The 94,371-nt window shown below is 40.7% G+C and carries 86 protein-coding genes, 1 tRNA gene and 1 pseudogene (1 of these 88 running past the window's edge); 39 read left to right on the forward strand and 49 right to left on the reverse strand.

Translation table 11 applies throughout. The annotated features are described in order from the left end of the window. The 3 genes and pseudogenes from ASL19_RS02635 to ASL19_RS02645 all read right to left on the reverse strand — a co-directional run. Window positions 1-396 carry the 5' portion of an ABC transporter substrate-binding protein gene (locus ASL19_RS02635; RefSeq protein ID WP_057177176.1) on the reverse strand. Its footprint begins 861 nt before the window's first position, so 396 of the gene's 1,257 nt are visible here — the first part of the coding sequence; its start codon is at window positions 394-396; the stop codon falls past the left edge of the window. Between the two features lie 531 nt (window positions 397-927). Beyond that, window positions 928-1,227, reverse strand: a pseudogene (locus ASL19_RS02640) (S-methyl-5'-thioadenosine phosphorylase); the annotation flags it as partial. Between the two features lie 329 nt (window positions 1,228-1,556). Then, on the reverse strand, window positions 1,557-2,048 hold the full coding sequence (locus ASL19_RS02645; protein ID WP_057177178.1) for a Dps family protein: 492 nt from the start codon (window positions 2,046-2,048) through the stop codon (window positions 1,557-1,559). 391 nt (window positions 2,049-2,439) lie between these two features. On the opposite strand from ASL19_RS02645, the gene ASL19_RS02650 reads away from it, so the two are divergent. Continuing rightward, window positions 2,440-2,841 carry a fasciclin domain-containing protein gene (locus ASL19_RS02650; protein WP_057177179.1) on the forward strand — a complete coding sequence of 134 codons (402 nt, stop codon included), beginning with the start codon at window positions 2,440-2,442 and terminating at the stop codon, window positions 2,839-2,841. Window positions 2,842-2,892: 51 nt separating this feature from the next. On the opposite strand, the gene ASL19_RS02655 is transcribed toward ASL19_RS02650, so the two are convergent. The 5 genes from ASL19_RS02655 to sufB are packed head-to-tail and all read right to left on the reverse strand — an operon-like array spanning window position 2,893 to window position 8,114. Then, window positions 2,893-3,147, reverse strand: coding sequence for a SemiSWEET transporter (locus tag ASL19_RS02655; RefSeq protein ID WP_006277485.1), 255 nt, complete (start codon window positions 3,145-3,147; stop codon window positions 2,893-2,895). A 41-nt stretch (window positions 3,148-3,188) separates the two neighbouring features. After that, window positions 3,189-4,454, reverse strand: coding sequence for a SufS family cysteine desulfurase (locus ASL19_RS02660; protein WP_057177180.1), 1,266 nt, complete (start codon window positions 4,452-4,454; stop codon window positions 3,189-3,191). A 28-nt stretch (window positions 4,455-4,482) separates the two neighbouring features. Further along, window positions 4,483-5,862 carry a Fe-S cluster assembly protein SufD gene (sufD, locus tag ASL19_RS02665; RefSeq protein ID WP_057177181.1) on the reverse strand — a complete coding sequence of 460 codons (1,380 nt, stop codon included), beginning with the start codon at window positions 5,860-5,862 and terminating at the stop codon, window positions 4,483-4,485. A 2-nt stretch (window positions 5,863-5,864) separates the two neighbouring features. Beyond that, complete coding sequence (gene sufC / locus ASL19_RS02670) at window positions 5,865-6,650, reverse strand: Fe-S cluster assembly ATPase SufC (protein WP_057177182.1); 786 nt, start codon at window positions 6,648-6,650, stop codon at window positions 5,865-5,867. A gap of 24 nt (window positions 6,651-6,674) precedes the next feature. Then, entirely contained in the window at window positions 6,675-8,114 is a 1,440-nt protein-coding gene (sufB, locus tag ASL19_RS02675) for a Fe-S cluster assembly protein SufB (RefSeq protein WP_057177183.1), read from the reverse strand. A gap of 197 nt (window positions 8,115-8,311) precedes the next feature. Here sufB and sufR point away from each other — a divergent pair, with 197 nt between their 5' ends. From sufR to ASL19_RS02695, 4 genes are all read left to right on the forward strand, one after another. Next, window positions 8,312-8,992, forward strand: a complete 681-nt coding sequence (gene sufR, locus ASL19_RS02680; protein ID WP_057177184.1) for an iron-sulfur cluster biosynthesis transcriptional regulator SufR — start codon at window positions 8,312-8,314, stop codon at window positions 8,990-8,992. Window positions 8,993-9,122: 130 nt separating this feature from the next. Further along, window positions 9,123-9,383, forward strand: a complete 261-nt coding sequence (locus ASL19_RS02685) for a hypothetical protein (protein WP_006277479.1) — start codon at window positions 9,123-9,125, stop codon at window positions 9,381-9,383. 160 nt (window positions 9,384-9,543) lie between these two features. After that, window positions 9,544-10,002, forward strand: a complete 459-nt coding sequence (locus tag ASL19_RS02690) for a YbhB/YbcL family Raf kinase inhibitor-like protein (RefSeq protein WP_057177185.1) — start codon at window positions 9,544-9,546, stop codon at window positions 10,000-10,002. Window positions 10,003-10,429: 427 nt separating this feature from the next. Then, a complete protein-coding gene (locus ASL19_RS02695; protein ID WP_057177186.1) occupies window positions 10,430-11,125 on the forward strand; it encodes a tetratricopeptide repeat protein in 696 nt (231 codons plus the stop codon). Window positions 11,126-11,175: 50 nt separating this feature from the next. On the opposite strand, the gene ASL19_RS02700 is transcribed toward ASL19_RS02695, so the two are convergent. Then, a complete protein-coding gene (locus ASL19_RS02700) occupies window positions 11,176-11,388 on the reverse strand; it encodes a DUF2555 domain-containing protein (RefSeq protein WP_057177187.1) in 213 nt (70 codons plus the stop codon). 246 nt (window positions 11,389-11,634) lie between these two features. Here ASL19_RS02700 and ASL19_RS02705 point away from each other — a divergent pair. Both ASL19_RS02705 and ASL19_RS02710 read left to right on the forward strand, forming a co-directional pair. Next, a tRNA-Pro gene (locus tag ASL19_RS02705) sits at window positions 11,635-11,708 on the forward strand. A gap of 365 nt (window positions 11,709-12,073) precedes the next feature. Then, on the forward strand, window positions 12,074-12,265 hold the full coding sequence (locus ASL19_RS02710) for a hypothetical protein (RefSeq protein WP_040009118.1): 192 nt from the start codon (window positions 12,074-12,076) through the stop codon (window positions 12,263-12,265). 7 nt (window positions 12,266-12,272) lie between these two features. Here ASL19_RS02710 and rlmN read toward each other — a convergent pair whose 3' ends face one another. Beyond that, window positions 12,273-13,355, reverse strand: a complete 1,083-nt coding sequence (rlmN, locus tag ASL19_RS02715; RefSeq protein WP_057177242.1) for a 23S rRNA (adenine(2503)-C(2))-methyltransferase RlmN — start codon at window positions 13,353-13,355, stop codon at window positions 12,273-12,275. Window positions 13,356-13,528: 173 nt separating this feature from the next. Between rlmN and der the strand changes: the two genes are divergently transcribed. Together der and ASL19_RS02725 are read left to right on the forward strand one after the other, a co-directional pair. Continuing rightward, window positions 13,529-14,890 (forward strand): ribosome biogenesis GTPase Der, encoded by a 1,362-nt coding sequence (der, locus tag ASL19_RS02720; protein WP_057177188.1) that lies wholly within the window; start codon window positions 13,529-13,531, stop codon window positions 14,888-14,890. Window positions 14,891-14,945: 55 nt separating this feature from the next. Then, entirely contained in the window at window positions 14,946-15,872 is a 927-nt protein-coding gene (locus ASL19_RS02725; protein ID WP_057177189.1) for a CbiQ family ECF transporter T component, read from the forward strand. On the opposite strand, the gene ASL19_RS02730 is transcribed toward ASL19_RS02725, so the two are convergent. Continuing rightward, window positions 15,869-17,521 carry an alpha/beta hydrolase gene (locus ASL19_RS02730; RefSeq protein ID WP_057177190.1) on the reverse strand — a complete coding sequence of 551 codons (1,653 nt, stop codon included), beginning with the start codon at window positions 17,519-17,521 and terminating at the stop codon, window positions 15,869-15,871. The two genes, ASL19_RS02725 and ASL19_RS02730, sit on opposite strands and share 4 nt — an antisense overlap. Window positions 17,522-17,652: 131 nt before the next feature. Here ASL19_RS02730 and ASL19_RS02735 point away from each other — a divergent pair, with 131 nt between their 5' ends. The 3 genes from ASL19_RS02735 to ASL19_RS02745 all read left to right on the forward strand — a co-directional run bounded on the left by ASL19_RS02735 (window position 17,653) and on the right by ASL19_RS02745 (window position 20,025). Then, window positions 17,653-18,093 carry a hypothetical protein gene (locus tag ASL19_RS02735; protein WP_006277470.1) on the forward strand — a complete coding sequence of 147 codons (441 nt, stop codon included), beginning with the start codon at window positions 17,653-17,655 and terminating at the stop codon, window positions 18,091-18,093. Between the two features lie 90 nt (window positions 18,094-18,183). Then, complete coding sequence (locus tag ASL19_RS02740) at window positions 18,184-19,410, forward strand: sulfite exporter TauE/SafE family protein (protein WP_057177191.1); 1,227 nt, start codon at window positions 18,184-18,186, stop codon at window positions 19,408-19,410. Window positions 19,411-19,524: 114 nt separating this feature from the next. Next, window positions 19,525-20,025 (forward strand): hypothetical protein, encoded by a 501-nt coding sequence (locus tag ASL19_RS02745; protein ID WP_330935934.1) that lies wholly within the window; start codon window positions 19,525-19,527, stop codon window positions 20,023-20,025. Between the two features lie 36 nt (window positions 20,026-20,061). On the opposite strand, the gene ASL19_RS18445 is transcribed toward ASL19_RS02745, so the two are convergent. The 8 genes from ASL19_RS18445 to rpsT form a co-directional block, all read right to left on the reverse strand. After that, complete coding sequence (locus ASL19_RS18445) at window positions 20,062-20,187, reverse strand: GUN4 domain-containing protein (RefSeq protein ID WP_235528911.1); 126 nt, start codon at window positions 20,185-20,187, stop codon at window positions 20,062-20,064. Window positions 20,188-20,377: 190 nt separating this feature from the next. Next, window positions 20,378-22,339 carry a molecular chaperone HtpG gene (gene htpG / locus ASL19_RS02755; protein ID WP_057177194.1) on the reverse strand — a complete coding sequence of 654 codons (1,962 nt, stop codon included), beginning with the start codon at window positions 22,337-22,339 and terminating at the stop codon, window positions 20,378-20,380. A 122-nt stretch (window positions 22,340-22,461) separates the two neighbouring features. Beyond that, a complete protein-coding gene (locus tag ASL19_RS02760; RefSeq protein WP_006277465.1) occupies window positions 22,462-22,992 on the reverse strand; it encodes a GIY-YIG nuclease family protein in 531 nt (176 codons plus the stop codon). Window positions 22,993-23,055: 63 nt separating this feature from the next. Beyond that, window positions 23,056-27,192, reverse strand: coding sequence for a DNA-directed RNA polymerase subunit beta' (locus ASL19_RS02765; protein ID WP_057177195.1), 4,137 nt, complete (start codon window positions 27,190-27,192; stop codon window positions 23,056-23,058). A gap of 42 nt (window positions 27,193-27,234) precedes the next feature. Continuing rightward, window positions 27,235-29,112 carry a DNA-directed RNA polymerase subunit gamma gene (locus ASL19_RS02770; RefSeq protein WP_057177196.1) on the reverse strand — a complete coding sequence of 626 codons (1,878 nt, stop codon included), beginning with the start codon at window positions 29,110-29,112 and terminating at the stop codon, window positions 27,235-27,237. A 115-nt stretch (window positions 29,113-29,227) separates the two neighbouring features. Continuing rightward, window positions 29,228-32,569, reverse strand: coding sequence for a DNA-directed RNA polymerase subunit beta (gene rpoB / locus ASL19_RS02775; RefSeq protein ID WP_006277461.1), 3,342 nt, complete (start codon window positions 32,567-32,569; stop codon window positions 29,228-29,230). 240 nt (window positions 32,570-32,809) lie between these two features. After that, complete coding sequence (locus ASL19_RS02780) at window positions 32,810-33,637, reverse strand: TatD family hydrolase (RefSeq protein ID WP_006277459.1); 828 nt, start codon at window positions 33,635-33,637, stop codon at window positions 32,810-32,812. A gap of 176 nt (window positions 33,638-33,813) precedes the next feature. Beyond that, window positions 33,814-34,107 (reverse strand): 30S ribosomal protein S20, encoded by a 294-nt coding sequence (gene rpsT, locus ASL19_RS02785; RefSeq protein ID WP_006277458.1) that lies wholly within the window; start codon window positions 34,105-34,107, stop codon window positions 33,814-33,816. Window positions 34,108-34,588: 481 nt separating this feature from the next. Between rpsT and hisD the strand changes: the two genes are divergently transcribed. After that, window positions 34,589-35,890 (forward strand): histidinol dehydrogenase, encoded by a 1,302-nt coding sequence (gene hisD, locus ASL19_RS02790; RefSeq protein WP_057177197.1) that lies wholly within the window; start codon window positions 34,589-34,591, stop codon window positions 35,888-35,890. A 146-nt stretch (window positions 35,891-36,036) separates the two neighbouring features. Then, a complete protein-coding gene (locus tag ASL19_RS02795; protein ID WP_006277456.1) occupies window positions 36,037-36,462 on the forward strand; it encodes a universal stress protein in 426 nt (141 codons plus the stop codon). On the opposite strand, the gene ASL19_RS02800 is transcribed toward ASL19_RS02795, so the two are convergent. Beyond that, window positions 36,463-36,843, reverse strand: a complete 381-nt coding sequence (locus ASL19_RS02800; protein ID WP_057177198.1) for a hypothetical protein — start codon at window positions 36,841-36,843, stop codon at window positions 36,463-36,465. 223 nt (window positions 36,844-37,066) lie between these two features. Here ASL19_RS02800 and hslO point away from each other — a divergent pair, with 223 nt between their 5' ends. Together hslO and ASL19_RS02810 are read left to right on the forward strand one after the other, a co-directional pair. Beyond that, window positions 37,067-37,963, forward strand: coding sequence for an Hsp33 family molecular chaperone HslO (hslO, locus tag ASL19_RS02805; RefSeq protein ID WP_006277454.1), 897 nt, complete (start codon window positions 37,067-37,069; stop codon window positions 37,961-37,963). A gap of 186 nt (window positions 37,964-38,149) precedes the next feature. Further along, entirely contained in the window at window positions 38,150-40,219 is a 2,070-nt protein-coding gene (locus tag ASL19_RS02810) for a hypothetical protein (RefSeq protein ID WP_057177199.1), read from the forward strand. On the opposite strand, the gene crtD is transcribed toward ASL19_RS02810, so the two are convergent. After that, the gene (gene crtD / locus ASL19_RS02815; RefSeq protein WP_057177200.1) at window positions 40,196-41,725 is read right to left on the reverse strand and encodes a C-3',4' desaturase CrtD; all 1,530 of its coding nucleotides are present in this window, start codon (window positions 41,723-41,725) and stop codon (window positions 40,196-40,198) included. The genes ASL19_RS02810 and crtD overlap by 24 nt on opposite strands. A 213-nt stretch (window positions 41,726-41,938) precedes the next feature. Here crtD and ASL19_RS02820 point away from each other — a divergent pair, with 213 nt between their 5' ends. The 4 genes from ASL19_RS02820 to ASL19_RS02835 all read left to right on the forward strand — a co-directional run bounded on the left by ASL19_RS02820 (window position 41,939) and on the right by ASL19_RS02835 (window position 45,692). Next, entirely contained in the window at window positions 41,939-42,658 is a 720-nt protein-coding gene (locus ASL19_RS02820) for a hypothetical protein (protein ID WP_057177201.1), read from the forward strand. 152 nt (window positions 42,659-42,810) lie between these two features. Then, complete coding sequence (locus tag ASL19_RS02825) at window positions 42,811-44,100, forward strand: pitrilysin family protein (RefSeq protein WP_057177243.1); 1,290 nt, start codon at window positions 42,811-42,813, stop codon at window positions 44,098-44,100. 29 nt (window positions 44,101-44,129) lie between these two features. Then, window positions 44,130-45,002 carry a fructosamine kinase family protein gene (locus ASL19_RS02830; RefSeq protein WP_057177202.1) on the forward strand — a complete coding sequence of 291 codons (873 nt, stop codon included), beginning with the start codon at window positions 44,130-44,132 and terminating at the stop codon, window positions 45,000-45,002. A 51-nt stretch (window positions 45,003-45,053) separates the two neighbouring features. After that, complete coding sequence (locus ASL19_RS02835) at window positions 45,054-45,692, forward strand: 2OG-Fe(II) oxygenase (RefSeq protein WP_057177203.1); 639 nt, start codon at window positions 45,054-45,056, stop codon at window positions 45,690-45,692. Window positions 45,693-45,740: 48 nt separating this feature from the next. Here ASL19_RS02835 and ASL19_RS02840 read toward each other — a convergent pair whose 3' ends face one another. Together ASL19_RS02840 and ASL19_RS02845 are read right to left on the reverse strand one after the other, a co-directional pair. After that, on the reverse strand, window positions 45,741-47,954 hold the full coding sequence (locus tag ASL19_RS02840) for a transketolase (RefSeq protein ID WP_057177204.1): 2,214 nt from the start codon (window positions 47,952-47,954) through the stop codon (window positions 45,741-45,743). Between the two features lie 121 nt (window positions 47,955-48,075). After that, window positions 48,076-49,152 (reverse strand): PIN/TRAM domain-containing protein, encoded by a 1,077-nt coding sequence (locus ASL19_RS02845; RefSeq protein WP_057177205.1) that lies wholly within the window; start codon window positions 49,150-49,152, stop codon window positions 48,076-48,078. Window positions 49,153-49,434: 282 nt separating this feature from the next. Between ASL19_RS02845 and hemW the strand changes: the two genes are divergently transcribed. Continuing rightward, on the forward strand, window positions 49,435-50,601 hold the full coding sequence (gene hemW / locus ASL19_RS02850) for a radical SAM family heme chaperone HemW (RefSeq protein WP_006277444.1): 1,167 nt from the start codon (window positions 49,435-49,437) through the stop codon (window positions 50,599-50,601). 82 nt (window positions 50,602-50,683) lie between these two features. Further along, entirely contained in the window at window positions 50,684-51,271 is a 588-nt protein-coding gene (lepB, locus tag ASL19_RS02855; RefSeq protein ID WP_082604642.1) for a signal peptidase I, read from the forward strand. 8 nt (window positions 51,272-51,279) lie between these two features. Here lepB and ASL19_RS02860 read toward each other — a convergent pair whose 3' ends face one another. Next, entirely contained in the window at window positions 51,280-51,813 is a 534-nt protein-coding gene (locus tag ASL19_RS02860) for a ComEA family DNA-binding protein (protein WP_057177206.1), read from the reverse strand. 18 nt (window positions 51,814-51,831) lie between these two features. Next, the gene (locus tag ASL19_RS02865; protein ID WP_057177245.1) at window positions 51,832-52,206 is read right to left on the reverse strand and encodes an NINE protein; all 375 of its coding nucleotides are present in this window, start codon (window positions 52,204-52,206) and stop codon (window positions 51,832-51,834) included. A 186-nt stretch (window positions 52,207-52,392) separates the two neighbouring features. Here ASL19_RS02865 and ASL19_RS02870 point away from each other — a divergent pair, with 186 nt between their 5' ends. Further along, window positions 52,393-52,752: a four-helix bundle copper-binding protein gene (locus tag ASL19_RS02870; protein WP_057177207.1), complete on the forward strand. Its 360-nt coding sequence runs from the start codon at window positions 52,393-52,395 to the stop codon at window positions 52,750-52,752. Between the two features lie 40 nt (window positions 52,753-52,792). Here ASL19_RS02870 and ASL19_RS02875 read toward each other — a convergent pair whose 3' ends face one another. Next, on the reverse strand, window positions 52,793-54,379 hold the full coding sequence (locus tag ASL19_RS02875; RefSeq protein ID WP_057177208.1) for a helix-turn-helix domain-containing protein: 1,587 nt from the start codon (window positions 54,377-54,379) through the stop codon (window positions 52,793-52,795). A gap of 398 nt (window positions 54,380-54,777) precedes the next feature. On the opposite strand from ASL19_RS02875, the gene fdxB reads away from it, so the two are divergent. After that, window positions 54,778-55,071 (forward strand): ferredoxin III, nif-specific, encoded by a 294-nt coding sequence (gene fdxB, locus ASL19_RS02880; RefSeq protein WP_006277437.1) that lies wholly within the window; start codon window positions 54,778-54,780, stop codon window positions 55,069-55,071. A gap of 339 nt (window positions 55,072-55,410) precedes the next feature. After that, window positions 55,411-56,928: a sensor histidine kinase KdpD gene (locus ASL19_RS02885; protein WP_057177209.1), complete on the forward strand. Its 1,518-nt coding sequence runs from the start codon at window positions 55,411-55,413 to the stop codon at window positions 56,926-56,928. Between the two features lie 10 nt (window positions 56,929-56,938). Here the strand turns inward: ASL19_RS02885 and ASL19_RS02890 are convergent, their stop codons facing one another. Then, a complete protein-coding gene (locus ASL19_RS02890; RefSeq protein WP_057177210.1) occupies window positions 56,939-58,204 on the reverse strand; it encodes an FGGY-family carbohydrate kinase in 1,266 nt (421 codons plus the stop codon). A gap of 104 nt (window positions 58,205-58,308) precedes the next feature. On the opposite strand from ASL19_RS02890, the gene psaM reads away from it, so the two are divergent. Beyond that, on the forward strand, window positions 58,309-58,404 hold the full coding sequence (gene psaM / locus ASL19_RS02895; protein WP_015141228.1) for a photosystem I reaction center subunit XII: 96 nt from the start codon (window positions 58,309-58,311) through the stop codon (window positions 58,402-58,404). A gap of 150 nt (window positions 58,405-58,554) precedes the next feature. Continuing rightward, window positions 58,555-59,373 (forward strand): formylglycine-generating enzyme family protein, encoded by an 819-nt coding sequence (locus tag ASL19_RS02900; protein ID WP_057177211.1) that lies wholly within the window; start codon window positions 58,555-58,557, stop codon window positions 59,371-59,373. Here the strand turns inward: ASL19_RS02900 and rppA are convergent. Then, a complete protein-coding gene (gene rppA, locus ASL19_RS02905; protein WP_057177246.1) occupies window positions 59,343-60,053 on the reverse strand; it encodes a two-component system response regulator RppA in 711 nt (236 codons plus the stop codon). The genes ASL19_RS02900 and rppA overlap by 31 nt on opposite strands. A gap of 49 nt (window positions 60,054-60,102) precedes the next feature. Between rppA and hisG the strand changes: the two genes are divergently transcribed. Next, window positions 60,103-60,741, forward strand: coding sequence for an ATP phosphoribosyltransferase (gene hisG, locus ASL19_RS02910; protein WP_040009096.1), 639 nt, complete (start codon window positions 60,103-60,105; stop codon window positions 60,739-60,741). Window positions 60,742-60,751: 10 nt separating this feature from the next. Here the strand turns inward: hisG and ASL19_RS02915 are convergent, their stop codons facing one another. Further along, window positions 60,752-61,171: a Fur family transcriptional regulator gene (locus ASL19_RS02915; protein ID WP_057177212.1), complete on the reverse strand. Its 420-nt coding sequence runs from the start codon at window positions 61,169-61,171 to the stop codon at window positions 60,752-60,754. Between the two features lie 185 nt (window positions 61,172-61,356). Here ASL19_RS02915 and ASL19_RS02920 point away from each other — a divergent pair, with 185 nt between their 5' ends. The 3 genes from ASL19_RS02920 to ASL19_RS02930 all read left to right on the forward strand — a co-directional run bounded on the left by ASL19_RS02920 (window position 61,357) and on the right by ASL19_RS02930 (window position 65,255). Further along, a complete protein-coding gene (locus tag ASL19_RS02920) occupies window positions 61,357-61,890 on the forward strand; it encodes a peroxiredoxin (RefSeq protein ID WP_006277427.1) in 534 nt (177 codons plus the stop codon). A 96-nt stretch (window positions 61,891-61,986) separates the two neighbouring features. Continuing rightward, complete coding sequence (gene gorA, locus ASL19_RS02925) at window positions 61,987-63,339, forward strand: glutathione-disulfide reductase (protein ID WP_057177213.1); 1,353 nt, start codon at window positions 61,987-61,989, stop codon at window positions 63,337-63,339. A gap of 20 nt (window positions 63,340-63,359) precedes the next feature. Next, on the forward strand, window positions 63,360-65,255 hold the full coding sequence (locus ASL19_RS02930) for an ABC transporter ATP-binding protein (protein WP_057177214.1): 1,896 nt from the start codon (window positions 63,360-63,362) through the stop codon (window positions 65,253-65,255). Between the two features lie 187 nt (window positions 65,256-65,442). On the opposite strand, the gene ASL19_RS02935 is transcribed toward ASL19_RS02930, so the two are convergent. Beyond that, on the reverse strand, window positions 65,443-65,940 hold the full coding sequence (locus ASL19_RS02935) for an ureidoglycolate lyase (RefSeq protein ID WP_006277423.1): 498 nt from the start codon (window positions 65,938-65,940) through the stop codon (window positions 65,443-65,445). Window positions 65,941-66,276: 336 nt separating this feature from the next. On the opposite strand from ASL19_RS02935, the gene ASL19_RS02940 reads away from it, so the two are divergent. Beyond that, on the forward strand, window positions 66,277-67,206 hold the full coding sequence (locus ASL19_RS02940) for a LysR family transcriptional regulator (protein ID WP_057177215.1): 930 nt from the start codon (window positions 66,277-66,279) through the stop codon (window positions 67,204-67,206). A gap of 39 nt (window positions 67,207-67,245) precedes the next feature. Continuing rightward, window positions 67,246-68,286: an anthranilate phosphoribosyltransferase family protein gene (locus ASL19_RS02945; protein WP_057177216.1), complete on the forward strand. Its 1,041-nt coding sequence runs from the start codon at window positions 67,246-67,248 to the stop codon at window positions 68,284-68,286. On the opposite strand, the gene panD is transcribed toward ASL19_RS02945, so the two are convergent. The 7 genes from panD to ASL19_RS02980 form a co-directional block, all read right to left on the reverse strand. Continuing rightward, window positions 68,255-68,659, reverse strand: a complete 405-nt coding sequence (panD, locus tag ASL19_RS02950) for an aspartate 1-decarboxylase (protein ID WP_006277420.1) — start codon at window positions 68,657-68,659, stop codon at window positions 68,255-68,257. The two genes, ASL19_RS02945 and panD, sit on opposite strands and share 32 nt — an antisense overlap. A 153-nt stretch (window positions 68,660-68,812) precedes the next feature. Continuing rightward, the gene (locus ASL19_RS02955; protein ID WP_057177217.1) at window positions 68,813-69,322 is read right to left on the reverse strand and encodes an inorganic diphosphatase; all 510 of its coding nucleotides are present in this window, start codon (window positions 69,320-69,322) and stop codon (window positions 68,813-68,815) included. Between the two features lie 127 nt (window positions 69,323-69,449). Then, window positions 69,450-69,638, reverse strand: a complete 189-nt coding sequence (locus tag ASL19_RS02960) for a hypothetical protein (protein ID WP_057177247.1) — start codon at window positions 69,636-69,638, stop codon at window positions 69,450-69,452. 298 nt (window positions 69,639-69,936) lie between these two features. After that, window positions 69,937-70,716 (reverse strand): hypothetical protein, encoded by a 780-nt coding sequence (locus ASL19_RS02965; protein WP_057177218.1) that lies wholly within the window; start codon window positions 70,714-70,716, stop codon window positions 69,937-69,939. Window positions 70,717-70,753: 37 nt separating this feature from the next. Then, complete coding sequence (locus ASL19_RS02970) at window positions 70,754-71,725, reverse strand: serine protease (RefSeq protein WP_057177219.1); 972 nt, start codon at window positions 71,723-71,725, stop codon at window positions 70,754-70,756. 139 nt (window positions 71,726-71,864) lie between these two features. Continuing rightward, on the reverse strand, window positions 71,865-72,851 hold the full coding sequence (locus ASL19_RS02975; RefSeq protein WP_057177220.1) for a DUF362 domain-containing protein: 987 nt from the start codon (window positions 72,849-72,851) through the stop codon (window positions 71,865-71,867). Between the two features lie 100 nt (window positions 72,852-72,951). Continuing rightward, entirely contained in the window at window positions 72,952-74,361 is a 1,410-nt protein-coding gene (locus ASL19_RS02980) for an aspartate ammonia-lyase (protein ID WP_096543529.1), read from the reverse strand. 254 nt (window positions 74,362-74,615) lie between these two features. Between ASL19_RS02980 and bioD the strand changes: the two genes are divergently transcribed. Continuing rightward, entirely contained in the window at window positions 74,616-75,308 is a 693-nt protein-coding gene (gene bioD, locus ASL19_RS02985; RefSeq protein ID WP_057177221.1) for a dethiobiotin synthase, read from the forward strand. A 7-nt stretch (window positions 75,309-75,315) separates the two neighbouring features. Here the strand turns inward: bioD and ASL19_RS02990 are convergent, their stop codons facing one another. The 5 genes from ASL19_RS02990 to ASL19_RS03010 all read right to left on the reverse strand — a co-directional run bounded on the left by ASL19_RS02990 (window position 75,316) and on the right by ASL19_RS03010 (window position 81,275). Then, window positions 75,316-76,074, reverse strand: a complete 759-nt coding sequence (locus ASL19_RS02990; RefSeq protein ID WP_057177222.1) for a YebC/PmpR family DNA-binding transcriptional regulator — start codon at window positions 76,072-76,074, stop codon at window positions 75,316-75,318. Between the two features lie 46 nt (window positions 76,075-76,120). Next, the gene (tatC, locus tag ASL19_RS02995; RefSeq protein ID WP_040009106.1) at window positions 76,121-76,909 is read right to left on the reverse strand and encodes a twin-arginine translocase subunit TatC; all 789 of its coding nucleotides are present in this window, start codon (window positions 76,907-76,909) and stop codon (window positions 76,121-76,123) included. A 55-nt stretch (window positions 76,910-76,964) separates the two neighbouring features. Beyond that, window positions 76,965-79,139, reverse strand: coding sequence for a transglycosylase SLT domain-containing protein (locus tag ASL19_RS03000; protein ID WP_057177223.1), 2,175 nt, complete (start codon window positions 79,137-79,139; stop codon window positions 76,965-76,967). Window positions 79,140-79,244: 105 nt separating this feature from the next. Further along, on the reverse strand, window positions 79,245-79,850 hold the full coding sequence (locus tag ASL19_RS03005) for a hypothetical protein (protein ID WP_057177224.1): 606 nt from the start codon (window positions 79,848-79,850) through the stop codon (window positions 79,245-79,247). 120 nt (window positions 79,851-79,970) lie between these two features. Then, window positions 79,971-81,275: an FAD-dependent hydroxylase gene (locus ASL19_RS03010; protein WP_057177225.1), complete on the reverse strand. Its 1,305-nt coding sequence runs from the start codon at window positions 81,273-81,275 to the stop codon at window positions 79,971-79,973. 249 nt (window positions 81,276-81,524) lie between these two features. Here ASL19_RS03010 and pstS point away from each other — a divergent pair, with 249 nt between their 5' ends. The 4 genes from pstS (at window position 81,525) to pstB (ending at window position 85,536) form a co-directional block, all read left to right on the forward strand. Further along, entirely contained in the window at window positions 81,525-82,562 is a 1,038-nt protein-coding gene (pstS, locus tag ASL19_RS03015; RefSeq protein WP_057177226.1) for a phosphate ABC transporter substrate-binding protein PstS, read from the forward strand. Between the two features lie 125 nt (window positions 82,563-82,687). After that, the gene (gene pstC / locus ASL19_RS03020) at window positions 82,688-83,686 is read left to right on the forward strand and encodes a phosphate ABC transporter permease subunit PstC (protein ID WP_057177227.1); all 999 of its coding nucleotides are present in this window, start codon (window positions 82,688-82,690) and stop codon (window positions 83,684-83,686) included. Between the two features lie 97 nt (window positions 83,687-83,783). Continuing rightward, window positions 83,784-84,653 carry a phosphate ABC transporter permease PstA gene (pstA, locus tag ASL19_RS03025; protein WP_057177228.1) on the forward strand — a complete coding sequence of 290 codons (870 nt, stop codon included), beginning with the start codon at window positions 83,784-83,786 and terminating at the stop codon, window positions 84,651-84,653. Between the two features lie 103 nt (window positions 84,654-84,756). Further along, window positions 84,757-85,536, forward strand: a complete 780-nt coding sequence (gene pstB, locus ASL19_RS03030; protein WP_057177229.1) for a phosphate ABC transporter ATP-binding protein PstB — start codon at window positions 84,757-84,759, stop codon at window positions 85,534-85,536. Between the two features lie 56 nt (window positions 85,537-85,592). Here pstB and ASL19_RS03035 read toward each other — a convergent pair whose 3' ends face one another. Further along, window positions 85,593-86,648 (reverse strand): LD-carboxypeptidase, encoded by a 1,056-nt coding sequence (locus ASL19_RS03035; RefSeq protein WP_057177230.1) that lies wholly within the window; start codon window positions 86,646-86,648, stop codon window positions 85,593-85,595. Window positions 86,649-86,966: 318 nt separating this feature from the next. On the opposite strand from ASL19_RS03035, the gene ASL19_RS03040 reads away from it, so the two are divergent. Further along, window positions 86,967-87,290, forward strand: a complete 324-nt coding sequence (locus ASL19_RS03040; protein WP_057177231.1) for a hypothetical protein — start codon at window positions 86,967-86,969, stop codon at window positions 87,288-87,290. Here the strand turns inward: ASL19_RS03040 and menB are convergent. The 6 genes from menB to ASL19_RS03070 form a co-directional block, all read right to left on the reverse strand. After that, window positions 87,287-88,120 carry a 1,4-dihydroxy-2-naphthoyl-CoA synthase gene (gene menB, locus ASL19_RS03045; protein WP_057177232.1) on the reverse strand — a complete coding sequence of 278 codons (834 nt, stop codon included), beginning with the start codon at window positions 88,118-88,120 and terminating at the stop codon, window positions 87,287-87,289. The genes ASL19_RS03040 and menB overlap by 4 nt on opposite strands. 102 nt (window positions 88,121-88,222) lie before the next feature. Next, window positions 88,223-89,428 carry a 4-hydroxy-3-methylbut-2-enyl diphosphate reductase gene (locus tag ASL19_RS03050; RefSeq protein WP_057177233.1) on the reverse strand — a complete coding sequence of 402 codons (1,206 nt, stop codon included), beginning with the start codon at window positions 89,426-89,428 and terminating at the stop codon, window positions 88,223-88,225. A 146-nt stretch (window positions 89,429-89,574) separates the two neighbouring features. Further along, on the reverse strand, window positions 89,575-90,966 hold the full coding sequence (locus ASL19_RS03055; RefSeq protein WP_057177234.1) for an ammonium transporter: 1,392 nt from the start codon (window positions 90,964-90,966) through the stop codon (window positions 89,575-89,577). A gap of 201 nt (window positions 90,967-91,167) precedes the next feature. Continuing rightward, entirely contained in the window at window positions 91,168-93,435 is a 2,268-nt protein-coding gene (locus tag ASL19_RS03060) for a CHASE2 domain-containing serine/threonine-protein kinase (protein WP_057177235.1), read from the reverse strand. Between the two features lie 58 nt (window positions 93,436-93,493). Then, complete coding sequence (locus tag ASL19_RS03065; protein WP_006277392.1) at window positions 93,494-93,781, reverse strand: hypothetical protein; 288 nt, start codon at window positions 93,779-93,781, stop codon at window positions 93,494-93,496. Window positions 93,782-93,906: 125 nt separating this feature from the next. Further along, a partial coding sequence (locus ASL19_RS03070; RefSeq protein ID WP_200959794.1) for a PD-(D/E)XK nuclease domain-containing protein occupies window positions 93,907-94,371 on the reverse strand: 465 nt, incomplete at its 5' end.

The raw sequence follows: 94,371 nt of genomic DNA on the forward strand, positions 1-94,371 counted from the left end.
ATTGTTATTGCTTATGTTTTCAGAGGATGGCAAAACCACTGCTAATGCTAAAGGATTTCCCTGTTTTTCAGCTGAGTCATTATTTTGTTCAATTGAAACTTTCGGATCATTTCCATTAGAATTAATTATTGATTTAGTTTCTGAGCCTTCTAAACATAAAATACCAAGTGCTTTCTTTTCATTTGGTGTGCATGGATTAGATAAACGATAAATACCAAGTACTGCAATACTCAAAAAAATTAAGGAGCAAGTACCAATCATTGTCACCATGAACAGATTAGAACGGTAGAGTAGTTGGTCAAATGGATAGCATCGAAGAAATGAAGACTCTATAGTTTCTCGAGGTAGGGGAGCTATTTCCCGTACCGCCCTATTCACATTCCCAATAATGGCCATATTGGCAATGTCAGATTGATCATCAGCAGGGCTTTTTTTTGCTCAAACTCCCGAAATGGGGTGACCCATGGGGGCGTTGGGTTTCATACTTCAACCCAACCTACGTTCATCTTAATATTTAATTCCACTTGCCCACCTAAGTATAACCGATTTATTCAGTGATTACCGTTAAATTTTATTAAAGTGCTGACTCCACCACAGCTTATTGATAAATTCGATCATCGCTCCAGTGACAGCTACTTCTTAGATAACCAGACATTTTACAACCCATTGTCACAGGTTCAAACCTACCATCTTTAACAGTGACCAAAACCGCTTATCCCAACCGCTCTTTGTCTTCTGAGAACTGGAGTGGATATCCCGATGTTTCATTCTGTAGTTGATATCTCCCTGCGTATATCTAACAAGGGATTGGTTAAATCAATCAGCGGGTAACGAACCACAGACCCACCTAGTTTTTCAAAGTTCCTAGTAAATGCTTCTCTGAGACTGTTGCTGTAATGACTGTTGGGATTAGCAAAAATCACTGCCGTTTTCAATTTTGGTAGAAAAAGCAGGGCCTTCCATACATAAGTAAGTACCTTCACGGTGAAGAGTAACATCAGGTAAATTCAAAGATGCGATCGCATCTGCTAGAACTGCTGCCAAATTTTGGCAAATGGGATTGCCAAAAGCAATATGAGCCACAATTCCCTCTCCAAAAAAGGTAGAAACACGGTTTTTAGTCCGGTCAATAAACTGATCAGGAATCACCATATCCAGTGGTTTTACCTCCGCTCTTAAGGAACCAACAGCACTAGCTGAAAGTAAGTATTTGACTCCCAAATGCTGACATTTTGTATAAACCACTGCCACCAATAATCCCAATCTCTACTGACTTCATTTTGCTACACCTGTTAAACCTGTTCAGAGCCATTTTACTGAAGTTTATACTAAAATGAGGAGCGATTGCCAGTTGGATTCATCAAGGGAATCCTTTTATGAAGTAAGTGGGTGGGTGGAATTAAATATAAGATGAACGTAGGTTGGGTTGAAGTATGAAACCCAACACCCCCATCGGTTACGCCATGGCCCCTACAAATAATTGTGCCTCCCTACTTATTCTTCCCGATTGTATCAGGGGCGATCGTATCTGCTAGAACCAGACAGTTGTTCCAGTCCTAGTCTTCCAGTAAACTTCTTAACATCCAGGCAGTTTTCTCATGGATTTGCATCCTTTGGGTCAACAAATCCGCAGTAGGTTCATCATTGACCTCATCTACCAAGGGAAAAATGGAGCGTGCAGTTCTCACCACTGCTTCTTGACCTTCCACTAGTAATTGGATCATTTCCTTAGCTTTGGGAACTCCTGAAGTTTCTGGAATGGACGTAAGTCGAGCATATTCGCTATAAGTTCCGGGGGCGGGGTAACCCAGTGCACGAATTCTCTCAGCAATTAAATCCACTGCCAAGGCTAATTCAGTGTATTGGGTCTCAAACATTAAATGTAGAGTTTGGAACATTGAACCGGTGACGTTCCAATGAAAATTATGAGTTTTCAGGTAAAGTGAATAGGTGTCGGCCAATAGACAGGATAAACCCTCAGCAATTTTACCTCTCATTTGTTCACTGATCCCAATATTGACGTTTGTAAGTTTTTGTGCGGATGCCATAATTCTCCTTCCTGAGTTCAACTAGGGTTTTAAAAAAGTTATGAACAGGATTTTTTGTCCGTTTAACTTCATTTTACCCAAAAAATCAATAAGATGACACCAGCTACAGTATTCAAAAAAGTTGTGAGAAGTTAAAACAAATTTTGTCCAAAACAATTGATTATTAGGAATAATTATCAAAAAAAGAGGGACTAGCCACTAAGACTACTCCCACTTGCCTATCCTTTAAAGAGAGCAGAACACTATATAAAACTCTAACTTGATTGAGAATTTTTGTCAACTAGTTTGAGAAAAATTAGCAATTACAGCTGTAGTTAGGGGAGATGAGCGACCTACCCTCTCAATGATTTACAATTTGTAAATATCCCTCAGTAGATAAAAGGTGGCATTAATGGCTGATATTGTTGATATTGCAGTTGGCAATGATTCATTCAAAACCTTAGTAGCGGCGGTACAAGCAGCTAACTTGGTGGAAACTCTCAAAAGTCCGGGTCCTTTCACGGTCTTTGCACCCACTGATGATGCTTTTGCTAAACTACCCCCTGGTACCATTACCACCCTATTGCAAAATATCCCTCAGTTAGCAAGAATTTTAACCTATCATGTAGTTCCCGGAAAATTGACGAAAGCGGATTTAGCCCAATTGGGCACGGTCAGTTCCGTAGAAGGTTCACCAATAAAAATTGACTGTAATGATGGTTTTGAAGTCAAAAATGCTACAGTTATTGCAGCGGATATTGAGGCCGACAATGGGGTCATTCATGTTATTGACACTGTTATTTTAATGGGTTGATAATGGGGGTATGGGGATATAATAGCATTTTGTCTAAAGCTATATTTCCTCTTACTTGTATTTAACCTTCAAACCCAGAATAATTAGGTTAAAAAACAAAGTAGTACCATTGGCCAAAATAATTGGCGTGGCGCCCAGCATAATACCATAAATAAACCATAAGAACAACCCAGTCATGAATGTAATCAACATCGCAAAAGAAACATCTTTTGCTGACTTTGTTTTCCAGGTCTGTAACATCTGAGGTAAAAAAGCAATTGTTGTTAGGGTTCCCGCAGCTAATCCCACTATGTTCACAAAGTCCATTTTTTTTTCCAATACATTTATTTATGTGTATTTATGTCCGTCTACTCACTAAAAACACTGGCAAAAAAATTCAATGTTTCTCTCAAAGCGTTAACAAACACGTCTATCTCTTCCCTGGTATTATAAAAAGATAAACTTACCCGTGCAGTCCCTGCCAAGTCTAGATAACGGTGTAATGGTTGTGTACAATGGTGACCAGAACGTATAGCTATACCTTCTTGGTCTAGTAACGTGGCTAAATCATTAGCGTGAACACCTTTGGCAGTAAAAGACGCTAAAGCGGCTCTGCCTTCACCATGAATATCTGGCTTTGGTCCATAGATTGTTAGTTGGGGTATTTGTGCTAGTTGCTCAAATAAATAGCTAGTTAATTCTGCTTCATAAGCATGGATTTTATCCATCCCTATATTAGTTAAATAGTCTATTGCTGCACCCAGAGCTATGGCCTCCCCAATAGCAGGTGTACCAGCTTCAAACTTATGGGGGAGTTCTGCATAGGTAGAATGGTCTAAATATACTTCTGCAATCATTTCTCCACCACCGAAAAATGGTGGCATGGATTCTAGTAATTCTAATTTACCGTATAGGAAGCCAATACCGGTGGGAGCTAACATTTTGTGTCCAGATGCAACTAACCAATCACAGTCAATGTCTTGGACGTTGATGGGGGTGTGAGGAACACTTTGGCATCCATCTAGTAGGAATTTTGCTCCGTATCTATGAGCAATTTTAGCTATTTCTTGGACTGGATTAATGCAACCTAATGTATTAGAAATATGCACAATAGATACCAGTTTAGTTTTTTCACAAATTAGGTTATTAAACTGGTCTAAATCTAGGGTTTGTGCAGGTGTCAATTCTACAAATTTCAGGACTGCTCCGGTTTTTTGAGCCACAAATTGCCAGGGGACAATATTACTATGGTGTTCCATTACAGAGAGGATAATCTCATCTCCTGGTTGTAAATTGTTCATTCCCCAACTGTAAGCCACTAGATTAATGGCTTCACTAGCATTGCGGGTAAAAACTATCTCCTGACGGGATTTTGCTTGGATAAAATTAACCACTTTATCTCTTACTGCTTCATAAGCATCCGTAGCTTTTCCACTTAAAAAATGCGCACCCCTATGCACGTTGGAGTTATACTCTTCGTAGTAATTCCGCCAAGTGTTCAATACTAAGGTTGGTTTTTGAGAAGTAGCTGCATTATCTAGATAAACTAGGGGTTTATCATGAACTTTTTGTTGAAGAATGGGAAAGTCTGAACGAACTTGATCTGCTAGGGTTTTAGTTGATGTAAATGTCATATTTCGCTAGTTTTGATTATCTGATTTCTTAGTTATTGACTAGAGAGCTAACTGTTTTTAACAGCTTCTCTCTCAAGGGAGCAAGTGGAATTAGGTTAATAACTTCTGTTGCAAAAGCATTAACTAATAACTTACGCGCTTCCGTTTCTCCTATTCCCCGACTTTGCAGGTAGAAGATTTCATCGTCTTCTAATTGACTAACGGTTGCACCATGGGCACACTTAACATTGTCAGCGGTAATTTCTAATTGGGGTTTGGTGTCTACTCTCGCTTTTGATGATAAAAGCAAATTCCGGTTTAACTGCGACGCATCCGTTAATTGTGCAGGTTTGGGAACAAATATCTTACCATTGAATACCCCATGGGCGCGATCGCCTATAATAAGTTTGTGTAATTGTCTACTAGTAGCATAAGGATAGTTCAGTGCGATCGCGCTATGAGTGTCACCCAATTGCTTTTGGGCAATAACGGTTAATCCGTGGAGATTAGTTTCAGTTTGTTCACCAGTTTGTACAAGCTCTAAGTTGTGACGAGAAATTTTACCACCAATGGTTATGGCATTACAGCTATAACGACTGTATCTTGCTTGGGTTACAGCAGTTTTACCAATATCAAAACTATGATCACCACCCAAGACAATTCTAGAATGATTGATCTGGGCATTTTCATGCACCCAGATTTCTGTCACACTGTTGTTAAAACCACTGTTCAAACCAGGACTAGGATTATTTTGTGGTGAAGGTGTAGTTAGGGTAATATGTTCCTCAATTAGACTTATCTGGGAATTACCTTCAGCAATTACCAAACAGCGGGGTTGACAAAAAGTTGGGAACTCTCCCACCAGGGAAATAAATAACAGCTGTATGGGATCTTCAACTACCACATTTTTGCGCGCCCATACCACTGCAACATCACTCAAACCAGCAGTATTTAGGTCGCTAAAAACATCTCTTGTTCCGTCAAACTGCGCCAAATATTTCTGAGCAACAGAATCTTCTAAAGAATTTAGGTTACCAACATGTAAACCGGAGGGTAGATCTGAAGTCTGGGATAAAGTTGGTGTGAGAACACCATTAATAAAAACCAACCGGTGGGTAGCTTCAGGTAAACCTAAACCCTCCATAAAAGATTCCATGGCAATTTGGGAACTACCTAAATTAGAACCTAATGCGAAACTGATCTCCCGTAAAGGAGATAGGTCTGTAAAACGCCACTCTTCATCTCGGGTAGTAGGAATCACCGAGTGACGCACCCACTTGGTCGCATTAGTCCTAACTTGTTCTAACCAGCTTGGTTCTTTTGATAGACAAATCTCATTTAGCTGATTTAGCAACCTAGTTAAAAAAGCATCTTTATCCAAATCTAATAAAGAATCGCTAACAGCAGGGGGGAAAACTTCCATAGTCATAATTACACACCCACTCCTAAAGCTTCTTCCAATACCCAGTCATAACCTTGAGATTCTAGCTCTAAAGCTAACTCCTTACCACCACTTTTAATAATACGTCCTTGAGCCATCACATGGACAAAATCAGGAACAATATAATCCAGAAGTCGTTGATAGTGAGTAATCATGATGGTGGCATTTTCTGCATTTGTCAACTGATTCACCCCGTTAGAAACAATCTTGAGTGCGTCAATATCTAAACCAGAATCGGTTTCATCCAGGATGGCTAATTTAGGCTCTAAAATAGCCATTTGCAAAATTTCATTGCGCTTTTTTTCACCACCGGAAAAGCCTTCGTTAACACTGCGTTCTAAAAAGCTGGAATTCATTTTCACAACTTCCAACTTTTCCATTACTAAATCATCAAAATCAAAAGTATCCACTTCCGGTAAACCTTTGGCTTTACGATGAGAATTATAGGCAACCCTCAGAAAATCTAAATTGCTAACACCAGGAACTTCTAGAGGATATTGAAAGGCCAAGAATACACCACTTCTAGCTCTTTCTTCTGCTTCCATTTCCAAAAGATTAGCACCCTGAAAAACTACCTCACCACTGGTGACACTGTAAGTAGGGTGTCCAGCTAAAACTTTAGACAAGGTACTTTTGCCAGAGCCATTTGGTCCCATAATGGCATGGATTTCACCTGCTCTCACCTCTAAATTAACTCCTTTCAAAATTGGAGTTCCATCCACTTGGGCTTGCAAATCTTTAACGGACAAAATCAAATCACTGTTCTCAATAATCATGGCTCCTATCCTCTTTTTGATCTACTAACCCACACTACCTTCTAATTTCAAGCTCAATAACTTATCAGCTTCTACCGCAAATTCCATCGGTAACTGGTTAAAAACATCCTTACAGAAACCGCTAATCATCATTGAAACCGCATCTTCAGCAGAAATACCACGTTGGGCAAAAAAGAATAGTTGGTCTTCACCAATTTTAGAGGTGGAAGCTTCATGTTCTACTTTACCTGTATTATTCTGAACCTGAATGTAGGGAAATGTGTTGGCCTGGGCATTGTCTCCAATCAACATGGAATCACATTGAGAATAATTTCTAGCACCCTTGGCACTAGGATTAATTTTGACTAAACCCCGATAGCTATTACTTGATTTGCCTGCGGAAATACCTTTAGAAATAATTGTACTACGAGTATTTTTACCAATATGAATCATTTTAGTTCCCGTATCAGCTTGCTGGCGATTATTGGTTAGAGCTACAGAGTAGAATTCACCTATTGAATTATCACCAACTAACACACAACTGGGATATTTCCACGTAATAGCAGATCCTGTTTCTACTTGAGTCCAGGAAATTTTGGAATTGACTCCTTGACACAAACCTCTTTTGGTAACGAAATTGTAAATCCCTCCCTTACCATTTTCATCACCAGCATACCAGTTTTGCACTGTGGAATATTTTATTTCAGCATTATCTAAAGCAACTAATTCCACAACAGCAGCATGCAATTGATTACTATCATACATTGGTGCTGTGCATCCTTCCAAATAAGAAACATAGCTGCTTTCTTCCGCAACAATTAAAGTTCTTTCAAATTGTCCCGTATCACCGGAGTTAATGCGAAAATAGGTAGATAATTCCATGGGACATTTAACCCCTTTAGGAATATATACAAATGAACCATCGCTAAAAACAGCGGAGTTTAAAGCAGCAAAATAATTATCACCAATGGGCACCACACTACCAAGATATTTCTTGACTAATTCTGGATGCTCCCGCAATGCTTCCGAAATGGAGCAGAAAATCACCCCATCCTCCGCCAGTTTTTCTTTAAATGTTGTGGCCACGGAAACACTATCAAAGATTGCATCCACAGCTACATTGGCCAGTCGCTTTTGCTCGGATAGGGAAATACCTAATTTCTCAAAGGTTTCCAGTAAGGTTGGGTCAACTTCTTCTAAACTATTCAGTTTTGCTTTCTTTTGTTTTGGTGCAGAATAATAAACAATATCTTGGTAATTAATAGGTGGATAGTTAACATGCGCCCAAATTGGTTCCGTCATCTTTAACCACTGACGGTAGGCACGCAAACGAAATTCCAGCATGAATTCTGGCTCTTGTTTTTTAGCGGAAATTAAGCGGATAACTTCCTCATTTAGCCCACGGGGTATGGTGTCGGTTTCAATGTCAGTGACAAAGCCATACTTATAAGGTTGGTTAACTAGGGTCTTGACGGATGCGCTCATCGTTTCTATTGTGTTCTCTTTAAAGGATAAGCAATGGGTTTAGCGGTTAAGGTGTAACTAACTCAGTCACTAAACTGCTAGAATGAAATCGGCGAGTAAAACAACTAGGCTGTTGTTTAACCCAAATCTATTGTACGATAGATTAACAACAACAGTGTTGTTTAAGTCAAATTTTAGAAAAATTTTTTGGGACTAACATGGCGACTACCCAGCAGTCCTCAACTAAGCAGGATATCCTACAGTATCTTTTGAAACACTCTCAAGCCACAGCGGGCCAACTATCAGAAATCCTAGAAGTTAGTCCACAAGCTGTTCGTAGGCATTTGAAAGATTTAGAGACGGATGAGATGGTTGTGTATTCCATACCAGAAAATTCCGGTATGGGTAGACCCCAACACATTTATCATTTGAGTCCAGGAGGTAAGGAGTATTTACAAAGAAGCGCCACTAAGGTTAGTGGTGGTTATGGGGAGTTTGCAGTTTCGCTATTGGATACCCTAGCGGAAACTGTAGGAAGGGAGCAGGTAAAAACTATTTTACAAAAGCAGTGGGAACGGAAAGCCCAGGAATATCAGGAAAAGGTTGGCCAGGGTTGTTTAGAAGAAAGGGTAGCTACCTTAGTAGAATTAAGAAAGGCCGAAGGTTTTATGGCTGAGTTCCGCCCAGTGGAAGAAAATGATGATGGTCATGAGGGTGCTCATGGCTTCTTATTTATGGAACACACCTGCGCTATTTCTAATGTTGCTGAGTCTTTTCCTAGTGTGTGTGGACATGAGCTGGAAATGTTTGCAGCAATATTACCCGATTGTAGTGTGCAAAGAACTCACTGGTTAATAGATGGGCAGCATAGATGTGTCTACTTGATTAAGAGAAACTAGTGGCAAGTTGTAATGACGAACAAGTGTAGTGTAAAGACTCTATGTTTTGACCTAGGGTAGTTTTTGCATACCGTAATTTTTTATGGTTTAATGAACTGGTAGTAATTGTAAACTCATACCCAGAAATTTTATGGAAGCTCTACCTAATCAATCATCAACTGAATTTTTAACCCCCGATGAATCCGCTCAGGTTGATGCAGCTCTGTTATCATCTTCTGAGAAGTTTTTAACCAGACTGACCATTTCTTCCTTGAGGATTTTACAACATATTGCTCAGGAGCATGAGCTACCAATTGAGCAATTGACAGCTAAGCAAATTATTAATTGGTTTGAATCAGATGGAAAGATTAGAAGAGAAAAGGGCCTTGAGGAGGCATTTTTGAAGTGGTAGACTATACTACCAATTATATATGACTAAAAGACGAGTTTTTATTCATGAAAGTTTTGCTATCTTTAAGATTGTAGAGACCCAGGTAAAAGTCAGGTTTGAATAGACGGGTTCCTTTCGCCTAAAGGTGTCTACAGTTATAACTTCTAAGGTACAAAAACCCATGAAACTAACTAGCAGTTCTTTTGTTGACCATGGTTTAATTCCCATGAAGTATACCTGTGATGGTGAAAATATTTCTCCTCCCTTAGTCTGGGATGAGGTTCCTCCAGAAACGGTGAGTTTATGCTTAATTATGGATGACCCAGATGCACCGGGAAAAACCTTTGTTCATTGGGTTGTTTTTGATATTCCCCCAACAATTAACCAATTGTCAGAAAAGATAATCAACAGTCAGCATATCCCCGGTGGTGGTATACAAGGTAAAAATGATTTTGATATCTTGGGTTATGGTGGTCCTTGTCCACCAACTGGAATCCACCATTATTTTTTTCATCTTTACGCATTAGATAAACAGCTAAATTTCCCACCTGGTGTAACTAAAAATGACATTATGGTAGCTATGAAAAATCATGTTTTGGCTAAGGCACAACTCATGGGCAAATATCAGCGCCAAAGGTAAGTTTTATCATTTTCTATTAACTACTTTTATCCCAAAATATACATATTTAACACTTTTTGTCACTTATTAACTTTACTAGACTTAGAAAGCTTATACAGCTCAATCGGGTGACATATTGGGTTTAAGTTCTTAGTACAATCGCAATATTTTCTAGCTGTTAATCCTGATCAAAGGATATTTTTCAGAATCTGTAGGTAGGGACTGGGGTTTAGTCTTTTTGTTGACTAGTGTGCAGGAAAGTTACCGATAGCAAGTGGAGTATAAAGGAGGGGTTTTAACTGCTGATCTTATCCTCAAAATATAGCTTTAGTGGGAACGCTATAGAAAGGGTTGATGGCTAAAAATGATAGTTGGGTAGGCGTTCTGACTCATTCCCTTGCAGTACAACAAATACACCAAATCTTGATGAATAAAATACCAAAAAGTTATGCAATACAAACAAACATCTTTCTTCTTAGCAACGCTAATATTAAGCGTGATTTCAAATGTTAGTCCTGTGATGACAACTCAGTCTCAAGCAGGAGAGGTATTACTAGTACAAGCTGATAATCGTAAGCTACGAGAATTGTTAGAGCAGGGACGAAAATTGGTAGATTCAGGAGATTACAGCGGTGCTATTGCTGTTTATCAAGATGCAGCCAAGTTAGCGCCTAAAAATGCCAAAATTTATTCTGGTATTGGTTATTTGTATGCTCAACAAGGCAATTTTTCACAGTCATTATCTGCTTACCGCCAAGCTATTTCTATCAATCCTAACAACAGTGACTTTTACTACGCTGTTGGTTATATTAAGGGGAACCTAGGAGACGCAGTAGGTGCTAAGGAGGCTTACCGTCGTGCCATCCAGATTAATCGCAATAATTTCCATGCCTATTTAGGATTGGGTGCAAGTCAAACCCGTTTGGGAGATTATGATGCTGCACAATGGGCTTTTGAACAGGCAACTAAAATAGATAGAAATAACCCACGGGTGTATGAGTTAATAGGTGCTATGTTTAAACAGCGTAGACAAATGCAAGAGGCTGGTAATGCTTTAAGACAAGCCCTAAGACTATATCGTACTGGTAGGGATGCGGACGGGATGGTTAGGGTAGAAGAGATGTTAAAAGAAATGGGTGGTTGACGCGGCTAAAAGTGAGGGACTCCCTCTAAGGTAGATTGATTTCACGGTTTCTATCCTTCATCGTAAGGTTCCAAATCTAATAGGTAAACGTATTGTTCCACCAACTCTGGACGCTGAAAGGCGATCGCCCGTAGTAGATGCCAATCATTTAAACCATCAAAAGCATTGCTATAATTATCTAGTTCCAGACGAGCAGCCAAATCTTTGACATCTTTTGGTGTCATGGCGGCGATTTCTTTCTTAGAAATGCTTGTAGTTGTCATAATGCTTGCCCCTCTCTTTTACAGCACTAGCGTTTGACCAGGAGTGGAGTTGTGTGATATCTGTGACAATCTCTGCACCTTCAGGTGCGGAGACTATTAAGACATCGCTGTAAATTCCACCCAATACAATATATCTTACTCCAGTTCCAAGCAAGATGTTTGTAAATTAAATTCTAACTTAGAAAAACTGATAGTTTTTATGTTATAGTGGGGGAAGTATTATTTTTATTGCTTGTGTTTTTCTCACGGGATGTGGCGCAGCTTGGTAGCGCACTTCGTTCGGGACGAAGGGGCCGCTGGTTCGAATCCAGTCATCCCGATTGTGGGCTGTTACTATACTAGTCGAAGCGCCGCTAAAACAAGGGCTAAAAGCGGTTCTCCTATTGCAATATTATTAATGGATTATTAAGAAAAAAATTCTGTGACTTGTAATACAGTTTTTTCATATTTGTAGCTGTTGAATTAAATAAGCTGATACTTTTGTAGTGCAGGCTAAGGTACAGTGTCTCAAAGATTAAGGTCTGGGGATCAGTAATTAACCTGTTCGATAGAACAGCTAATATAAATTGATATATCTCAGGAATGAGGATTAATAAGATTAGCTCAGAGATGATGAGCAAAATCGGAAAAAGATTTTTTTGGTTTGGGTGAAAAAATTAACAAAAAGTTATCCAGGGAGTTTAAAATGCCAGTCTTACATAGTAAAGTTCACTGTCCCAATTGTGGCAAAATGGCGGAGCGCTATTTTATATCTGAGAGTCAAGTTACTAGAACCCAATGTCCAGCTTGTGACTATTTAATGATCAACTGTACTCGTACAGGTAGAGTGATTGAAGCCTATGCACCAGGCATTTATGCTGGAAAGACATTAGTTTAACCTAAAATTAGCATGTAAACTTCTGTTTAATCACATTTTGCCGCTTCCTGAGTTGACCACAAGCTGCGTCTACTTCCAAACCGCGAGAATATCTGATGCTGACGGCTATTTTTTGCTGTTGCAAAATATTTACAAATGCATGGATCCTATCCCGGTTTGGTCTTTGATAGTCTGCTTCTTGAATGGGATTGTAAGGGATTAAATTGACGTGACTTTGAAAACCCCGCAACCGTTGGGATAACTCCAAAGCTTGTTCTGGTAAATCATTAACACCAGCTAAAAGAATGTACTCAAAAGTGACCCTTCTTCCTGTAATTTCCACATATTCTCGACATTCCGCTAATAATTGTTCTATGGGGTAAGTTTTAGCACTAGGAATTATTTGTTCTCTTAAGTTCTGGTTAGGTGCGTGTAGACTAACAGCAAGAGTAACTTGTAAATGGTGTTCAGCCAGTTGACGAATACGGTCACGAATACCTACAGTAGAAACTGTCAAAGAGCGTTGTCCAATTCCTAAATCTTGATTTAAACACTTGAGAGCCAGAATCACATTCTCAGTGTTTAACAATGGTTCACCCATTCCCATAAACACAACATGACTGACTCGTTGTTGGAAATTTTCTTGTACTGTGAGTACCTGGTCAACAATTTCCCCACGATTGAGATTGCGTTTGAACCCACCTTTACCAGTAGCACAAAAATCACAAGCCATTGGGCAACCAACCTGAGTAGAAACACAGACAGTTAACCTCTTATCGCTTGGGATGCCAACGGTTTCGATAATTTCACCATCCGCCAGTTGGAGCAAATATTTTTCTGTACCATCCGTGGCAAAAGACTGATGGTCAATCGATGAGCGACCTATGGAAACATCAGCAACCTGTTCGCGCCAAGTTTTAGGAAATACAGATATATCACTAATTTTGTGTACACCGTGGTGATAAATCCAATTATGTAGTTGCTTACCCCTATATCCTGGTTGTCCCTGCTGTTGTACCCAGGTGGTTAATTCATCCACTGAAGCACCAAGCAGGGGGGGGAGCAGAGGAGTTTTAAGGGGGTTAGAAACTGTTTGCTGACTTGTGGACATTTTTAGACATTGCTCTTGGTTTGGGTAGTTTTTCATCACAAGCAAGAGGAAACTTGCCAGCAATGACAAATACTAAAAAATATGATATCATAAGGAGTTCTACATTGTGGTGGGTGAAAAATAAATATAGATAACCCAGCACGTCCGCACAATCCGCATTCGGAATTGAATTTATGGCACTGCCAATTGTAGCAATTATCGGCCGCCCCAATGTGGGCAAATCTACTTTTGTGAACCGTTTAGCAGGGGATCAAACAGCAATAGTTCACGATGAACCTGGTGTTACACGAGATCGTACCTATCGTCCAGCATTTTGGCAAAATCGGGAGTTTTTGGTGGTTGATACTGGAGGTCTAGTGTTTAATGATGATACGGAATTTCTCCCTCTCATACGTCAACAAGCAATAACCGCACTCTCAGAAGCTTGTGCTGCCATATTTGTTGTAGATGGACAAACTGGTCTAACTCCTGCAGATGAGGAAATTGCTGAATGGTTACGTCAACAACCTGTTCCCACTCTCCTAGCTGTGAACAAATGCGAATCACCAGATCAAGGTATTATTCAAGCTAGTGAGTTTTGGGAGTTGGGACTGGGAGAACCTTACCCCATATCCGCTATTCATGGAAGTGGTACGGGTGATTTGCTTGATGACTTAATTCAATATATTCCTCAAGTTGAAGAGTTACAGGAAAATACGGAAGTTAAAGTAGCTATTGTTGGACGTCCTAATGTGGGTAAATCCAGTCTCTTAAATGCTTTTGTCGGCGAGGAAAGGGCAATAGTCAGTCCAATTTCTGGAACTACCAGGGATACTATTGACACGTTAATTGAACGAGAAGGACAAGCCTACCGGTTAATTGACACTGCGGGAATTAGGAAAAAGAAACATGTGGAATACGGGACGGAATTTTTCAGTATTAATCGTGCTTTTAAAGCAATCCGCCGTGCTGATGTGGTGCTATTAGTGCTGGATGCTTTAGATGGTGTTACAGAACAGGATCAAAAATTAGCTGGACGGATTGTTGAAGATGGACGTGCTTGTATAATTGTGGTGAATAAATGGGATGCTGTAGAAAAAGACTCTTATACTATATATGACCATGAAAAAAGCTTAGAGGCAAGATTACACTTTACTGAATGGGCAGATACCATATTTGTTAGTGCTATAACTGGACAAAGAGTAGAAAAGATTTTAGACCTGGTTAATAAAGCTGCTGAATCCCATAAACGCCGTGTCAGTACATCCGTGGTTAATGAAGTTCTCACAGATGCAGTCAGTTGGCACTCACCACCAGCTTCACGCAGTGGTAAACAGGGTAAAATCTATTATGGTACCCAGGTCAGTAGCCAACCACCTACCTTTGCATTGTTTGTTAATGATGCTAAACGGTTCAATGAAAATTACAGACGTTACATAGAAAGACAGTTTCGCAAGCAATTGGGTTTTGAGGGAACACCAATCCGCATCTTATGGCGTAGCAAAAAAGTTAGAGAAATGGAAGTTGGCACTCTTAATCGAGCAACTCGTGTCTGAAACACCTTTTCATCAGTAACATGAGAAAGTTAGTTGGGAATTTAGGAATTGACACATGGACTTATTGCGATCGCTTCCTTTGGGGTTATATTTAGATGCTCCTCAAACTTGGCTACATAAATTAGATTCACGGGTGAAATTAATTTGGTTGTTAAGTTTTCTGACCAGCTATGTATTTGCCAACAACTACTGGCGTGTGTTACTGGTATTACTGCTGATTATTTTTACCTTGATTGCCAAAATTCCTCTTAGGGTATGGCGTCAACAAATGGGGTGGTTGCTAGTATTGTCAATTATGGTGTTCGCCATCATTTCTATTAGTCCAGATGGTATGAGCATAGACTATCAACCACGCCTACCAGCAAGTGAACAAATATTAAGTCCAGCACCATCCACAAATTCTGAAAATAAAACTAAATTGCCCTTACCTACAAATGAAAAGTACAAGTATATAATCTTTCATCAAGGTCCGGTTAAGATCAGTCGGCGGTCATTAAGTTTAGCAACTAGTTTAAGTACTATTGTATTTACATTAATATATAGCAGTAATTTGTACTTATTAACAACCGCACCAGAGGAGATAACATCAGGTATAGAGAGCTTAATGCAGCCTTTAAAAAAGTTGCACATTCCTGTTACTGAAATTACCCTTACACTAACCCTATCATTGCGATTTATTCCCCTAGTTTTAGAAGAGATTCAAAATCTGATCCGTTCCGTAATGACCAGGGCGATCAACTGGAAGAAACTGGGATTAAAAGGGGGTATAAGGGTCTGGTTAATTGTCATGGAGAGACTATTAGAAAATCTGCTATTGAGAGCAGAACAAATAGCAAATGCGATGATAGTGAGGGGTTTTACCAGTCCCAATGAACATCAGGTCAAATGGCACGAACTACAATTAAAACCACCCGATTGGTTAGCTGTGGCAGTTTTAATTGTATTTTGGGGATTAAGAATAGCTTTTGGTGCCCTTAACTAGTTCTTGCTTGTAGTATTGATACTATGAAGGGGCGCAATTAGACGAAATGGAAAAAGAGGTGTAGAGGCGAATTGGGCATATTCGGGAGTGAGAAAAACATTATACTTATTAGCATCTGGTGTTAGTTGTGCGGCCATGGCTAAAGTAATCGCCTTCACGTAACTGCGCACATCCGCTGATTTTTCTCCCACTACTTCTCGACTGGTAATGGGAGTGTTATTTGTGTTTAGAGAAGCATTGACTACTAGGGGATCCACTACACTGTAATGGCTAGCACCCACCGCAGCAGCTAACCACTTAGGAGATGCAATACGATTAAAACCGTTAATTTGTTCAGTCAAACTTGGGGTGACATGGTCAGCAGATGCGGTAAATACTAGGGTAGGAACTTTTACCTTTGTCAAACCGGTTTCACCAAATAGGAGGGAAGAAGCTGGTTTTAGAGCTATTATTTGTTTGACTCTTTGATCTTGTAGTTGATAGTTATTTTGTGGCAATTGTCTGGCCAGGCACATAAAACTTTGAACATCACTCAATTTACCAGCATTTTTTTCACAACTGCTTTTTAGACTGGCAATTTGTAGTTCACCACCAGCTAATGCTAATGCTGTAGTTCCACCCAGGGAATAACCAACAAACATGACTTTATTAGTGGTTAGTTTTCCCTGTAGGGAATTATTAGGATTTTGGTTAACCTTCGCCAATTCATCCAGAACAAAACTTACATCCTGGGGAAGAGCTAAAAATTCTTGAGGGTTCAAACCTACTTTGCCTTTATTAGTAAAAAAATTACTACCAGGATTTTGTAAAGCTGCAACCACATAACCATAAGAAGCAAGATGTTGAGCTAAATATTGCAGGTCTGTACCTGCTGAACTAGAGCTATGGGAAAAGACAATTAAGGGTTTTTCAATATTGTTTTCACCATTGGTAGGAGTTGACCAATAAATATCCACGATAATATTACGTTTACGTTTATCATCACTTAAGTTTAACTTAGATATTTCTACTTTCTGTGTTCCCGGTTGGGTGGGATCAAATGGAATATTTATGGATGGTTTTTGCCTATCACTTTGGGGACTGTGCATCAGTAGGAATTGCTGAGTCTGCAAAAAATCTATATTTAAAAACCTTGCTACCGTCAAAACCTGTGGTAAATTCAGTCTCAGGGTTTGACTGGGGTATGCTGCAATAAAACTGAGCATAGATAGACCTTCTGGTGAACTAGCAGCCAATATTAAACCGGATCTAACTGCTTGCACCCCTGATTGATCCTGACGACGATCAAAAACTGTTGCTATGTCATTGATTACTGTTTGACCTAATTGAGTATTCAGTAACCAATCTAAAGTCACCACATTTATGGGTATTCTAGTTTTTAATCCTTGCACCAACCAGTTACGTTGTTCTTGGCTTAGTGCACTAGTATAAATCTGTAGACTACCTGGCAATTGCCCAGTTTCCGTGGCCTTTTTCAGCTCTGCAACAGAAGTCGACTCTTCCAGGAATCCATAACGTATGGTTACCCTATCTGCTGCATGGACGGTGGCACACATTGTCAAATATTGTGTCCAGGCGATCGCACTTAATAATCCTGTAAATATGATAGCTTTTTTGTGGTTTTTTCTGGTTAGGGCATTCTTTATCATGGTTTTTAGTTATGGTTAGATTAATCTCTTTACTTAAAGTGATTGTAACCTCCTTTGGTGAGAACGACCAGATTAAATGGGTTTACAAAAACTTCATGTTTGTTACTTGTTCATAAAACAATTGCATCAATATGCGCCGTTTGATTATCTATGGTCTAATTTTTACACTTTCTTGCTTAGTAATTATCTGGTGGCCAGTCAATGATTCTAATTGCAGTCCCATAACCCTGGCAAAATTAAAAAAGGCTAATTTTCAGGTCACAGCTACTAAAGTTAGTGTTCAACCTTGGTTGGGTCAACATCATATATATGGAATATTTCAAGTCCCTGCTTCATACAAAGAAAGTCAGTTTTTTATGTTATCTATTCCCGGAGGTCGTCAGTACTGCGCCCGTCCTTTTGGATACAGTGAAAATTATGATGATGTATTCGCCGAACCGGGAAATATTTTAATCAGATACTATGTACCTACTCGTATGGGCATAAAAATGATTTTTCAAGGGCTATTTTTTGAGCTAAACAATCCTCAAAACTGGAGCTTGACCTTTCCCACAACAATCTCTAAGGAATAGTCGACCATACCAAGTTTTACAGCTTGTCTTTTGACAAAATCACCAACCTGATTACAACATACCGGTTATTACCCAACAACTCTTTTAATTATGTTGGACTTAGTGCTAATTACTATGCTGGGTTTTTTGGGAAGCTTTGGTCACTGCATTGGCATGTGTGGACCTTTAGCAGTGGCTTTTTCTTTTTCTTACCCGGAGAAAACTCAATCCTGGCAACGACAACTACAATTTCATATTCTCTTAAATTTAGGTAGAGTACTTAGCTATGCTCTAGTTGGTACTGCTATAGGCACACTTGGTTCCGCATTGGTACAAGGTGGACAATTAGGAGGAGTTGGTAGTGATTTACGCAGATGGATAGCAATAATTACTGGAATGATGTTAATCTGGTTAGGATTAGCACAGGTTAAACCACATTTAATACCTAAAATTCCCATATTCCACCCTTTGCTACAAAATAGTTTACATAATCGGTTAAGTGCTGTAATGGTAAATTTATCATTACATACAAAATGGTGGACACCAGCACTTTTAGGTATGACCTGGGGCCTAATGCCCTGTGGTTTTTTATATGCTGCTCAAATTAAAGCAGCAGCTACAGGAAATGGATGGCATGGGGCAATAACTATGTTGGCATTTGGTTTGGGTACTCTACCAACTATGTTAGGAGTAAGTATTTCCACTTCCCTAATGAGTAAAGATCAACGTAGTCAACTATTTCGCATGGGGGGGTGGGTAAGTATGATTATTGGTATAATTACCATATCCCGCACAGGGGAAACTATGGTTGATTATAGTGGTTATGCTGCCCTAATTTGCTTAATTTTGGCTTTAATCGCCCGTCCCACACGTGTTCTATTGCCAGCTCTTATACGTTATCGTCGAGGATTGGGTGTGGGAGCATTTCTGCTATCATTAGTACATACAATTCATAAATTAGAACACTTGTTAGCATGGAATTTATCAGCTGTTTGGTTTTTACCAGTGGAATTTCAGTGGGGAATGGGTGCAGGTGTTTTGGCTTTAATTTTTATGACTCCTGCTGCTTTTACAAGTTTTGACTTTATGCAAAAGTCTCTAGGTCCAAACTGGCGTCGAATCCATCTTTTGACGATTCCAGCTTTGATATTGACTGCTATTCATGCAGTTTTGATTGGTTCTACCTATTTAGGAGCTTTAAAGTTAACTATCTTTAATCAGATAGCAACCTTATTATTAATGTTCATTATACTCGCGGTTTTAATGATGCGATCGCCCTTAATTTGGTCAATTTTTAAGTTAAAAGAATTTTATACTCCTTTAAAGCAGAAAAAATAATGGACATTTACTGATATGTTAATTAAACCAAATAAATACAGGCATAAAGTAATATTCTACTTGTTGTTTATACTAATAACAGCAACATTCACCAATATAGTTAATGCTCACACAGTGAAAATATCAAATGATATAGGAGCTACTCTTCACATTGAACCTAAGGATCGGGCCCGTGCAGGTGAAATTACACCAGTATGGTTTGCTTTAACTCAAAAAGGTGGTAAAACCGTGCCTTTAAAAGACTGTAATTGTCACTTAGCTATTTATGCCCAACCACATACACCCGGGGAACCCGCCCTGGTTGAACCACCCTTAAAACCTATGAATGCGGAAAGATATGAGGGTATACCAGGAGCGGAAATTACATTTCCTAAACCAGGAGTTTATGAACTGCAACTCACGGGAAAACCAAGGACAGGAGAGAATTGGCAACCCTTTGAGTTAAAATTCGAGGTGATAGTAGCCACGGGGAATCCAACAGTAGCACAGGGACTAGAAAATACAGCCCATAAAAGCGGTCAGTCATCAAAAGGTTTAGACCTAGTTAAACCGGTGCTTATAGGGGCAATTATACTTTCATCAATAGGGATTATAGTTTTTTTGGTAAACCTATAATGGTAAACCTATAATGTAGATGTTGAGTTTAATGTCTCATTCTCTTAAATAACCTTCCCTTTCTCTGTTAGCTACTTCTACTATTACTCTATTTGTTTCTAAATCTGCTTCTTTAAAGTCTTGAGCTTTTAATAGGTTTTCTAATTTTGTGTATCTGTTCATTTTTGCCACTCCATTTTGTTCGAGAGTATAAGATGTAAATTGAGAAATGGGTAGGCGATCTCGCGTAGCGAGATCGCCTGAACGCCAGATGAGAGGTAAAAGCTTTGCAAGATACGGGGAATGAATTCCCTGTCCCCTGGAAAAATTGGCTATTGCCATGGGGAGATTGAATAGGACTATTAACGAGTATTTAACTTGCTGAAGTTAACTTAGTTAACACCTCGTTAGAACGTTCAACAAAGGACTTCATCCCCTCTGCATCAAATCCCTTTTGAGACATCAACGCTAAATCATAAACGTGCTGACAAATCATTTTCACCAATTTTCCTGTTGGTGATTCACCACCGTCTTGAATAATAGTGCCTTGGTTCAAGCTAACCAGGTTTTGAATCAAAGGATGGGCCGTATTCACCAACAAAATGTGATCTTCAGGAAAATCGGCATTTTGTTGTTGCATCATGGCATTCATTTCCCGCAGACGACGAAGAATTTCTGGTAATAACACTACTGCTGGTGGTGTCCCTTGAGGATCATCGGATTTCAATGCTTCAGTCCGAATATTTACCTTGGGTTTGTTAAGGGATTTCTCAAATAACTCCTTGATGGTTTCACTCTTGGTTTTCTGTGTTGTCGGGTCTACAATTTCCCCCGATTTATCATCTAATAATGTGTTATCTAGGTCAGAATCTACCCTGGTAAATTTAACATCCTGATATTCCCTTTCTAGAAAATTAATAAAGTGAGTATCAATGAATGAGTCCATAAATAGAACTTCTAAACCTTGATTTTTGTGTAGTTCTATATATGTAGCTTGGCTAGCTTCATCAGTGCTATAAAATACCTTATTTTCCTGACGCTCTTTGTTCCGCTCCAGATACTCCTTCAGGGTGGTGTAGGGCAAAGTATTGGTGTTGCTCTTGTTGACATCTTGCCAAATATCACTCTCCGCTGACTGCACCTCAACTGTTGGTTCATGTGCAGGACTTTCCGTGAGTTTAGCAGTAGTTCGGAAAACAAGTATATCTTCCACTTGTTTTTTAAATTTCTCGTCATTGAGAACTCCAAACTTAACAAAAGTCCCTAAATCCTTCCAAGCTTTGATATATTGTTCCCGATCGCTCCTATAGAGTTCCTTTAGCCTATCACCTACCTTTTTAGCGATATAATCTCCTATTTTCCTCACCGTGCGATCGCCTTGCAATGCACTACGAGAAACGTTCAAAGGAATATCTGTACTATCAATAACACCCCGCATAGGAATCAAAAATTGGGGGATGATTTCATCACAATTATCACTGACGAAAACTTGATTACAGAACAACTTAGTTTGTCCCTTGGTTACATCCACATCAGGACGCATTTTAGGGAAATACAAAATTCCATTAATAATAAATGGATAATCTGTATTCAAATGAACCCACAATAAAGGTTCTTCCTGAAAGGGATAAAGGTAGCGATAAAACTCCAAATAATCTTCCTGGGTCAAAGTGCTGGGAGATTCTCGCCAAGGTGCTTTTTGTTTATTTAAAACCTCCCCATCCAGTTTTATGGGAACTGGCATAAAATCACAGTAGGTTTTAACCAAGTTTTTAATTCTAGCTGTCTCTAAATAATCTTCTTCATCGGGCATTAACGTTAAAGTAATCGTTGTACCACGAATATTGCGAGAAGATTCATCTAAGGTAAATTCCGGTGAACCATCACAACTCCAATGTACTGCTTGTGAACCCTCTTTGTAAGAAAGGGTATCTATCTCAACCTTTTTGGCAACCATAAAGGAGGAATAGAAGCCTAAACCAAAGTGACCAATAATTGGTTGATCCGCTTTTCCTTCATACTTATGAATAAACTCTTCTGCGCTAGAAAAAGCTACTTGGTTAATATATTTTTTTACTTCCTCCCCAGTCATCCCAATACCATTATCGGAGATAGAAAGGGTTTTCTTCTCCTTGTCAATGGCAATGGTAATTTCCGGTTCCCCTATATCTCCACCATATTCCCCAGCACGGGAGACCATTTTGATTTTTTGGATCGCATCCACTGCGTTAGATATGAGTTCGCGCAGGAATATCTGATGATCGGAATAGAGAGATTTCTTGATAATGGGGAAAATATTCTCAGTGTGTATACTGATAGTACCTTGTTCTAGCATGGTTATCTGTTTGACTGTTTAAAGGTAATTATGATAATTCATTTTGGACTAGAGAAGTCTTTTCCTGGGTAGGGAACTCCTCTAAATTATAATTCGGATTACACTACCATCTGGAAGTGAGGTTATTTTAAATCTAGTAAACCCTCCTCTTTCAACTTGGGGTTAAAGCGAATTTGAGTTTTTAACCCTCTTGCTGTCAACAGTTCTAATATTTCTGACTCTACTCGACGTGATACATTCTTTAACACTTTAGTCTTAGCTAAATCATCAATTAATGGATTGTGATAATTCTCTTTTTCTGTATCAGTCATTAGCTCTTGGACATTAATGGCATTAGTCCATATTTGTTTATGCTCACCATTACCCGGTGGTAAACTACCATTTTGGGCAATCCAACTATTTTCAATCTCCGATAGAATTTTTCGGTCAGGACGTTCAATAGTGTGGACTTTTAACCAATAACATTTATGGGGTTGACGAACTAAATGTTGCTTACAACTGAGATAAACATCACGAGAATAACCAATGAATTGCAAAATTTTTTCCTGATTAAAAATTGCGTAAACCCCTATCTTACCTTCAAGTTGTATAGGTAATTCACCACCATGGTCAATATAATCAATAAACTCTAAATTTTCTAGGTTGGAATTCATATTACTCTAGGGATGGAAAAACAAAAGGGGAAATGATTCCCCCAAATGGTTAAACATCAATGATTACAGATCTACATCTATATCAAAATCATCTTCATCCTCGTCTTCATAATCATCCTCGTCTTCATCTTCATCTACACCCGTAATTACTTCATCAGTAATTAGATCCTCATCTTCATCCTCTAAAGCCGTACTATGGTTACTACCATAGGTATTATCATGATCGTAGCTATCATCATAAGTCCCATCCAGTCCAGAGTTATCTAAACTATACAGCTTAGCGGTTCGGTCATCTAAAACCATATCTAATGGATCATCCACCTCATCTAATACACTCGTAGCCACATCTGTACCATAGTCCTCAATTGCTCCTACCTCTTCATAAGTATTATAACCAGTACCAGCGGGAATCAATCTTCCTATGATAACGTTCTCTTTTAGTCCTCTTAACCAGTCAGATTTACCCTCAATTGCTGCTTCTGTCAACACCCTTGTGGTTTCTTGGAAGGAGGCTGCAGAAATAAAACTATCTGTATTCAATGATGCTTTAGTTATACCCAATAATACCGGTGTGTACTGGGATCTAGCGCCCCCGGTAATTGACATGGCCTCATTTACCTGCTCTACCTGTTTTAATTCAACTAGTTCTCCAGGTAACATAATGGTGTCACCACCATCATCAATGCGCACTTTGTTAGTCATTTGTCGGACTATGACTTCAATGTGTTTGTCTGCGATGTCAATTCCCTGAGACTGGTATACCATTTGTACTTCATTCACTAAAAAGCTTTGCACTTTTTGTAGAGCATGACTAGCACAAGCGTAAAGTCCATCCTCAGATCCTAAACTGAAGAAGATTTCTAAAATTTCATGGGGGTTAGAAGGTCCATCAGTTAATGGTTGACCAGCTTCCACCATCGCACCATCGGGAACGATTAAATTCTGTCCTGGTCCTAAAGGATAATCTATGACCACACCATCAGATTCTACAACTTTGACTGAATATGCTTCCCGACTGACTAGGTTTTCATCCCCTTCCCCATAAACTACTTTTACTTCCCCAGAACGACGGGATAAAATACATGCTTCTTTGGGTTTACGAGCTTCCAATAATTCTTCAATTCTTGGCAACCCTTGGATAATATCTCCTGTTTTTGCGCGTTCAAACACCAATAGAACTAAATTATCTCCCCTTTGTACCAATCCGCCGTCTTCTATTTGTAAGACTGCTCCTGGACTAACCCGATAGGGACGACCCATGCGAATTTTCAAGGAGTATGCTGCTTCTACAAGTTGTTCTTGTTGATTGTTGTTGGGGGGTAATTGATGACTAATATCCACCAGCTGTCCAGAAACAGGAGCTGTTACTCCTGGAGCAATTTCTGTGCCTTGTACCAATAGATCTCCCTTTTTCACAGTGGGTGGAAGATTAGTCTTAACGATAATCATATCGGTATCTCTGAGGATAAGACAGCGTCGAACCGTTTCTGCGCCCGGTCGTACCCCTCGTATGATTCCTCCCTCCTTAGACAGGATCTGAGTTCTTGCTACTACGGATCCAGGTGGAATGGTAATACCATCTTCCACCTCTAAAGTAGTATGAGTGCTACCTTGGGTGGCATCAGCTGCCATATCTCGCCTGAGTGCCAGAGACTCTAAAATCACTAACTGCAGGCGTTGAATTTCAGAGTTTTCACTATCAGGGACTAATTCAATATCTGCTGCTAAAGGAGAAGCATGGTCTTGCTCTCCCTCCTGTTCAATCTCTAATACTAGTTGGGTTCTGAGTAATTCAACTCCATCTATAGCTTTTACTCGCTCCCCATCTTTGTATGGCAACCTCTGTACTGCTCTTAATTGTATAGATCTTCCAGTTTGTTGACTAACGGAAGTAGTGGAAGGCAAATCGGGGTGGGATGAGACCTCAAACTCCACCACGGGACGACTCAAAAGAGCTGGTCCTTCGGGAGACTCCACATATTGAATGTAACGCATTTCCGTTACAGTAGTTCCTAGTAACTCCTCTCCGGGGTGAACAAAGGTATTATCTCTCCCCAGCACTGCTTCTGGATCATCTACCATCAAAAGTTCGCCGGGTTTAATGACTATTTCCCGCAGAATGTCGTTTTTCTGTGTAATTTCCACCACTCCACTGGTTTGACAGAATATATCTTTAACTACTTCTGTGCTTGCTTCCACAAATTGTCCATCTTCTACTAACAGTAGAGAAATATCCTTATTAACCTCGTGGGTTTCTTCAGGTATCCACAACAAGGTTCCTCCACTTACTACCTCATAACCGAGTTTAGCTTTGCCTTTTTTCTGGACTTCAATTCCGGCAAATTTCAACATTCCTCCCGTGGTAGTGCGATACCTATCGTCAATCAATTCAGCTACAACTTGACCATTTTGTACTTTGGTTCCGGGTGTGGCCCTGAGATTAAATGTTTGGGATTGGAAAGATCCCTCACTCTCTTTGGAGATTTCCTCCTGGTGTCTTGGACCAGTATGAATCAAATAATTATTTTTACCTTGGGAACTATGAACTGTGACTGTTGCTTGGTCTAAAATTACGGAAGCTGTAATGATTTCAATTTCTCTGGTGGGACGACCAGGAATGGGTTCAGGTAGGCGGACCACTCCTCCGTGTACGGTATTGAGTCTAGTCTCCCCCAACACCCCATTGGCAGTAATTTTATCTCCATTTTTGACCACCAATTCTGCACCGGGGAGTAAATTATAAACTTCTCCCGACAAAATCCAAATCAAACCACCTCTTGTTGCTGTTGTGGTGGTGTTTCCCTGACGGTCAGTTTTTTGTTCCGCTAAAACATCAGAAAACACTACTTCACCCGCTAAGTCAGAAGCTACATCTTTTACTGCTTTTTCTGTATTAGCTTTAGTTGTTTTACCCCCTAGAGCTACTTCGGCCAGCAATTCGGACACCTCTACCTTTTGACCCGGGACAATATACAGTGTGGAACCCTGGGTCACAGAAATTTCTTGATGCTCCTGGGTGGTACTTTCTAGGATCAAATTGCCGTTGGTTTCAGCATATAAAGCATCTTCTCCATGACGAGTCCGATAGGGGCGGGTCTTTAAGCTGCGGGAAAATTTGATTGTTCCTGGGATTTTGGCTCTCACCTGTTGGGCAACTTCTCCTGTAAATACCCCACCAGTGTGGAAGGTCCGCATGGTTAATTGAGTTCCGGGTTCCCCAATACTTTGAGCTGCAATAATTCCCACTGCTTCGCCCAAATCCACCATTTTCGCGTAGGCTAGGCTCCACCCGTAACAATGTTGACATACGGAACGGGCAGCTTCACAGGTTAATGGTGATCTTACTAATACTTCTTTTACTCCCGCTTTGTGAATTTCCGCTGCTAGTTCATCAGAAATTGGTGTATTTCGGGCTGCCAGAATCTCCCCAGTTGTAGGATTAATAACATCTTTAGCTACAACCCTCCCTACTAGTCTTGTCCCTAAGGGAATTAATACTTTTGCCCCTTCTGTCATGTCCCGTACGGGTACACCTCTTAGGGTTCCACAGTCTACCTCCCTAATAATCACGTCTTGGGAAACATCCACTAACCGTCGGGTTAAATAACCTGAGTCAGCGGTTCGTAGTGCTGTGTCTACTAATCCCTTTCTCGCACCATAACTGGAGATAATGTACTCGGTAACTGTTAGTCCTTCCCGAAAATTGGTCTTAATTGGCAAGTCAATAATTTCTCCCTGGGGATCTGCCATTAGTCCGCGCATTCCCACTAGTTGTCGCACTTGGGATATGTTTCCTCTGGCTCCGGAAAAGGCCATCATATAAACTGAATTAAGAGGATTTGTAGTTTTAAAGTGATTAACTACTTCGTCTTTGAGATTTTCAGAGGTACTATTCCATGTATCAATTACTTTTTGGAAACGCTCTACCTCCGTAATTTCACCACGCTTAAATTTCGCCTCTGTACTCAAGATTTCCGCCTCAGCTGCCTGTAAAAGGGACTTCTTAGAGGGAGGAACCATTAAATCGTCTACACTAATGGACACACCGGCTTTGGTCGCAAACCGGAATCCTAGGTCTTTTAGTTTATCGGCCATCACAGCTGTCCGGGCGGTACCATAGTGGGTAAATGCCCAGGAAATTAAGTTTCTTAATTGACCTTTGTTGACAACAAGGTTACGGAAAATCATTTTTTCTGTCATGGTGGGTTAAGAAATGGAGAATAGGACAAACTGGATGGATAATTAGCTGGCTAAAGCATCTTGAATTGCTTTGTTATAAATCACTCTGCCAGGAGTTGTATAAACATATTGGGAAATTAAATTCCCTTGGGCATCTTCTCGTACTCGACGAAATTTATACAAGAGAGTACGGCTACCATCTTCGTTTTCTGTAACTTCCAAGGGTTCGTTATCCGGTTGTCCTGTTTGCACATCGCCATCGAATCGAACATAAATATAGGCATGTAGTTCCACTTGATCTTGTTGATATGCCATGATTACATCATCTAGGGAGGCAAAGTATTTGCCTGCTCCCTTGGTAGCATTGGGGTTTTCAGCAGTGAGGTAATAGGCTCCCAAAACCATGTCTTGGCTGGGTGTGACGATGGGTCTACCCGTAGCAGGTGAAAGAATGTTGTTGGATGCTAACATTAACAGTCTTGCTTCCGCTTGGCTTTCTAAGGATAAGGGAACGTGAACAGCCATCTGATCTCCATCAAAGTCAGCATTGAATGCCGGACAAACAAGAGGATGTAACTGTATTGCTCTTCCTTCTACTAATATGGGTTCAAAGGCCTGAATTCCCAGTCTATGCAGCGTAGGGGCACGGTTTAGCATAACCGGATGTCCTTCTATGACTTCTTCCAAAACATCCCAAACAGTAGGGTCGTTACGAGAAATGAGTTTTTTGGCTGCTTTAATATTGTTAACTATTCCCGATCTAATTAAACGATTAATCACAAATGGCTGAAACAATTCTATGGCCATTTCCCTGGGGAGTCCACACTGGTGAATTTGCAATTTGGGACCAACTACAATAACCGAACGTCCTGAGTAGTCTACTCTTTTACCCAGGAGGTTTTGCCGAAATCGCCCCTGTTTACCTTCTATGATATCTGATAGGGATTTTAATGGACGGTTATTGGCTCCTACTACGGTGCGTCCTCTCCGACCATTGTCAATTAAAGCATCTACCGCTTCCTGTAACATGCGTTTTTCATTGCGGACAATGATTTCCGGGGCCAGGATTTCCTGTAGTCTAGCTAAACGATTATTGCGATTGATCACCCGACGGTAGAGGTCGTTTAAATCGCTGGTAGCAAATCTACCACCGTCTAGTTGTACCATGGGACGGAGATCGGGTGGAATGACTGGAATGGCTGACATCACCATCCATTCCGGTTGGGAACCAGTGGCAATGAAATTGTCAATTACCCGCAGACGTTTAATCAATTTAGCCCGTTTTTGTCCCTTTGCTGCTTCAATTTCCCCCCGCAGTTTTTCTGCTTCTTCTTCTAAATTAATACCTGATAATAAACGTAGTAAAGCCTCTGCACCAATTCCTACTTCTACCCCTACTAATTGAGAATCTTCACTATAAATCCTATCCTCAATTTCTAACCATTGGTCTTCTGTTAACAGTTGTTTATAAACGAGTGTGTCAGCATTACCAGGATCTAAAACTACATAGGAGTTAAAGTAGACGATTTGCTCAACATCTCGTAGGGGCATGTCTAGTAGTATGGCAATATAACTAGGAATGCCTTTGAGATACCAAACATGGGCTACAGGTGCTGCTAACTTAATGAAGCCCATTCTATGGCGGCGAACTCGTGATTCTGTTACCTCCACTCCACAGCGCTCACAGACAATACCTCTATGACGAACCCGTTTATATTTACCACAGTGACATTCCCAATCCTTAGCAGGGCCAAAGATCCGCTCACAAAATAAACCATCCATTTCTGGCTTGAGGGTGCGGTAGTTAATGGTTTCAGGTTTTGTCACCTCGCCAACCACCTGACCATTAGGTAAGGTACGTTCCCCCCAAGCGCGGATACGTTCTGGTGAAGCAATGCCAATTTTAACGTAATCAAATTGATTAGATTGAACGGAGCGCATAGTTAAGTAAATTTAGTTCTAGATTGTTCTAACGTTTGTGATTTATGAGATTTATATTTGCCAGGTCAAGTTAGTCCCCTTTCCCCATCTGTTAACTAGTGTAATTACTGATTAATTACTCGTCCTCATCCAGGGAATCACGGGAAAAGGATTCGTATGTTGGACGGGGAGGAGTGCGACGAGATACTTGATCGGCCATCAAGTCCACTTCTACATCTAGGGAACTACCATCAGTTTGGGTTTCTACTTTATGTACCGCAATATCCAATCCTAAAGATTGTAATTCTCTCATTAACACTTTGAAGGACTCAGGAGTGCCAGGACGAGGAATAGCTTTTCCTTTAACAATGGCATTCAATGCTTCATTACGTCCCTGCATATCATCTGATTTCACAGTTAGCAGTTCCTGTAATGTGTAAGCAGCACCAAATGCCTCTAGTGCCCACACTTCCATCTCTCCAAATCTTTGACCTCCTTGTTGTGCTTTACCACCCAAGGGTTGCTGGGTGACTAAGGAATAAGGACCTGTGGAGCGAGCGTGAATTTTATCATCAACTAAATGGACAAGTTTGAGCATATAGGCTATCCCCACTGTGACTGCACGATCAAAGGGTTCGCCCGTGCGTCCATCATAAACCATGATTTTGCCGGGGTTTTCGGGATTATATACCCAATCCTTACTGGTTTCTTCCCTAGCTTCCCATAATTTGCCGTGAACTATACGTCGGGAAGATTCTTCCCCGTACATTTCATCAAAGGGGGTAATTTTAAAGCGTACTCCCAGGTTGTGACCCGCCCAACCCAATAAGCATTCAAACACCTGTCCTACGTTCATTCGACTAGGTACACCTAGGGGGTTAAGGACTATATCTACTGGGGTGCCATCAGGAAGGTATGGCATGTCTTCTAGGGGCAAAATTCGGGAAATGATGCCTTTATTTCCATGTCTCCCAGCCATTTTGTCACCAACCTGGATTTTACGTTTCTGGGCTACATACACCCGCACTACCATATTGGCTCCCGGTGGAAGTTCATCTCCCTGCTCTCTAGTGAATAGTCGCACATCCACTATTCTTCCTTTTTCCCCATTGGGAACCCGCAGGGAGTTATCCCTCACGTCGCGAGCTTTCTCTCCGAAAATCGCCCTGAGTAGTTTTTCTTCTGGTGGTTGGTCTGATTCTCCTTTAGGGGTCACTTTCCCCACTAGAATGTCTCCTGATTCTACCCACGCCCCTACTCTGATTATCCCCTGTTCGTCTAATTGTCTAAGGGCGTCTTCCCCAACGTTGGGTATTTCTCTGGTAATCTCTTCAGGACCTAGTTTGGTTTGTCTTGCTTCTATTTCAAATTTTTCAATGTGTATTGAGGTGTAAACGTCTTCTTGAACCAGTCTTTCAGAAATTAAAATTGCGTCTTCGTAGTTATACCCTTCCCAAGGCATATAGGCAACAATAACATTTTGCCCTAATGCTAATTCTCCCCCTTCTGTGGATGAACCATCTGCTAATACCTGACCTGCTATGACTTTTTCCCCAATCCGCACTAGGGGTTTTTGATTGAGACAGGTGTCCTGGTTAGAACGTTGATATTTGGAGAGAACGTATTTAATTTCTTGGGGTTTATGGGGAATACTTTCGCTTTCACGGTTGGTAAGAGCGGCCTTTTCTTTGACCCGAACACGAATCTCGGTCGCATCTACATATACCACATCTCCATCAGTACGAGAAACAATTACCATACCTGAGTCTCTGGCACCTTGGGCCTCCAGTCCAGTTCCCACTAGGGGACGCTCGGGTTTCAATAAGGGTACTGCTTGCCTTTGCATGTTAGAACCCATTAAGGCTCGGTTGGCATCATCATGCTCCAAAAAGGGAATCATGCTGGTGGCTACTGAGACGATTTGTACTGGTGACACAGCTACGTAGTCTACCTGTTCGGGAGTAGTGGTGGAAAATTCCTGGCGATAACGAACGGGTACTTGGATTCCTAGTATTTGTCCGTTGTCATCCACCGGAATGTCACCAGGTGCAACTCGCAGGTCGTCTTCCTCATCTGCTGTCATGTAAACAGCAGGTTTTTCGTAGCAAACTCTTCCGTTTTCTACGGGTCTGAAAGGTGTTTCTAAAAATCCATACTGGTTAACACGAGCATGGGTAGCTAGGGAACCAATTAACCCCGCATTTGGACCTTCTGGCGTTTCAATAGGACAAATGCGTCCGTAGTGGCTGGGATGAATGTCTCGCACGGCAAAACCAGCTCTCTCTCTGGTTAGTCCACCAGGACCTAAAGCACTCAAGCGTCGTTTATGGGTTAGTTCCGCTAAGGGGTTGGTTTGATCCATGAATTGACTTAGCTGGCTAGAACCAAAAAACTCTTTTATGGCTGCTACTAGGGGTTTGGGGTTGACTAGTGATGCTGGTGTTAAAACTTCGGCATCGGAGACGGTCATTCTTTCTCTAATGATCCTCTCTAAACGATTCAAACCAACTCTTACTTGGTTCTGAAGCAGCTCACCAACGCTTCTAACTCGGCGATTTCCTAAATGGTCAATGTCATCAATGCTACCAATGTCGTATTCTAGGTTGATGAGATAGTCCACAGCAGATAGGATATCCCCTGGGGTGAGAACCCTAGTGGTGTCAGGAACGGAAAGGCGCAGTTTCTTGTTGAGTTTATATCTACCTACCCTACCTAGGTCGTAACGTTTGGGATCGAAAAAGCGTGATTCTAATAGCTGTTGTCCCCCCATTACCGTGGGTGGTTCCCCAGGTCTCAGCTTCCTGTATAGCTCCAGAAGGGCCTCCTCTTCGGAGAATTGTCCCTCTTTTTCAATGGTTTTTTGAAAGTATTCTGGATGCCTTAAAGCATCCAAAATTTCGTTATCTAATAGTCCTAATGCTTTAAGTAGTACCTGAATTGACAATTTGCGGGTTTTATCTATTCTTACCCACACTAAATCATTACGGTCTGTCTCAAATTTTAGCCATGCCCCCCGGTTGGGAATTAGACTGGCAGAATATGTTCTTCTCCCGTTTTTATCAATCTCTGATTTGTAATATACTCCGGGCGATCGCACAATTTGATTGACTATTACTCGCTCGGCTCCGTTAATAATAAAGGTTCCTCTATCCGTCATTAACGGTAGATCACCTATAAATACTTCCTGTTCTTTAATATCACCTGTTTCTTTATTAAGCAATCTCGTGGGCACATACATTTGTACACCGTATGTGCTATCTCTTCTTTTTGACTCTTCTACGCTATATTTTGGTTCTTTTAGCTTATAGTTATGTCCTAAAAAATGGAGTTCTAATTTCCCCGTATAGTCCGTAATAGGACTAAATGAGTTCAGCTCTTCTATTAAACCCTCTTCTAAAAACCAGCGAAAGCTAGAACGCTGAATTTCAATTAGATCTGGTAATAGAAAGGATGGTTCCATATAGTTTTCGTTGTTCATGCCTCTACCTTTATCAACCTGGTTAAACTTGTTCTGAGAACGCTGCTTTTAGCCCAATAAAAAAATAAAATTAGATAAACTTGGAAACCTTGCTCCTGCTAACTGTTGACGAGTGGTGGGTAATCTACTCATTACGTACATTTTGCTCATTAATTCTCTGTTCATACTATTTATCCAGACCTCATCTACACTCGTTCTTAAGACACCAAAAATCAAGGATCCGCCAGGTTATTCTCGGTATCAGGATGGATTTGGCTGAATTTTTGTTTCCTCCAGTCTAATCCCAAACAGTCTACAAGCATTGGCAGTTGTTTGGTCAGCTATGGATTCTACGGTTTCTCCTCGGATTTCTGCTAACTGCGCTGCTACATAGCCTACATAGGCTGGCTCGTTACGCTTCTCTCCTCTCTTGGGCGTGGGTGACAAAAATGGACAGTCAGTTTCAATCAAAATTCTATCTTTACCTACCATCGCTGCTGAGGATTGTATAGCTTTCGCATTCTTAAAGGTAACTGTACCACTAAAGCTAATGTAAAAACCCAGATCTAAAAACCATTGGGTTTCCTCCGGTGTTCCTCCCCAACAATGCATCACACCCCGCACCCTGTCTCCTTCCCTTTCTCGCCATTTTTCTAGCACCTCTCTCGCTTCTACAGCAGCTTCCCGACAATGGACTATTACCGGTAAATCTAATTCCGTGGCGATCGCCAGTTGGGCTTCAAATACCTTATGTTGTTGCTCACGGTTGCTGGCTTTATAAAAATCTAGTCCCATTTCCCCAATTGCTATAACAGGAGCATTTGACTGGTTAGATAGGTGGACTAAATTTCTTATTTCAGCTCCTGTGTGTTCTTCCCATCTATCAGCATCCAAAGGATGTAACCCAATGGCAAAGCTCACCTCCGGGAACTGTTTAGCTATAGACCAAATGCTGGCAAATTCCCCTGGATGAACACAGGAATGCACTAGGTGCGCTACCCCTGCTTCTTGCCAACGGTGTCTCACTGCCTCTAAATCTGGCTTAAAAGTTTCAAAGTTCAGATGTACGTGGCTATCTATTAATTGCATTTTTCAGTTACCAGTGACAACAACTCCTGATTTGCCATAATTTGCTAATCCATAATCCATAACCAGGTTCAAGTAGTCACTAAACCAAAATCAACCGGTTTTTTTGATTTAACGACTTATCTTAGCTTTATTCCCATTACGAATTACGAATTACAAATTAGTGACTATTCTGACTCCTAAACTGGTTGGGTCAATGGTTTGAGCTTCCGTGCTAATCTAGATTTTTTTCTAGCCCCACTGTTTGGATGCAACACTCCCCTTTTAACAGCTTTGTCAATTTTGCTGTAGGCTTGTGACATCCTCTCATCCACCAACTGTTTAGACTCGCTCGTAGGGTTGGAAGCATAGGCCTCCACTGCAGCAAAGTACTTCTTCATCAGCGTCTTTACTGCTGATTTGTATGCTTTGTTGTGCAGTTGGTTACGCTCCGCGATTTGGGCGCGTTTAAGTGCTGATTTTGTGTTTGCCACGGTCAGTTCCCAAAAAAACTATCAATTAATATGTACACACACTACTAGAAATACTAGGATAGCACGAAATTTGCAAGTGCTGCAATTCCACAGAAAAATTTTAGGAAAAATTTTACAATTTTTAACAAAATTTTTGTAAAGTCCGGTCAAGAGTTGGTAAAGATGGAGAAAGTTCGGCAAAAAAAATAGGTTATAATAGGGTCTAGAAATAAAAAACTCATGATTAATACCGCTAATACTGCCAAGCTACTCCCCAAACTACTCCAGTATATCACGGACTGGTTAGGGAGTATAAGATCACCAAACTGTTTTTAAAGCTTTTACAGCGATAAATGATAGGTCAAAATACTGGTGGGATTAAAAAAAAGCAGGTTAAGCTAGAGAAGAAAATTAGTGGTAGCTGTTTATCCGAAAGAATAAAAAGCCAAACTAATGATCACAAGGGAAAAAACTCTAATTTTGGCACTGTCCTTACTACTCCATGCTGCGAATTATCACTCAGCAGGCACACGTTGTATCCGAACTACAACGCATCTGCGAACGTACCCAGGACGAACAGGTGTTTAACAAAGAAGCAACAGTACGAGAAGTTTTGTTGTCTGTAAAAAACCAAGGCGACAAAGCCGTACTCCACTACACAGCCGAGTTTGATCACCAAACCTTGGAACCGGGGGAATTGAGGGTAAAAGGTTCTGAGATGGACGTGGCTTACCAACAAATATCGAAGGATTTGTTGGCATCAATTAGGCTGGCCTGTGAACGAATAGAAGCTTTTCATCGTCAGAGAGTACCAAAAACCTGGGTGCACTTTGGGGAAGATGAAGTGGTTCTAGGTAAACGCTATACACCCGTAGATAGGGCGGGTCTATATATTCCCGGTGGTCGGGCCTGCTATCCTAGTACAGTATTAATGAATGCCATACCGGCTAAAGTAGCAGGTGTACCTCGGATAGTCATGGTCACGCCACCAGGTCCTGATAAAGTAATTAATCCGGCGGTATTGGTAGCTGCTCAAGAAGCTGGAATAGGCGAGATTTATCGCATTGGGGGATCCCAGGCGATCGCAGCTCTAGCATACGGTACAGAAACCATTCCCAAGGTAGATGTAATTACAGGTCCTGGTAATATTTATGTCACCTTAGCCAAAAAACTAGTATATGGGACTGTGGGTATTGACTCCTTAGCTGGGCCGAGTGAGGTGTTAATTATTGCCGATGAAACTGCTAATCCCAAACATCTGGCGGCAGATATGTTAGCTCAAGCGGAACATGATCCTATGGCAGCGGCAATTTTATTGACTACGGACACTGGTTTAGCCAAAAAGGTTCAGTTAGAGGTAGATAGACAATTAGTAGATCATCCCAGAAGGATAGACACAGAAAAGGCGATCGCCCATTATGGACTGGTCGTAATTGTGGAATCTTTGGAAGCAGCGGCGGAATTTTCTAATATATTTGCCCCGGAACATTTGGAATTGGAGGTAAAAGACCCTTGGTCACTAATTCAGCATATCCGTCATGCGGGGGCGATTTTTTTGGGCGATTCTACACCAGAGGCGGTAGGTGACTATTTAGCCGGTCCCAATCATACCCTACCTACATCCGGTGCTGCTCGTTATGCCTCCGCTTTAGGTGTAGAAACCTTCCTCAAACACTCAAGTATTATACAATACTCCCGAGGTGCACTTGACAAAGTAGCCAGTGCCATTACCACCTTGGCTAGGGCGGAGGGTTTACCTTCTCATGCGGATTCAGTACGTATAAGATTTGATGCTGATAGCTAGAAGCATAAATAGACTTTCTCATTCCTGACCATATTCCCCCAGATTACAACTGCGGGGGAATTCCTTCATCAGGATTAATTAGAAATGAGGTGGAACAGAGTAAACTAAAAAAACTAGGGTGATTTTGAGTTAAGGAAGTAAAAGCGGTGTTAAATACTATTTTAGTGGCTTTAGATGATTCCGAAATTGCGGAAAGAGTGATAGAGACATTAGGGAGTCTTATGCTTTCCCAGAATGCGCAGGTGATTCTTTGTCACGTATTTCCATCATCGGATGCCACGGAATTGCCAGCTGATCGTCCTCATCCAGACTCACCCAAATTGTCTTATTTTCAGGTAGAAAAGCAATTGCAAACCTACCAAGAAAAATTGGCGGTAAAAAGCCAACTAGAACTAGTATCAGGGGATCCTGCGGATGAAATAATCAGACTAGCAAATATTTATAAAGCCGATCTAGTGGTGATTGGGAACCGTGGATTGACAGGCATGAAAAAAATCGTTTTGCGCTCCGTCAGTACACAAGTAATGGAAGAAGCGCATTGTTCCGTATTGGTAGTTAAGTTACACAGGTAACTAGGGAAGGGTCAAAAAATGACGTAGTCTCAACAAACTGAGAGTTTGACCCAAATTCAAGGGTAAGAGTGACACACCCTCTAGTCGGGACTGTAGCCAACCTTCTCCCCAATACCACTCATGAAAACCATCAATAGCGCCACTAAGAAGTAGGCGCAAACAATTAACCTTCAAAACATCCACATGATGATATGTAGTTACGTATCCTATAGAAGTAGTGAAATCAAAACCGGGGGTCAATTTTTCTGGCATGGATGGGGGAAGGCCTGCAAATGGTAGCCATTCACGTAATTGTGAAGGAAACACAAGACTATCATGAATAGCTTGGGAGGATGCTTCTATTTCTATGCGCAATTGGCTTTGTTGAAAAGTTCCTAACATAATAGTTGTTATTTTATAGTTTTAGTAAAAACGGTATGGACCTAAAAATGAGCATTTGGGAATCTTGTGGGTGGCTAGGATTATACCAGAATCGACAGCTTGTAGCCCAATTTTTAGAGGAGAGTCAGCACTAACTATATAATGATTATAGGAGAGAATTTTCTCCGGTGTTTAAAGCCAAGTGGTCACACTGAGCAGTTTTTTGTGAATAGTAAAGGTGTTTATGGCGGACAAACTAATGCGGGCCACAGCAGCAAATGGTGGCATTCGAGCGGTGGGTGTAATCACCACAAAGTTAGCCGAAGAGGCAAGAGTGCGCCATAAACTTTCCTATGTAGCCACAGCAGCTCTGGGAAGAACTATGTCAGCAGGTTTGTTAATGGCTTCAGGGATGAAACGCTCTGGTGCGAGAATTAACCTGCGGGTGAAGGGAGATGGACCATTAGGGGGTATATTAGTAGATGCTGGACTAGATGGTACAGTCAGGGGTTATGTGGGCAACCCATCCATAGAACTACCACCCAACAGCAAGGGTAAACTGGACGTGGGAGGTGCTGTAGGAAAAGGGTATTTGTATGTAGTTAAAGATATTGGTTATGGCTATCCCTATTCTAGTACGGTAGAACTGGTGTCCGGAGAAATTGGGGATGATGTCACCCATTACCTAGTTAACTCTGAGCAAACCCCTTCCGCTTTAGTATTAGGTGTGTTTGTTGGTTCGGGTGGTGTAACTGCAGCTGGAGGAATTTTAATTCAAGTTCTGCCAAAAGTTGCCAGAGACGAAGCTCTCGTGGAAACATTGGAATCGAGAGTGTCCACATTATCTGGATTTACACCATTATTACAAGCAGGTAAAAGCTTAACCGACATTTTTGAGGATTTATTGGGGGATATGGAACTGACAATTTTTCCTGAAACTCAACTTCTACACTTTCATTGTGGTTGTTCCTTTGAGCGCGTGCTAGGAGCGTTAAAAATGTTGGGAGAGTCCGAATTACAAGATATGATTCTCAAGGACAACGGAGCTGAAGCTACCTGCGATTTTTGTGGTAGTGTTTATCAAGCAAGCAGTGATAATCTGGCCCAACTAATTGTGGATTTACAAAATGTTAAAGGTTAAATTATTCTAATATGGTAAAATAATACTAAAATTAAGCATATTCCCTGAGGTATATATTTTTGGATAGGTTTTACAGATCGGAGTGGGTGTCAGTCTATAGAGTGGACCGCACCTGCACTACCTTCTGGAGTTGATAGGATAAATTTGTCAGAATGGACTGTTAATCAATTTAGTGTGGTGTGAGAGATGACAGATCAGGATATTTCAGGAGGTTTTTCTCCGGTTGAGACCACAAAACCAGAGCAAAATCCAAGATTGTCCCCAGATTCAGAAGTCCAGGTCAATCAATCATCCGGTGGGAACGCTATTCAGGATAGCGATCGCAGTTTTGGCTCATTAATGCAGCAACAAAATAACAATGGCTTACACGAAAAAGGTAAAGAAAACAATTGGTATAGACCTGTTGACTTTGTTTTATCCGGTAAGATATGGGAATTAGCAATGTGGAAGAAAAGCTGGATATGGTGGTTTTTCGTCCTAGCGTTTATTCCCAGCAGCATGGGTATTATATCAGTATCAATCTTACTTAAACTACCCTCCGCTCCCAACTGTCCTAGAATATTCTGGCCTTTAGCCAGTGCTTCTATGCGTGTCCACTGTGCTACCCTGGCTGCTTCCAAGCAGACGGTTAGTGACTTATTACAAGCTATAGCCCTAGTGAAGGATTTACCACAAGATCATCCTTTGCGAGGACAAATTAATGATCTATTGCAGGAGTGGTCGCGGGACATTATAAATTTGGCGGAGAAGAGCTTCCAAGTAGGAAATTTGGAGGAAGCAATAGCTACTGCTAAACAAATTCCAGAAAATTTGGAAGATCGTCAGTTTGTGGAGGAGAAAATTCTCAAATGGCAATCTACCTGGTCAACAGCTGAGGAAATCTACCAATCCTCCATTGGAGAACTAGAAAACAGGCGTTGGCAATCAGCTTTTATGCTATCATCCAAATTACTGCGCATTAATAATAGATTCTGGTCGACCACGAAATACGACCAGTTAAATCAAATTATTGTAACTGCGCGGGAAGATGGTGACAAACTAGATAAAGCTGATTCATTAGCTGATCGTAATTCTGTTAATGATATTTTAGCAGCTATTAAGTTAGTAAAATCGGTTAAACCAGAAAGCTTCTTGTACAAGAAGGCTCAGGAATTAGTTCCTCAATTTGGGCGAAAAATTCTGAAACTAGCACAAGCTCAAATGGAGAGAAGAGATGCAGATCGGGGTTTGGAAATTGCCGGAAAAATCCCTCCTATTCCCTCCTTACAGTCGGAAATTGATGATTTTATAGATTTGGGAGAGGCCCAACGAAATGCCTGGTTAGGAACCATTTTAGGCTTGGAGAATGCCATTTCTCAAGCCCAACAAATAGATACTTCCCGGGGGATATATGGTCGAGCTCAAGAACTTATTTCTCTTTGGCAATTAGAAATTGAGGATATAACTAAGTTAGAACAAGCTCGGGATCTAGCTAGTGGGGGTACCATTGAGGATTTAAGATCTGCCATATCTCAAGCCCAACAAGTTCCATCTCAAAACCCTCGCGCCCAAGAAGCTCAAACCCAAATTAATCGTTGGAATGACCAAATAGAAACCATTCAAGACAAACCTTATTTAGACCGAGCAGAACAAATTGCTAATGCCGGAGATATTAACTCTTTACAAAATGCGATCGCCGAAGCCAGTCAGATTTCTTCAGGTCGGGCCCTATACTCAAAAGCACGAAGGAGAATCCGCTCCTGGAATGCCAGCATTCAGCGTATTGAAGACCAACCCTATTTAGATAGGGCTATAGTGTTAGCCGAAAGTGGGGACTTGAATAGTGCTGTACAGGAGGCGAGAAAAATTGCCATATCCGGGAGAGCATTAGCAGGAGAAGCACAGGCAGTAATTGATACATGGCAAGAGCAAATACGTGCCAGAGAAAATTGGAGAAAAGCGCGAGAACTGGCTAGTATAGGCACAGCGGACGCCCTGTCCCAGGCCATACGGTTAGCCAATCGGGTTTCTCGGCGTAATGTTTTACGCATGGATATCAACGTTGCCATTGATCGGTGGGGTGAGCAAATATTAGAGATTGCTCGTTCCCAAAGTCAAGTTGACCTGGTCAGGAGTATTGAAACTGCCAGATTAGTCCCTCGTAGTAGTTCTGCTTATGCGGATGCCCAACTACAAATTAGAACTTGGAAAGAACAACTGGTTCCAGAAGTAGTGCCCACAACCCCACTGCTATCACCGGGACAACCTTCTTTGTAGGTCATCAATTTGTCTAACTACTGTGAGAGCTGAGTAACTCACCCCAGCAGTACCTTCCCCTGGATGGGTAGAATCACCAACTAACCACAAGTTCCTAACGGGTGTACGATTGGCAAAACCAAAAGGGCCAAAAGTAGAAATTCTTTGACCAATACCACCCACGATTCCTTTGTGTCTAGCTGTGTAGTCAGCAAAGGTTTTAGGTGTAGCAGCTTCGACGAGAATAATTGTTTCTGGGTTCAAATCAAAATATTCAGCGAGTCGAGAAATAGCCTCTTGAGTAAATTTTGCCTTTAATTGTGGATAATTGTCACTATTCCACCAGGGAGCGAAATCCACAAAGGATGAAGCTATAATTGTTGCTTTTCCCGCAGGTGCCCGACCATCCCCCTCATGACTGACAGAAACAAATAAGGAGTTGTTTTCTCCTACTGGTCCATTAATATCATACATAAATTGTAAGTGGGGTGGACAATTTTGGGGGATAGCACTTTGTTCCACCCCCAAATATACCACAAATGCACCGGAAGCAGGGGGGAGTTTTTCAATTCTTGTCTTGTATCCAGAGGGGACTTTTTCTCCCAGTAGTTCCATGAGATTCTGCACTGTGACATTAGCAATCACGTGATCTGCTGTCTCTGTAAATACTTGTCCAGTCCTTTGATTGCGGATTGTTACACCTTGAGCTTTGCCATCCTCCACATTAATCCCTTCCACCGTATGACGCATTAGTAATTGACCGCCATTTTTTTCTAAAGATTTCACCAGGCGATCGCTCAGCACTTGCATACTACCTTGTAAATGATATAGTCCTTGAGGAAGTTGGGATATACTTAAAGCGGTAGCAGCGTAAAGGAGAGCTGTTTCTTGGGCGCTAACCTGGGAATATAATTTAAGTTGTAAGTCTAAAAACGTTCTCAGTCTTATATCATGGTCTAAACCATATAATCTGAGAGCATCACCCACATTCATAAAAGTAAACGGAGCAGTAATAAAGGTGCTGGGAGTCACAGCTTTAATCAACTGTAAGAGATCCCACAAATTACCCGGTGGTAAAATAGGGTCTCTTCCCTGAAATTCCCAGCTAGCACGGAATAAAGTAGCTAATAATTGCCAAAAGGGTTCACTTCCAGGGAATTGCTGTTGACGTTCCTGTTGCCATTTTTGCGGATCTCGCCAGACATTAATGGGAGTTGTTTCTCCTGGAAGAAAAACCGCACAAGCAGGATCGCAGGGTGTAGCTGGGGGTAGATCCATATCTAGTTCCTGAAAAATCCGGTAATGAATTCCTCCGGGTTCCAGACCTGCAACCTGAGTTGCACCCACATCAAAAATAAATCCCTGACGTTTAAAAGTTGAAGCACAACCACCAGGAACCAAAGCTTGATCCACAATTAAAACCTGATAACCTCTACGTGCTAATAGAGCTGCTGCGGTAAGGCCACCTATTCCCCCACCAACAACAATAACACGAGACTGCTTGATGTTTAGAGATGAACTGGACATTTAATTTACAATTCTTAATACTACCACTCATAATTGTATAGCCTTACCCACTTCCAGGGCACCGTTTATCCCGGGAGCAATAGCCATCAACAAATAGGCTATAAAATTAAATTGGAAGACATAGAAATTTATAGAAATGAGAAAGTAATTGTATGTAAAATGACTATTTGAGATCCAGTATTGCTGGATTAATAAGAATAGGCAATAACAACGATGAGTGCAAATTTACAACTTCAGGAATTGGCAATCTCTATTAATGCCAAGGACTTGAATCCCGCAGTAGTTAATCCTGACTTTTTAAAATACACTGGTATCATTCCTAGCGAATGGGAGTTAGCCAAACAACCGGTTTACAACAATGGAGTGTTACAAATTTTGTTTAATACAGGATTGGGCATTTTTGTCCATCCCAATGGTGTGACTATGGTTGAAAACCTATCGCAAAAACCTCAAGAGGAAATTCAAGTATCAAATATTACTCATAAACTAGTAGAAAAACTCTCTCAAGTAGAGTATAAACAGGTTGGTATCAATCCGAGGGGATTTGTTCTTTTCAATTCTGAAGCAGATGCCTATAAATACATCCATAGCAGGCTATTGGCACCAGGTCCATGGCAAGAATTTGGAGGGAAGAGAGTGGGAGCAAGTCTACAGTTAAGTTATCCTTTAGAAAGGGGAGTTTTGAACTTGAGTATTAACCAAGCAACAGTTCAATTTCCTGATAAAGTGGTAGGGGCAATCTTATTTTCTGGTAACTTTAACTATCCCCTCTTGGGAAATAGTCCCTCACAGAAAATACAGGACTTGCAACAAATAGTAGCAAATTGGCACGACTCATTCAATATATTTGAGCAACTACTAATTGAAAAGTTCCTAAACTTTACTGATGCGACGGCTAATGTTTCCGTTTTTCCATCAGCGCTTCCGGTGTGAGCCTAATTGAGTGATAGTTTGGTAATCTTGAAGGATTACCAAACTATCTGCTATAGTAGAAGTGGGCTTTTAACCTGGGGGAAAGTCAATTCAATAAACCTAGGATATGAGTAGTTAGGATATGAGTAGTAATGCAGACCTTGCCACCACAAATGATATTAACCTTGCCAAAAACTCCACCTCTTCAAAAACCCAGGGTACATTCCCTGTGCAATGGGTTAACCATCATTGCGGAACAAATGCCAATTGAAGCAGTTAGTTTAAATGTGTGGATAAATGTTGGTTCTGCTGTAGAGTCCGATTCCATTAATGGAATGGCCCATTTTTTAGAACATATTATATTTAAGGGGACAGAAAACTTAGCCAGTGGTGAATTTGAGCGTCGTGTTGAAGAGCGAGGTGCCATTGCTAATGCAGCCACAAGTCAAGACTATACCCAATTTTATATAACCAGTGCGCCTAAAGACTTTAAGGATTTGGTACCACTGCAAATAGATCTAGTTTGTAACCCGTCCATTCCCCCAGATGGTTTTGAAACCGAAAGATTAGTGGTTTTGGAAGAGATTAGACGTTCACAGGATAGTATAGGAAGGCGAATTTCTCGCCGTCTAATGGAAACGGCCTTTGATTTTTTGCCTTATCGTCGTCCAATACTGGGTTTAGAAAGCATAATTTCTCAGTTGACACCCCAACAAATGGGAGAATTCCATGACACCTGGTATCAACCTTCTTCTCTAACCGCTGTAGCTGTTGGTAACTTACCAGTGGACCAGCTGATAGAAATTGTAGCTGAGGGGTTTGAAGAAAAGATGGCAAGGTCTTCAAAATACCTAGCTCGTCCACCTTTAGAGGTTATAGATAATCAGGAACCAGCATTTACAGGAATTACCCGTCACGAATTTACGGATGAAAATTTGCAAGAGGCTAGACTAATTGTTTTATGGCGAGTACCAGGATTGGGCGAAATAAAAAACACTTATGCCTTAGATGTTTTAGCGGGGATATTAGGACAAGGACGTAGCTCCAGATTAGTACAGGATTTACGGGAAGAAAGGGGATTGGTTTCCACAATTTCCGTCAGTAATAGTAATTATAAACTACAGGGACTATTCACGATTTCCGCCAAGTGTAATGTGGAAGATTTAGCAGCAGTAGAAACAGGTATAGTTGGACATTTGGAGAAACTGCAAACGGAATTGGTTAAAGAGTCAGAGATTCTCCGTATACAAACAAGAGTCGCAAATAGATTTATTTTCAATAATGAAACACCAGGCGATCGCTCTGGATTGTATGGTTATTATCAATGTTTGGTGGGTGATTTAGATCCAGCATTTAATTATCCTCAACACATCCAAATGCAGAATGAGTATGACCTAATGAAAGCTGCACAAAAATATCTCTCGCCACAGGACTATCGAGCAGTTATTATTAAACCAAGATAATAAACAAGGTTAATGATTAGGGGAAAAGAATGTGGCAAGAAATAGATCGGCAAATCAGTGAACTAACGGGGCAAAATTTCCAAACCAACCAAAGATATTCGGTAGGTGGTGGATGTATTAACCAGGGTTATGCCATTAGCAATGGTCAAATCACCTACTTTGTCAAAATCAATCAACCATCCCAGGGAGAAATGTTTGCAGCGGAAATGCTGGGTTTACAACAAATGTATAACACTAAAACTATCCGCGTTCCCCAACCATTATGTTGGGGAACTGCAGATAATGGCAGTTACATAGTATTAGAATGGTTGGAAATGTCAGCTGGCAATAATAAAAGCTGGCAACAAATGGGGAGAAATTTAGCAGCAATGCACAAAACTACTAGCGATCAGGGTTTTGGTTGGCATATAAATAATACTATTGGTTCCACACCACAAATTAATAGTTGGATGTTAAACTGGGATGAATTTTTTTTTAAAAACCGACTGGGTTACCAATTTCAGTTAGCAAGAAGACGGGGTGGAAATTTTCCCGGAGAACAAAAACTATTAGATGTCATTCCTAGCTTATTAGCTGACCATAAACCAGAAACATCCCTAGTTCATGGTGATTTATGGGGAGGAAATGTGGGATTTACAATTAATGGTGAGCCAGTGATTTTTGATCCGGCCACTTATTTTGGCGATCGGGAAGTTGATATTGCCATGACGGAACTTTTTGGTGGCTTTCCTCCCAGTTTTTACCAGGGATATGAAGAAGAATTTCCCCTAGCGCCAGGCTATGAAAAACGGAAAGTTCTTTATAATTTGTATCATATTTTAAATCATTTTAATTTATTTGGAGGTGGTTATAGCAATCAGGCTAATGGTATGATAGGGAGGATTTTAGAAAGTATTAGGTAAAGGTTTTTAAAAATAAACTTCAAATATAGATAAGCATGTAGATAGAAATCTGTGAAATACTACCAAATACAAAACAATATTTTTCCAAGTAGTTACCTAAAAGACCTAGGGGGAGAAATCCAAGCTAGTCCATACTTTACTACCAATAACCTCAATCGAGACTTTATTCAGACAAAAGGATTTTCTGTGGTTTTCCAAAGACAGGGGATAAAGATAGTCCACGAGAAGTTTCCCTTTTTTAAGCCCTATTTAGATTTAGCACTACAACCAAATTGTAATGCATTTTATCTGAATCCTTTACTACTCCAAGAAGGTTCTCAGGTAGATCCACATATAGACCGTTCATTACGCTCTTATTGTAAAACTATTGAACCACCAAGTTTAGTGACGGTTCTTTACGTGCGAGTACCAGAAAACATGGAAGGGGGGGAGTTGGTGTTGAAATCAAATAATCGCCAAATTCAGAAGATTAAACCTCAAACCAACACCCTAGTTTGCTTTCAAGGAAACTTGACCCATTCTGTTAATCCGATGAAAACATCGGGGAATCGGTTAAGTTTGGTTTGTGAACAGTACGATTTAACAGATAGAGAAATCGCGCATATCCCCATTTATACCCTGGAATCAAGAGCAGGTCAACCAACCAAGGGTAAAATGAAGTCAAGATCCAGTTTTATTCCAGGGATGTAGGAGTCCACATCCCGCACCCCCAATCAAACAGGAATCTAATACCTAACTCTAATGGACTAACTCAATTGCACGCTTAGTCAATGCTTCCGCAGTTAAGCCATTGAAGGACATTAACTCACCTGCACTAGCTGTAGTCTCTCCTCGTTTCCAAGCAAAACCATCTCGTTTAATAGAACTGCGTAACATAATTGGCTCTAACATAGCGCTTGCACCACCAGTTACAGCAATTAATCCATCCCCACTAAATAACTGCTCAAACTCTTCGTCAGTTAAAAACCCACCATCCGGTTGGGAACAAGTATCCCAAGCAGTGTCATTAGGACGATATAAACGACGGGGATTAATCACAGAAATTATTTTTACCCCTATACCCTCAGTTTCTAAAAATGCTGCTGCTTCAAACACTGGTACTAAGGTCATATCCCCAATCACAGCAAATACAACTTGTTTTCCCCCTGGAACCTCGTGTAATAAAATTGCTCCCTTTTCCAGTCCCTGTTTAGTTTGTTCCAGAGTGGTTCTAATGGGTAAAGGTGATTTACTAGCAGTAATTACAATACCTTTATTTTTGGTGGTCAAAGCCCAATCATAACATACCTGAATACTATTAGCATCAGGAGGGAAAACGGGGAAGACATTACCATTCCTCATCATAGCGGCAAAGTATGCTTCCACTTCTGGTCTTTGATGGGTCCAACCGTTGCGTCCTTGCTCCAATGCACCTGCTGTAAATAAGGTGATTGTAGATGGGGTTTTTCTTCTTAATTCAGCCATAGCTTGGGTTACGGTTTGCCAAATTGGCAGTCCATTTATAGCAAATGATTCATAAGAACACCATAGGGTTCTTCCACCCATCAGGGATAATCCCACTGCTAATCCTGCACAAGCATCTTCGCTCAGGGGTTCGTAAACTTGACCTCCGGGAATTTGATTATATAGTTCATCTGCTGTGGGGTGGTTGATTTTCAGAGCTTGGTTAATGTTGCCAATCCCTGATGCTTCGTTACCATCCGCATTGGTCACCAGAAAGTTTTGATCCTTACTCCCTACTATTCCTACCAATCTACCCATAGCTGTGGTGGAAACCTTTGGCTCACCACCAACTGCATATTCTTCCAATGGTAATTCCCCAATGGGTGCTAGGGGTAATTCAAATTCTGTCACTACTGTTTTTGCTGCTGGACCACCTCCAGCACGTTCAGCATTGGTACGAACTGTTTGCCATGCTTCTATGGATAAGGCTCTTTTCTGTAGAGCTTTGGCAATATGGGGTGCATCTAAAGTATCTTTAGGATAAAGATTATGTGACTTTGCTCCTAATGCGTGCACACCCGCACCTTTAAGTTGTTTGATAATAAATACTGTTAGCGTACCATTAAGGGCTAAATTAGTCGCTTGATTAATGCCTATTAATACTTCTCTGGTAAATTCTAGTCTTCTTTCCCAGGAAAATATGGTACTATCTACGTAATCTCCGGGTTGATTCTGGTCGTCAAACTTTTTGGCATCTACGATGATTACTTCCTTAAAACCATTGCCCTTCCAATAAGCAGTCATTTCCTCGTTGGTTTTTAAGGACACCATACTATGATGCTCTTGACTATAACCGTTCCACACTAAAATGGGTAAGAAATTGGTAACTTGAGGATAGGCGGTGTGAAAATGAGCCATGGAACTCATGATGTAAGGTTCACCTAATCCCCCATCTCCCACAGTGAAGGGAAATAGTTTGTCTCGGTGTAATAAAGCTGCAGCCATGGCAAAATGTTGTCCCTGTCCCAACGGTCCCGCAGGTGCCAAAATTCCAGGAATATAACCCGATAGGTGACCTATTAGTCCGTGTTTTTCCCGAAAGCGATCGCGCAGTTGTTGTACAGTAAATATGCTCATGTCTTCTAAGGACCGATCTAAAAACATGGCACTATAAAAACCGGGAGCATGATGTCCCACTTCCGTAATAATATTTTTATGTCCCAGCATGACCAAGGCTGCATAAGCTTCGGCTTGACTGGCAAAACCACCTGGATGTCCAGAAGCTTTACTACCAGTTATTTGTAAGGTGAGATAGCGCAGGGCATCTGCTGCTAGTAAGGTTTGATAAGCTGCTGCTGTATGGTTAATGTCAGCTATGGACACGCTACCAGATTCTATGACTGGCTTTGCACCATAGGTTTGAAAGTTTGGCAATGGTTCCCCAAAGTATTGAATTCCCTCACAAAAACTGGGAACGGTGGAAGATGTCTTGGTTGTGTTTACTGTCATGCTGAGTACCTTAATAAATGCTAAGATTTTACATCTTCCTGGTTCTCAGATTTGATAGGTGTTTTCGATTGTCCAACATCAATCTACACTATGAAGTATGAACTGACTTTAACTAGCTATCTTACGCTAAAGCCGAGGCTTGTGGTTTAGCAAAGATCATTCTGCCAGCGGAGGTTTGTAGAGCACTGGTTACCACTACTCTCACTTCACCACCCACATAACCACTACCTTCTTCTACCACAACCATTGTGCCATCATCTAAATAACCAATGCCTTGACTGGGCTCTTTCCCCTCTTTGAGGATTTTGATGTCAATGTTATCCCCCGGTAAGTAGGAAGGACGAACTGCATTCACCAAATCATTCACATTCAATACTGGTACTTTTTGGACACTGGCTACTTTGGATAAATTGTAGTCGTTGGTTAATAGAGTACCATTAATTTCCTGGGCGAACTTTACTAGTTTTGTGTCTACCGTGCTTAAATCATCGTACTCTACCGAGTTGATTACTATCCTTTCTGGATAGTTTTCCCTAATACGATTGAGAATTTCTAAACCTCTTCTTCCTCGTACTCGTTTTACATCCTTGGTTGCATCTGCTACTTGCTGTAGCTCCTGCAAAATAAACTGGGGTACGATAATTAGTCCTTCTAAAAATCCCGTTTCCAGCAGTAATTCAATCCGACCATCTATAATACAGCTGGTGTCTAAAACCTTGGTATTAGCTGGTTTGAGAGTTCCTTCTACTACCAGGGTCTCCACCGTATTAGGATTAATTAATCGTAACAAACCTCTACCATGGGTATCAGCTAAATTCATTCCCGTTACGGATAGGATTACACTGCCAACCACTGCTACTAAAGGTTTAATAAAGCTAAAATCTACAGGAATGGGGAGTAGAAATAGGGGAGCTAACATTAAATTGGCCAGTAATAGCCCAATAACTAAACCGATAGCACGAGTTAAAATGACTTCTATGGGCATTTCCCGCACTTGTGTTTCTAATCGCCTATAGCTGGTCTGAAAACTCAGTCCAACCGCGCCACCAATGAGAGCAGCAAAGACAGCTACTACTAAACGCAAAGCATCTAAATTGGTTACTCCTTTGAGACTTCCTGGTGGTAGTAAGTCGGTACTGAAATAACCTATTCCCGCAGAGGCTATAATAAATGAGATAATGATGGTGAAATCAAGCATGATTTATTTTTCCTGAATGAATAATGTTTGTCTGTGCGAGGTTAAGGCATTTTTTTGGTCAAATGTGGATTGGTTAATATGAAGGACGGAATAATTATCAAACTGCATCTGGCCTACCAAGGCTGAGAATTCTGAAAATATATGTGGCCATTATACCTTGATGGTTTAGGTTTACCTGTAAACCTCCACGGGTTTTTGGATATACTAGGGTTTTCAGGATTGCTGCTAGTTTTAACTACAAAATGTAATTTTTGTCAACAGTTCTATCAATGAATTTTTTCCATGAGTTTTCCAATCCCCACCGCAGCTTATGTACATATTCCCTTCTGTCGGCGCAGGTGCTTTTACTGTGATTTTCCCGTGTATGTGACGGGCGATCGCGTGTCCGGGGAAGCATCCCATACAATTAGTCAGTATGTAGATAGCATTTGCCATGAGATCAGCATCACACCGACTTTTAGTGAACCCCTGAGAACAGTTTTTTTTGGTGGTGGTACACCTTCTCTATTGTCGGCCAAACAACTAGAGCAAATATTGAGCAGTTTGGAACAGAGATTTGCCATGGAATCAAAGATAGAAATTTCTATGGAAATAGATCCAGGTACATTTGATTTAGCTCGTATTCAAGGTTATAAAAATGCAGGAGTAAACAGAGTTAGTTTAGGGGTGCAGACCTTTACCCCAGAATTGTTAAAAACTGCTGGGCGATCGCACTCGGTTGAAGATATTTTTGCAGCTATTGATATAGTTAACCAAGTGGAGATACCCGAATTTAGCATAGACCTGATTTCGGGTTTGCCACATCAGTCTATAGAGCAATGGCAAAATTCTCTGACCAAGGGGGTAGAAATTGCTCCTACCCATATTTCCATTTATGATTTAACCATAGAACCGGGTACAGTGTTTGGTCGTTATTATCAAGCTGGGGATCACCCTCTACCAGCGGATGAGATGACGGTAAAGATGTATGAACTAGGACAAGAGATGCTCACGGGTGCGGGTTATGAGCATTATGAAATTTCCAATTATGCTAAGCCAGGGCATCAATGTAAACACAATCGTGTTTACTGGCAAAATCTTGCTTACTATGGTTTTGGCATGGGTGCTACCAGCTATGTAGAAGGTAAACGATTTTCTCGTCCTAGAAGGATCCAGGAATATTATCAGTGGTTAAATAATGGTGCAATAATTGATGCTAAAGTTATATATGTAGATGAGGAACTGTTAGAGACTATAATGTTGGGGATGCGTTTAGCGGAAGGTTTAAGTCTAGGAGTATTAGCAGAAAAGTTTGGTCATCAAAGAGTTGAGAAAATACAAAAGTGCTTACAAACCTATGTAATTCCAGGTTGGGTGAAATTGACCACAGATAGATTATGTTTAACTGATCCCCAGGGTTTTTTGTTTTCTAATGTAGTTTTAGGAGATTTATTTGCCAAACTGAGTTGAGAAAAGCTCAAAGATCATTTAGGTTTCTTCAAACCGTAGTATGTTAAAATCATAGGAGAGCCAAAATCCTGCACACCAGAGTATGAATGATCCGGAAAACAAGAGCATTAAGGAAACTTCCACATCTTTAAACAATTTAAATAAACAGGGGGGTTGGAAAGAAAATCTAACTTTAATAGGGGTGGCGTTGATTTTAGCCCTATTGATCAGAGTATTTATTGCAGAACCTCGTTTAATTCCTTCCGCATCAATGTATCCCACCCTGCAAATAGGGGATAGATTAGTAGTAGAGAAAATATCCTACCGACTTCATCCTCCTCAAGCTGGCGACATCGTGGTTTTTCAGACACCTCCCGAATTACAAGAGCGTGGTTATGATGACAATCAAGCCTTTATTAAACGGATTATAGGTCTTCCAGGAGATATAGTTGGTATAGTGAATGGTCAAGTTTATGTGAATGGCAAACAGTTGGAAGAAACCTACATTGCTGAACCAGCAAATCAACCATTCCCCCTGATTAAAATTCCAGAGAACAAGTTCTTTGTGATGGGAGACAATCGCAATGACAGTAATGACTCTCGGTACTGGGGTTTTTTACCGCGAAGAAACCTAATTGGTCACGCAGCATTTCGCTTTTGGCCCTTAAATCGATTGGGTTTGATAGGTTAGCGGTAATACTATTGAAAGTGCAAATAGTACATTAGTTTGGAGATCAGGTCACCAGATAATCCCAACCTGTTTTGAAAATCCACCAGATTACGATAAGCACCACGAGCGAGGCGGTTTTTTACCACCGCCTCCGCTAGGACTATATCTATCGTTGGGATTTCCAATAGAGTTTCTATAGATGCCGTATTAATGTTAATTGATGGGTGGTGTACTAGAGAGTGTTCATCATAATAGGTAAAACTTAATAAAGGCTTGAGCGGTTCTAGTCGATGAATGGGTAAACTCAAAGCCGCAGCAATATCTTCAATACAGTAAAACTTCACCCCAGAGCGCGACAATGCCACCAAAGAGCGACCTTGATGAATAGATAAACCGGGTAATCGTAACCAGTCATCCACATTGGCTTGATTAACATCAATCCGAATACCCAATTGTGCAGCAAGATGTATTTCCTCACCCGACTGTAAGCGATAGTAGGGATCATGAAGAAGTTTGTCTCGTAATTTTTGTAACTTGAGATTCCAAGGAAACCAGCTAATCATCGGAAATTATAGTCCCCACTAAGAAATACGGTCTATCAATTGACGACGTTTTTGCTCGAATTCATATTCAGAAATCAACCCTTCCTCACGCAAAGCATCTAACTCACGTAAAGCATTGGCCACCGATTCTACATTGGTGCTCACCTCCGGGGAACTGTGAACTGATAAGTTACCAGAATTAAACTTCCTGTTAAAAGTCTCCTCATCCTGTGTGATATACCACACCCCCTCTATAGCACTAGCTATTTTAGGAATTGGTGTCCACGATAATAACACATACAGAATTCCCCATAGTGGTTGTCCCAAATAAAACTTGTGTAATCCGGAAATAGCGATCGCACCGGAAAAGGCCAGCACAGCTGCAATGGCGCGGTTTTTCCGTTTAAGGAGCATACCCAATTGCACAAAACCCACCTAAAGTTTGCTTAAAAAACACTTTAATTCCTAGGGTAGCACAAACTAATTAGGGAGGGGGGAATTCTCCGAAAAAACTACTGCCAAAGCGGCCAGCTTGACCTCCAGACCTTAGCTAGGATGAATTTTTGGAATTGACCCCCAAACAAATCAGGAGTGTTGATTATGATGATGATGATGACTGAATCCTTGACCACAGAAATGCAAAACTGCGTCAATGCTACCACAGAATGTCATAAAATCTGTTTAGAAACCATGACCTACTGTATGAGTCAAGGTGGTAAATATATGAGTGCCAATCTCATCAGCGCCATGCGTGACTGCTCAGAATTTTGTATGATATGTACCAACATGCTAATTAGCGGTTCCCTATTTGCTGGAAAGACTTGTGCACTTTGTGCAGAAATATGCGATCGCTGTGCATTAGCTTGTGAAACCATCTCTACTGATAAAAAGATGACAGCTTGTGCCAGTGCTTGTCGCAATTGTGCAGAAGCTTGTCGAGGAGTAAAAGTAGGGGTGTAATTTCATAGGGGGGGGACAGGGAATATAGTTGAAGATCGGATTAGAGAATATTTAAGATTCTCCTAAGCAAAAGCTGATCTTCCGATTTAGGTTTGAGACGGCCATTTTCCACATCACGGATCCAACTCTGACTTTTACCAGCCAACTTTGCTAATTCCCGTTGAGAGATACTAATAGCTTTGCGAGCTTGTAATACCTGTTCCCCCAATAAATCATCATGAGGTTTCACAGACCTTTTACCCTTGACGGAACGATGTTGTTTACGATGGGGTTGGGGAGTGACGTTTTCCCAATCTGAAGGTAATTCAAAAGACAAAATTCGAGCATTCATCAACATATTCCACTTACCACGGGGACTGCTATCAGTCAGACGATGCTCACCACTACCATCATTAATCCAAAATTCCAAGGCCTCATCTGGATCTTCAGGAATATCAACTAATTTTGCCCAGAGGGGCTGAATTTCTACTGGGTAAGTAACGGGGTCAAAAATCACTTTAATACCATAGTGATTAAGTACCTCCAAATCATTTTCAAAAGTGCGTAGCAAACGCTTACGCTCATCCCGGGATCTAGAAGCAAGATGAATTTTTTCCTCGCCATAACCAACGCGCAATAAAGTAGGAACAGTAATTCTTTGTTCCCTGCCCATTTTAGTTTTAAAAAGTAACCATAACATCAACCTAACAGCACCTTCATGTTGTTGCCAAAGACTCATCACCGTAGTCAATAATGTTTTTGGTAAGCTACCATATTGATAGAATGCCAAACTTTCTTTACAGCCCTGTTTATTTAAAAAGTGCCTAGACCACAGACCAGCTTTCACTTTAAAAGTCAAACCAATGAGATATTTACAGCCTCGTTCATCTTCCTGAAAATGATGTTCAATATCTGTCAAATCCCATAGATAACTCTTCTGCACAGAGAAAGCGGGGACTTTACCTCTAGCTTGCCAATCAATAGAAACAACCAAAGAACAGACCTGTTGAACAATACTCTTAATCAAACATAACCTTGTAGTTTTGTTCAGATCTTTGCGTTTTTCCAGTCCCAAATATGCTTCAATTTGCCGTTCATCAATGGTAAATTCCTGTTCCCAAGGTCGCTCCAAAGTTGTAGCGTATGCTGCAAAAATTAGGTGAATACAGGCAGCACGAATATCGAGATTTTCGATAGTTGATAAATCTCTGACGAAACCAGATTTAGATGAGTCTTGAATAGCAAAAGAAATATTACCTCGACCTTGATTAACTTGACGACTATAGTATAAATTACCTCCCCCATCCTGTGCCCAATGTAATGATTTACGTTGGGCCAATATATTGCACGCCTCCCAAATGACTATAGCGGAAGCAAATGGGTGGTTTTTACCATTAGAAAATAAATCCAGACTGGTAGATTCTCTTACTTCAACTTTGCACCTGCCTTTTTTAGCTTGCCAGGGTATAGGAGATTGGGTAGGACAAGCAATTACGCATTGTGGTTCGGGATAATAACCCTCACAATTGTTACAAAGACAAGGATCTATCCAATATTCATTATTTTCAATTTTGATGGCACCCGTAGGACATTGGGGGCGGCATTTATCACATCTATTGCAATTTTTATTAGGAATTATATAAGGCATAAGGCTACTTCCTAGTTAAATTGCCTAGATGGTTGACTTAAATTAACCCTCGATGTCTCATTTTGATTCATAGTTAACCGTTCCCTGTTAACTGTAGATTGTGATTTGTCTCCCTATTCATACCCGGAAATTTAAACTTTATTAGTTCTTCATTAACTATAAATTTCATAAAGATTTTGATCAGATTGTTTATCATGAACTAGCAACTATTTATTAATGGAGGTAAATAAAAATAATTGTCAATAAAACATAAATATTTCGGTAAATAATAGTAAATCACCAGGCGCAGAGAATTTAACAAAAAAGTTAACGTTTAACATTAAAAAGTAAAAATATGAGACTATTATCAAGAAAGAAGGAACGAAAAAATTGTAAGTAAAATTGCTCAGGTTAGAGTCATGGCAACATTAACAGGATTGACATTTGGTGGTGGAACTTGGACACCTAAATTTGCCCAAGGTATTGATAAGGACAAATGTATTGGTTGTGGTAGGTGTATGAAGGTTTGTGGTTACAGTGTTTTAGGTTTGATGGCCTTGAATGAAGAGGGTGAATTTGTAGAAGATGAAGATGATGAAGAAATTGAACGTAAGGTGATGGTTGTTACTCAACCGGAAAATTGTATTGGTTGCCAAGCATGTTCTCGTATTTGTCCTAAGAACTGTTATTCCCATACAGTCTTGGAAAAGTAGTTTTTAGTGTTAGTAATTAATCAGCTACTACTGGTGTAGCTATCAAGATTGTCTTTTATGAGGGGAATTTTAAATCCTATGTAGTTTTATTTAGACTTATTTTTTGACGAAATTCAATCTATTTCAGGTAAGACGTATAGCAACACACATTTACATTAGAGCTATTGTGAGGTATTTTGAGGGAATTGGGTAAATTCCACCTGCGGAGTTCGGTTATACCACTCCCACGAATAGACAAAAGACTATAAGCTAGAAATCATGTAGTGCGGTGTATACTTTAATTATACTTTAACTATAGTTCAAATAATCGTCTTATAGTCAATCAAAGGGTGAAAACCTGTGTACCAATGGATTTTACCAAGTTTGGCAGAAATTCTGGCCCAAAGCCAATCCCACACAGTTCCATGTTCATCTGAAAAAGCAGAACAACAATGGCGTGTCGGTCTTGCTGCTGCAGAACATCTCCTCCTAACCACTCTAACACCTACAACACTCCATTATACTACTCCAGGTTTAGTTTTGACTGCACCAACTCCTCTGTTCGGTCAACCTAATCTGACCCAAAACCTACAGACAGTCACCTTTGCGACTAAACCTTTTAACCCTTTGGCATTAATGCCATTTGATGTACCACCAAAAGTGTTAGCAGACCAAGGTAATTTGCTCTTTGATCAAGATACTACTATTAGAAACAATACTTACTATTCTCATCTGTATAATAACAATAATAGCATTCTCCCTGGGGATTCTATTTTAACTTTATTAGCCCCCGATCCCCTGGGAAATGAACAGTTTTGCCTAGTATTTACAGAAAAGTTTACACTGGCTTTAGTATTATCAGCTCCCACTGGTAGTAAAAAAGAGTTTTTATTTTCCTTTGAGCCGAATGTGGTTAAACAAGCTTGGCAAGCATTAGGAACAAGACTAGTTTTGACTAATCCAGAATTGTTTTCCCAATTAGATGCTAGGGTTGAGAATTACCCCCTAACTGCACCAAACTATCAAACCATTATTCAATTTAGTCAATTTCTGCTTGCTGAATTACCAGAATCAACTGACAGGTCCACCCATTCTTTTCCCATCTTTTCCTTTCCCCAGGATCCCGTTTTGTCATCTGCAAAACCTCCTTCCCGTTCTGATGTGGAACTACTGCAGGCATTTTCCCATGAGGTGCGCACACCTTTGGCAACTATTCGTACTATGACACGACTGTTATTAAAGCGACAGGATCTACCCGGAGCTGTTGTTAAACGGTTGGAAGTTATTGATCACGAATGTACCGAGCAGATTGACCGTATGGAGTTGTTATTTAAGGCCGCAGAGTTAGAAACTTCTGAAACTTCAAGTTCCCAAACCACCCAAATTGGTTCCCAGCTCACACCAATGTCCTTAAATCAGATCCTAGAACAAATTATTCCCCGTTGGCAACAAGCAGCAACTCGACGTAATTTGACTTTAGATGTAGCTTTACCTCAACAATTACCAACTGTAGTTAGCAATCCCGCTATGCTAGATCGTGTACTAACCGGTTTAATGGAGAGTTTTACCCGCAGTTTACCCCCTGGTAGTTCTATTCAAGTTCAAGTTATTCCTGCAGGTCACCAACTTAAATTACAGTTATTACCTCGGTTGGGTTGTCATAATTCTACTAAAGATGTTCACATACCCATTCGTAAAGCGCTTGGTCAATTGTTAATCTTTCAACCGGAGACTGGTACTATTAGTTTAAATGTTGCTGCGACCAAACACCTATTTCAGTCTATAGGTGGCAAGTTGATTGTGCGGCAAAATTCCCAATATGGTGAGGTAATGACAATATTTTTACCTTTGGAAATTGATCATAAACACCTCTACTAATTAACAACTTTTAATTGGTTAATTGGTGGTCAATTGGCAGACCCATTGCTAAAAGTGCAGTTCCGTAAGCTGCTTCCGTGTGGGTGGATGGTGTGACATTTGTTTTTAAAAACCTCTTTCTCATAGTAGTCCACGTGGAATTAACTGCTCCACCACCAGCAGTATAAACATGAATTAGTTTATCTGCACCCAGCTGTTCTAATAGATTGTATCCCTTCTGTTCTATTCTTGCCATACCTTGTAACAACCCATGTAAAAATTCCCTTGGATCTTCAGGTCTGGGATCCAGTCGCGGTGCGAGCATTGGATCGTTCACAGGAAAGCGATCGCCCGGTTGTAGCAAAGGATAATAATCTAACTGACTAGATGCACAGCCATCTATTTCCTGACTTAGACTAACCAATTCTTGATCAGTGAAAAACTTTTTTAATACTGCTCCTCCAGTATTAGAAGCTCCCCCTGCTAACCACAAATTTCCCAACCGGTGACTATAAATTCCATATCGTGCATCTTCTATTCGGGTGCGACTTAAAAGTTTCAAAACCAAGGTCGATCCCAGGGAAGTAACTGCTTCCCCTGGTAATTTAGCTCCACTAGCTAGGAATGCTGCAATACTATCCGTTGTTCCTGCACATACCCAACAATCACGTCTGAGTCCAAATTGGTCTGCTACCCCAGGAATTAGTTCGCCAATTCTTTCTCCCGGGGTGAGAACCTTTGGTAATTTAATGGGAATTTTCAGATCCTCTAACCATTTCGGATATTGTAATTCCTTGACGTCATAACCTAACTTTAGTGCATTGTGATAATCACTAAAACCCAGTTTACCATGTAAAAGAAAACCCAACCAGTCTGCTTGATGTAGAAGATATCTAGCTTGAGAAAAATTAGGTAACTGCTGCATCCATAATAATTTAGCCAAGGTAGAGGTGGCACTGATAACAGTATGGTTGGGGGGAGCTACCTCAGCTAAACGCTTAATAAAGACTGACCCCCTTCCGTCCTTGTATAATAGGGGTGGGCACACGGGTTCACCAATAGCATTTGTCAGCAAAACAGTAGAAGAAGTGCCATTAATGGCAATTCCCCTGATTTGTCGACGGAGGTCCTGGGAAATTGCCCCTAAAAGCTCCCATAAAGTCGCTCGCCATACCACCGCATCACCCCGATCAGGATGGCAAAGAAGACGAATTTCTCCCCTAATAGTGGAATCTTCATCGATTACTATGCCCCGGGCACCGGAAGTACCAAAATCAATACCTAAATACAATGTCATTTTGGTTCATGTTGCGTCTTGTAAAAATATGTGTCTCAATTGTGGTAAAACCGTAAAATAGCTGGGAGATGTCAATTCATCCTGTTTTTTGGAGGGTTACCACCATGTCTATCTCAGATACTCAAGTTTACATTGCCTTGGCCGTAGCTTTAATTCCAGGTATTTTGGCTTGGCGTTTAGCTACCGAACTTTACAAGTAATACCAGTGCACCGGTTTATAACCGTTCAAACAATTTGTATAAAATTGTGAGTCTGTAGCGGGTCAACCGCTACAAGGCTAAATGGCAACCCCTTTATTCCTTTTGGTTATGTTTCGATTTTAACGCAATTGCAGCCATTAAACCAAACCAATGTGTCCTCAATTGGAAAATCTGGAAAATTTCAAGTTTGACTTAATAACTACTAATCAAACAGGAGAGATAATTAGTAGAACCGACGGTAGTGCTAGGTACTTCTTAGAAGAAATAGGCCCTATAAGACTGAAAATGGTGGAAATCCCAGGGGGAGTATTTACCATGGGTTCTCCAGAAAATGAGGAGGGGAGGTATAATTACGAGAGTCCCCAACATCAAGTAACAGTACCCCCATTTTTCATGGGTAAATATCAAATAACACAAGAGCAGTATCAGGTTCTAATGGGAGAAAATCCCTCTCGATTCCCAGGTAGAAAACGCCCGGTGGAAAGAGTAACCTGGATTGAAGCTGGGAAGTTCTGTGAGCAATTAAGTAAAAAAACAGGAAAAAACTATACCTTGCCCAGTGAAGCTCAATGGGAATACGCCTGTAGAGCTGGTACTATCACTCCATTTCATTTTGGTGGAAGTATTAATACGGATTTAGCCAACTACAATGGCAACTACACCCAGGGTTCAGTGACCAAGGGAGAATGGCGACAACAAACCACAGAAGTGGGAATATTTCCGCCCAATGCCTTTGGTTTGTATGATATGCACGGTAATGTGTGTGAGTGGTGTTTAGATACATGGCATCGAAACTATCAGGGCGCGCCAAATGATGGTAGTCCCTGGATTGATGAGAGTAGCCAATATAAAGTGATACGTGGTGGTTCCTGGATTAATTTAAATAGGATCTGTCGTTGTGCTTCTCGTGACTTCAACTTCGACTACTATAACGACCACTATGGTTTTCGGGTAGTCTGTAACGTGTAATTATGGTAACTAAAACGATATCCTTTACCATAGACGGTGTGAATTAATGTAGACTCTCCACCTAACTCAATCTTACGTCGCAACAGACGAATTAACGCAGCAATGACGTTACTCTCTGGTGGTTTTTCCCCTTTCCATAAGTGTTGCATAATTTGACCATGAGTTAGTAATTGTTCTGGATTTTCCATAAAATATTTTAGGAGTTGACTTTCTTTTTCTGATAGCTCTATTATTCTCCCCTGACGATGGGCGACCTGATTTTCCATATCTAGTTCTAAGTCCCCCACTGCTAACTTTCCCGTTATGGTATAACTATCAACACTGGAACGACGCAACAGGGCACGAACCCTGGCCAGTAACTCCCTTAGCTCAAATGGTTTAACTAGATAATCATCTCCACCCGCATCTAAACCCTGAACTCGGTCATCTAAGGTGTCCTTAGCGGTGAGGAATAAAACGGGGATATTTTTGCCCTGACGACGCAATTCCTGGCAAATTTCCAACCCGGTTTTTTCCGGTAACATCCAATCTAAAATCAATAAATCATAGGTTCTTGTTTGTGCTAGTTCACTACCGCTTTTGCCATTATATGTTATGTCCACTATATATCCTTCGCGGGTCAAGATCCGCCCTAGAGGATCCGTCAGTTCCACTTCATCATCAACTAATAAAATTTTCATGCTCCTAGTGAGATAATAAACCCCAAAGACAAACATATCAAAAAAAATAATGCTGACTGTTGCACTACCAAAAGGGGAATTACTTAAAAATAGCATTCAACTAATGCAATCTGCTGGTTTGGATTTTAGTGCCTTCCTAGATGCTGGAAACCGTCAATTGCAAATTTATGATGCTAGTGGAAAAGCTAAGGGACTGTTAGTCAGAGCGCAGGATGTACCTGTATATGTTGAATATGGTCAAGCACAACTGGGTATTGTCGGTTATGATGTGCTAAAAGAAAAAAAACCACAAGTAGGACAATTAGTTGACCTAAAGTTTGGGTATTGTCGAATGTCCGTGGCGGTAAAGTCTACCAGTTCTTATAAATCACCCCTAGACCTACCTGCTCACGGTCGTGTAGCTTCTAAATATGTTAACTGCGCTCGGGAGTATTTTGAAAGTTTGGACTTACCAGTGGAAATAGTACCTTTATATGGTTCAGTGGAACTAGGACCAATTACGGGGATGTCGGAAGCGATTGTGGATATTGTTTCCACCGGAAAGACTCTCCGGGAAAACGGACTGGTAGAAATTGCCACCTTGTATGAAAGTACTGCTCGATTAATTGTTCATCCCTTGAGCTATCGTTTAGATTTGGGAGGGATATATAATTTGGCGCAAAGTGTCAAATCGTCAGTTAATTCCTGATGTGTCTTTTCTATTCTCGACAATTATCACATGTTCCATGAACCGTAACCTGGTAAGTCTTTCCCCGCAGACCAGGACGGAGATTTTTTAGTTCTATACATTCAAAGGTGTCCCAAGGTATATCTTCAATTCCTCCACAACGCTGACAGCAAAAATGATGATGGGGTTGTATATTCGCATCATAGCGAGATACCCCCTCCTGTAGGAGCACCTCCCTAACTAGTCCCACTTCCCTTAGAGCTTGTAAAGAGCTATATATGGTCGCTTGGGATGAAACTGGAAAGTCTTTATTCAGATCCGTCAAGATTTGATCTACTGTGGGATGATCGGTACGAGATAACAAATTTGCATACACTGCAAAGCGCTGGGGAGTCACCCTCAATCCCTTAGATTTTAAGGTTTTAATAATTGCGTTTGCTTGCTCCTGCATGATCCTAATCTTATTGATGAAAATTTTTACATTAGGCCTAGTTTAGCATATCCCAAAACTAATGCCATTTACTATTTAATAAAAAAAATAAGTATTTATTACTATTGACTTTTTATTAAATCAGAATTATTCTGAGATAAGAATAGACATAAACACAAATTTATCAATTAAACGAAGAGGTTAACATGGCTGTAATTCAAACCGTTCCTGACGTTGTTTTCAAAACCCGGGTTCGTGACGAGCTGATAGGTGGTCCTAATCCTTTCCGTTGGCAAGATAGGACTACACAGCAGTTGTTTGCTGGTAAGCGTGTAGTTGTGTTCTCATTACCAGGAGCTTTTACTCCCACTTGTTCTACTTCCCATTTACCACGCTATGAAGAGCTGTATGACGAGTTCAAGAGTTTGGGTGTAGATGAAGTAATTTGTGTGTCTGTGAATGATGCTTTTGTTATGTACCAGTGGGGTAAACAGCAGGGAGCGCAGAAAGTGTTTTTGTTACCAGATGGTAATGGAGAATTTACCCGTAAAATGGGTATGTTAGTGGACAAGTCCAACCTAGGTTTTGGGATGAGGTCTTGGCGTTATTCCATGGTAGTGAATAACTGTCAGATAGAAAAGATATTTGTTGAACCTGGTTACGAAGATAATTGTCCTACTGATCCCTTTGAAGTTTCCGATGCAGACACCATGCTAAAATACCTGCAAAGCGTAAAATAGTGAAATAAAATGTGGGAAGGAATGATTCCTTCTCACCCACTGGTATGGTTCACTAATTAAACTAATTAAACCGATAGTAATTAAGAAATTATAAAGATGAATTACGATTTTGACTTATTTGTAATTGGTGCAGGTTCTGGTGGTATTGCTACAGCTAGAAGAGCAGCAGAATATGGAGCAAAGGTAGGAATTGCTGAGTTTGATAGATTAGGTGGAACCTGTGTAAATCGTGGTTGTGTGCCCAAGAAACTGATGGTTTATGCTTCCCATTTTCCGGGATTGTTTTCCGATGCTGTAGGTTATGGGTGGGGTAGTGTGACCAGTTCCCTAGATTGGGAAAAGATGATTAACGCAGTCAATAACGAGGTAAACCGTTTGAATGGGATTTATCAGAGAATGTTAGATAATTCCCAAGTGGAGGTTATACAGGGGTATGGCAAACTTGTTGACACCCATACCATTACAGTTGGTGAACGCCAAATCACAGCAGACAAAATACTAATTGCAGTAGGCGGCTATCCAACTAAACCGAATATCCCCGGAATTGAACATGCCATTGTATCTGACGACATGTTCCACCTGAAAACCCAACCGCAAAAAATGGTGATTTTGGGTGGTGGTTATATTGGGAGCGAGTTTGCCTGTATTATGAATGGATTGGGCACAGAAGTCACCCAAATTATTCGTGGTGATATGATTTTACGTGGTTTTGACCATAATTTACGAAGTGAAATTCAACAGGGTATGAGTGATCACGGTATTAATATTATTAATCATGCTCAGGTAAGTGCTATAGAAAAAGAAGGCGAAATATTCCAAGTTAAATTCCGTCAGGATGGACAAGAAGAAGACACAGTAATTGTTGATGCGGTAAGTTTAGCAGCTTTAGGTCGCAAACCAAAAACTGAAAATTTGGGATTGGAAAACACCAAAATCCAATTAGACCAGGGGGCGATCGTGGTAGATGAGTATAGTCGCACAGAAGAGGAGAATATTTATGCTGTAGGTGACTGTACCAACAAAATTAACTTAACCCCGGTAGCGATAAATGAAGGTAGGGCATTTGCTGATACTGTCTTCGGAGGTAAGTCTCGCACCATGAGTTATGAAAATGTGCCTACAGCTATTTTTACCACACCAGAAGCAGCTACAGTGGGACTAACAGAAGAACAAGCACGGGAGAAATATGGTGACGCGGTGAAAGTTTATCGCAGTCGTTTTCGTCCCATGTACTATACCCTAGCAGGGAAAGAAGAAAAAACCATGATGAAATTAGTGGTGGAGCAAACCAGTGATTTAGTCCTGGGGGCTCACATGGTGGGAAATAATGCAGCAGAAATTATTCAAGGAATTGCAATTGCTATTAAAATGGGAGCAACTAAAGCCAACTTTGATGCTACCGTAGGGATTCATCCAAGTTCAGCTGAAGAATTTGTCACCATGCGATAATCAACGCGACAATCACTAAGATGATAATCTACCCATTTCAGAAAAAATCCGACAAAAAGCCCCGCAAACCAGACTACCGCCAAAATCAAAATGACTGGCGGTTATTTTTGCGTTTAGTTCCCTATGGTCGTAACAGTAAATATCTACTTGCATTATCGCTACTTTTGCTTGTACCGATTGCGATCGCCAATTCCATACAACCATTACTAATTGGACAAGCAATATCATTAATTCGTCAAGAACCGGGGACTTACAAATTTCTGACCAGTCGCAGTTTATGGGAAGGACTAGGAATCATACAAGCACTACTACTAGCAACAATGGTAGTGAGACTATCCTTGGTAGGGGTTCAGAGTTATTTAGTCCAAAAAGTGGGGCAGAGAATTACTGCTGCAATTCGTCAAGACTTATTTAGTCATGTAACATCTCTATCCTTGAGGTTTTTTGAATCTACCCCGGTAGGAAAATTGGTTACTAGATTGGTTAGTGACGTAGAAAGTTTAGGAGATGTATTTGCCACAGGTGCTATTGGTATTATTTCTGATATATTTTCGATGTTAGTGATTACCATTTTAATGTTCACAATTCAGTGGCAACTTGCCTGTTTACTAATATTGATTTTAGTGCCAATTTCCTGGTTAATTATCTACTTTCAGAAAGAATATCGTCAAGCAAATTATAAATCGAGAGAGGAGCTATCAAAGATAAATTCTCAACTGCAAGAAAATATTGCTGGTATTAACGTAGTGCAGTTATTCCGACGACAGAAATTAAATGCGGAATTATTTCGTGCCACCAACACAAAATATGTTGAACAAGTTGACACTACCATCTGGTATGATTCAGCGGTTTCCGCCACATTAGAATGGGTTAGCTTAATTGCTATAGCGGGTGTTTTATGGGTTGGAGGTTATTTATTATTGGGGCGAAGCATAACCTTTGGTATTTTATCAGCATTTATACTGTATGCTCAACAGCTATTTGACCCCTTACGAAACTTTGCTGAGAAATTCACAATTATTCAGGGTGGATTTACTGCTATTGAAAGAGTTAGTAACATTTTAGATGAACCCATAGAAATTAAAGACCAGGTCAGTCCTAAATTTTCACTATTGGAGAATCAGGGTAACTATATAGGTGAGACCATTAAGAACTTAGAAGAACAGAACTTTATCACCCCTTCAGCATTAGGAGAAATTCGCTTTGAGAACGTGTGGTTTGCGTACAAAGATGATGATTATGTACTCAAAAATTTAGATTTTGTCATTCACCCTGGAGAGAAAATAGCCTTAGTGGGTCCTACTGGAGCGGGTAAAAGTTCAATCATTCGTCTTTTGTGTAGACTTTATGAACCCACAAAAGGACGTATTCTAATTGATGGTATAGATATTCAGGAGATACCACAAATTGAGCTAAGACGTTACATGGCAGTAATTTTGCAGGAAGTCTTTTTGTTTGCTGGTGACGTAAAAAGTAATATTAGTTTAGGAGATAACTACACATCAGAAGAGATTGAGAGCGCTGCAGAAAAAACCAATGTTGCCAGTTTCATTCAAGAGTTACCTCAAGGTTATAATACGGAATTAAGAGAGAGAGGCACAAATATTTCAGGGGGACAAAAACAACTATTAGCATTTGCGAGAGCAGCCATTCGTAATCCACAAATTTTGATTTTAGATGAAGCAACTGCCAACTTAGATGTGGGAACTGAAGCACTAATTCAACAAGCGTTAAATCAGTTGTTAACTGCAAGGACAGCTATAATAATTGCCCACCGGTTGTCAACTATTAGAAATGTGGATAGAATTTTTGTTTTAAAAAGAGGTGAATTAATTGAACAGGGAAGTCATCAGGAACTAATCAATCAAGGGGGACTTTATGCAACTTTACATAATTTACAAATGTTAGGCAGTTAAGTGGGTGGGTGGAATTAAATATAAGATGAACCTAGGTTGGGTTGAAGTATGAAACCCAACGCCCCCATGGGTTAACCCATCCTACAAATAATTGTGCCTCCTTACTTAGAGTTAGAGCAAGAGGATAGGGGGATAATTAATATATATTATGTATTATATGAGGTGTATTCACATACCTATTGCTAGACTACAGTACAATCTGAAAGGTTAATCCATTAGTTTTTAAAAAATCATGGGTGAAATGATCAACAAGATTCGTATCACTAAGTTCTAAATTATAAAAATCAACAAAATCATGATAGAAATAGGGACCTGCGTGCCAAGTTCCTACTTCTAGTTTGATAAAACAGTTACCGGGAATGTGAAAGACCACTAACTTATCTAAAATGGGTTCCCTATTATTATTCTCTGGTGGACAAACTGCCATAAACCAATCCTTCCCTTCCAGAGAACCTAGACACTGAGTACATTCAACATGACGAGTTATCTTATGAAATCGTGTTCCTTGTTTTTTTAAGCGCATAATATAGAAGCGTGTAATACCATTCTCTAAACTTAGTTGAGCATCTGTATAGTCAAAAATTTTATCGTCTTTACAAGGAAAGATCACCTGTCCATAAGGTTGGAAACTTTCTGGAGTGATAAATTGTGCCATTAACTCCCGCAATTTTACAGCTGTGTTCACGAAATACTCCCTAGATACAAATTTAGTCAAAAATATTATAGCCCTAGTCACCTGCTTCAAGGGTGGATCATTTGTGGGGTCATACACCTCCCCCCATATTTATGAGCTTGAGTTAATAATGAATTAATGATCAATTAATGCCCAGTTAATACAAGGTTAATACAAAACCAATATATAGCCCTCCCCCCTTGCAGATAAAACTAATACTAGGTTAATACTCAAATATTGAGTCGATTGCTATTACAACAAAAATTGTCAAAAGTTTGTATCATAACCTACTAAAATGATGGAATCAGAATTTTAAGTTAAAAACTCGGGATACAATTCCTGTTAATTATGCGTTTAGAGCAGTTGCAAGCCTTTTTAGCGATCGCCCAAACAGGTAGTTTCCAACAAGCTGCCAAAAAATGTGGGGTCACCCAATCTACGATCAGTAGGCAAATTCAGGGTTTAGAGGCAGATTTAGGTGTAGAGTTGTTTCATAGAAACACTCATGCTAAGTTAACATTAGGTGGTGAAAGGTTACTACCGCGTGTGAGAAAAATTTGCCAAGAGTGGGAATTTGCAACCCAGGAACTAACAGATTTAATCAGCGGAAAACAGCCAGAATTATGTGTTGCAGCAATCCACTCTATTTGTAGTTCCTATTTACCGGAGGTGTTACAAATGTTTTGTCACAACTATCCTCAAGTACAACTAAGGGTGACCTCATTAGGTAGCGATCGCTCCTTAAAAGTATTGAAAGATGGGTTAGTAGATTTAGCAATTGTCATGTACAATAAGTTTCTAATTACCGGTAAGGAAATGGTGGTAAAAAACCTGTATGAGGAGCCAATAGAAGTATTAGTAGGAGTCAATCATCCCTTAGCGGAACTCACGTCTGTACCGTGGAGGGAACTAGTTAAATATCCCCAGGTGGTATTTAAGGATGGTTATGGAATGCAGCGACTAATTCAAGAGAAATTTGAGCAGCTAGGAGCAGTATTAAAAGCAGCATTAGAGGTGAATACTTTAGATGCTTTTCGGGGTGTAGTCAGACAGGGAGAACTAATAGCTTTATTACCCCATTCAGCGTTAATTGAAGCCAGGTTTGACCCTAATCTCGTAGTACGCCCTCTCAACAATAATGAGGATAAAGATCATGACCTAGGAGGGGATTCTACTTTCACTCGTCGAGTGGTGATGGTAACTACCCAAGATCGGTTAAAAATACCCCCCATACAACATTTTTGGCAATTAGTAGCTGACCATATCCCCCCCCGGTAAAAGCATTCTTGATTCCCGATTAACCATTAACAATTTCTTATGTCTCATATATTTAGAGAATTTATCCGCAAAATTGGTAGCGGAAACCACACTTCAGAAAATCTCACTCGTCAAGAAGCTTATACAGCTATGAAGATGATGTTATTAGCTGAACCCACACCCGCACAAATAGGCGCATTTTTAATTGCGCATCGGATTAAACGCCCTACGGGTGAAGAATTGGCAGGTATGTTAGATGCTTATGATGAACTGGGTCCCAAATTGGCACTAACTAACTATGATGAAAATCCCATAGTTTTTGGCATACCCTATGATGGTAGAATCCGCACAGCTCCAGTTAATATCATTACCACTTTATTGTTGACAGCAGCGGGTAAACCTGTAATCATGCACGGAGGCGATCGCTATCCCACAAAATATGGTTTACCCCTGGTCGAAATTTGGCAAAACTTAGGAATCAATTGGGCTAAGGTATGCTTAGAAAAAACTCAAAAAATATTTAACACAACCGGTATTGGTTTTATACATACAACCAGTCATTTTAGCTTAACTCAAAGCCTTTGGGAATATAGAGAACAACTTGGTAAACGTCCACCACTAGCAACAATGGAATTAATTTGGTGTCCTTATGTAGGTAATGCCCATATTATTGCTGGCTTTGTTCATCCTCCCACAGAAGGTATGTTGCAAGCAGCTTTAGAGATGAGAGGAGTGAAACAATATACCTTTATTAAAGGTTTGGAAGGTAGTACAGATTTACCAAAGGATCGGACTGCAATTATTGGCACATCCTGCTTTGAGCTCCAAGAGTTAAAAAGACTGAATTTGGCATCCCGCGACTATGAATTCAGCAGTAAGAATGTACCCTTATATAGTACAGAGCAGTTAATGACAGACATCAAATCTATTCTGATAGGAGAAAGTAATGACTTGATGGAGACAGCTATTTGGAACGGAGCTTTTTACTTATGGCACAGTGGTGTTAGTCCAGACATGTCAGCAGGAATAGATAAAGCTAGAGAATTACTCCATAGTGGTCTAGTAGCTGCTAAACTACACCAGTTACTCCAAATCCTCTAATATAGAGATCATCATAGTTTCCCACCTCTAGGATTTGATTCCTCTCGTTGACAATTACCACCCTAGGAGAATACCCTTTCAACTCTTCTGCAGTAAATTGCCCATAGGTCATTATAATTAGGCGATCGCCCGTTACACCCAATCTAGCTGCTGCTCCATTTAACTCAATGATTCCCGAGTTAGCTGGTGCTGGAATCGTATAAGTAATGAGGCGCTTTCCATTGTTCTTATTCACCACTTGTACCTGCTCGTATGGTAGAATACCAGCCTCGTGTAAAAGAACTAGGTCAACACTGATACTACCCACATAATTAACATTTGCACCGGTTAGGGTACAGTTGTGAAGTTTGGCTAAAAGTAGAGTACGCTGCATTTCTTTAAAAGTTGTTTGCCAACATATACAACATATCAAAATATATAGGGGGAGGTGGGCAAAAAACGAAAAAAGTGCCAGATTGGGACTGAAGTAGTGCACACAAGCATTCTTTTGTTTTTCACATCCACCGAAGAACCTGTTGTTGCGTCCCTACTTAGCAGCAGCGACACACTTTTGCACTAAAGGTGCAACCTTATCCGCATCATGCCAACCGAGAATTTGTGTTACCTTCTTCTCCAAATTTTTATAACTACGGAAAAACTCAGCAATTTCTTCCAACCTATGGGGAGGGATATCCTTCAGCGAGTTTACATGGGCGTAGCGAGGATCCTTAACAGGAACACAAAGGATTTTTTCATCCCGTTCACCACCATCAATCATTTCCAGAAAACCAATAGGTCTAGCTGGAATAACACAACCAGGGAAAGTTGGTTCATCCATGATCACCATTCCATCTAGGGGATCTCCATCCTCAGCTAGGGTGTTAGGAATAAAACCATAGTCATAAGGGTATTTGACGGAAGAATAAAGCACCCGGTCCAAGGCGAAAGCATTTAATTCCTTATCAAATTCGTATTTATTCTGACTCCCACCAGCAATTTCAATCAGCACATTAATCACACCTGGTTTAGGTTGAGCAGGAATAAGAGATAAATCCACAACAAAACTCCCGTACTAACAGTTAATTTATTTAGAACCCGGAGGTTCTCTTGCTAGATTTTAGGATAATTGTGCTATGTTCACATCCTTTTTGAGAAATCTGATTTTATATCTGGTTAGTTCATGGCTATGGTTTATCTGTTGTCAAATTGTAGATTACCGGTTGTGGTGGATTCTGAACTTCCGCTGAGGAATAATGGGAGATGATTAGTACAGGCATAATTAGGGTTAAAAGAGCAATTACCGTTCCCACAATATCTGCTACACGTTGGGAGTATGTGTTAGACAGGTTAGTAGACGGGCCATTTGAATCCATAAAAAGTTTGGTTTGGGTTTTCCCTAGTGGTTCCACTCTTCTTGTTTAAAAGAGAGTTTCCCTTCCATTCTAGCTACTTTTCTTGGTTTGGGTCAGTGGTTTTAAAAAACTTAATTCTCCACTTTACTTTTAAGAAAGTGTGGAACCTATTAATCATCTATCAGAGTTGACTAAGTAGGGAGGCGCAATTATTTGCAGGACGGGTTAGCGGTAACCCATGGGGGTGTTGGGTTGAGGAACGAAACCCAACCTACGTTAATCTTATATTTAATTCCACTCACCCACTTAGAAGTAAAGCTTATTGAGGAACACATTTGGAATTAAATCCGTAGACTTCCGGCCAGTTTTCCACTGTGCCCTTGCCAATTCTCACAATTCTAGCGTCACCATTTTCGAATCTTAAGCGAATCCGTATTTCTCTTGGTTGTGCACTTCTGAGGAAGTTGGCAGTGCCCTGATCTACTGCAAAAAGAGTAGTAGCCATGTACCAATTGCTAGATATTTGCTTGTTGGAGTTTTCTGCTGGTTGATTGTTTCCACCAAAGAAAATTCTACCTATAAGGTTATTCACACTAGTTCCCTGTGCTTGGGTATAGGTATAAGGAACCTTAAATCCTCTCACTTGGGTGCTGGGGTTCCGTTCCAGTTCTATAATTTGATTATTAACTCCTATCTCTAGGGTTTTGGGGACTAATTGCTGTAATTCCGCTTGACCATCATTGGGTGATTTTTGCACCACCACTTGTAAAAAACATCCATCTACATTGCTTCCCCAAAGGGAAACAATCACAAACCTACCTGGAAAAGGCTGAGAAAATGGTCCGGACAAACCACTCTCTGGTTCTCCGTGTCGGTCTATAACAACCTTCCCTGAAATAATATCAACCAAAGAGTCCTTAATGTTGGCTACTTGACTAAAGGGGAAACCACCTGCACCCCAGGGTATTCCCTTGGCTACATTTAAACTATCCTGATCTATTACAGGTTGGGATTGGGCGATCGCCTGTTGCTGATTGGTATAGAAACAACCTAAAACGAGCATTACTGATGAAATAGTACTTAAATAACTCTTCCACATAGTATTCTCCTCCTGTATAATCTTAAATTTTGCAAATCTAACAAACAGTACCCGGGCAAACTGCTGGTCCGCTAGGCGCTTTGTATCTAGTGGGTCTTCTGGGAGAATCACCGGGAGCTACTGGTGGAGGAGGGGGAAGTACCGGTTGTACAGTACTGGTGGGAGGTTGTTGTCCCGTCAACGAGAAAAAGGTATTAATGGGAATACCCGCATTAAACCCTGTCTTTCCTCCAGAAGATGCTCCTGTTTCCCTTTGTCCGATTATTTCCCTAATTCTTGGGCGTTTACGACCCCGGGTTTCTGATTCACCACTATCCTGATCAGTATCTGCTAATCCGTGAATACCAATAACTCTACCAGAACCATCAAACACTGGTCCGCCACTATTACCAATATAAGTAACAGCGCTGTATACCAAACTATAACCCATTTGTCCCTTGGGGTTCAAAGTAGCTAATTTACCGGGCGTAATAGTGAAAGTCCTATTTTTACCTTTGTTGCCAAAAATGGCAGGAAATCCAGCCACAGTCACATCAGCAGCTAGTTTCACCTGACTGGAGTTTCCCAGAACAGCTACGGCATAATTTTCCCCTGATTCAAAAGTTACTGTTGCTAAATCTGGATCACTTGGTGATTTCTGTAATACCTGGCGGTCTTTAATTGCATATTCCTTACCCGTATTAGTCTGGATAGTATACTTAAAACCCGTTTCGCATGCTACCTTTTTTCTCGCCAGTGCGATTTCATCACGATCACAGACAACGTGATTCGCAGTTAATACGGTGTAAATTCTACCAGACTTGTTAATAATTACACCTGAACCTCCATCCGCTTCTTGCCCCTTTTCATTATCAAAGATATTGATTTTAACAGTAGTTTTTTCCGCTATATCGTATACCCCTTCTGCTGCCAAGGACACCTGTACCCCAGTAGCTATAACAACTAAAAGAGTAAATCCTGACACCATGTGATTTTTCACTAGTATTTGATTAAGTAAACCCCTATTCATGGCTAGTTAGAACCTTAACTCTACCTAGGTTAAATTATATAACTTACAGATAAGATTTGTCACCTACTTTATCTTTTTTAATCTTTGTTTCCCTGGTACTTCACATTTCCATAAGTCCCCACTCCCACCCCTTTGGCTTTTAACCTCGACTGTAAGCACCCATTGGTTCCTTGATAAACCGGATATAAAGATGTTTGAAAGTTGACTTAATTACACGGGGCATAGCAAAATCAATGGGCATTAAATTATCAGGTAATCGCCAGTCCTCTATTTGTAACAAATCCGGAGATAAATGGGGAAATTCTATGTCCGTCAATTCAGGACAAATACCCAAATTTTGGGCAGCTACCATGGTAGGTACTTGCATGGGATTAACTTTAAGTATTTCTAATACTGCTCGGTCTAGGGCAAACACATTCTCTGATGCACCTAAAACACCTAGCTCACGGGGTTCACCACCACTAGGTCCATTACCTTCATGACCAATAATCCCATCCAAAATAGTCAAACTAGGATTAATTGTTCTAGCAGTTTCTACCAACATTTCTCCGAATTTTTTGGCATCTTTACCTGCTTCCATGTGCCACCAAGCTTTCATCTTTCCTGGGACACAACCAAACAGATTTTTGACTCCCATAGTGACTGTTAATTGCATGTGGGATTTCACTTTTGGTAAATTAATAATCACATCTGCTTCCATAGCTTCCTTCGACAAGAGCAGATGATTAAATTCATAGCTTTTTCCGGAACCCTCAGGACAGGTATAACGTTGACCACGAAATTCCACAATGGGAATGTTCAACTCCTCTAAAAGTGGCAGCAATCCATTGGCCGTGGCCACACCCTTGGCAGTACCAAAAGCTGGACTGTCTCCTAGAAAAGGTTTGCCACCAGATTCTATCACTTGCTGCGCAACAGCGCGAATCAGTTCTGGACGGGTAGTACATTCCTTGGTGGGTCGGGCACCTGTTAATAAATTGGGTTTCAATAGTACCCGGTTTCCAGGTTTAACAAAAGCTCCTATTCCCCCCAGGGGATCTAATAGGGTGGTTAGGGATTCTTTTAAAGCATCCTGTTGGTAGGATGTGGCTCTAATTAAACTAACTTGTGGTTTTGTTGTCAGCATAAGTTAAGGAGTGGTTAATTGATTCTAGTTAAGTGGGTGGGTGGAATTAAATATAAGATAAACGTAGGTTCCCCTCATGGGTTACCCTACCCCCGAAAAATTAGCACAGTGGAACAATAGTACTCATTTGTTCCAAATCTAAAACCAAGGCCAGTTGTTCTTCGGTCATTAGTCCCCTTTCCAAAACAATTTGTCTTAGAGATTTCCCCGTTTCTAAGGACTCCTTGGCTACAGCAGCAGCATTTAAATAACCAATATGAGTATTTAATGCTGTAACTAAAGCTAAACTTCCCTCAGCATAACCTAAACATCTTTCTCTGTTGGCAATAATACCCTGAATACAATTATCTGTCAAAGCTCTAATTGTATTACCTAATATCTCAATACTATGAATCAAGTTATAGGCTATAAGCGGCATCATCACATTTAATTCTAATTGTCCCGCTTGAGCAGCAAGAGCGATCGCCTGGTCATATCCCATAACCTGAAAACAAACCATAGATGTCATTTCTGCCATAACTGGATTATACTTACCTGGCATAATAGAAGACCCTGGTTGTACGGGTGGTAATTGAATCTCTTTAAATCCGGTTTTGGGTCCAGAATCCATCAAGCGTAAATCATGGGAAATTTTCACCATATCCTGTGCCAGATTGCGCACTGCACCAGAAGTATTAACAAATGCTCCCATACTTTGCATAACAGCCATTAAATGGGGCGCTGGTTCCAGGGGAATTTCTAATAATTGGGAAAGCACTTCCACTACCCTTTTGCGGTATTCGGGGTGAGTGTTCATTCCCGTACCAGCTGCACTTCCCCCTAAACCCAAGACCATCAAATCCCCAGAAGCAGTGTATATGCGATTTTGATGTTCACTAAGAATATGGGACCAAGCTCGAAAATTCTCCCCTAACCGCACTGGAACCGCGTCCTGAAGGTGGGTTCTTCCCGATTTAACAATGTGTTGAAATTCCACCGCTTTTGCTTCTAGGGTGGCAATTGCCTTTTCTAATACGGGATGCAGGGTTTGGGTTAGGGCCAATAAACCACCTAGTCTAATAGCTGTAGGAATGACATCATTGGTAGACTGACCATAGTTAACATGATCGTTAGGACTAACCCGCTGGTAATTTCCTTTCTCATCCCCCAAAATTTCTAGGGCTCGATTGGCTAGAACTTCGTTGATGTTCATGTGGTGGGATGTACCTGCTCCTGCTTGGTAAACATCTACCACAAACTGATCCCGTAATTTCCCCCCTAGTATTTCGTCTGTCGCTTGAACTATGGCTTTACTTATATCTAAGGGTATACAACTCAACTCACCATTAACTATTGCAGTTGCTTTCTTAATGTACAAACAGGCATCTACATAGCTGGCTAGTGGCTTGATTCCACTTATGGGGAAGTTCTCCAGGGCGCGTTGGGTTTGAATCCCATAATATACGTTATTGGGAATTTGGCGATCGCCCATGGAATCCCGTTCAATGCGAAAATCTATATTACTCATAATTACTCACATAGTTAATGATAGTTTATTGGAGATTAGGTGGGTGGGTGGAATTAAATATAAGATGAACGTAGGTTGGGTTGAAATATGAAACCCAACACCCCCATGGGTCTCGTTACTCGACCCATCCTACAAATAATTGTGCCTCCCTACTTACGCCAAAATATAAATTATCCCATAAGTGATACTATAGTAGTGTTAGGATCCTCCTTTTCCATTTGTTCACTGTGAAACATACCTGAATACCCGCTAATAAATTGTCTAACACACTACTAATCGCTGGAACTGATACAGGTGCTGGCAAGACCATATTAACCTGTTCTATAGCGGCTTACTGGCTAAAGTACCTTCCCCAAAGTCGCTTGGGAATCATGAAACCTTTACAGTCTGGTGTAGGTGATAAAGAAACCTACCAGTCTCTTTTTAGTTTGGATCAGTCCGAGGAAGAAATCACCCCTTTGTATTTTCAAGCACCGTTGGCACCCCCAATTGCTGCGGCCAAGGAAAATCGGACTATTGATTTGGGTCTGGTTTGGCGAACTTTTCTCAAATTACAAAGGGAAAGGGATTTTTTACTGGTGGAGTCCCTCGGGGGTTTAGGTTCACCCGTAACGGATGAATTGACCGTGGCCGATTTGGCGGGAGAATGGCGTTTACCAACGGTTCTAGTTGTCCCTGTTAGATTAGGTGCGATCGCTCAATCCGTAGCTAATGCGGCTTTGGCTAGACAAGCCAAAATAAACTTATTGGGGATTGTTTTGAACTGTAACCAACCTCGTTCGGAAGAAGAAATAGGCGATTTAACGCCAACCTATTTAATTGAGTCTTTAACTAACTTTCCGGTTTTAGGTTGTTTACCATACCTAGAGGAAGTTAATGACTTAGAAACCCTGGCTGAAGTTGCATCCAAATTGACAATTCCTGTGTTGTCTGAATTACAGGTTGGCTGAGTTCGGTTTACATAGAAAATGCTTTAATAATATTTTCCGCCATATCAAAATTAGCTGTTACACTTTGCACATCATCCAACCCTTCCAGGGTGTCAATCAGTTTTAGCAGGGACTTAGCTTGGTCTATATGGGTAACTTCCACTTCAGTTTGCGGAATCCAACGTATTTCCACCTCTGTCAGTTTAAAGTCTTTAGCTTTGAGTGTTTGACTCAATTTCTCCAGGTCAGATACCTGGGTGAAAACCTCAGCTACTTGTTGGTCAATCATTTCATAGCTCTCAGCATTACCGACAAGGGATGCTTCTAATAAGTTTTCTTCATCCTCCACCCCCGTAACTATACAAACCCCCTTTTGGGAAAACATCCAACTGACACAACCGGTTTCTCCCAAATTTCCGCCATTTTTACTGAAAGCAACCCGTAAATCCGCTGCAGTTCGATTGCGGTTATCTGTTAATGCTTCCACTAGTATAGCTACCCCACCTGGTCCATAACCTTCGTAGCGAATCTCTTCTAAACTATGACTATCACTACCTAAAGTACCCGCACCTTTAGCGATCGCCCTTTCAATATTATCATTGGGGATACCTGCTGCTTTAGCTTTGTCAATAGCTGTTCGCAGTTGGAAATTTCCTGTAGGGTCTGGTATACCATTTTTAGCAGCAATAATAATTGCCCGGGAAAGTTGAGTGAAAACACTGCCTTTTTTGGCATCTACTACCGCTTTTTGACGTTTAATATTTGCCCATTTACTATGTCCTGCCATAACCAGTACCAACAACACTAATTAAGACTAAACTAATACTAAACGGTTATTTCTCCGTTAGTTTGACTAAACCAACACCACCAAAATATAAAGCCAGGACTGCTCCTGCTAATAGACTTTGGGTGAGGGGATCGGTGGAGGGTGTTAACACTGCTCCTAAAATCATAGATAACATAATCACCAGTCTCCAACCATTGAGCATTTGCTGTGACGAAACAATTCCTAACTTGCTTAGCAATAATTGAATAACTGGAATTTGAAAGGCTAAACCAGTACTAAATAATAGCAACAGAATAAATTCAAAATATTTTTCAATTGACCATAGCTGTTCTACTACGTCAGCTCCATACTTAACAAAAAATTGTAAAGCGGCAGGAATAAGTAATAAATAGGCAAATACTAATCCACCTAAAAACAATATACTAGAGCCAAAAACTATGGGAGCTAATAGTCGGCGTTCACGACGAGTTAAACCGGGTAAGACAAATTGAATAATCTGATAAAGAATTACGGGACTGGATAGAACTAACCCGCTATAACCAGCAACCTTGAGGGAGACGAAAAAATACTCTCCCGGTGCTAATTGCAAAAATTTAATCCCTTGAGCTGGTATTTCCAGTAGTCGCACCAGGGGTTTGACCACTAAAAAACAACTCACAATACCTACCACTACAGCAATTAAAGAATAGAAAATGCGCTGTCGCAGTTCTTCCAGATGGTCAAAAAACGGCATTTCTACTTCGTCTGGGAGTTCATCTAGGGGATCCACGGGTAAATTACTGGTGTCCTCAGCAAAATCTATGGTTTCTGTCTCTGTTTCTGGTAAAGGTGTCATGAGTTGGGTTGGCAACATTCCTTAACTATTTTACATTTTATCTTTTTACCGTTGGTTAATTTCCAGATTTGGCGTATTTACTAACTAGCGCTGAAATCTCTGGGTTATATAACCGTAGGTAATTCCAATAATTCCCCAACACCTGACGCACATAATTTCTGGTTTCCCCAAAGGGTATTTCTTCCACAAATTCGTCGGGATCCTGTTTGGGTATGGTTCGTAACCACTTGGCAACGTTGCCAGGGCCTGCATTATAACTGGCGATCGCCAACATGGAATTATTATTATATTCCTGGTGGGTATGATCCAAATACCAAGTTCCCAACATGATATTATCATTGGGGTTTTCCAGGTTAATAGTTTTCATATCCACACCAATTTGTGGTGCTATCCATTTAGCTGTATTTGGCATCACTTGCATTAAACCCACAGCACCAGCTACTGATTTAATTTTAGGTTGGAACATTGATTCCTGTCTCATTAAACCTATCACCAGCAGGGGATTTACCTGACGAGCTGAAGCCCACTTTTGTATTGGTTCTAAGTACAATAGGGGATATCGTGCTTGCCAATAGGTAATTTGTCGACTTAAAACAGCATATTCAGCTCTCTCCTCCGGGGTTTCCCTATCTTCCAACTGAGATATTTTAGCAATACCAATGAGGTTATCACCCTTTACTAACCGCATCAACCCTTCCGTGAACTGTTCTTTTATCGTGGGCTGATTGTTATTTTTAAATCCCGTCTCCCACTCATACCAGGCATCCCGGTCTTGTGCCATTAAATACAGTTCTTTGAAGGTATCCGTACCAGCAGGGGGTAAAGGACGTTGGGGTGAGGTAATTTGGGGGTTGAGTAGGCGCAGATTATTAAAATCACCCACGTCCCATCCCAGGATTCTAGCGGAGCGCCAAGCATAATAAGATTGTGGAAAATTAGCCAGTACGTACTCATAAGACTTACGAGCTTCCTCGTTTTTACCCAGTAGACTTGCCCACTTACCTACCCAAAAACTAGCTCTTGGTGCTAAAATGCTCTCAGGGTTCTGAGTAGGAATTGGTTGTGCCCACTCCCATGCACCAATATAATCACGGTTTTTAGCCTTAGCCAGAGCATTTTGCCAACGGTATTCTGTGGCAGCATCAGAGCTGCTATATTTACTTAGGAGTAATTTCCAGGTTTCACTAGCTGACTGATTATCTTTGAGACTGGTCAGCAATTTAGCCTTTTGTGCTAATGCTTGTGGTGCTTGAGAAGGAAATTGAGCAATTATTTGGTCAAGATAAGCTATGGCATCCTTCCCAGGGGCCATTTCTGCCAGTCTTAACAGAGCTGTTCCTGTTTCTTTCTCTTTAGGAAACAACTTGACTTGTTGTTTATAAATTACAATTGCCAATTCCCGTTTCTTGTCTAACTGTAAACCTCGAGCAGTGCGATATAGGTTTTTAGCTGTTTGAGGAGCATTTTTATAGGCACTACTGGCTTTAATAAACTCATTATTATCCCAATATGCTGCACCAATTACTTCCCAATCTGCTGGAGTGAGCAAAGACTGTTGAACCAAGTTATCTAAAAAACCTACGGTTCCTGGTTCATTTGTGGCATACTTAGCCAAGATTAATTGTAATTTGGGTTGATTGGGGTTTTCTCGCAGACGATTGCGGATAATTTCCCAAGTGAGAGGGTGGGAGGGAAATTGGGCGATCGCCCGTTCCTGTAGTTTTGGTTGTCCAATGAGATACATGGCTTTCACCGCTGCGGGACTTTTTGGATAATCCCTTAATACCCTTTGACGCAGGTCAGAAGCTAACCCTTTTTCCCCCAACATATCTTGAGCTTGGGCTTGTTTCAATAAAATATAAGATGCCAAAACTGGATAATCTTTTTCCAAACCCACCAATAATTCCAACGCTGGTTTACCTTGATTCGTTTGAATATAATCACTAGCCAAGACATAGCGGGCCCTTTCTCGATCTGGAGAGTCTCCTTTTTCAGCAATTTCCCTGAGCTTACTAGATCTTTCTGGTAAAGATTGAGCTACAGTCATGCCAACAGTTGAAGGAGATTGGTCCATTTGAATTGACTGATTTGCTTCTACCTGACTGGGGTCAAACCATTTGCTCAAGGTTTTTTGCGCCTGGGGAAATGAGAACCCCACACCTAAGAGAAAGGCGCCGAGCCCCGCTCCTGTAATCAAATAGACTTGCTTGTTTTGTAGTTTTTTTAACATGGATACTTACTTCTAGCCTAGCCAACGGTTTTGTGCCAATCTAGCACTAGCTCAAAAACTTTGGGAATCAATCTGCCATTTCATAGGATATTCGGGAACATAACCTTATGGTAACAACTTAAAAGAATCACAAAAACCCTGCATACTTCTAGTCAAAAACCTTTGTCTTTTTTGAGTGGTTTCCGCAGTAATCTGATAAAATCTGTTGTCAATTAAAAATACTCTCTGCTTGACAACTTTCCCGGCAGGAGTAGTATAATTTACTTCTATACCCACGTTATCACCCAAGGTCTTTTTTTCCTCACTGACAATAGTTCCCCGAACTCTCTCTAATGCTGTACTTTTGCCCTGCTCTATAGCTTGTTCCACCAGATTTCTACTTCGTAACAATTGAATGTATTGTGCTGGATAATCAATGTAGGCAACCGTATATTTTGCCTCCTCCTGGGGACGATTTACGGTAAATAGATTTACCTGTAGTTCCCCATTATCACTGGTCATCTTTTGCTGGCTAAGCCTTGGTGTACCCGGAAACAACACGCTAAATTTTCCTTCCTGGGAGGAAAACCGCTGCCATATGGATTTTACTTGTGCTAATTGGCTAATAGTTGGAGTTTGACCAGTTGTGTAGTGATTATGTATAAACAAACTAACTAAGGGAAGTGAAATAACCGATACAAGCGATATCAATTTAGTAGTTTTTGTAATCATAGTAAGTAGGGAGGCACAATTATTTGTAGGATGGGTCGAGTAACGAGACCCGTGGTGTTGGGTTTCATACTTCAACCCAACCTACGTTGGTCTTATATTTAATTCCACTCACCCACTTAATCATAACTGGTTATTTAGTCCATGGAAGTTGGTATTTAGCGATAATTGAGCTAATTGGGGGGTTCTACCCTGGAAACCAATCATTAATTTTAGGGCAAAAACCTTTAATATGGGTATCCTCTGCATTAACCATAAACCTAGACGACGAATAATGACCATAGGTAAGATGTTATTGGAGAATATACGGTCTAATAGGTCTGTAAACCCTAAAATCGCCAAATTTTCATTTTTGCGCCAGCGTTCATACTGCTGCAGAATCTGGATGTTACCAATATCTTTTCCTTGCTGGTGAGCTGTTTGAATAACTTCAGCTAAAGCAGCAGCATCCCGGATACCTAAATTTAAACCCTGTCCACCCACGGGATGACAGTTATGAGCTGCATCACCCACCAAAGCCAACCGGGGGAGAACATAGCGATCGCTTTGCATTAACTGTACCTGAAAAACAAACCGCTCTCCCAGCAATTCTAATTTACCCATCTGGTGACCATAGCGACGAGTCAATTCTGCCAAAAATTCCTCATCACTTAAAGTGCACAGGGTCTTAGCTTCTTCATGGGGAGCAGTCCACACAATACGACACCTATTACCAGTTAGGGGTAAAATGGCAAAGGGCCCACTTTGCCAAAACTTTTCATAAGCGGTGTAGTTGTGGGACTTCTCAGGTCTGACAAAAGCGACTATACAAGACTGCCAATATTTCCAACCCTTCGTTTTAATTCCTGCAGCTTGACGAAGAGGGGACTTAGAACCATCAGCAGCTACCATTAATTTAGTGCGAAACACTTGATCTGCACCATTTATTTGAATATTTACAGTTACTATATCCCCACTAGTTTTAGTGCTAACCACAGTAGCAGGACACAAATAAGTCACATTGGCACAAGTTCTGACAAATTCCTGGAGGGGTTCCAACAGGGCAAAATGCTCTGCCACATAACCCAGTTCCGGTGTTTCTCCCCCCAAATCGGATGTTTGAAATTTGACTACATTTGGATATTCAGCATCCGATAGAAACACTTGTCTATACTTGGCAATGTGAGGGAGAATTTTTCCCCAAATACCAATACCCTGAAAAATACGTGCTGATAACATGTGTATAGCATAGGCTTGTCCCTTAGCTACCGCTGTGGATGTCACCTGAGCTTCCACCAAAAGAACAGTTAAGCCTGAATCCTTCAAAGCAGCAGCTAAAGTTAAACCAACAATACCACCACCCACAATCATCAAATCATAATCATGGCTTTCTGTGGTAGCTAGTCGGGAGTTAGGGGTTTGAGCAACTTCAGATGATGAAAACGACATTTTTAACCTCAGAAAACCTCTTACCTTCCATTTTTACCCAACTCTTCTTAGAGGGCAACCCAAATCACCTTGCACAGCGCTTGTATTCCAATATACTTAAAAAATTCTCAATCAAATCTTAACCAAACCTTAATCTTTTATTTAGCTTCTATTAAAAAAATCTTAATCAGTGGGCATAAAGCTAGATTTGGGACGTAACTTCGTCAAGCAAACAATGGCTAGTATAATATCCCTTAAACACGAGGTAACATGACATTAACCACTATTTTCCGTCCGGTAGTTTCTACAGCAGCACTAACAACAGTCCTAGGTTTTAGTCCATTATTAACAGCAATTGCTCAAGCTGAGACATTAAATGGTGCAGGTGCGACCTTTCCTGCTCCTTTGTATGAGCGTTATGCAAGGGAAGTGAGAAAGAAACATCCAGAATTGAAAGTTAATTACCAAGCGATTGGTAGTGGTGGTGGTATTCGTCAAACTATTGCGGGCACAGTAGATTTTGGTGCCAGCGATGCAGCTATGAAAGATGACGAAATAGCTAAAGTTAAAAACGGTGTAATTTTAGTACCAACAGCTGGTGGTGCGGTTTCCGTGGTTTATAACCTACCAGGAGTCAATAGACTAAGACTGTCTCGTAAAACCTTACCTGACATCTTTTCTGGTAAAATTACTAATTGGGATGATCAGCAAATTAAAGCAGATAACCCTGGTGTTAACCTACCAAATCAACCAATCAGATTTGCAGTTCGTGCGGATGGTAGCGGTACAACCTTTATCTTCACCAATCATCTCAGTTCTATAAATCCTTATTTCAAGGGTAGAATAGGAGCTAATACCGCACCAAAATGGACTCTACCCAACGTTTTGAAAGGAAAAGGAAATCCTGGTGTAGCTGCTTTAGTAGCTCGTACTCCTGGGTCTATTGGTTATGTAGAATATGACTATGCTACCAAAAACAACCTCAGATCTGCAGAAATACAGAACAGGAAAGGAGAATTTGTCGCTCCTTCTTTAGCAGCTTCTAATGCAGCTCTATCAACCGTGACCTTTCCTGCAAACTATCGCGTATTTGTTGGTGATCCAGCCCAGGGTTATCCCATTGTTGGTTTAACCTGGATGATGATTTATCAAAAGTACTCTAATCCTTCTAAAGCTGATGCTATCAAAAAGTGGATTAACTGGGTACTTAAAGATGGTCAACAGTTTAATGACGACCTAAATTACACAAAAATACCTCAGGACGTGGTTAATCGGGTTTTACAAACTGTGAATAGCACTGTTAAGTAAGGCTTTTTTAAAAAATGGGGGAAAGGTGGTTTGGCTTTTAACGAGCCCCATCCCCCTTTAGTCAGTCTATATCAACTCGAGCAGTCACTCAAATTTTTGTTCTTTTTTTAATATGATTTCCCACCATGAATGAATCATTTCCACCAAGTGAAGACCACTCCCGCGCCTATGTGAGTGGTGATCAAAATTTAGACCTACAGGTAAGTGGTGGATTAAATTTCCGCCTTGATCAGGGATTCACATTTTTAGTTTATTTCTTTGCTGCGGTCACTGTGACAATATTAATTGTCATGACTTTAGTCATCTTCAAAGAAGCTCAACCCGCTGTTCTCCAATTTGGTTTAGGATTTCTCTGGGACCAAGATTGGGATACAGGTAATCAGTTATTTGGAGCGTTAACTTATATTTATGGAACTTTGGTCAGCAGTGCGATCGCTATTTTGTTAACTGTACCTGTGGGTATATCTGTGGCCTTGGTTACGAGTGAGGACTTTTTGCCCTTACCAGTTAGAAACACCATTGCTTTTGTGGTAGAACTAATTGCAGCTATTCCCAGTGTAATTATTGGTTTATGGGGAATATTTGTATTTATCCCTGTAATAGAGCCTTTACAAAAGGGGATTAGTAACTTTCTCCGATTTATACCTTTATTTAACACTCAGGATCCAGCAGGTAATAATATGTTGACCGCTGGAATTATCTTGTCTATTATGATTTTACCCACGATGGCTGCCATTTCTCGTGATGTGTTAATGGTAGTTCCCCGGGAATTAAGAACCGCATCCATGGCTTTAGGTGGAACACGCTGGGAAACCATATTTCGAGTGTTATTACCTGCGGGATTTTCAGGTATGGTAAGTGCGGCCATGTTGGCTTTAGGACGTGCTTTGGGTGAGACCATGGCAGTAACTATGGTAATTGGTAACTCAGCCCAAATTAGTCTTTCTTTGCTTGATCCAGCCTATACAATTCCCGCTGTTATAGCTAATGAATTTGCCGAAGCGGAGCCGGGATTACATATTGGTGCATTAAGTTATTTAGGACTAATTTTGTTTGTATTAACTCTAGCTGTGAATATTGCTGCTGTACTATTAGTTCAGTGGGTTGGCAAAAAGAACTCTTAGTGGTATGCCAATAGAAATTCTGATTTAGTTTGCGCCGAAAATTGCCCACATAAAATTACCCATCACAAATCACTCAGTTTACCTACCATTTACCTATATGAATTCCGGAACAGATGAATCTTTTGCTAGGGAATTATTAGATCCCCTACCACCTAATAGACTGTTATTTAGTTATTTGATGAATGGTTTATCCTTCATATTAAGTCTGTTGGCATTTTTACCATTAGGATCAATTATATGGGAAATTATATCCCGGGGAAGTTCTAGTCTAAAACTAGAAATGTTCTATCTCCCCCTAATTGATAATGGCTTTGCCAATGCTATTCTGGGTACTCTACTTATGGTTAGTATTGCTACTCTACTCAGCGTACCTGTGGGAGTCATAACCGGCATATTTTTGGCAGAATTTGCCAAGAACAGCCAAATCAATAAATTGGTGCGATTCCTCACTTCTATACTCACCGGTGTACCCTCCATTGTAGTGGGCATGTTTGCCTATGGTGTAGTTGTACTAACCACTAAAGAGTTTAGTGCTTTAGCGGGGGGATTTGCTCTTTCCGTAATCATGTTACCCGTCATTACCCTGACCACAGAGGAAGCACTCAAGCTAGTTCCAGTGCATCAGAGACTAGCTTCTGCAGCTTTAGGAGGAACAAAACTGCAAACCACATTTAGAATAGTAGTAAAATCAGCTATACCTGGGATTACCACTGGTGTATCCCTGGCGATCGCTCGTGCAGCTGGTGAAACTGCGCCATTGATTTTTACAGCGCTATTTAGTCAAAACTGGTCAGATGGTCTAATCAGTCCCACAGCGTCCTTACCAGTATTAATTTTTAATTTGTACAATAGTCCCGATCCTAAAGTTAATCAATTGGTTTGGACTACCTCTATAATACTACTGAGTTTAGTTTTATTTTTTAGTTTGCTCTCTCGTTTTTTAGGTCGCAAGAGTAAATTGCGTTAGTGAAGTTTGTGAGTGATTTGGAAAGGTCTGTGAGATATCTAATGATTGTAAGGCGTGTCCTGGTTCGCGAAAACAAAGAATTCAGTATGGGAGATAATCTAAAATGACTAATCTGACTCCAGCTATCAAGATTAAAAACCTCAGTTTTTACTACGGTAACTACAAAGCTATCGAGAACATATCCTTAGATATTTACAAGAATCGAGTTACCGCACTAATAGGTCCTAGTGGTTGTGGCAAATCCACATTTATCAAAGCCCTAAATCGCATTAGTGAATTAGAAGGTAAAGTCAAGGTGGATGGGAGCGTAGAATTTTTTGGGCAGAGTATTTACGATTCCCGGATTAACATTAATCGGTTGAGAAGGGAAATCGGCATGGTATTTCAAAAGCCAAACCCTTTTCCCATGAGCATTTACGAGAATGTTGCTTACGGGGTAAGAATTTCTGGTGGGGCTCCAAAATTTCAATTAGATGACATTGTGGAGTCTGCTCTCAAAGGTGCTGCTTTGTGGAATGAGGTAAAAGATAAACTGAACTCATCTGCTTTAGGACTTTCTGGTGGACAGCAGCAAAGACTCTGTATTGCTCGTGCTTTAGCAGTAAAACCCAAAGTCTTATTAATGGATGAACCCTGTTCAGCATTAGATCCCATTGCTACCCTAAAAGTAGAGGAACTAATCCACAGTTTGCGATCAGAACTAACCATAGCTATTGTTACCCACAATATGCAACAGGCGACACGGGTTGCTGACTTTACAGCTTTCTTCAGTACAGATGAAAGTCGTATTGGACAAATGGTAGAATTTGGTGCTACAACCCAAATATTTGGCAGTCCCCTAGACGAGCGTACCCGCGATTATGTTGCGGGGCGATTTGGTTGATGCTTTGACCTGTTGGATGTATTGAACTACTCACAGGGAAACCAACTGTCGGTAGTTCAATTAACTGCGGAATCTAACATAACAATTGTGCCATCGGTAGCATCCATTTCCACCTCGATACCAATGGGCAAAGTGACAATATTTTCCAGATGTCCAATTTGCAATCCCATACAAGCGGGGACTGCCAAAGATTGAATGTGGTCGCGGACAACTTCTTCTAGGGTTAGGGAACCATATCCTCCATCTGGTGCACAATTAGTACACTGACCAAAAATAAACCCCCGTAAATTTTGTAAAATTCCTGCCAATTTCAGATGTGTTAACATTCTGTCTATACGGTAAATACTCTCTCCCACATCCTCCACAAATAAAATCGCCCCCGCAAAATTCGGCAAATAAGCGGATCCTACCATGGCTGAAATCACTGAAAGATTGCCTCCTATTAATCGCCCCCGTGCTTTTCCATGGGTAATGGTTTGAATGCGGTTTTTTACCCTCATCAACCTTCCCCTATCGTCTGGGTCTGCTTCATTGGCAAAATTAAGCTTTTCCCCGGCGAATAGAACCCGTCGAAACCAATTTACCTGTTCAGCACGCCAGGATGTTAAACCATTGGGACCATGGAAGGTGATTAAGCCAGTTTTAGCATAAATTGCTAAATTTAATGCCGTTAAGTCGCTAAAACCCACTAACACTTTGGCATTTTTCCTGATTACTTGATAGTCTAAATAGGGCAAAATCCTGGCACAACCCCAACCTCCACGCATTGGCAATAACATGGAGATTGTACTATCGGCAAAAAACTGATTGATATCAGCTGCTCTCTGGACATCTGTTCCCCCCAAATAGCCATAGCGTGCCAAAAGATGAGGAGCAAGATAGGGAATCATTCCCAACGCTTTAACAGCATCCTGGACGATTTCCACCTCCTCTGGTAAAAAGGTTGCACCAGCAGGACTAATTAGACCAACGCCATTACCAGTTTTTAGTCTTCGTGGTTTGATGGTACTATTAGTAGTGGTTCCCAGGGTAGGGAAGCTGTAACCCAGTGGCGACAAGGATGCTAGACTGGCCAGCGAAACGGTGAGGAACTGACGACGGTTCAATTTCATTGTTGACACCTATATTAACTAAATGATCGCCCCAAAATGCCGAATATAAGGTATTAAGTTAACAACCTGACATAATCCAAAGTTTAATATTTGTCCTTGATCCCCAATGGCTTTCAGCTAAAACAAGTATGTGGTTACTTCACCAATCATATAGAAATATAACAAGAATATAAAAATATAATAAAAATTATTTTTCAGTAAAAATAGCTAAAACCCCCAACACATAATAACTCCTCGGCTTTTTGGTCTATTTCTCTTGGGATCACAATATTAAATACCACTGGAAATAGTTATCAACCACCGTCAAGAGTAACGATTATGAAACCAATCAACCCGTTAGCATCAGCTTGTAGGTACTGTCGCCATTATCAACCGGAAGGACGTAGAGGTGGTGTTTGTAGTCAGTTAAGCGCACCCGTACAAGGTTGTTGGAAGGCCTGCTCTTTAGCTGTTCCCGCTTTCGCACCTACATGGGAGTCTTTGGAGGAAAGTTGGAATTTACCACTGACTAAACCAATGTTACCAATTTTATCCGTTCCCGGTCATCTAGATACTAGGACTGAGAATCTCCCAGTTCCAGAAGTTCAAGAAATTACAAGCATTGAGGAAACTGCTTTTTCCACTCTCCCCGGTTCTCGCTAGGGTAACCAAGGGAAATCCCGAAAATTTGGGGGGCGTTTTTGCAAAAATGCCTGTTTACCCTCTGCTGCTTCTGTGGTCATATAATAAAGTAAAGTGGCGTTACCAGCAAGCTCTTGTATTCCAGCTTGTCCATCGCAGTCTGCGTTAAATGCCGCTTTTAGACAACGTATGGCAATAGGACTTTTGTCTAGAATTTCTTTAGCCCAGTTTATTCCCTCCATTTCTAGATCCTGAACCGGAACAATGGTATTAATTAAACCCATTTCTAAGGCTTGTTGTGCATTGTATTGACGACAGAGGAACCAAATTTCCCGAGCTTTTTTCTGTCCAACTATTCGCGCTAGGTAACTAGCACCAAAACCACCATCAAAGCTACCTACTTTCGGTCCTGTTTGCCCAAAAATCGCATTATCTGCTGCTATGGTTAGATCGCACACTAGATGCAGAACATGACCTCCACCAATAGCATATCCCGCTACTAAAGCAATCACTACTTTAGGTAGAGAACGAATCAGACGTTGTAGATCTAACACGTTTAGGCGCGGAATTCCAGTGTGGTCAACATAACCGCCTTCTCCCCTCACGCTTTGGTCTCCCCCGGAACAGAAAGCATATTTACCATCGGTATGAGGTCCTGCACCTGTTAGCAGCACTACGCCAATATTTGTATCCTCACGAGCATCACAAAAAGCTTCATATATTTCAAATATTGTTTCTGGACGAAATGCATTGCGCTTATGGGGGCGATTGATGGTTATCTTAGCAATACCATCTATTTTTTCATAGAGTATGTCCTCGTAATGTTTAACGGTTTTCCAGTCGGGTTTCATATGGCTCATCATATTAGGGTGAAAACATTAGTTGACTTTTATTCTGTAACAAAACAGACGGATTTGTATCCGTCTGCAAACAAAAATTAAAAAACATTTAAATCAGTTGATGTTGAACGCCTTTAGGGTAAAAATTTTCTCGATAATGTCTTCTACGACCTTATCAGGTGTGGAAGCACCAGAAGTCACGCCAACAATTGTTTCCCCTATAGGTAGCCAGTTTTTTGTGGTTGCTATTTCTCCGTTTAATTGCCGATGTTCAATTGCATTACTAGGTTTAATTCTCTCCACACTGTCAATGTGATAGGAAGGAATATTTCTGTTAATAGCTATTTGTTGTAATTGGGTAGTATTTGATGAATTAAACCCGCCAATTACTATTATCAGGTCTAATTCATGTTCAACTAGTTCTAACATGGCATCTTGTCTTTCTTGGGTAGCATCACAGATGGTGTTAAAACTTTGAAAATGATCGTTCAGTGCTAAGGTGCCATATTTTTGCATCATGGTCTTTTCAAATATTTTGCCAATTTGCTCTGTTTCTCCTTTGAGCATGGTTGTTTGGTTGGCAATCCCTACTTTCTCTAAGTCTTTATCTGGGTCAAAACCCGCTGAATAGGCTTTGGCAAACCTGGTTAAAAATTCCTCCCGGTTACCACCATGGAGGATATAGTTGCTTACATACTCGGCTTCTTGTAAATTTAATACAATTAGGTATTTGCCAGCGAAGGAACTAGTCGCTACTGTTTCCTCGTGCTTGTACTTGCCATGAATGATTGAGGTAAATTCACCTTTTTTGTGCTTTTCCACTGTGTTCCACACTTTAGAAACCCATGGACAAGTTGTATCCACAATTTGACAACCTTTGTCATGTAAGATTTGCATTTCTTGTACACTAGCACCGAAGGCGGGTAAAATAACTACATCCCCTTGTTCAACTACTGAAAAATCTTTTTTATTAGTAGTTACGGGGATAAATCCCACTCCCATTTCTTGCATACGTTGATTAACCGAGGGATTGTGAATTATTTCATTGGTGATCCAAATCCTTTCTGTGGGAAAGTGTTGACGAGTTTCGTATGCCATCGCTACTGCGCGCTCCACACCCCAACAGAATCCAAAGGCTTGAGCTAGTCGGATAGTAGTGTTGCCTTTTTTAATCGTGTAGTTACTATTGCGTATTTCTTGAATTAGGCTACTTTCATACTCACATTGTAATTGGGTGGATACTTCTTCCTTGTGTCCAAATCCTTTCCGATTATAGTTTTCTGAGTGTTGTAGTGTACGCTTAAAAGTTTTGGTATCCATTTTCTACTGTCTACTAAAATTAATACTTCTTATTCTCTTATAATTTTCCATGATTTTTCAATTTATAGCTTTGAGCAAAACGCTTAGTAAAGAGTTAACTTATGAAAATGAGGGCTAGGTGGGCCGATCCCCTTTGCCCTCTTTCACTACTCTAAAATGTTAATGCGATCGCCGAACTCAGAGTTATAACCTTCTTCTCCGTGTTCGTTAACATCTAGACCCTGTTGCTCCGCTTCCTCTTGCACCCGCAGTCCTACAGTGGCTGAAATGAATTTCAAAATCAGATATGTTCCCACAGCTGATATAACATAAGCTATGGCGATCGCCCCTAATTCGACGAATAATTCCCCAAAATTCCCACGTAGTAATCCGTCCTTTCCTCCTGAATTAACCTCAGTAGTGGCAAATATAGCGGTTAAAATTGCTCCTAGTGTTCCTCCCACACCATGTACGGGATAGGTATCTAAAGCATCATCTACATTTAGTTTATGCTTTAAACTAACTGCATAGAAGCACACAAAGGAAGTAATGAAACCAATTAATATTGCCGCGAGTGGAGTGACAAATCCTGCAGCGGGGGTGATACCTACTAGACCTGCTACTGCACCCGTAGCTGCTCCTACAGCAGTGGGTTTCCCTCTTAGACTAGTTTCCAAGATTAACCACATTAATGCTCCTGCGGCGGCAGATGTATTAGTTGCAACAAATGCTACTGTAGCAATAGTGCCAGCAGATAGGGCACTACCAGCATTAAAACCAAACCAGCCAAACCATAACAGACCTGCACCTAATAAAATAAAGGGGACATTATGAGGTGGTGCGAGACGATCGGGATGGTTTTTGCGAGGACCAAGTACAATTGCTGCTACAAGAGCAGACACGCCAGAACTAATATGTACTACAGTCCCACCAGCAAAGTCTAAGGCACCTAAACCACCATATAGACCTAGAAATCCACCCTTAGCCCATACCGCATGAGCTAAAGGTGTGTAAATAAAGGTCGACCACAGCAGCACAAATAGACAGTAGGCGCGAAAACTCATCCGCTCCGCGATCGCTCCAGAAATTAAAGCTGGAGTGATAATTGCAAACATGGCTTGATAGATCATGTATGCTTGATGGGGTATTGTTGATGCGTAAGAAACTACTTCCTGCGGTGCTGAACCTGCTAGATATCCTGTTGTTTCCAAACCCACACCATTTAAACCAAACCACTGTAAACCCCCAATAAATGGCAACCCAGGAGCAAAGGATAAACTATAGCCCCATAGTACCCAGGTTACCCCCACAATTGCCATCAACACAAAACTCATCATTAAGGTGTTGAGGATGTTGCGTGATCGCACAAATCCACCATAAAAGAAGGCCAACCCCGGTGTCATCAATAGCACCAAAGCGGAAGAAATCAGGACAAATGTTGTGTCTCCTGTATCAGGAGGTGGGGCACTTTTTGCCGTTTCAGCCAAAGCACCACTTACCAGTGGCACTGTCGTGAAAAGTACTGTCAAACCCCCGATGATCAAAAATTTTTTCCGCACTTGTTTTTGTTCCTATGTAGTCAATTGTCTTGTACTACTTGTCAGTACATAGCATCAGATTTTAAACTTGTACAGATTCAGAAGTTACCTAGATTAAGCATACTAGAAACTTAACAAAGAAATTATTTTTATAATAGTTAGTTAGACTACAAATTATTGATTTTCTTATGTACTTTTTGAATATATATGACTACCCTGCAACTAAGGTGAGAAGCTGCAGTTTAAATCTTCAATAACCGCCCTAGCGGACAAATAGCGATCGCCAAAATTATAACAAACCATTTTGTCTAAAATACTTGCCAACTGATCACTAACTATACCAAGGTGTCGCCAAACCACATTGCCAGTTTGGGGATCTAATGGCAATTCTTGGGGAAAATTTCCAGTAATAGCTTGAATCCCAATCATACCCAAAGCATAAATATCACTAGATAAACGGGGATGACCAGCCAATTGCTCAGGTGGTGAATACCCCCTTGTACCTATGGAAACCGTAGCTGACTCAGTGCCAGGATTAATTTGAGGTTGAATTAATTTCACTGCGCCAAAATCTATTAAACACAGACGATTATCTTGATGGCGTCGCATAATATTGCTAGGTTTAATATCCCGGTGAATTATATGGTGTTGATGTATAAAAGATAAAATCTCTAAGATTTCTAGTAACATAGCAATAACAAAACTCTGGCTTTTAGCACCCGTTACTGGAGGTAACTCTTGACTTAAAGTATGACCTACTATATACTCTTGAACTAGATAAAACTCCTGTCTATCCTCAAAATAACCCAACAGTTGGGGAATTTGCGGGTGTTGACCTACAATGGCTAAAATTTCCGCTTCAGTGTTAAATAGTCTACGAGCAACCTGCAAAAACTTGTCATCTCTCCGGGCTGGCATTAATTGCTTAATCACACAGGTATGATGCTGATCCTTGTTTTGGTTTTGAGTATCTTCTACTAAATAAGTCCTGCCAAAACCTCCTGAAGCCAGATTTCTCATGATCTGATAGCGTCCAGCTAAAAGTAAATCCGTATCTCCAGATGTAACCGCATCAACAAAATCAAACTGGTCAACGTGGGTGGGAAGTTGGGTTTTTTGCTCCCATAGCAAACTCATTTCCTCAATTGCTTGCTGTTGTTTTTGCACCTGGTCCAGAATTATCTGGTTCTGTTTTTGTACTTGATAATTAGTATAACTAATTACAACAATACTACTAATGATCAAACATAGGACTGGTCGAATAAAGGGTATCCATATAGCTTGCCAAGACAAAATAGTTACAATAGCTAAACTGAACCCAATGACCATAATTAGTGCTATTGTTATGGGGATAGGATGATGCCATTTTCTGGTCAAAATTGCACCAATAACTGCATAACTCCAAATCCATAACCATTCTAACCAGTCTGACCAATAATTAATTACAGCTCTACCATCCAGTGCTGTACTAATGATTTGACTGGCCACCTGGGCATGGATCATCATACGGGACAGTCTGGGGCTTTGATCAGATAAACTGCTATAGGGTGTATAGTATCCCGGATGTACGCTATTAGCAGTAGCACCTATAATTACTAGGCGATCTTTTATCCAACTTGGTTTAATTTTACCTTTCAGTACTTGTGTGAGTGTAACCTGTTGGGCTAGATCCTGGGGACGACGATAGTTTAATAAAATTTGATAGCCATTTGTATCTACATGTTGATAACCTCCCGCATTTTTATCTAAGCGGTGAAATACGGCTTTACCTATTTGCAATTCTTGATTTTGACCGAAGGTGTATCCTATACCCTGCCGATCTAAATATGTAATAGCTAATAAGGTGCCAAAGGAAAATTCCGTTTGGCATTTTTCGTCTTTCTCCGTGGGTTCAGCAAATAATAAACCCCGACGAATCACCTGATCCACTTGATTATCACTAACCACATCATCAAACCCGATATTATCTATGGGAATGTTACCAGGAGGAGGAACTTCTGACCTCCCAATATTACTTAATAGACAAGTTGCAATTACCTGACCTGATCCTGCTACATTGTTACCTAAATCTTTATATTTTTGTTGAGGACGATAAATATTTAACCCTACTACTCTTGGTTGATAAGATGCCAATTTTTTCATTAGTTGATTTACAGTTTGATCTGATAGAGGCCATTTTTCCCTTTTTATATCTTCCTCTGTAATTGTCACTAATAAAAGTCTTCGATCTATGGGTTCTCGATGGCGGAGTCGCAACATTCGGTCATAAATACCTAACTCCATACTTTGCAACCATTTCATCTCGCTCACCCCCCATATCACACCTGTTACTCCCATACTGGTGGCGAGAATGACCGACCAAAAATTATGCAAGTCCCTTTTTGACCTAGCAATTAAGTTTTTCTTAATATGTCTATTCGTGTTCTTACTAGTACAGACTTTATTGGCAACAGAGGCAATACGCATTTTCCTGATCAGTTGGTCAATCATATTCAACAGGTGGTCTAAACTGTTTGCTCACCAAAGAAGTTTTTGCAATTAGTGCTGATTAGTTATTGTTAATATTTTCTTGATCTAAAAGATTGTAGTTAATTGCAGCTGGAGATACGGTTATCTCCGGTGTAGTATTGTCTATTCTCGATGTTCTTGACCAAAATTCCCCATTATAGTTATAAGGAGCTAGTATCCTATCATAGTTAGAAGCGACGGCTAAAATTGACCCTGCCAAAATGTGTATAGGTAAGGGTAGAGATAACTCTCCCAACCAGTCAAAAGCCCAGCTGAATACCTCCGCTATGGCAAATAATAATAAGAAGCATATCAACCAAACTGTCATTTTTTCTTCACTCTACTATACTGATTCAGTGTGGATAGTATTTTATCACGCCAACTGTTGAGTTGTCAACGCTATACCTACTCACAAAAAGCAAACTAACAAGCCCTAAGTTTACCTAACCAGACTTATTGCCAGTCCGCTTGTATAAGATTCCGTTGGCTGCGACTAAATATCAAACCAATCTCATGGACAGATTTTCCCGGTTCCCCACGGTATTTTTCAGCATAGTTTCGCTGGAGGATTTGGTCAAGTGCTGGATTTCCCTGGACTTGATTCCCCTCTACCACCTTGATTTCCATCACATAGATATGGGCTCCAAGCATGGTGGTTATATCCGCTTGACCATAGTTGCTAATGTCCTCCGGGATAACTCTAGCATCTAAGGAACTCAAGAAGGCGTAAATCACAGAGGCATAATATCCTTCAAAATCCGCTAGGTCATTATTAGTGAAATTCCGCCAGGGAATACCCGCAAACAATCTCTTAATTGCCATAATCATTGATTCCACATCCCCTCTATTCATAAACTCGTATAGAGAGTCTTGAATCCCACTCTTTTCGTTCACATTTTCCGTATAGGCGTTAATAAA

Source organism: Cylindrospermopsis sp. CR12 (genome assembly GCF_001432185.1).
In the GTDB taxonomy this organism is placed as follows: Bacteria; Cyanobacteriota; Cyanobacteriia; order Cyanobacteriales; family Nostocaceae; genus Raphidiopsis; species Raphidiopsis raciborskii.

Excerpts from the sequence above, each read along its gene's own strand:
- ASL19_RS02645 (WP_057177178.1), bottom strand. The coding sequence starts at position 2,048 with ATGGCATCCGCACAAAAACTTACAAACGTCAATATTGGGATCAGTGAA.
- ASL19_RS02650 (WP_057177179.1), top strand. The coding sequence starts at position 2,440 with ATGGCTGATATTGTTGATATTGCAGTTGGCAATGATTCATTCAAAACC.
- ASL19_RS02655 (WP_006277485.1), bottom strand. The coding sequence starts at position 3,147 with ATGGACTTTGTGAACATAGTGGGATTAGCTGCGGGAACCCTAACAACA.
- ASL19_RS02660 (WP_057177180.1), bottom strand. The coding sequence starts at position 4,454 with ATGACATTTACATCAACTAAAACCCTAGCAGATCAAGTTCGTTCAGAC.
- sufD (WP_057177181.1), bottom strand. The coding sequence starts at position 5,862 with ATGACTATGGAAGTTTTCCCCCCTGCTGTTAGCGATTCTTTATTAGAT.
- sufC (WP_057177182.1), bottom strand. The coding sequence starts at position 6,650 with ATGATTATTGAGAACAGTGATTTGATTTTGTCCGTTAAAGATTTGCAA.
- sufB (WP_057177183.1), bottom strand. The coding sequence starts at position 8,114 with ATGAGCGCATCCGTCAAGACCCTAGTTAACCAACCTTATAAGTATGGC.
- sufR (WP_057177184.1), top strand. The coding sequence starts at position 8,312 with ATGGCGACTACCCAGCAGTCCTCAACTAAGCAGGATATCCTACAGTAT.
- ASL19_RS02685 (WP_006277479.1), top strand. The coding sequence starts at position 9,123 with ATGGAAGCTCTACCTAATCAATCATCAACTGAATTTTTAACCCCCGAT.
- ASL19_RS02690 (WP_057177185.1), top strand. The coding sequence starts at position 9,544 with ATGAAACTAACTAGCAGTTCTTTTGTTGACCATGGTTTAATTCCCATG.
- ASL19_RS02695 (WP_057177186.1), top strand. The coding sequence starts at position 10,430 with ATGCAATACAAACAAACATCTTTCTTCTTAGCAACGCTAATATTAAGC.
- ASL19_RS02700 (WP_057177187.1), bottom strand. The coding sequence starts at position 11,388 with ATGACAACTACAAGCATTTCTAAGAAAGAAATCGCCGCCATGACACCA.
- ASL19_RS02710 (WP_040009118.1), top strand. The coding sequence starts at position 12,074 with ATGCCAGTCTTACATAGTAAAGTTCACTGTCCCAATTGTGGCAAAATG.
- rlmN (WP_057177242.1), bottom strand. The coding sequence starts at position 13,355 with ATGTCCACAAGTCAGCAAACAGTTTCTAACCCCCTTAAAACTCCTCTG.
- der (WP_057177188.1), top strand. The coding sequence starts at position 13,529 with ATGGCACTGCCAATTGTAGCAATTATCGGCCGCCCCAATGTGGGCAAA.
- ASL19_RS02725 (WP_057177189.1), top strand. The coding sequence starts at position 14,946 with ATGGACTTATTGCGATCGCTTCCTTTGGGGTTATATTTAGATGCTCCT.
- ASL19_RS02730 (WP_057177190.1), bottom strand. The coding sequence starts at position 17,521 with ATGATAAAGAATGCCCTAACCAGAAAAAACCACAAAAAAGCTATCATA.
- ASL19_RS02735 (WP_006277470.1), top strand. The coding sequence starts at position 17,653 with ATGCGCCGTTTGATTATCTATGGTCTAATTTTTACACTTTCTTGCTTA.
- ASL19_RS02740 (WP_057177191.1), top strand. The coding sequence starts at position 18,184 with ATGTTGGACTTAGTGCTAATTACTATGCTGGGTTTTTTGGGAAGCTTT.
- ASL19_RS18445 (WP_235528911.1), bottom strand. The coding sequence starts at position 20,187 with ATGAACAGATACACAAAATTAGAAAACCTATTAAAAGCTCAAGACTTT.
- htpG (WP_057177194.1), bottom strand. The coding sequence starts at position 22,339 with ATGCTAGAACAAGGTACTATCAGTATACACACTGAGAATATTTTCCCC.
- ASL19_RS02760 (WP_006277465.1), bottom strand. The coding sequence starts at position 22,992 with ATGAATTCCAACCTAGAAAATTTAGAGTTTATTGATTATATTGACCAT.
- ASL19_RS02765 (WP_057177195.1), bottom strand. The coding sequence starts at position 27,192 with ATGACAGAAAAAATGATTTTCCGTAACCTTGTTGTCAACAAAGGTCAA.
- ASL19_RS02770 (WP_057177196.1), bottom strand. The coding sequence starts at position 29,112 with ATGCGCTCCGTTCAATCTAATCAATTTGATTACGTTAAAATTGGCATT.
- rpoB (WP_006277461.1), bottom strand. The coding sequence starts at position 32,569 with ATGAACAACGAAAACTATATGGAACCATCCTTTCTATTACCAGATCTA.
- ASL19_RS02780 (WP_006277459.1), bottom strand. The coding sequence starts at position 33,637 with ATGCAATTAATAGATAGCCACGTACATCTGAACTTTGAAACTTTTAAG.
- hisD (WP_057177197.1), top strand. The coding sequence starts at position 34,589 with ATGCTGCGAATTATCACTCAGCAGGCACACGTTGTATCCGAACTACAA.
- ASL19_RS02800 (WP_057177198.1), bottom strand. The coding sequence starts at position 36,843 with ATGTTAGGAACTTTTCAACAAAGCCAATTGCGCATAGAAATAGAAGCA.
- hslO (WP_006277454.1), top strand. The coding sequence starts at position 37,067 with ATGGCGGACAAACTAATGCGGGCCACAGCAGCAAATGGTGGCATTCGA.
- ASL19_RS02810 (WP_057177199.1), top strand. The coding sequence starts at position 38,150 with ATGACAGATCAGGATATTTCAGGAGGTTTTTCTCCGGTTGAGACCACA.
- crtD (WP_057177200.1), bottom strand. The coding sequence starts at position 41,725 with ATGTCCAGTTCATCTCTAAACATCAAGCAGTCTCGTGTTATTGTTGTT.
- ASL19_RS02820 (WP_057177201.1), top strand. The coding sequence starts at position 41,939 with ATGAGTGCAAATTTACAACTTCAGGAATTGGCAATCTCTATTAATGCC.
- ASL19_RS02825 (WP_057177243.1), top strand. The coding sequence starts at position 42,811 with ATGATATTAACCTTGCCAAAAACTCCACCTCTTCAAAAACCCAGGGTA.
- ASL19_RS02830 (WP_057177202.1), top strand. The coding sequence starts at position 44,130 with ATGTGGCAAGAAATAGATCGGCAAATCAGTGAACTAACGGGGCAAAAT.
- ASL19_RS02840 (WP_057177204.1), bottom strand. The coding sequence starts at position 47,954 with ATGACAGTAAACACAACCAAGACATCTTCCACCGTTCCCAGTTTTTGT.
- ASL19_RS02845 (WP_057177205.1), bottom strand. The coding sequence starts at position 49,152 with ATGCTTGATTTCACCATCATTATCTCATTTATTATAGCCTCTGCGGGA.
- hemW (WP_006277444.1), top strand. The coding sequence starts at position 49,435 with ATGAGTTTTCCAATCCCCACCGCAGCTTATGTACATATTCCCTTCTGT.
- lepB (WP_082604642.1), top strand. The coding sequence starts at position 50,684 with ATGAATGATCCGGAAAACAAGAGCATTAAGGAAACTTCCACATCTTTA.
- ASL19_RS02860 (WP_057177206.1), bottom strand. The coding sequence starts at position 51,813 with ATGATTAGCTGGTTTCCTTGGAATCTCAAGTTACAAAAATTACGAGAC.
- ASL19_RS02865 (WP_057177245.1), bottom strand. The coding sequence starts at position 52,206 with ATGCTCCTTAAACGGAAAAACCGCGCCATTGCAGCTGTGCTGGCCTTT.
- ASL19_RS02870 (WP_057177207.1), top strand. The coding sequence starts at position 52,393 with ATGATGATGATGATGACTGAATCCTTGACCACAGAAATGCAAAACTGC.
- ASL19_RS02875 (WP_057177208.1), bottom strand. The coding sequence starts at position 54,379 with ATGCCTTATATAATTCCTAATAAAAATTGCAATAGATGTGATAAATGC.
- fdxB (WP_006277437.1), top strand. The coding sequence starts at position 54,778 with ATGGCAACATTAACAGGATTGACATTTGGTGGTGGAACTTGGACACCT.
- ASL19_RS02890 (WP_057177210.1), bottom strand. The coding sequence starts at position 58,204 with ATGACATTGTATTTAGGTATTGATTTTGGTACTTCCGGTGCCCGGGGC.
- psaM (WP_015141228.1), top strand. The coding sequence starts at position 58,309 with ATGTCTATCTCAGATACTCAAGTTTACATTGCCTTGGCCGTAGCTTTA.
- ASL19_RS02900 (WP_057177211.1), top strand. The coding sequence starts at position 58,555 with ATGTGTCCTCAATTGGAAAATCTGGAAAATTTCAAGTTTGACTTAATA.
- rppA (WP_057177246.1), bottom strand. The coding sequence starts at position 60,053 with ATGAAAATTTTATTAGTTGATGATGAAGTGGAACTGACGGATCCTCTA.
- hisG (WP_040009096.1), top strand. The coding sequence starts at position 60,103 with ATGCTGACTGTTGCACTACCAAAAGGGGAATTACTTAAAAATAGCATT.
- ASL19_RS02915 (WP_057177212.1), bottom strand. The coding sequence starts at position 61,171 with ATGCAGGAGCAAGCAAACGCAATTATTAAAACCTTAAAATCTAAGGGA.
- ASL19_RS02920 (WP_006277427.1), top strand. The coding sequence starts at position 61,357 with ATGGCTGTAATTCAAACCGTTCCTGACGTTGTTTTCAAAACCCGGGTT.
- gorA (WP_057177213.1), top strand. The coding sequence starts at position 61,987 with ATGAATTACGATTTTGACTTATTTGTAATTGGTGCAGGTTCTGGTGGT.
- ASL19_RS02930 (WP_057177214.1), top strand. The coding sequence starts at position 63,360 with ATGATAATCTACCCATTTCAGAAAAAATCCGACAAAAAGCCCCGCAAA.
- ASL19_RS02940 (WP_057177215.1), top strand. The coding sequence starts at position 66,277 with ATGCGTTTAGAGCAGTTGCAAGCCTTTTTAGCGATCGCCCAAACAGGT.
- ASL19_RS02945 (WP_057177216.1), top strand. The coding sequence starts at position 67,246 with ATGTCTCATATATTTAGAGAATTTATCCGCAAAATTGGTAGCGGAAAC.
- panD (WP_006277420.1), bottom strand. The coding sequence starts at position 68,659 with ATGCAGCGTACTCTACTTTTAGCCAAACTTCACAACTGTACCCTAACC.
- ASL19_RS02960 (WP_057177247.1), bottom strand. The coding sequence starts at position 69,638 with ATGGATTCAAATGGCCCGTCTACTAACCTGTCTAACACATACTCCCAA.
- ASL19_RS02965 (WP_057177218.1), bottom strand. The coding sequence starts at position 70,716 with ATGTGGAAGAGTTATTTAAGTACTATTTCATCAGTAATGCTCGTTTTA.
- ASL19_RS02970 (WP_057177219.1), bottom strand. The coding sequence starts at position 71,725 with ATGAATAGGGGTTTACTTAATCAAATACTAGTGAAAAATCACATGGTG.
- ASL19_RS02975 (WP_057177220.1), bottom strand. The coding sequence starts at position 72,851 with ATGCTGACAACAAAACCACAAGTTAGTTTAATTAGAGCCACATCCTAC.
- ASL19_RS02990 (WP_057177222.1), bottom strand. The coding sequence starts at position 76,074 with ATGGCAGGACATAGTAAATGGGCAAATATTAAACGTCAAAAAGCGGTA.
- tatC (WP_040009106.1), bottom strand. The coding sequence starts at position 76,909 with ATGACACCTTTACCAGAAACAGAGACAGAAACCATAGATTTTGCTGAG.
- ASL19_RS03000 (WP_057177223.1), bottom strand. The coding sequence starts at position 79,139 with ATGTTAAAAAAACTACAAAACAAGCAAGTCTATTTGATTACAGGAGCG.
- ASL19_RS03005 (WP_057177224.1), bottom strand. The coding sequence starts at position 79,850 with ATGATTACAAAAACTACTAAATTGATATCGCTTGTATCGGTTATTTCA.
- ASL19_RS03010 (WP_057177225.1), bottom strand. The coding sequence starts at position 81,275 with ATGTCGTTTTCATCATCTGAAGTTGCTCAAACCCCTAACTCCCGACTA.
- pstS (WP_057177226.1), top strand. The coding sequence starts at position 81,525 with ATGACATTAACCACTATTTTCCGTCCGGTAGTTTCTACAGCAGCACTA.
- pstC (WP_057177227.1), top strand. The coding sequence starts at position 82,688 with ATGAATGAATCATTTCCACCAAGTGAAGACCACTCCCGCGCCTATGTG.
- pstA (WP_057177228.1), top strand. The coding sequence starts at position 83,784 with ATGAATTCCGGAACAGATGAATCTTTTGCTAGGGAATTATTAGATCCC.
- pstB (WP_057177229.1), top strand. The coding sequence starts at position 84,757 with ATGACTAATCTGACTCCAGCTATCAAGATTAAAAACCTCAGTTTTTAC.
- ASL19_RS03035 (WP_057177230.1), bottom strand. The coding sequence starts at position 86,648 with ATGAAATTGAACCGTCGTCAGTTCCTCACCGTTTCGCTGGCCAGTCTA.
- ASL19_RS03040 (WP_057177231.1), top strand. The coding sequence starts at position 86,967 with ATGAAACCAATCAACCCGTTAGCATCAGCTTGTAGGTACTGTCGCCAT.
- menB (WP_057177232.1), bottom strand. The coding sequence starts at position 88,120 with ATGAAACCCGACTGGAAAACCGTTAAACATTACGAGGACATACTCTAT.
- ASL19_RS03050 (WP_057177233.1), bottom strand. The coding sequence starts at position 89,428 with ATGGATACCAAAACTTTTAAGCGTACACTACAACACTCAGAAAACTAT.
- ASL19_RS03060 (WP_057177235.1), bottom strand. The coding sequence starts at position 93,435 with ATGATTGACCAACTGATCAGGAAAATGCGTATTGCCTCTGTTGCCAAT.
- ASL19_RS03065 (WP_006277392.1), bottom strand. The coding sequence starts at position 93,781 with ATGACAGTTTGGTTGATATGCTTCTTATTATTATTTGCCATAGCGGAG.